The 111,062-nt window shown below is 64.4% G+C and carries 99 protein-coding genes and 2 tRNA genes (1 of these 101 running past the window's edge); 62 read left to right on the top strand and 39 right to left on the bottom strand.

Annotated features, from left to right (window positions below; genetic code table 11):
* Positions 1 to 79 precede the first annotated feature (79 nt).
* The 4 genes from CHB74_RS06065 to CHB74_RS06050 are packed head-to-tail and all read right to left on the bottom strand — an operon-like array spanning position 80 to position 2,311.
* Positions 80 to 412 (bottom strand): VOC family protein, encoded by a 333-nt coding sequence (locus CHB74_RS06065; protein ID WP_089218718.1) that lies wholly within the window; start codon positions 410 to 412, stop codon positions 80 to 82.
* 18 nt (positions 413 to 430) lie between these two features.
* The gene (locus CHB74_RS06060) at positions 431 to 676 is read right to left on the bottom strand and encodes a hypothetical protein (protein WP_245842662.1); all 246 of its coding nucleotides are present in this window, start codon (positions 674 to 676) and stop codon (positions 431 to 433) included.
* A 31-nt stretch (positions 677 to 707) separates the two neighbouring features.
* Positions 708 to 1,316, bottom strand: a complete 609-nt coding sequence (locus tag CHB74_RS06055; protein WP_089218717.1) for a M23 family metallopeptidase — start codon at positions 1,314 to 1,316, stop codon at positions 708 to 710.
* Complete coding sequence (locus tag CHB74_RS06050; protein WP_089218716.1) at positions 1,313 to 2,311, bottom strand: L,D-transpeptidase family protein; 999 nt, start codon at positions 2,309 to 2,311, stop codon at positions 1,313 to 1,315. Before CHB74_RS06050 ends, CHB74_RS06055 begins: the two co-directional genes overlap by 4 nt.
* 460 nt (positions 2,312 to 2,771) lie before the next feature.
* Here CHB74_RS06050 and CHB74_RS06040 point away from each other — a divergent pair, with 460 nt between their 5' ends.
* From CHB74_RS06040 to paoC, 4 genes are all read left to right on the top strand, one after another.
* Positions 2,772 to 4,913: a molybdopterin-containing oxidoreductase family protein gene (locus tag CHB74_RS06040; RefSeq protein ID WP_089218714.1), complete on the top strand. Its 2,142-nt coding sequence runs from the start codon at positions 2,772 to 2,774 to the stop codon at positions 4,911 to 4,913.
* A 149-nt stretch (positions 4,914 to 5,062) separates the two neighbouring features.
* Positions 5,063 to 5,704 carry an aldehyde dehydrogenase iron-sulfur subunit PaoA gene (gene paoA, locus CHB74_RS06035; RefSeq protein WP_089218713.1) on the top strand — a complete coding sequence of 214 codons (642 nt, stop codon included), beginning with the start codon at positions 5,063 to 5,065 and terminating at the stop codon, positions 5,702 to 5,704.
* Positions 5,701 to 6,654: an FAD binding domain-containing protein gene (locus CHB74_RS06030; protein ID WP_089218712.1), complete on the top strand. Its 954-nt coding sequence runs from the start codon at positions 5,701 to 5,703 to the stop codon at positions 6,652 to 6,654. Before paoA ends, CHB74_RS06030 begins: the two co-directional genes overlap by 4 nt.
* Positions 6,655 to 6,657: 3 nt before the next feature.
* Positions 6,658 to 8,859 carry an aldehyde oxidoreductase molybdenum-binding subunit PaoC gene (gene paoC / locus CHB74_RS06025; protein WP_089218711.1) on the top strand — a complete coding sequence of 734 codons (2,202 nt, stop codon included), beginning with the start codon at positions 6,658 to 6,660 and terminating at the stop codon, positions 8,857 to 8,859.
* 124 nt (positions 8,860 to 8,983) lie between these two features.
* On the opposite strand, the gene CHB74_RS06020 is transcribed toward paoC, so the two are convergent.
* Positions 8,984 to 11,959, bottom strand: coding sequence for a TonB-dependent receptor domain-containing protein (locus CHB74_RS06020; RefSeq protein ID WP_089218741.1), 2,976 nt, complete (start codon positions 11,957 to 11,959; stop codon positions 8,984 to 8,986).
* A gap of 180 nt (positions 11,960 to 12,139) precedes the next feature.
* On the opposite strand from CHB74_RS06020, the gene CHB74_RS06015 reads away from it, so the two are divergent.
* The 5 genes from CHB74_RS06015 to CHB74_RS05995 all read left to right on the top strand — a co-directional run bounded on the left by CHB74_RS06015 (position 12,140) and on the right by CHB74_RS05995 (position 17,914).
* On the top strand, positions 12,140 to 13,039 hold the full coding sequence (locus CHB74_RS06015; RefSeq protein WP_089218710.1) for a LysR family transcriptional regulator: 900 nt from the start codon (positions 12,140 to 12,142) through the stop codon (positions 13,037 to 13,039).
* A 208-nt stretch (positions 13,040 to 13,247) separates the two neighbouring features.
* Positions 13,248 to 14,582 carry a serine hydrolase domain-containing protein gene (locus CHB74_RS06010; protein WP_245842661.1) on the top strand — a complete coding sequence of 445 codons (1,335 nt, stop codon included), beginning with the start codon at positions 13,248 to 13,250 and terminating at the stop codon, positions 14,580 to 14,582.
* Positions 14,582 to 16,180 carry an N-acyl-D-amino-acid deacylase family protein gene (locus CHB74_RS06005; RefSeq protein WP_089218709.1) on the top strand — a complete coding sequence of 533 codons (1,599 nt, stop codon included), beginning with the start codon at positions 14,582 to 14,584 and terminating at the stop codon, positions 16,178 to 16,180. Before CHB74_RS06010 ends, CHB74_RS06005 begins: the two co-directional genes overlap by 1 nt.
* A gap of 74 nt (positions 16,181 to 16,254) precedes the next feature.
* On the top strand, positions 16,255 to 17,553 hold the full coding sequence (locus CHB74_RS06000) for an FAD-dependent oxidoreductase (protein ID WP_245842659.1): 1,299 nt from the start codon (positions 16,255 to 16,257) through the stop codon (positions 17,551 to 17,553).
* Between the two features lie 13 nt (positions 17,554 to 17,566).
* Positions 17,567 to 17,914 (top strand): RidA family protein, encoded by a 348-nt coding sequence (locus tag CHB74_RS05995; protein ID WP_089218708.1) that lies wholly within the window; start codon positions 17,567 to 17,569, stop codon positions 17,912 to 17,914.
* Between the two features lie 77 nt (positions 17,915 to 17,991).
* On the opposite strand, the gene CHB74_RS05990 is transcribed toward CHB74_RS05995, so the two are convergent.
* The gene (locus tag CHB74_RS05990) at positions 17,992 to 19,191 is read right to left on the bottom strand and encodes a dicarboxylate/amino acid:cation symporter (protein ID WP_342746574.1); all 1,200 of its coding nucleotides are present in this window, start codon (positions 19,189 to 19,191) and stop codon (positions 17,992 to 17,994) included.
* Positions 19,192 to 19,609: 418 nt separating this feature from the next.
* Between CHB74_RS05990 and CHB74_RS05985 the strand changes: the two genes are divergently transcribed.
* The 4 genes from CHB74_RS05985 to CHB74_RS05970 all read left to right on the top strand — a co-directional run bounded on the left by CHB74_RS05985 (position 19,610) and on the right by CHB74_RS05970 (position 23,359).
* Entirely contained in the window at positions 19,610 to 20,548 is a 939-nt protein-coding gene (locus CHB74_RS05985; protein WP_089218706.1) for a glycosyltransferase family 2 protein, read from the top strand.
* A gap of 72 nt (positions 20,549 to 20,620) precedes the next feature.
* Positions 20,621 to 21,295, top strand: a complete 675-nt coding sequence (locus CHB74_RS05980; RefSeq protein ID WP_089218705.1) for an ATP-dependent Clp protease proteolytic subunit — start codon at positions 20,621 to 20,623, stop codon at positions 21,293 to 21,295.
* Between the two features lie 109 nt (positions 21,296 to 21,404).
* Complete coding sequence (gene clpX / locus CHB74_RS05975; RefSeq protein ID WP_089218704.1) at positions 21,405 to 22,586, top strand: ATP-dependent Clp protease ATP-binding subunit ClpX; 1,182 nt, start codon at positions 21,405 to 21,407, stop codon at positions 22,584 to 22,586.
* A 209-nt stretch (positions 22,587 to 22,795) separates the two neighbouring features.
* On the top strand, positions 22,796 to 23,359 hold the full coding sequence (locus CHB74_RS05970; RefSeq protein WP_089218703.1) for a TIGR00645 family protein: 564 nt from the start codon (positions 22,796 to 22,798) through the stop codon (positions 23,357 to 23,359).
* Between the two features lie 54 nt (positions 23,360 to 23,413).
* Here CHB74_RS05970 and CHB74_RS05965 read toward each other — a convergent pair whose 3' ends face one another.
* Positions 23,414 to 25,027 carry a GMC family oxidoreductase gene (locus tag CHB74_RS05965; protein ID WP_179220736.1) on the bottom strand — a complete coding sequence of 538 codons (1,614 nt, stop codon included), beginning with the start codon at positions 25,025 to 25,027 and terminating at the stop codon, positions 23,414 to 23,416.
* A gap of 245 nt (positions 25,028 to 25,272) precedes the next feature.
* Here CHB74_RS05965 and lon point away from each other — a divergent pair, with 245 nt between their 5' ends.
* The 4 genes from lon to trxB all read left to right on the top strand — a co-directional run bounded on the left by lon (position 25,273) and on the right by trxB (position 29,656).
* The gene (gene lon / locus CHB74_RS05960; protein ID WP_089218702.1) at positions 25,273 to 27,678 is read left to right on the top strand and encodes an endopeptidase La; all 2,406 of its coding nucleotides are present in this window, start codon (positions 25,273 to 25,275) and stop codon (positions 27,676 to 27,678) included.
* Between the two features lie 274 nt (positions 27,679 to 27,952).
* Positions 27,953 to 28,225, top strand: coding sequence for an HU family DNA-binding protein (locus tag CHB74_RS05955; RefSeq protein WP_089218701.1), 273 nt, complete (start codon positions 27,953 to 27,955; stop codon positions 28,223 to 28,225).
* Between the two features lie 221 nt (positions 28,226 to 28,446).
* A tRNA-Val gene (locus tag CHB74_RS05950) sits at positions 28,447 to 28,521 on the top strand.
* A gap of 160 nt (positions 28,522 to 28,681) precedes the next feature.
* A complete protein-coding gene (gene trxB / locus CHB74_RS05945; RefSeq protein WP_089218700.1) occupies positions 28,682 to 29,656 on the top strand; it encodes a thioredoxin-disulfide reductase in 975 nt (324 codons plus the stop codon).
* Positions 29,657 to 29,704: 48 nt separating this feature from the next.
* On the opposite strand, the gene CHB74_RS05940 is transcribed toward trxB, so the two are convergent.
* Complete coding sequence (locus CHB74_RS05940) at positions 29,705 to 29,974, bottom strand: acyl carrier protein (protein WP_089218699.1); 270 nt, start codon at positions 29,972 to 29,974, stop codon at positions 29,705 to 29,707.
* Positions 29,975 to 30,116: 142 nt separating this feature from the next.
* Between CHB74_RS05940 and CHB74_RS05935 the strand changes: the two genes are divergently transcribed.
* Both CHB74_RS05935 and CHB74_RS05930 read left to right on the top strand, forming a co-directional pair.
* Complete coding sequence (locus CHB74_RS05935) at positions 30,117 to 31,643, top strand: acyl-CoA ligase (AMP-forming), exosortase A system-associated (protein ID WP_089218698.1); 1,527 nt, start codon at positions 30,117 to 30,119, stop codon at positions 31,641 to 31,643.
* The gene (locus tag CHB74_RS05930) at positions 31,640 to 32,866 is read left to right on the top strand and encodes a pyridoxal-dependent decarboxylase, exosortase A system-associated (protein WP_089218697.1); all 1,227 of its coding nucleotides are present in this window, start codon (positions 31,640 to 31,642) and stop codon (positions 32,864 to 32,866) included. The genes CHB74_RS05935 and CHB74_RS05930 overlap by 4 nt, the downstream gene beginning before the upstream one ends.
* 7 nt (positions 32,867 to 32,873) lie before the next feature.
* Here CHB74_RS05930 and CHB74_RS05925 read toward each other — a convergent pair whose 3' ends face one another.
* Entirely contained in the window at positions 32,874 to 33,596 is a 723-nt protein-coding gene (locus tag CHB74_RS05925) for a thioredoxin domain-containing protein (RefSeq protein WP_089218696.1), read from the bottom strand.
* Positions 33,596 to 34,159 (bottom strand): DUF721 domain-containing protein, encoded by a 564-nt coding sequence (locus CHB74_RS05920; protein ID WP_089218695.1) that lies wholly within the window; start codon positions 34,157 to 34,159, stop codon positions 33,596 to 33,598. The genes CHB74_RS05925 and CHB74_RS05920 overlap by 1 nt, the downstream gene beginning before the upstream one ends.
* A gap of 14 nt (positions 34,160 to 34,173) precedes the next feature.
* Here CHB74_RS05920 and CHB74_RS05915 point away from each other — a divergent pair, with 14 nt between their 5' ends.
* Both CHB74_RS05915 and nudC read left to right on the top strand, forming a co-directional pair.
* Positions 34,174 to 35,226, top strand: coding sequence for an A/G-specific adenine glycosylase (locus tag CHB74_RS05915; RefSeq protein WP_089218694.1), 1,053 nt, complete (start codon positions 34,174 to 34,176; stop codon positions 35,224 to 35,226).
* Positions 35,226 to 36,095, top strand: coding sequence for an NAD(+) diphosphatase (nudC, locus tag CHB74_RS05910; RefSeq protein WP_089218737.1), 870 nt, complete (start codon positions 35,226 to 35,228; stop codon positions 36,093 to 36,095). Before CHB74_RS05915 ends, nudC begins: the two co-directional genes overlap by 1 nt.
* A gap of 60 nt (positions 36,096 to 36,155) precedes the next feature.
* On the opposite strand, the gene CHB74_RS05905 is transcribed toward nudC, so the two are convergent.
* On the bottom strand, positions 36,156 to 37,049 hold the full coding sequence (locus CHB74_RS05905) for a prephenate dehydratase (protein WP_089218693.1): 894 nt from the start codon (positions 37,047 to 37,049) through the stop codon (positions 36,156 to 36,158).
* Positions 37,050 to 37,218: 169 nt separating this feature from the next.
* Here CHB74_RS05905 and CHB74_RS05900 point away from each other — a divergent pair, with 169 nt between their 5' ends.
* Positions 37,219 to 37,869 (top strand): c-type cytochrome, encoded by a 651-nt coding sequence (locus CHB74_RS05900; protein ID WP_089218692.1) that lies wholly within the window; start codon positions 37,219 to 37,221, stop codon positions 37,867 to 37,869.
* 141 nt (positions 37,870 to 38,010) lie between these two features.
* On the opposite strand, the gene CHB74_RS05895 is transcribed toward CHB74_RS05900, so the two are convergent.
* Entirely contained in the window at positions 38,011 to 38,823 is an 813-nt protein-coding gene (locus tag CHB74_RS05895; RefSeq protein WP_144033733.1) for an N-acyl amino acid synthase FeeM domain-containing protein, read from the bottom strand.
* 425 nt (positions 38,824 to 39,248) lie between these two features.
* On the opposite strand from CHB74_RS05895, the gene CHB74_RS05890 reads away from it, so the two are divergent.
* The 5 genes from CHB74_RS05890 (at position 39,249) to CHB74_RS05870 (ending at position 46,552) form a co-directional block, all read left to right on the top strand.
* Positions 39,249 to 39,803, top strand: coding sequence for an FxDxF family PEP-CTERM protein (locus CHB74_RS05890; RefSeq protein ID WP_089218690.1), 555 nt, complete (start codon positions 39,249 to 39,251; stop codon positions 39,801 to 39,803).
* A gap of 279 nt (positions 39,804 to 40,082) precedes the next feature.
* Positions 40,083 to 40,829, top strand: a complete 747-nt coding sequence (locus tag CHB74_RS05885) for a thioredoxin domain-containing protein (protein ID WP_089218689.1) — start codon at positions 40,083 to 40,085, stop codon at positions 40,827 to 40,829.
* 34 nt (positions 40,830 to 40,863) lie between these two features.
* The gene (locus tag CHB74_RS05880; protein ID WP_089218688.1) at positions 40,864 to 44,289 is read left to right on the top strand and encodes a chromosome segregation SMC family protein; all 3,426 of its coding nucleotides are present in this window, start codon (positions 40,864 to 40,866) and stop codon (positions 44,287 to 44,289) included.
* A gap of 129 nt (positions 44,290 to 44,418) precedes the next feature.
* Positions 44,419 to 44,781, top strand: a complete 363-nt coding sequence (gene secG / locus CHB74_RS05875; protein ID WP_089218687.1) for a preprotein translocase subunit SecG — start codon at positions 44,419 to 44,421, stop codon at positions 44,779 to 44,781.
* 136 nt (positions 44,782 to 44,917) lie between these two features.
* Positions 44,918 to 46,552: a CTP synthase gene (locus CHB74_RS05870; RefSeq protein ID WP_089218686.1), complete on the top strand. Its 1,635-nt coding sequence runs from the start codon at positions 44,918 to 44,920 to the stop codon at positions 46,550 to 46,552.
* Positions 46,553 to 46,574: 22 nt separating this feature from the next.
* Here CHB74_RS05870 and CHB74_RS05865 read toward each other — a convergent pair whose 3' ends face one another.
* Positions 46,575 to 47,375: a transporter gene (locus tag CHB74_RS05865; protein WP_089218685.1), complete on the bottom strand. Its 801-nt coding sequence runs from the start codon at positions 47,373 to 47,375 to the stop codon at positions 46,575 to 46,577.
* A 39-nt stretch (positions 47,376 to 47,414) separates the two neighbouring features.
* A complete protein-coding gene (locus CHB74_RS05860; protein ID WP_089218736.1) occupies positions 47,415 to 48,056 on the bottom strand; it encodes a DNA-3-methyladenine glycosylase family protein in 642 nt (213 codons plus the stop codon).
* A gap of 84 nt (positions 48,057 to 48,140) precedes the next feature.
* Between CHB74_RS05860 and CHB74_RS05855 the strand changes: the two genes are divergently transcribed.
* The 3 genes from CHB74_RS05855 to CHB74_RS05845 all read left to right on the top strand — a co-directional run bounded on the left by CHB74_RS05855 (position 48,141) and on the right by CHB74_RS05845 (position 49,389).
* Entirely contained in the window at positions 48,141 to 48,458 is a 318-nt protein-coding gene (locus tag CHB74_RS05855) for a 2Fe-2S iron-sulfur cluster-binding protein (protein WP_089218684.1), read from the top strand.
* Positions 48,459 to 48,463: 5 nt separating this feature from the next.
* Positions 48,464 to 48,745, top strand: a complete 282-nt coding sequence (locus CHB74_RS05850; RefSeq protein WP_089218683.1) for an ETC complex I subunit — start codon at positions 48,464 to 48,466, stop codon at positions 48,743 to 48,745.
* A gap of 95 nt (positions 48,746 to 48,840) precedes the next feature.
* Positions 48,841 to 49,389, top strand: coding sequence for a superoxide dismutase family protein (locus CHB74_RS05845; protein ID WP_089218682.1), 549 nt, complete (start codon positions 48,841 to 48,843; stop codon positions 49,387 to 49,389).
* 4 nt (positions 49,390 to 49,393) lie between these two features.
* Here the strand turns inward: CHB74_RS05845 and CHB74_RS05840 are convergent, their stop codons facing one another.
* Positions 49,394 to 51,013, bottom strand: coding sequence for an MFS transporter (locus CHB74_RS05840; protein ID WP_089218681.1), 1,620 nt, complete (start codon positions 51,011 to 51,013; stop codon positions 49,394 to 49,396).
* Between the two features lie 81 nt (positions 51,014 to 51,094).
* Here CHB74_RS05840 and CHB74_RS05835 point away from each other — a divergent pair, with 81 nt between their 5' ends.
* Positions 51,095 to 51,568, top strand: a complete 474-nt coding sequence (locus CHB74_RS05835; protein ID WP_425442243.1) for a low molecular weight protein-tyrosine-phosphatase — start codon at positions 51,095 to 51,097, stop codon at positions 51,566 to 51,568.
* A 111-nt stretch (positions 51,569 to 51,679) separates the two neighbouring features.
* Positions 51,680 to 52,090, top strand: a complete 411-nt coding sequence (locus tag CHB74_RS05830) for a hypothetical protein (RefSeq protein ID WP_089218680.1) — start codon at positions 51,680 to 51,682, stop codon at positions 52,088 to 52,090.
* A 125-nt stretch (positions 52,091 to 52,215) separates the two neighbouring features.
* Here the strand turns inward: CHB74_RS05830 and thpR are convergent, their stop codons facing one another.
* Positions 52,216 to 52,764: an RNA 2',3'-cyclic phosphodiesterase gene (gene thpR, locus CHB74_RS05825; protein WP_089218679.1), complete on the bottom strand. Its 549-nt coding sequence runs from the start codon at positions 52,762 to 52,764 to the stop codon at positions 52,216 to 52,218.
* A 114-nt stretch (positions 52,765 to 52,878) separates the two neighbouring features.
* Here thpR and CHB74_RS05820 point away from each other — a divergent pair, with 114 nt between their 5' ends.
* Positions 52,879 to 53,610, top strand: a complete 732-nt coding sequence (locus CHB74_RS05820; RefSeq protein ID WP_089218734.1) for a Bax inhibitor-1/YccA family protein — start codon at positions 52,879 to 52,881, stop codon at positions 53,608 to 53,610.
* Between the two features lie 102 nt (positions 53,611 to 53,712).
* Here the strand turns inward: CHB74_RS05820 and CHB74_RS05815 are convergent, their stop codons facing one another.
* The 3 genes from CHB74_RS05815 to CHB74_RS05805 form a co-directional block, all read right to left on the bottom strand.
* Positions 53,713 to 54,330, bottom strand: coding sequence for a glutathione S-transferase family protein (locus tag CHB74_RS05815; protein WP_089218678.1), 618 nt, complete (start codon positions 54,328 to 54,330; stop codon positions 53,713 to 53,715).
* Positions 54,331 to 54,360: 30 nt separating this feature from the next.
* Positions 54,361 to 55,242, bottom strand: a complete 882-nt coding sequence (locus CHB74_RS05810; protein ID WP_089218677.1) for a dienelactone hydrolase family protein — start codon at positions 55,240 to 55,242, stop codon at positions 54,361 to 54,363.
* A 68-nt stretch (positions 55,243 to 55,310) separates the two neighbouring features.
* A complete protein-coding gene (locus CHB74_RS05805; RefSeq protein ID WP_089218676.1) occupies positions 55,311 to 57,371 on the bottom strand; it encodes an alpha/beta hydrolase family protein in 2,061 nt (686 codons plus the stop codon).
* A 136-nt stretch (positions 57,372 to 57,507) separates the two neighbouring features.
* On the opposite strand from CHB74_RS05805, the gene CHB74_RS05800 reads away from it, so the two are divergent.
* The 4 genes from CHB74_RS05800 to CHB74_RS05785 all read left to right on the top strand — a co-directional run bounded on the left by CHB74_RS05800 (position 57,508) and on the right by CHB74_RS05785 (position 60,689).
* Positions 57,508 to 58,311: an FkbM family methyltransferase gene (locus tag CHB74_RS05800; RefSeq protein ID WP_089218675.1), complete on the top strand. Its 804-nt coding sequence runs from the start codon at positions 57,508 to 57,510 to the stop codon at positions 58,309 to 58,311.
* Positions 58,312 to 58,480: 169 nt separating this feature from the next.
* Entirely contained in the window at positions 58,481 to 59,134 is a 654-nt protein-coding gene (fsa, locus tag CHB74_RS05795) for a fructose-6-phosphate aldolase (RefSeq protein WP_089218674.1), read from the top strand.
* Between the two features lie 98 nt (positions 59,135 to 59,232).
* Positions 59,233 to 59,793, top strand: a complete 561-nt coding sequence (locus CHB74_RS05790) for a DUF484 family protein (RefSeq protein ID WP_089218673.1) — start codon at positions 59,233 to 59,235, stop codon at positions 59,791 to 59,793.
* Entirely contained in the window at positions 59,778 to 60,689 is a 912-nt protein-coding gene (locus CHB74_RS05785) for a tyrosine recombinase XerC (RefSeq protein ID WP_089218672.1), read from the top strand. Before CHB74_RS05790 ends, CHB74_RS05785 begins: the two co-directional genes overlap by 16 nt.
* Positions 60,690 to 60,694: 5 nt before the next feature.
* Here the strand turns inward: CHB74_RS05785 and CHB74_RS05780 are convergent, their stop codons facing one another.
* The 4 genes from CHB74_RS05780 to rsmI are packed head-to-tail and all read right to left on the bottom strand — an operon-like array spanning position 60,695 to position 63,489.
* Entirely contained in the window at positions 60,695 to 61,294 is a 600-nt protein-coding gene (locus tag CHB74_RS05780) for a DedA family protein (protein WP_089218671.1), read from the bottom strand.
* A complete protein-coding gene (gene gshB, locus CHB74_RS05775) occupies positions 61,287 to 62,240 on the bottom strand; it encodes a glutathione synthase (RefSeq protein ID WP_089218670.1) in 954 nt (317 codons plus the stop codon). Before gshB ends, CHB74_RS05780 begins: the two co-directional genes overlap by 8 nt.
* A gap of 50 nt (positions 62,241 to 62,290) precedes the next feature.
* On the bottom strand, positions 62,291 to 62,641 hold the full coding sequence (locus CHB74_RS05770) for a YraN family protein (RefSeq protein ID WP_089218669.1): 351 nt from the start codon (positions 62,639 to 62,641) through the stop codon (positions 62,291 to 62,293).
* On the bottom strand, positions 62,638 to 63,489 hold the full coding sequence (rsmI, locus tag CHB74_RS05765) for a 16S rRNA (cytidine(1402)-2'-O)-methyltransferase (protein WP_089218668.1): 852 nt from the start codon (positions 63,487 to 63,489) through the stop codon (positions 62,638 to 62,640). Before rsmI ends, CHB74_RS05770 begins: the two co-directional genes overlap by 4 nt.
* Before the next feature lie 11 nt (positions 63,490 to 63,500).
* Here rsmI and CHB74_RS05760 point away from each other — a divergent pair, with 11 nt between their 5' ends.
* A complete protein-coding gene (locus CHB74_RS05760; protein WP_089218667.1) occupies positions 63,501 to 64,688 on the top strand; it encodes a penicillin-binding protein activator in 1,188 nt (395 codons plus the stop codon).
* A gap of 27 nt (positions 64,689 to 64,715) precedes the next feature.
* Here CHB74_RS05760 and hemW read toward each other — a convergent pair whose 3' ends face one another.
* The 5 genes from hemW to dnaK all read right to left on the bottom strand — a co-directional run bounded on the left by hemW (position 64,716) and on the right by dnaK (position 70,374).
* Complete coding sequence (gene hemW / locus CHB74_RS05755; protein WP_089218666.1) at positions 64,716 to 65,864, bottom strand: radical SAM family heme chaperone HemW; 1,149 nt, start codon at positions 65,862 to 65,864, stop codon at positions 64,716 to 64,718.
* Positions 65,865 to 65,885: 21 nt separating this feature from the next.
* Positions 65,886 to 66,494: an RdgB/HAM1 family non-canonical purine NTP pyrophosphatase gene (gene rdgB / locus CHB74_RS05750; protein ID WP_089218665.1), complete on the bottom strand. Its 609-nt coding sequence runs from the start codon at positions 66,492 to 66,494 to the stop codon at positions 65,886 to 65,888.
* Positions 66,491 to 67,207: a ribonuclease PH gene (gene rph, locus CHB74_RS05745; protein WP_089218733.1), complete on the bottom strand. Its 717-nt coding sequence runs from the start codon at positions 67,205 to 67,207 to the stop codon at positions 66,491 to 66,493. Before rph ends, rdgB begins: the two co-directional genes overlap by 4 nt.
* Before the next feature lie 75 nt (positions 67,208 to 67,282).
* The gene (gene dnaJ, locus CHB74_RS05740) at positions 67,283 to 68,410 is read right to left on the bottom strand and encodes a molecular chaperone DnaJ (protein ID WP_425442242.1); all 1,128 of its coding nucleotides are present in this window, start codon (positions 68,408 to 68,410) and stop codon (positions 67,283 to 67,285) included.
* 59 nt (positions 68,411 to 68,469) lie between these two features.
* On the bottom strand, positions 68,470 to 70,374 hold the full coding sequence (gene dnaK, locus CHB74_RS05735) for a molecular chaperone DnaK (protein ID WP_089218663.1): 1,905 nt from the start codon (positions 70,372 to 70,374) through the stop codon (positions 68,470 to 68,472).
* Positions 70,375 to 70,560: 186 nt separating this feature from the next.
* Between dnaK and CHB74_RS05730 the strand changes: the two genes are divergently transcribed.
* The 5 genes from CHB74_RS05730 (at position 70,561) to CHB74_RS05710 (ending at position 73,910) form a co-directional block, all read left to right on the top strand.
* Entirely contained in the window at positions 70,561 to 71,073 is a 513-nt protein-coding gene (locus CHB74_RS05730; protein WP_089218732.1) for a copper chaperone PCu(A)C, read from the top strand.
* Positions 71,060 to 71,542: a vgr related protein gene (locus CHB74_RS05725; RefSeq protein WP_089218731.1), complete on the top strand. Its 483-nt coding sequence runs from the start codon at positions 71,060 to 71,062 to the stop codon at positions 71,540 to 71,542. Before CHB74_RS05730 ends, CHB74_RS05725 begins: the two co-directional genes overlap by 14 nt.
* A gap of 168 nt (positions 71,543 to 71,710) precedes the next feature.
* Positions 71,711 to 72,283: a PEPxxWA-CTERM sorting domain-containing protein gene (locus tag CHB74_RS05720; protein ID WP_089218662.1), complete on the top strand. Its 573-nt coding sequence runs from the start codon at positions 71,711 to 71,713 to the stop codon at positions 72,281 to 72,283.
* Positions 72,284 to 72,571: 288 nt separating this feature from the next.
* A complete protein-coding gene (locus CHB74_RS05715) occupies positions 72,572 to 73,732 on the top strand; it encodes a tyrosine-type recombinase/integrase (protein WP_245842658.1) in 1,161 nt (386 codons plus the stop codon).
* 93 nt (positions 73,733 to 73,825) lie between these two features.
* Positions 73,826 to 73,910: transfer RNA gene (locus CHB74_RS05710), tRNA-Leu, on the top strand.
* Between the two features lie 148 nt (positions 73,911 to 74,058).
* Here the strand turns inward: CHB74_RS05710 and CHB74_RS05705 are convergent.
* The 4 genes from CHB74_RS05705 to CHB74_RS21575 form a co-directional block, all read right to left on the bottom strand.
* A complete protein-coding gene (locus CHB74_RS05705; protein WP_089218660.1) occupies positions 74,059 to 74,430 on the bottom strand; it encodes a hypothetical protein in 372 nt (123 codons plus the stop codon).
* Between the two features lie 42 nt (positions 74,431 to 74,472).
* The gene (locus CHB74_RS05700; protein ID WP_089218659.1) at positions 74,473 to 74,847 is read right to left on the bottom strand and encodes a HepT-like ribonuclease domain-containing protein; all 375 of its coding nucleotides are present in this window, start codon (positions 74,845 to 74,847) and stop codon (positions 74,473 to 74,475) included.
* Positions 74,847 to 75,143, bottom strand: coding sequence for a nucleotidyltransferase family protein (locus CHB74_RS05695; protein ID WP_089218658.1), 297 nt, complete (start codon positions 75,141 to 75,143; stop codon positions 74,847 to 74,849). The genes CHB74_RS05700 and CHB74_RS05695 overlap by 1 nt, the downstream gene beginning before the upstream one ends.
* A gap of 125 nt (positions 75,144 to 75,268) precedes the next feature.
* Entirely contained in the window at positions 75,269 to 75,481 is a 213-nt protein-coding gene (locus CHB74_RS21575; protein ID WP_144033731.1) for a hypothetical protein, read from the bottom strand.
* Positions 75,482 to 75,769: 288 nt separating this feature from the next.
* Here CHB74_RS21575 and CHB74_RS21925 point away from each other — a divergent pair, with 288 nt between their 5' ends.
* The 10 genes from CHB74_RS21925 to CHB74_RS05645 all read left to right on the top strand — a co-directional run bounded on the left by CHB74_RS21925 (position 75,770) and on the right by CHB74_RS05645 (position 92,558).
* Complete coding sequence (locus tag CHB74_RS21925) at positions 75,770 to 76,510, top strand: hypothetical protein (RefSeq protein WP_179220735.1); 741 nt, start codon at positions 75,770 to 75,772, stop codon at positions 76,508 to 76,510.
* Positions 76,510 to 79,104: a type IV secretion system DNA-binding domain-containing protein gene (locus CHB74_RS05690; RefSeq protein ID WP_179220734.1), complete on the top strand. Its 2,595-nt coding sequence runs from the start codon at positions 76,510 to 76,512 to the stop codon at positions 79,102 to 79,104. Before CHB74_RS21925 ends, CHB74_RS05690 begins: the two co-directional genes overlap by 1 nt.
* Before the next feature lie 518 nt (positions 79,105 to 79,622).
* Positions 79,623 to 80,015 (top strand): plasmid mobilization protein, encoded by a 393-nt coding sequence (locus CHB74_RS22765; RefSeq protein ID WP_425442244.1) that lies wholly within the window; start codon positions 79,623 to 79,625, stop codon positions 80,013 to 80,015.
* Positions 79,981 to 81,438 (top strand): relaxase/mobilization nuclease domain-containing protein, encoded by a 1,458-nt coding sequence (locus CHB74_RS05680; protein ID WP_089218655.1) that lies wholly within the window; start codon positions 79,981 to 79,983, stop codon positions 81,436 to 81,438. The genes CHB74_RS22765 and CHB74_RS05680 overlap by 35 nt, the downstream gene beginning before the upstream one ends.
* 577 nt (positions 81,439 to 82,015) lie before the next feature.
* Positions 82,016 to 84,793: a class I SAM-dependent DNA methyltransferase gene (locus tag CHB74_RS05670; protein WP_089218653.1), complete on the top strand. Its 2,778-nt coding sequence runs from the start codon at positions 82,016 to 82,018 to the stop codon at positions 84,791 to 84,793.
* Positions 84,790 to 86,856: a DEAD/DEAH box helicase gene (locus CHB74_RS05665; RefSeq protein WP_089218652.1), complete on the top strand. Its 2,067-nt coding sequence runs from the start codon at positions 84,790 to 84,792 to the stop codon at positions 86,854 to 86,856. The genes CHB74_RS05670 and CHB74_RS05665 overlap by 4 nt, the downstream gene beginning before the upstream one ends.
* Positions 86,780 to 88,072 carry a GIY-YIG nuclease family protein gene (locus CHB74_RS05660; RefSeq protein WP_342746575.1) on the top strand — a complete coding sequence of 431 codons (1,293 nt, stop codon included), beginning with the start codon at positions 86,780 to 86,782 and terminating at the stop codon, positions 88,070 to 88,072. The genes CHB74_RS05665 and CHB74_RS05660 overlap by 77 nt, the downstream gene beginning before the upstream one ends.
* Positions 88,069 to 90,306: an ATP-binding protein gene (locus tag CHB74_RS05655; protein WP_089218650.1), complete on the top strand. Its 2,238-nt coding sequence runs from the start codon at positions 88,069 to 88,071 to the stop codon at positions 90,304 to 90,306. The genes CHB74_RS05660 and CHB74_RS05655 overlap by 4 nt, the downstream gene beginning before the upstream one ends.
* Before the next feature lie 263 nt (positions 90,307 to 90,569).
* Positions 90,570 to 90,824 (top strand): hypothetical protein, encoded by a 255-nt coding sequence (locus CHB74_RS05650; protein WP_179220725.1) that lies wholly within the window; start codon positions 90,570 to 90,572, stop codon positions 90,822 to 90,824.
* Positions 90,825 to 91,235: 411 nt separating this feature from the next.
* Positions 91,236 to 92,558, top strand: a complete 1,323-nt coding sequence (locus tag CHB74_RS05645) for a Fic family protein (RefSeq protein WP_245842655.1) — start codon at positions 91,236 to 91,238, stop codon at positions 92,556 to 92,558.
* A gap of 182 nt (positions 92,559 to 92,740) precedes the next feature.
* On the opposite strand, the gene CHB74_RS05640 is transcribed toward CHB74_RS05645, so the two are convergent.
* A complete protein-coding gene (locus CHB74_RS05640; protein WP_089218648.1) occupies positions 92,741 to 93,235 on the bottom strand; it encodes a hypothetical protein in 495 nt (164 codons plus the stop codon).
* Between the two features lie 436 nt (positions 93,236 to 93,671).
* Between CHB74_RS05640 and CHB74_RS05635 the strand changes: the two genes are divergently transcribed.
* On the top strand, positions 93,672 to 94,208 hold the full coding sequence (locus CHB74_RS05635) for an antirestriction protein ArdA (RefSeq protein WP_089218647.1): 537 nt from the start codon (positions 93,672 to 93,674) through the stop codon (positions 94,206 to 94,208).
* Positions 94,209 to 94,210: 2 nt separating this feature from the next.
* Positions 94,211 to 94,510, top strand: a complete 300-nt coding sequence (locus tag CHB74_RS05630) for a hypothetical protein (RefSeq protein ID WP_089218646.1) — start codon at positions 94,211 to 94,213, stop codon at positions 94,508 to 94,510.
* A gap of 467 nt (positions 94,511 to 94,977) precedes the next feature.
* Here the strand turns inward: CHB74_RS05630 and CHB74_RS05625 are convergent, their stop codons facing one another.
* From CHB74_RS05625 to CHB74_RS05615, 3 genes are all read right to left on the bottom strand, one after another.
* Complete coding sequence (locus tag CHB74_RS05625; RefSeq protein WP_089218730.1) at positions 94,978 to 96,351, bottom strand: class II 3-deoxy-7-phosphoheptulonate synthase; 1,374 nt, start codon at positions 96,349 to 96,351, stop codon at positions 94,978 to 94,980.
* 79 nt (positions 96,352 to 96,430) lie between these two features.
* Positions 96,431 to 97,567: a non-hydrolyzing UDP-N-acetylglucosamine 2-epimerase gene (gene wecB, locus CHB74_RS05620; RefSeq protein WP_089218645.1), complete on the bottom strand. Its 1,137-nt coding sequence runs from the start codon at positions 97,565 to 97,567 to the stop codon at positions 96,431 to 96,433.
* 14 nt (positions 97,568 to 97,581) lie between these two features.
* On the bottom strand, positions 97,582 to 98,580 hold the full coding sequence (locus tag CHB74_RS05615; protein ID WP_179220733.1) for a tetratricopeptide repeat protein: 999 nt from the start codon (positions 98,578 to 98,580) through the stop codon (positions 97,582 to 97,584).
* A gap of 259 nt (positions 98,581 to 98,839) precedes the next feature.
* Here CHB74_RS05615 and CHB74_RS05610 point away from each other — a divergent pair, with 259 nt between their 5' ends.
* The 7 genes from CHB74_RS05610 (at position 98,840) to CHB74_RS05580 (ending at position 108,168) form a co-directional block, all read left to right on the top strand.
* Entirely contained in the window at positions 98,840 to 99,694 is an 855-nt protein-coding gene (locus CHB74_RS05610) for a CPBP family intramembrane glutamic endopeptidase (RefSeq protein ID WP_245842653.1), read from the top strand.
* The gene (locus CHB74_RS05605; protein WP_089218644.1) at positions 99,691 to 100,899 is read left to right on the top strand and encodes a toll/interleukin-1 receptor domain-containing protein; all 1,209 of its coding nucleotides are present in this window, start codon (positions 99,691 to 99,693) and stop codon (positions 100,897 to 100,899) included. The genes CHB74_RS05610 and CHB74_RS05605 overlap by 4 nt, the downstream gene beginning before the upstream one ends.
* 153 nt (positions 100,900 to 101,052) lie before the next feature.
* Positions 101,053 to 101,694, top strand: coding sequence for an OmpA family protein (locus CHB74_RS05600; RefSeq protein ID WP_089218643.1), 642 nt, complete (start codon positions 101,053 to 101,055; stop codon positions 101,692 to 101,694).
* Positions 101,695 to 101,966: 272 nt separating this feature from the next.
* Positions 101,967 to 104,399, top strand: a complete 2,433-nt coding sequence (locus CHB74_RS05595; protein ID WP_089218642.1) for an NAD(P)-binding domain-containing protein — start codon at positions 101,967 to 101,969, stop codon at positions 104,397 to 104,399.
* Between the two features lies 1 nt (position 104,400).
* Positions 104,401 to 105,276 carry a hypothetical protein gene (locus CHB74_RS05590; RefSeq protein ID WP_089218641.1) on the top strand — a complete coding sequence of 292 codons (876 nt, stop codon included), beginning with the start codon at positions 104,401 to 104,403 and terminating at the stop codon, positions 105,274 to 105,276.
* A 10-nt stretch (positions 105,277 to 105,286) separates the two neighbouring features.
* Positions 105,287 to 107,125: a cytochrome c3 family protein gene (locus CHB74_RS05585; protein ID WP_089218640.1), complete on the top strand. Its 1,839-nt coding sequence runs from the start codon at positions 105,287 to 105,289 to the stop codon at positions 107,123 to 107,125.
* Positions 107,126 to 107,277: 152 nt separating this feature from the next.
* On the top strand, positions 107,278 to 108,168 hold the full coding sequence (locus CHB74_RS05580; protein WP_089218639.1) for a phosphodiesterase: 891 nt from the start codon (positions 107,278 to 107,280) through the stop codon (positions 108,166 to 108,168).
* 51 nt (positions 108,169 to 108,219) lie between these two features.
* Here the strand turns inward: CHB74_RS05580 and CHB74_RS05575 are convergent, their stop codons facing one another.
* The 3 genes from CHB74_RS05575 to katG all read right to left on the bottom strand — a co-directional run.
* Complete coding sequence (locus CHB74_RS05575) at positions 108,220 to 108,777, bottom strand: HdeD family acid-resistance protein (RefSeq protein ID WP_089218638.1); 558 nt, start codon at positions 108,775 to 108,777, stop codon at positions 108,220 to 108,222.
* Positions 108,778 to 109,080: 303 nt separating this feature from the next.
* Positions 109,081 to 110,676 (bottom strand): isocitrate lyase, encoded by a 1,596-nt coding sequence (locus CHB74_RS05570; RefSeq protein ID WP_089218727.1) that lies wholly within the window; start codon positions 110,674 to 110,676, stop codon positions 109,081 to 109,083.
* A 291-nt stretch (positions 110,677 to 110,967) separates the two neighbouring features.
* On the bottom strand, positions 110,968 to 111,062 hold the 3' portion of the coding sequence (katG, locus tag CHB74_RS05565; protein ID WP_089218637.1) for a catalase/peroxidase HPI. 2,149 nt of this gene lie beyond the right edge of the window; 95 of the gene's 2,244 nt are visible here — the last part of the coding sequence; its start codon lies beyond the right edge, outside the window; its stop codon occupies positions 110,968 to 110,970.

Raw genomic sequence — 111,062 nt, 5'->3', positions numbered from 1 at the left:
CCCCGCTCGCCAAGCCGGAGGGGTGAGTTCAACATGGGTCACTTCTCAGTGGAAATATCGGCCCTTCCCGGGTCAGCTCTCAGTGGAAATCAACACCATGTTCGGCACTGCCGCGCAGGCCGGGCTTTCCTTCATCCGAGCCGCCCAGTTCCATGGCCAGCGCATGGATATGATCGACGTCTTCGCGCGACTTCATCGCAAGGCTCAACATGGATCCGTTGCCGACCGTGGCCTTCTGGCCGTCAAAGGGGGCGACCACACCGAAAAAGGGCTGGCCGAGGCCGTTGCCATAGACGCGGCCGCCGCTTGAATGTTCGAACATGATCGGCATGCCGAACGCGCCCAGCAGCGCGTCATAGAAGGCTTTGGCGGCATCAAGGTCATTCGATCCGACCAGCGCATATCCGAACATTGCCGTCTTTCCTTTTCGCTATTCGGTGACGATCGGGTGCCGTTGCCGCAAGACATCGGCCACGCGCTCGACGCGCTCGATCTCGCCGGCGCTGCCCGATGGCGTCACCGCCCAATTGCAATGCGGGTGCGTGTCGATGCTGTAGAGCCGGACAGGGCCGACGGCGATCCGCCAGCGGCGATGGCCGCCACCTGCTTCGCGCGCCAATGTCGCAATGAATCGATCCTGAAGTTCGCCTGCCGTCATGCTCCGCGCGTAGCACATGGCGAAGACCTTGCTAACCGATGCTCGCTGATCAATCCGGGCGGCGGCGCCCGGCGTTGCCGGACAGCAGCGGGTAGGGGTTAACCCCTGTGCCTTGATACCATTTTTCGCCGGGCGCCATGCGCTTGATTTCGAAGTGGAGATGCGGGCCGGCGGGATCGGCGTTGCCGGTCGAGCCGACGGTGCCGAGCCGCTCGCCGCGATCGACGTGCCTCCCCTCGGCCAAGGCCGGCGCATAGGTGTCGAGATGGGCATAATAATGGACCCACGCGCCGCCATCGACGCGGACATAGACGGTGTGGCCGCCGGCCTTGCTTTCGAATATCTGCTCGATGACGCCGGGCGCTGCGGCGATGACGGGCGTTCCGCGCGGGGCCATGATATCGAGCGCGCCATGCCCACGCGTCCCTCCGCCGCGGGCGTCGTCGAACGTGTCGACGAGCTGGCCGTCGCGAACACCCTCTACCGGTATCACGAGGCCTTCCATCGCGTGCGCGGGCTCGCGCTTTTCCGCCATGGAATCGGGTGCCGGCGGCCTAGAAACGGCGGCCGGCGGCGCATCCACGAAGCGGACCCGGCTCGCCACCCCCGCGCCAGCGAGCGCCAACAGGCCGAGGATGACGCAGCCGGCCCGGTTCATTCCTGAAACCGGGCCGGGGTGCCCGGCTTGACCATCAAGGCCAGCCGGGCCGCATCCCAATTGGTGAGGCGGATGCAGCCATGGCTTTCGGTACGGCCGATCTGCTCGGGATTGGGGGTGCCGTGAATGCCATAATGGGGCTTGTTGATGTCGAGCCAGACAACGCCGACCGGGCCGTTGGGGCCGGGCGGCAGCTTCGCCTTTTCCTCCTTAGACGAAGCATCCCAGAACAGATCCGGGTTATAGTGAAAGGGCGGGTTGTACGCGGCGCCCTGGATCTTCCAGCTTCCGAGGGGAAGCGGATCATGCTCGCTCCCCATGGTCGCCGGGAACTGGGCGACCAGCCGATTCCTCGCGTCATAGGCGCGCAGCGCGGCATCCGACCTGTCGACGACGATCCGCGCGACATCTGGCTGGCGGGCATCGACATTGAGATCGGACAGAGTCTTGCGCCATGCCGCGGGAAGGTCAGCCGGATATGCGCGTGAGGAAGGAAGGGCGCCGGGCAGGCGGATGGTTTGCCCGGCCTTGAGGCGCGTACCCGGCGGGTTGAGCGCGGCGATCGTGTCCGGCGTCGTGTGGAACTTCTCCGCCAGGCGTTCCAGCAGATTGGCGTAGCCGAGCGCCGGATAATCCGACTGCTTCGCCATGTCGCGGGGCAGCCTGCCATAATAGGGGCCTGCGACGATGGCATCGGTGAGCTGCAGGCTGCGGGTCGGCCGGATCGCACGCCAGGCACTGAGCGCCTTCAGCGTGGATGGATCAAGCTCGCCCGTCGGCTTCAATCCATTCGCCGTCTGGAAGCCTTTGAGCGCGAGGCTCAGTGACTGGCCTTGCTTGCCGTCGATGACGCCCGGCGAAAAGCCAAGCCGGTCGAGGATGACCTGAGCGTGCATCACCGACAGATCGATGGATTGCGGGGCGGCGGCGAAGGATGAAGCGGGCAGGGCGAGTGTGGCGAATGTGGTGCCGATCAACGCAACCCGTAATTTCATCGTGCAATTTCCTCTCCTTGGAGAAGATGGGAACGCGGCGGGCGGGCAGAATATCCGTCGCGATCTCCGGCACGACGCCCTCGGCCACTGTTCGGCAATTCGGCAGGATCGGTCGGCTGAGGCGATTTCAGATGATCGATGCTGTCCGACGTGCGGCGCGAACGGCCCCGGATTGGCTTTATGGAGGGCATGACTTCATTTCCGGCTCTTTCCGTGAATTTGGCTTGAATGCTGCATCGCGATGACGAAGCCCGGGGCTATACTGCGAGGCAAGCAGGACATTGGGAGCGGAAGGATGACAGCGCGCTTCGCCAGCCGATCCATCCTTTGTCGCGACCGGAGCAAAGGGGCTGACATCGTGTCGACCCGCGTTGCGGACGCAAAGACCATCCCCAGCCACTGAAACTTGCTGAACGCCCGCCCATGACGTGACGAAGGCAGACCATCGGAGAATAGCCTCATGGCGACGCACGAGAAGCTTTCATTCTGCCGGATCTGCATGGGGACATGCGGAATGGTGGTCACGACGGATGACGCAGGGCGCATTTTGGATATCCGCGCGGACCGCGACGATCCGCAGACATGGGGCTTTGCCTGCCACAAAGGCCTCCGTGCGGCGGAGGCGCAGGCGAACCCCAATCGGTTCCTGCGTCCCATGAAACGGCTTGAAGACGGAACGCTGGTGCCGATCGCGCTTGAGACGGCGCTGGACGAAATCGCGGCGCGGCTGGATGGCATCAGGCAGGAAAGCGGGGCCGAGGCTATTGCCGGATATCGCGGCGGCGGCGGCTTTTTTACGTCGTCGGCGGTGTTGATGCTCACCGATCTGCTGAAGGCGCTTGGGTCGCCCAAGATGTTCAGTTCGGCGACGATCGATCAGTCGGCGAAATATGTCGCCCAGGGTCGGCTTGGGCTGTGGCCTCCCGGCAAAACACCGGTCAGCCGGTGCGATGTGATGCTGCTGGTCGGCACGAACCCGATGGTTTCCGTGAACCCGCCCTTCGACACGCGAAACCCCGTGAAGCGCATGAAGGAGGCGCGCGCACGGGGCATGAAGCTGATCGTGATCGATCCGAGGCGCAGTGAAACCGCAGCCTTTGCGGATGTTCACCTGCAACCCTTGCCTGGCGAGGATGTGACGGTGATCGCGGGCTTGCACCATATCATCCTGCGCGAGGGCTGGCATGATGAGGCGTTCTGCGCGCAGCATGTTGCCGATCTCGATGCATTGCGCGGCGCCGTCGCGAGGTTCACGCCGGATTATGTGGCGGTGCGCGCCGATGTCGCGCCGGAGTTGCTCCTCGAAGCCGCTCGGCTGTTCGCGCAGGAGGGGCGCAAGGGCTTTGCCGGAAGTTCCACAGGCCCCGATATGGGGCCGCACTCCAACCTTGCCGAACATCTGATCGAAGCGCTCAATATCATCTGCGGAAAGCTGGTGCGCGAAGGCGAGGAGGTCGGCAATTCCGGCGCGGTGCTGCCGCGGCTGCCGCGCAAGGCACAGGTGACGCCGCCGCCGCGGTGGTGGGAAGACGGACCGAAAAGCCGCATAGATGGCTCCGGCATGCTTGCGGACGAGATGATGACGGGCGTGCTGGCGGACGAGATTCTGGTGCCCGGCGACGGACAGGTTCGTGCGCTGATTGTCCATGGCGGCAACCCGGCCTCGGCCGTGCCCGATCAGCGCAAGGTCGTCCGCGCGCTGCGCTCGCTCGACTTGCTTGTGTGCATTGAGCCGACGGCAACCGTCACCACCGACCTCGCGGATTATATCCTGCCACCCTACACCCAATATGAGCGCCCTGATCTTCCGTTCTGGCTCTACGAGCAAATGATCTATCAGGACGTTGCCTATACGCGGTACACGCCGGCGGTTGCCTCGCCGCCCGCCGGAGCGGAGCTGGTGGACGACTGGTTCGTCTTCTGGTCGCTCGCCAAGCGGCTGGGTGTGCCGATCGACTATCTGGGCACGCCGCTCGACATGCAGACGCCGCCCACGACGGACGACCTGCTGGCGCGTGTCGCCGGTCATGCGCCCGTGTCGTTCGAGGAGATCCAGCGGCAGGAGAGAGGGCTCGTCGTCGATTCCCGGCCGCTGATTGCCGAACCTGCGGATCCCGACTGGGCAGGGCGGTTCAGCGTCATGGCGGACGACGTCAGGGGTGAAGTGGATGACGTGCTGGCCGAGCCGGTCGAGGACGAACAATTCCCGTTCCGCTTCGCCGTGCGGCGGCTTCGCGAGACGTTCAATTCGGTCGGACGGGATCTTCCCGCCACGCGCAAGCGTGTCCCCTACAACAAGGCCTTCATCAATCCCGAAGACCTCGCAACAATCGGTGCCGTGGCCGGCGATGAGGTGGAGATTGTTTCGAACACGGGAAGTATTGTCGCGGTGGCGGAACCCGATGCGACCCTGCGCCGCCGCGTCATTTCCGTTCCGCATGGTTTCGGTGGTTTGCCCGACGTCGAGAGCAATCGTGGATATTATGAAGACGGAATATCGACCAATCTGTTGTTGAACGACAAAGTTCGCGAAACCATCAATGCGATGCCCCGAATGACAGGGTTCAAGGTGGCCCTGCGCCGGATTGGTGGCAAAGGTTAGGATGCGCGCGAAGGCATCGGCTGTGCTCTCAGATCCGCCGGGCGCATATGCTTCAATTGTCGGCTGCCACCAATCCCGCTTATGGTGAGCGGCCGTATGGGAGCGCCACCGCAAGTTTGCGCGTTACGTCCATCTGAGGAGCAGCCCGGATGCGAGATCACCCCGATTATAGTCTGTCGAGGCGCGATATTCTGGTCAGCGGCGCAGCGGGCATCGCGGCAACCTCGATGACGGAAGGTGCCGCAGTCGCGGGCACCTCCCGGCCGCCGGACGCGCCTCCCGCAGCGGCTGTGGCGTTCAAGGTCAATGGCAAGGCGCGCAAGCTGAGCCTCGATACCCGCACCACCTTGCTGGATGCGCTCCGCGAGCATCTGAAGCTCACCGGCACGAAGAAGGGCTGCGATCATGGCCAGTGCGGCGCGTGCACCGTGATCGTCAACGGCCAGCGGATCAATTCATGCCTGAGCCTCGCGGTCCAGCACGAGGGCGACGCGATCGTGACGATCGAGGGGCTGGGCACGCCGGACAAGCTTCATCCGATGCAGGCGGCATTCATCCGGCATGACGGCTATCAGTGCGGCTATTGCACCCCGGGCCAGATATGTTCGGCCGTCGCGATGCTCGATGAGATTGCGCGCGGCGTGCCGAGCCACGCGCAGGTGGATATTACCGCCAATCCCGAAGCGACCAGCGGCGAGATTCGCGAGCGGATGAGCGGAAATCTCTGCCGCTGCGGCGCCTATTCGAACATCGCGGAGGCGGTGGCCGAAATCGCGGGGAGCCGGGCATGAGGGCCTTCACCTACGAACGGGCGAAGACGCCTGCCCAGGCCGCCGCTGCCGTCGCCGGCACACAGGGCGCCAAATTCCTGGCGGGCGGGACCAACCTGCTCGATCTGATGAAGCTTGAGATCGAGACACCCACGCATCTCGTCGACGTCCAGGATCTGGGCCTCGACAGGATCGAGCGCGGCACGGATGGCGGGTTGCGCATTGGTGCGCTGGTGACGAACAGCGCGCTGGCCACCGATGCGCGCGTCCGGCGAGATTATGGCGTGCTGGCCCGCGCGATCGTCGCCGGCGCGAGCGGGCAGCTCCGCAACAAGGCGACCACCGCCGGCAACCTGCTTCAGCGCACCCGTTGCCCTTATTTCTACGACACCAACCAGCCGTGCAACAAGCGCAGGGCCGGTTCGGGCTGCGCTGCCATCGGCGGATTTTCGCGCCAATTGGGGGTGATCGGTACATCGGACCAGTGCATCGCGACCTATCCCGGCGACATGGCCGTCGCGATGCGCGTTCTCGATGCGACGGTGGAGACGGTGAAGGCCGACGGAACGACCCGCACCATCCCGATCGCCGATTTCCACCGCTTGCCCGGCGACGATCCGCAGCGCGACACCAATATCGAGCGCGGTGAACTGATCACCGCCGTGACATTGCCTCCGCCACTGGAGGGCGTGCACGTCTATCGCAAGGTGCGCGACCGCGCTTCTTATGCGTTCGCGCTCGTCTCCGTCGCGGCCGTGATCCACAAGGACGGTGCGGGACGGGTCGCATTTGGCGGTGTCGCGCCCAAGCCCTGGCGGGTCGAGGCAGCGGAGCCGGCGCTGCGTGAAGGGGCCAAACCCGTAGCGGCGCAGATGTTCGCGGGCGCGACGCCGCGCCACGACAACAGGTTCAAGATCCTGCTTGCCGAGCGCGCGCTGGCGAGCGTGCTGGCCGAGATCAAAGAGGGCTGAGCGATGGAATTCAACGCACCCGCCGGCCCCAATCTGTTCGACAAGGCCCGGATCGTGGGCAAGCCGACGCCGCGCATCGAAGGGCCGCTCAAGACCACCGGCACGGCGCCTTATGCCTATGAACGGCACGATGTCGTTCCCGATCAGGCCTATGGCTATATCGTGGGCAGCGCGATCGCGAAGGGCCGGATCCTGTCGATGGACAGTGCACAGGCACAAGCGGCGCCGGGTGTGCTCGGCATCGTAACCGCGCTTGGAACGCCCCCGGTGGGCAAGCCCGCCACTAACAATGCGCCCTTATTCGGTGGGCCGGATGTGGCGCATTATCATCAGGCCATCGCCTGTGTCGTCGCGGAGACGTTCGAACAGGCCCGCGCTGCCGCAGGCCTGATCCGTACACGGTATGAGCGGGCGGGCGGGCGCCATGACCTTGAAGCGCTGGTGCCCGGTGCGCCGCTCGCCAAGGGGCGGGACGGGCGGCCGGACCAGCGGGCCATTGGCGATTTCGCTGCCGCCTTCGCCGCAGCGCCGGTGAAGCTCGACGCCACATACCATACGTCCGACGAAAGCCACGCCATGATGGAGCCGCACGCCACCATCGCGGCATGGCAGGGGGACAGGCTGACGCTCTGGACATCGAACCAGATGATCGCCTGGTCGAAGGCGGCGATGGCCGAGGTTTTGGCGATGGATCCCGCGAAGATTCGGCTCGATTCGCCTTATGTCGGCGGTGGTTTCGGGGGCAAGCTGTTCGTGCGCGCGGACGCGGTGCTTGCCGCGCTGGCCGCGAGAAAGGTTGGCCGACCTGTCAAGGTCGCGCTGCAGCGGCCGTTGATGCCGAACAATACAACGCACCGTCCCGCCACCATCCAGCGCATTCGCATCGGCGCGGAGAAGGATGGCAGGATCGTCGCGATCGCGCACGAAAACTGGTCGGGCAATATCGGGGGCGAGGATGGCGAAAATGGCAGCGCGCAGACTGCCCGCATGTATGCCGCACCCAACCGGCTGACGGCGAACTATACCGCGCAGATCGACCTGCCGGAGGGCAATGCGATGCGCGCGCCGGGCGAAGCGCCTGGCCATCTCGCGCTCGAAGTCGCGATCGACGAGCTTGCCGATCGGCTGGGCATAGATCCGATCGCGCTGCGCATTCTTAACGAACCGCAATCGCAGGTTCCCGGCATGCCGGAAAGGCGCTTTTCCGATCGCAATCTCGTCCGCTGCCTGCGCGAGGGCGCCGATCGCTTCGACTGGGCGCGACGCCAGGCGCGGCCCGGCCAGATGCGCGAGAGGCAGTGGTTGATCGGCATGGGCGTCGCTGCCGGCTATCGCGGCGGGCCGGCCACGCGGTCGGCTGCGCGGGTTCGGCTCGACGGCAAAGGCGGGCTGGTCGTCGAAACCGACATGACCGACATCGGCACGGGTTCCTACACGATCATCGCGCAGACGGCAGCCGAAACGATGGGGGTGCCGCTGGCTGCCGTGTCGGTGGTACTGGGCGATTCCGACCACCCGGTGTCTTCGGGATCGGGCGGGCAATGGGGCGCGGCGAGCGCGACCGCGGGCGTCTATGCTGCCTGCGTCAGCCTGCGCCGCAAGATTGGCGAGAGGCTCGGTTTTGACGGCGACGCGGCCACGTTCGCGGACGGACGGATCGCATTGGGCAAACGCACCCTGTCGCTCGGCGATGCGGGTATCCTCTCGGCGGAAGATTCGATCAGCTTCGGCCCGTTCAAGCGCGAATATGATGTCGGCACTTATGCCGGCCATTTCGCCGAGGTCGCCGTCCACGCCTACACTGGGGAGACGCGGATCCGCCGCATGCTCGCCGTTTGTGACGCCGGCCGAATCCTCAATCCGCTTTCGGCGCGCAGCCAGGTGATCGGCGCGATGGTGATGGCGGCTGGCGCGGCGCTGATGGAGGAACTGGCCGTCGACAAGCGCTTCGGCTTTTTCGTCAATCATGATCTGGCTGGCTATGAAGTGCCGGTCCACGCCGACATTCCGCATCAGGAATGCATATTCCTCGATACGCTTGATCCCGTGATCTCGCCGCTGAAGGCGAAAGGCGTCGGCGAACTCGGTATTTGCGGTCCCGGCGCGGCCATCGCGAACGCCGTCTATAATGCCACCGGCATCCGCGTGCGCGACTATCCGCTGACCCTGGATAAATATCTCGACCGGCTTCCTGCGGTCGGTTGAGCCATTCGGGCGGGCGGCGCTTCGTCCGCGCGGCAGGGGCTGGCGATAAGGATTGGCCCCGGCATTGCGGCCAGGGCCAATCCTTGCTGGTTGATCAGATCCTGCTGTTCGGGGGGAGGGCCGATCAGAAGCGCGTCTGGACCGACCAGTAGAAGAAGCGGCCTTCGGAGCTGTGGAGGCGCGCGTCATAGCCATAAGTGGCGTCGGCGAGCGGCGGATCGGTGTCGAGCAGGTTACGGACGCCGACGCGAACGCGCGTTCCTTCGATCGGGCCGTCCAGGAAGCTGTACTGGGCGTAGAGGTTCATCGTGAAGTTGTCCTTCACCTTCCAATATTCGCCCGTCTGATCCTGCACGATGCCCGTGTCATAATATTTGCCGACATAGCGGCCGAACAGGCCGGCGCCCCAGCCGCCGCTTTTCCAGGTGATCGTGCCCGATGCCTGCCACTTCGGCCGGCCATCGCGTTCGAGCAGGTCGCCGATCGCCTCCAGCGGCACCGCATCGCCGAGCGTGCTCTGGATCAGCTTCGCCTGATCCGACAGCCCTTGATAGGCCTTGTCGAGATAGGAGGCGTTCAGCTTGATGTTGAACTTGCCGATCGGGGTTTCGGGCGGCTGATAATAGAGGCCGAGGTCGACACCGGCGCTCGTCCGCGAGTCGAGATTGGTGAAGATGTCGTCGACCTGGATGATTTCGCCAAGCGGGGCGAGGCCGCTACCCTGATAGAACGCGATATCGTCGGCGGTGGGATCGGCGCGCAGGACGCCTGGAAGGCCCGTTCCACCCTGGCTGCGATAGACATAATCGAGCGCGGAGATATTCTCGGCGCCGAAGATGCCGACCAGGTTGCGCTGCTTGATATGCCAGTAGTCGACCGTGAACGTCAGATTTCGCGTCGGCGTGAACACTGCGCCGAAGGAATAGCTGATATCGGTTTCGGGCTTGAGATCGCGGTTGCCGAGCCGGCGTTCCTCGACGCGATCATTGCCGACGCAGGCGCCCAGGCCGGCAAGGTCACCCTTGTTGACGCTCGCCTGGCACCGGTAATAGTCGATCACCGTGCTCACGCGGGTCGTGACTGCGGTGTTGAGCTGCTCGAGATTGGGGGCCCGGAAGCCTTCGGCATAAGAACCACGGATCTGGAACTTGTCGACCGGATACCAGGACAAGGCGAATTTCGGGCGGAACACGCTGCCGACATCCGAATAATGTTCGAAACGGCCGGCAAGCTGGAGGTCTAGCTTGCGCACCAGCGGCACGCCCATGTCGCGGCTGACCAGCGGCACCGCCAGTTCGGAGAAAGCCGACCAGACGTTGCGCGAGCCGCGGGAATCGGCCGCGACGCTCGATCCCATGATGTCCGACGCGTTCACGAAGGCGCCGGTGACGGCGTCGGTGTAGTTGATAGTCCCGTCGAGGCGATCGTCATAATCCTCCATATAGCTCTGCCGCCGCCATTCGGCACCCAGGGCGATGCCGACGTCGCCGGCCGGGAGGGTGAACAGACCGCCATTGGAGACCTTGAAATCGGCCAACGCGAGCGTCGTCTTGCCGAAGCGGCCGACATCGACGAGGAAGCTGTCGATCGTCGACTGGGCGTTCGGCGTGCCGTCGCCCCAATTGGGGTTGGCGAGGTCGCCACCGTTGAACGGGTTATAGGCGCTGGTGTCGGTGCGGTTGAGGGCCTGACTGAACAGGCTGTTGCTCACCCGATCGAAGGTGACGTCCTTCGTGGTCGCTTCGGAATAAAGGCCGGCAGTGTCCCAGTCCCAATTGCCGAAATTGCCCTTGAACCCGCCGAGCAGGCGGAAGGATTCATTGTCGACCTGGATGTGGCGCAGGCCGGCGTCGACGACGCGATAATTGGTCAGCGTCAGATCGACACCTTCCGCAGGAATTGCGAAGCCGCCGACCCGGTTGGGGTTGCCAAGCGCGCCCAGTGGATTCCAGTAGGCGTCCTTCGAAATGTTGAACTGGGCGGAGCTGAGAATGGAGGATTCGCCGCGATATTCCTCCGTGCGTGCGCGATAATAGCCAAGTTCGCTGTAGAACTGCACGTTGCCGAAATCATGATTCAGGAACAGGAAGGAATTGCCGCGCTTCACGCTGGGCGACATCGTGCGGGAGCGGTTGATGTCGAAACGCAGGTCGCGATCGAGGCTGCCATCGTCGATGCAGATCCCGCCGGAAAGGGCGCCCCGGCACCCCGCAACATCGTTGGGCTGGATGTGGAACACGCCGCCCGAACTGGTCAATCCGGCAATCGGCGTTGCCGCCGTGAACTGCCCCCAGGGCGCGCTGCTCGACCGATTGTCAAAGGCGGTGTCGCCTTCGAAAGGCGTGCCTTCGACGAACGGACGGCGATCCGACGCGCCGGGGATTTCAAGCTCGTGCGCCCAGACCTTGGAGGACTGGTAATAGCTGAGCAGCAAGGAAACATGGGTGCGATCTTCGTTGAAGCTCCACCCGCCTTCGAAGTCACCGCTATATTTCATCTTGTCGGTGTTCTCGGCGAAGCCGATCTCGCCGGTAACGCGGACGCCTTCGAACTTGCCATCGAGCACCGTGTTGATCACGCCCGCGACGGCATCGGAACCATAGATGGCCGATGCGCCGTCATGCAGCACTTCCACGCGGTCGATGCCGTTGACCGGCAGGGCGTTCATGTTGACCGTGGATACCGGAACCGAATCCTCCGTCTGGTATCCCGGATGCTGCACGAGGCGACGGCCGTTTAGCAGGACCAGCGTGTTGCCGGAACCGATACTGCGAAGGTTCGCGGAGGCCACGTCACCGCGCGCGGCGTGGACGCCGTTGGAAACGGTGTCGGTGCCGTTGAAGTTGACCGTTCCGTTCGCGGGCAGCGCGGCGAGCAGATCGGCGCCGGACGTTGCCGCGATGGTGCTGATATCGTCGCTGGTGATCACCGATACCGGCAATTGCCCGGCGACAACGGAATTCTTGATCTGCGATCCGACGACCACGATTTCTTCAGCCGCAGGCGCGGCGTTTTCGGTCGAAGCCGTCTGGGCCTGGGCCAGCGGAACATATCCGAAGCAGGTGGAAATCAGCAAAGTCGCCTTCAAGCGGCGGGCCATTCGCTCGCGCAGATACATCGATATCCCCTTTGGCATTTGTGACGCCGGGCGCTCGGACGGGCCCGACACAAAAGTGCAATGCTGATCCGGGATTCGCCCCGGCCCGTCCAATTCCGGCTTTTCAGCGGTCCATAACCTTGGGCTATAGAGGTGGGAGTCGCCCATTCTGCGGGGAACCCCATGCGCCTGCGCCACATCGAGGTTTTTCATGCCGTGTATGAACATGGCTCGATCAGTGAAGCGGCGCGCGCCCTGAACGTGTCGCAGCCCTCGGTCAGCAAGGTTCTGCGTCATGCCGAGGATCAACTTGGCTACGAGCTGTTCCAGCGTGTGAAGGGCCGGCTCGTGGCGACACCGCCGGCCCACGAACTGTTTGGCGAAGTGTCGGAGGTTTACACCCAATTGGGCCGGCTGGCCCGCACGGCCAAGAATCTGGGTGCGCGAAAGGGCGGCCATCTGCGGGTGGCGGTGTTGCCGTCCATTGGTCTGGCGCTGGGCCCGCGCGCCATCGCCCGCTTCCGCCGGCAGCACCCGGACGTGACGTTCGAGATCACGACGCTGCACAGCCGCGAAGTCGAACGCAGCCTTTACGAACGCGAATGCGATGTCGCCATTGGTTACCGGATGCTTCGACACACCCATGTCACCCAGACCAGCCTGGGCAGCGCGGGCCTGCTGCTTGTCTCGCCCAAGGGCCGCTTTGGTCCGACTGATCGGCCCGTTCCAATCAATGTTCTGGACGATATGGACTTTATCGGCCTGCGTGACAGCGGTCCGCTGGCCGACGTTTTTGTCAACGAGCTGGCCCGGCTGGAGGTGGCGCCGCGCGAAATCGTAACGGCGCACACATATTATGCAGCGATTGCGTTGGTCAGGGAGGGGCTGGGCGTCACCGTCACCGATGAATTCACGGCGGCAGCGCTGTCGATCCACGATCTGTCCTGTTATCGGCTGGCCCCTGAAGTGCGATCACCGATCAGCGCGATCACGCTGGGCAATCCGCCATCGGCCGAACTCATCGCATTGTTCATCGACATCGTTCGCGAAGTGCTGGCCGGGCAGGCGCAGCCCTGCGGCTGATGTGGAATAAGGGCATAGCCGATGGTTATGCCGTGCCGAATAACCGGCATTTGCCTTGTCGGGCGGCCCGCAGCAAAGCACAGGCTCATGGCATGCGAGCCCGTGCGGGCGCGCGCCATCCCGCTTGTGAGGCATTGAACGGAAGACCGGCCCCTTGAACGCGCAGCCATATTCACGTTTTTCGGTCGTTCGTGTTTCGGGCCTGGCCATGATGTTGCCAACGCTGCTGTCAGCCGTGGCGGCCAGCGCGGCGCCGGCCAGCATGGCGGACATCCTTGCCGACCCCGCCCATGCGGCCGCGCCGGGCTGTGTCGCGGGCGCTTTCCGCGACGGGGCAATGGTGGCGCAGGCGGCCTCCGGCTATGCCGATCTCGCCGATCAGATCCCGCTGGATGGCGAAACGCTATTCTATGGCGCGTCGCTCTCGAAGCAATTCACCGCGCTGGCAGCCGCCACCCTGATTGCCGATGGCCGGCTGTCGCTGGACGATGACGTGCGCAAATATCTGCCCGAGCTGCCGGCCTATCGCGCGACGGTGACGGTCGGCATGTTGATGCATCACAGTGCCGGCATTCGGGATTCGCTAAGCCTGCTGCGCCTGGCCGGAATGGCGGATGTCGGGCGGGCTTCGAAGGATCAGGCCCTGCGCCTCCTGTTTCGCCAATCGGACACGGCCTTCGTTCCGGGCACTAGCTACAGCTATTCCAACGGTGGCTATCTCCTTCTCGCCGAAATCGTCGAGCGCGTTTCCGGGCGGCCATTCGCCGATTATGCGCGGCGCGCCATTTTCGCGCCGCTTGGCATGAAGCGCAGCTACTTTCTGGACGGGAAGGCCGGCGGTCCGCGCGCCGCCCATGGGTATGTGCCCGACGCGGGCAAGTTCGTCGTCCGCGACACGTTCCCGCGGTTCAGCGGGTCCGGCGGCCTGATGATCTCGCTGAACGATCTTGCCCGCTTCGAGCGGGATATCGAACGCGGCCATCGCGTGTGGACCCCTGCGGTGGCGAAGATCATGCTGGCGCCGGGGCGACTGGCGACCGGCGCGCGGATCGATGACGGCAAGGGCATGGGCTATGGCGGCGGGCTGCACATCGGGCGCCGCAGGGGGCAATGGTTTGTCCAGCACGGTGGCGCGGCCGAAGCGTTCAAGCATGTCTATGCCAGGCTACCGGAGCGGCATGAAGCCTATGTCCTGCTGTGCAATCGCGGCGACTGGAACGCGCAGGAAAAGATCGATCAGGTGATGATGGCGAGTGGCGTTCCACTCGCTACCGTCGCTCGCGCCGCTCCGAGTGGGCGCTTCCGCTCGCGCGAGCTCGATGCCGAATACAGCCTGGCGATGGACGGCACCCAATTGACGGTCACCATCTCCTCGCCGTTGCTCGCATCGCCCAGGGTGGAGAGGTTCACGCCCGCGGAGGATGGCAGCTATGTCGCCGGCCCGACGCGAATGACCTTTGGCGACGGTTCCGATCACATCGTCGTGGCCCGTGGCGGGTCCGGCGGCATCCGTTTCTCGCGTATCGAAGGAGGGCAGGATTGATGACGATCCGCAAGCACATGCTCGCCGGTGTCGCCCTGCTGATCGCCGTCGGAATGCCCGGTCGCGCGGTTGCCGACCAGGGCGGCGGCATCACCATCATCCGGGGCGGGGACATTTATGACGGCTCCTCCGCAGCGCCGATCAAGGGAGACGTGGTCATTCAGGGCGATCGCATCGTCCATGTCGGCCCGGGCGCGAGGACATTCGTCCACGCTGAAGTGATCGATGCCCGTGGAATGATCGTGGCGCCCGGCTTCATCGATCCGCATACCCATGCGCAGCGTTTTCTGGACAGCGAGGGCGGTGGAGGGCGGTTGAACCTGCCATGGCTCATGCAGGGCGTGACGACCATCTTCACCGGTGTCGATGGCGGCGGATCGCCCGATGTCCGGGCAACGCTCGATGACGTGGAGAAGCGGACCTTCGGCACCAATGTCGCGACCTATGTCGGTTTCGGGCCGGTGCGACGCGCCGTGATCGGCGACGATGCGCGCGCTCCGACCGCTGCAGAGCTCGAAAAGATGAAGGCTCTGGTTGCCACCGGCATGTGCGAAGGCGCGATAGGCCTGTCGACCGGACTGTTCTATGCGCCGCAGAGCTTCTCGAAAACGGAAGAGGTTCTCGCACTTGCCCGCGAAGCGGCGAAGCGCGGTGGCATCTATGACAGCCATCAGCGCGATGAATCATCCTATACGGTCGGGCTGGCGCGATCGGTGGAGGAGGCCATATCCATCGGCCGCGCGGCCGGGCTGCCTGTCCACATCGCGCATATCAAGGCCTTGGGCGTCGACGTTCACGGCAAGGCGCCGGACATCATTGCCATGATCGACAAGGCGCGCGGGCAGGGGCAGCGGATAACCGCCGACCAATATCCGTGGGATGCCTCCGGCACCAGCCTGCAGGCCGCATTGCTGCCCGGTTGGGCCGTCGATGGCGGGCGCGACGCGATGCTGCGCCGACTGGACGATGCGGCCGACAGGGCACGCATCGAACGCGCGATGGCGGAAAATATGCGCCGGCGTGGCGGCGCGCACTCATTGCTGCTGACAGTGCCGGAACGCGAATGGACGGGTCTCCGCCTCGATGAGATCGCTGCGCGATGGAGCGTGTCTCCGATCGCGGCCGCCATCCGGATCATCCGCCACGACGATCACAGTGGTAAGCTCGTCTCCTTCAACATGGCTGACAAGGATATTGCGGCTTTCATGCGCCAGCCCTGGGTCGTCACCGGGTCGGACGGATCGGAAGGCCATCCGCGCATGTATGCCACCTTCCCACGCAAGTTCGCCAAATATGTCCTGGAAGATCGGGTGATCGACACGGCCGGTTTCATCAACAGCAGCACGGGGCGGACCGCCGACATGTTCGGGCTGCGGGATCGCGGGCATTTGCGGGTGGGATACAAGGCCGATGTCGTGATCCTGGACCCGGCAAGCTATCGCCCAGTAGCGACCTATCTGGCACCGCGCGAACTGGCGACCGGCGTCCACGCCCTGTTCGTGAACGGCCGGCAAGCCATCGCCGCCGGCAAGCCCACCGGCATCGCTGCCGGCAAGGCCATTCGCCATGCGCCGCCGGCGGGAACCTGTCAGCGATGAAGGCCGCTGGCATCACCTGCCCGGCCTGATCGGCGGGCAGCGCTCGCTGCATTGCGCGGGCGGATATTGAACTGATGAGGATCGAGATGAAATATTCGCGCCCGGCGAAGGATGCCGGCTGCCCGCAAGACGGCGCACCTGGCCGCCCCGATGGCGACATATTGGTGCTTGGCGCTGGTGTCGTCGGCGTCGCGACGGCCTATGCGCTCGCCCGGCGCGGTTATTCGGTGATCCTTGTCGATCGCGAAGAGGGACCGGGGCGGGGAACGTCGTTCGCGAACGGGGCACAGCTGAGCTATGCCTATACCGACGCGCTGGCGCAGCCGGCCCTGCTCAGGAAGTTGCCAGCCATGGTGCTGGGGCTCGATCCCGCCTTTCGCTTCCGGATGGGCGTCGATCCGGGATTTCTGCGCTGGAGCCTCGCTTTTTTGAGGAACTGCACGGACGCGCGCTTCAGCGCCAACACGCTGGCCGCGCTCCGCATCGGCCTGGAGTCCCGGTTGGCCTTGCACGCGCTCCAGGAACGGCATTCGCTTGATTTCGGCCACGCAATGCCGGGCAAGATGCATCTGTATCGCGATCCGGCTGCTTTCGCGCGCGCGGCCGAGGTGGTGTCGCTGAAGGGGGATGCCGGGATCGAGCAACATCTGCTTTCGCCTGCTGAGGCCATGGGCATCGAGCCTGCTCTGGCCAACGCCGGTCCACTGGCAGGCGTGTTGTGGACTCCGGCTGATGAAGTGGGCGACCCGCATCTTTTCTGTCGCGCAATGCTGGAATTGCTGCGCGGCTCTTATGGCGTTCGTGCCGAATTCGGCTTCAGTGCCTCGCATCTGCGTGAGGACGGGGACGCGGTTCATGTGTCGGATCCGTCCGGGCAAGTGATTTCTGCGCGTGCGGCGGTCATCTGCCTTGGTGCCGGCGCGCCGCATTTCCTTGCACGGTTCGGCATCCGCGCGCCGGTGCGTCCGATGAAGGGCTACAGCTTCACCGCCCCGGTCGGCCCGCGCGCGCCATCGGTTAGCCTGACCGATGCATCGCGAAAGATCGTTTTCTGCCGCCTGGGGGATCAGATGCGCGTTGCCGGACTGGCCGAACTGGGCAACTGGTCCACCGGTGTCGATGCCAATCGCCTGAACGCACTGGTCGACAGCGCGCGCGCTGCGATGCCCGATGCGGCCGATTATGACGCGGCGGGCACGGGGTGGGCGGGCCTCCGTCCGATGACGCCGAATTCGCTACCGATCATCGCGCGTGCGCGCGCCAATCTCTACCTCAACATCGGCCACGGCATGCTGGGTTGGACCTTCGCCATGGGTTCAGCCGAACGCACGGCCGCGCTGATCGAAACCGGCCTTCGCCCCTCCTTGTCATGAAAGGTATTTCCAAATGACTGTCGCTTCACCGCCGCCGCTCAGCCGCTTTCGCCGCGCCGGCAACCTGATTTTCACGTCCGGCCAATTGCCGCGCGGGCGCGACGGCGCGATCGTGCCGGGTGATATCCGCGTCCAGGCCCGGCAGGCGATTGCCAATCTGCAGACTGTGCTTGGGGAGGCGGGGGCGCGTCTCGATCAGGTCGTGAAGGTTACCGCATGGCTGACCGATGCCAGCTACATGGCGGGTTTCAACGAGGTTTATCGCGAGGCGTTCGGAGGGGAGTTTCCGGCGCGATCGACGGTCATCTCCGGTCTTGTTGCCGGCGACGTCGAAATCGAGGCAGTTGCCTTTATCGACTGAACAAGCTGCCCAATGGGGCAAAATGAAGGGGGCGTCGGACATTCCGGCGCCCCTTCTTCATGCCCATTCCGGCATGTTCAGACGTCGTCGGCGGACCGATATTCGGCGACGTCGATCTCGCCGGCCATGCGCCCCACCGCCACCGCGACGGTGGCATCGCCGGTGACATTGGTCATCGTCCTCATCATGTCGAGCAAATGGTTGATGCCGGCGACGAACGCGATCGTTTCCAGCGGAACCCCGATGGAGGTGAGCACGAGGCTCATCATCACCAGGCCGGAGCCGGGCACGCCCGCAGCCCCGATGGCGCCAAGTGTCGCGGTCAGCGCGATCATCACATAGGACATCCAGGTCAGTTCGATGCCATAGGCCTGGGCCCCGAACAGTGCGATCACGCCGAGATACATCGCGGTGCCGTTCATATTGATCGTAGCGCCGAGCGCCACGGTGAAGCTGGCGATCGAATTGGACACGCCAAGGTTCCGCTCAACGCAGCGGAGGGTGACCGGCAAGGCGGCATTGGAGGATGCGGTCGAAAAGGCCACCGCCTGCGCATCGACGATGCCGCGATAGAAATCCCTGACGGGCAAGCGTGCAATGAACCGAAGGATAAGTGGGTAGACGACCAGCAGGATGAGGCCGCAGCCGACATAATTCAGGGCGACGAGCTTGCCGAGCGGGAGCAGCGCGTCGAAACCGAAGGTGCCCGCAACCCACGCGATCAGGGCGAACACGCCAAAGGGGGTGAGTTCCATGACGAAGATCGTCATATTCTGCATCACCACGGAGCCCGAGTTCATCGCCCTGGCAATCGGCGCTCCATCTTTTCCGGAAACCAATATGGCAACGCCGAACAGGACGGCGAAGACGATCACCGGCAGGATCGCGCCCTGCGCCATGGCCATGATCGGATTTTCGGGCACAAGGCTGATGATCATCGCGACCAGCGATTGATCCGGCGGGGGCGGCACGTCGGTGCCGGCCGGGAGCGCGATGGTCAGTCCGGTTCCCGGCTGGACCAGTGCGGACAGCCCCATGCCAAGCGACACCGCGACGATCGCGGTGGTCATGAACAGCAGCATGGCCTTGCCGCCGACCTTGCCGAGCCGGCCGACATCGCCGACCGCCGTGATCCCGGACACCAGCGAGAAGAAGATCAAGGGCACGACGAGCATCTTGATCGCGCGGATGAACAGGTCGCCGATCCATTTGATCGACTGGGCATCCTCGCCCAATGCGATGCCGGCCACGACACCGAGGGCCAGCGCGACCAGCACGCGTTTCCAAAGTGGGATCCTGAACCATGAACGGAACATCGGCGGCCTGTCTCCTAAGCGCAGTTTTGAGGCCTGATAGCAGCCGGATCGCGTGAGACGAGTGCGAAGCGTTTGCGCTTCCATAGCCTGAGGCTATCGACTGGAACTCAGTTGCTTCTGCCGCTGCCTCGCAACTGTGTGGATTCGCCAGCGGCTTGATGTCGGCTGGTGGGCCCAGCTTGCGGTTAAGTGCAGGCACATCATGCACTTCGATACCGCGCCGGAAAGCAGTCTTCGCTCCGATGGGCAAAATGGCCGCGGATCGGGCGCGCCGCAGTATCGCGCGGAAGGGGCCGGGGCGCTCGGCCAAGGCTATCTTCAGGCGATCGCGAGATCGCTCTAGAGACATGTTCATCTTTAGGCGTTAGAGCCGCGCGCCATGAATTCTGTCGTCCACACTCCCCGCGTCGCCGTGATCCTGCCTTGTTATAACGAGGCGGCGGCGATTGCCGGCACCGTTGCCGGGTTCCGCGCCGCGCTGCCGGAGGCGGCGATCTATGTCTATGACAATAACAGCAAGGACGGCACGGCCGAGATCGCGGCGGCGGCGGGCGCGATCGTGCGGACTGAGCGCATGCAGGGCAAGGGCCATGTCGTCCGCCGGATGTTCGCCGATGTGGAGGCCGACATCTATGTGATGGCGGACGGCGACGCGACCTATGATGCCGCTGCGGCGCCTGAAATGGTGCGGATGCTGGTCGACGAGAAGCTCGACATGGTGGTCGGCGCGCGCCAGTCGGAGGTGGAGGAAGCCTATCGGCGCGGGCACCGGCTGGGCAACCGGCTGTTCACCGGCATGCTGGCGCGCCTGTTCGGCCGCAGCTTCAGCGATATCTTTTCCGGCTATCGCGTGTTTTCGCGCCGTTTTGTCAAAAGTTTCCCCGTGCTTTCGGAAGGTTTCGAGATCGAGACCGAGATCAGCGTCCACGCGCTGGAACTGCGCATGCCGGTGGCCGAGCTGGTGACGGCTTATGGCGCGCGGCCGGAAGGATCGGTTTCGAAGCTGTCCACCTATCGCGATGGCTGGCGCATCCTGAAGACGATCGGCACGCTGTTCCGTATCGAGCGGCCGGTGCTGTTCTTCGGGGTGATCGGCGCGGCGCTGGCCGCGCTGGCGGTGATTCTCGCCGTGCCGCTGGCGATCACCTATGCCGAATCCGGCCTGGTGCCGCGCATGCCCACCGCGATCCTTTCGACCGGGCTGATGATCCTGGCGTTCATCAACGGCTTTTGCGGACTGATTCTGGACACGGTGGTGCGCGGCCGTCGCGAGATGCGGCGGCTGGCTTACCTGTCGCACCCCGCGCCGGGGGCGTAATCCCCTTGAACTCCGGCCCGCGAAGGCCGATGTTGCGCAGGCAACCAAGGCATAAGGACCTGGACTTTCCCCATGCATAATCCGTTCGAGACCGGCCAGTTCGCCCCCCCGGGGTTCCGCCACGATCCGATCACCGGCGCGCTCGTGCCGATCGTCATCGAGCAGTCGAACCGTGGCGAGCGGAGCTTCGACATCTATTCACGGTTGCTGCGTGAACGGATCATCTTCGTCACCGGCCCGATCGAGGACCATATGGCCTCGCTGATCACTGCCCAGCTTCTGTTTCTCGAAGCCGAGAATCCGAAGAAGGACATCTTCATGTACATCAACTCGCCGGGCGGCGTGGTGACGGCGGGTCTCGCGATCCACGATACCATGCAATATATCCGCCCGCGCGTGGGCACGCTGTGCGTGGGCCAGGCGGCGTCGATGGGCAGCTTCCTGCTCGCGGCCGGCGAACCGGGGATGCGCATCGCGCTCACCAATTCGCGGATCATGATCCACCAGCCTTCGGGCGGCGCGCAGGGCATGGCCAGCGATATCGAGATCCAGGCCAAGGAAATCCTGCGGATGCGCCAGCGCCTGAACTCGCTCTATGCGAAATATACGGGCAAGCCGATTGCCGAGATCGAGGCCGCGATGGACCGCGACAAGTTCCTCGAGGCCGATGAGGCGAAGGCGTTCGGCCTGATCGACGAGGTGTTCGACAAGCGGCCGGCCCCGGCCGAGGAGGCTGCGGCGGCTTAAACCCTTTCTACGGCGGGCCGTGGCAGATTCGCCATTGCCCGCCGGGAAAAACCGGGTCTAGGATGCCCCGAACGTAGCGGCCCGCGTTTTCGGGCCGAAGGGAAGAAGTATGACGAAGTTGAGCGGCGGCGATTCCAAGAGCACTCTCTACTGCTCGTTCTGCGGCAAGTCGCAGCACGAGGTACGCAAGCTCATCGCCGGCCCCACCGTGTTCATCTGCGACGAATGCGTGGAACTGTGCAACGACATCATCCGCGAGGAGACGAAGTCGGCACTGGTCGCCAAGAAGGATGGCGGCGTTCCGAGCCCGCAGGAAATCTGCAAGGTGCTGGACGATTATGTGATCGGCCAGAACCAGGCGAAGCGCGTGCTCTCGGTGGCCGTGCACAACCATTACAAGCGGCTCGCCCATGGCGCCAAGGGCGCCGATGTGGAACTGGCCAAATCGAACATCCTGCTGGTCGGCCCCACCGGCTGCGGCAAGACGCTGCTCGCCCAGACGCTGGCCAAGACGTTCGACCAGGCGTCCGACTATAATGTCGAACGCGCGCAGCGCGGCATCGTCTATATCGACGAGATCGACAAGATCAGCCGCAAGGCGGACAATCCTTCCATCACCCGCGATGTTTCGGGCGAAGGCGTGCAGCAGGCGCTGCTCAAGCTGATGGAGGGCACGACCGCGAGCGTGCCGCCGCAGGGCGGGCGCAAGCATCCGCAGCAGGAATTCCTGCAGGTGGACACGACCAACATCCTGTTCATCTGCGGCGGCGCCTTTGCCGGGCTCGAAAAGATCATCGGCGATCGCCTGCAGGGCAAGTCGATCGGCTTCGGCGCCTATGTGGCCGCGCCCGAGGAACGCCGTACCGGCGAAGTGCTGCGCCAGTGCGAGCCGGAAGATCTGCTGAAGTTCGGCCTGATCCCCGAATTCGTCGGCCGTCTGCCGGTGATCGCGACGCTCGAGGATCTCGACGAGCCGGCGCTGGTGAAGATCCTCGCCGAGCCGAAGAACGCGCTGGTGAAGCAGTATCAGAAGCTGTTCGAGATGGAGGACGTGAAGCTGAGCTTCACCGACGACGCGCTGTCGGCGATCGCGCGGCGCGCCATCGAACGCAAGACCGGCGCGCGCGGCCTGCGTTCGATCCTCGAAGGCATCCTGCTCGACACGATGTTCGATCTGCCGTCGATGGACGGGGTGGACGAGATCATGGTCGACAAGGACGTGGTGGAAGGCCGCAAGGAACCGATCCGCGTCTTCGCCAAGAAGGGCAAGGAAGCCAGCCCGGCCGCCTGATCCCGCTTGGATTGCGACGATCTGACATTCGCCCGTGATGGCGCCGTGCGGTTGCGCGGTGTCGTTGCGGGCGAAATGCTGTCCGCGATCGAGAATGCGACGAACCTCACCTTCGCCGGGGTGTGAGGCTGCAATTCTTTGACACAGAAGTTTGGCGGGGCGCGCCTTACATGGCGGGCACCCCCTTCTTAACCATGTGCAAAGGACCGATGGCCAGTCTCCCCGAAACGCCCTCCGCCCCGCCTTCATCCCCTGAACCGCTGCGGCCGTTGCCGCTGCTGATCTTTTCATCGCGCTGGTTGCAGTTGCCGCTTTATGTCGGCCTGATCGTTGCCCAGTGCGTTTACGTGTTCCTGTTCCTGAAGGAGCTCTGGCACCTTGTCGTCCACGCCGCCGATTTTGGCGAGCAGCAGATCATGCTGGTCGTGCTCGGCCTGATCGACGTGGTGATGATTTCCAACCTGCTGGTGATGGTGATCGTCGGCGGCTACGAAACCTTCGTGTCGCGGCTGCGGCTGGAACGCCACCCCGACAATCCCGAATGGCTGAGCCACGTCAATTCGGGCGTGCTGAAGGTGAAGCTGGCGATGGCGATCATCGGCATCTCGTCGATCCACCTGCTGCGCACCTTTATCGAGGCGGGCGCGATCGGCACGCCGGGCGCGCGCGTGACCGAAACGGGTGTCATGTGGCAGGCCATCATCCACATGGCCTTCATCCTTTCGGCCGTCGGCATCGCCTGGGTCGATCGGATGACGCAGACCAGGCACTGACCAGCCAGCCGGGTGCCGCCGTCCGAATTGCCGGGCGGCGGCGTGTGCTGTCGATCAGGCCGCCGCGCTGGCAGGGGCGTGGCCGCGAACCATGTCTGCGGCCTTTTCGGCGATCATCATCGTCGGCACGTTGGTATTGCCGCTGACGAGGCGGGGCATCACCGAGGCATCGACGACGCGCAGCCGTTCGATCCCGTGGACGCGCAATTGCGGATCGACCACGGCCATATTGTCATGCCCCATGCGGCAGGTGCCGACGGTGTGAATGTCGGCCGAGGCGGTGGCGCGGACATAGGCGTCGAGATCGGCATCGGAGATGGCATCGGCGCCCGGGTTCAGTTCCTCGCCCCGATAGGGATCGAGCGGGCTTTGCCGGAAGATTTCGCGTGCGCGGCGGATCGCTTCGCGGGCGAGCTGGCGATCGCGTTCGGTGGACAGGATGTTGGGATCGACCAGCGGCGCCGCCATCGGATCGGCCGAGCGCAGGCGCAGCGTTCCCGTGCTGTCCGGCTGCAGGATATCGATATGCGCGAAGAAGCCGTGGCGCTTGATGATTTCGCGCCCGAAATTTTCGTAGAGGGCCATCGCGAAGTGGATCTTGATATCCGAATCGGCGACGTCGGGAATGGCCTTGGCGAAGGTGATCGCTTCGATGCTCGATTGCGCGAGCGGGCCGCCGAGGCCGAGCGCATAGCGCGCCACCGCCATGCCGCCGGCGATGGGGTTGATGAAGTTGTAGAGCGACACGGGCACAGTGCAGGCGTGCTTCACCGAGACGGCGAGGTGATCGCGATAATTTTCGCCGACGCCGGGAAGATCCTCGACCACGGCGATGCCATGCCCGCGCAGATGTTCCGCCGGTCCGACGCCGGAGAGGAGGAGGAGCTGGGGCGAGACGATCGCGCCGGCCGACAGGATGACCTCGCTTCCCGCATAGGCGCGCAGCGTTTGCCCGCCGCGGATATATTCGACCCCGGTGGCGCGGTGGCCGGTGAACAGGATGCGGCTGGCGCGCGCATCGGTGACGACGGTGAGGTTGGGGCGATGGCGTGCGGGCTTCAGATAGCTCGCCGCGCTCGACGAACGCTTGCCCCGGCCGATGGTCACGTCGGCAGGGGCGACGCCCATGCGGGTGGCGCCGTTGCTGTCCTCGTTCCAGTCGTGCCCGGCGGCGAGCGCCGAATCGACGAACGCCCTGGACAATGGATGGTTGATGCCCGGCCGGCTGACGCGCACCGGCCCGTCGCCGCCATGCCAGGCGTCGGCACCGCGTTCATAGCTTTCGAGCTTGCGGAAATAGGGAAGCACATCGGCATAGGACCAGCCTTCGTTGCCGAGCTGGCGCCAGCGTTCATAATCGTCCGCCGCGCCGCGATCGTAGATCATGCCGTTGATCGAGGACGAGCCGCCCAGCACCTTGCCGCGCGGCGAAACCATGACGCGGCCGTCGCAATGGGCCTGCGGCACGGTTTCGTACATCCACGAGAACCAGCCGAGATGCAGGATCGGCAAAAGGCCGCCCGGCGCGCGGATGAACAGGCTGCGGTCGCGCCCGCCGGCTTCGAGCAGAAGCACCTTCGCCGCCGGATCTTCCGACAGCCGCGCCGCCATCACGCAGCCGGCCGAGCCGCCGCCGATGACGACAAAATCATAGCTGTCGATCTTCATTCATATCTCCGTCACGGCGACGTCATTATCGATATGGTTCGTAACACGGTGCGGAAGGAACGCAAATCGGCGTCCGACAGGCAATAATATGTCGCTTCGCGGAATTGCGGAGCGGCCGGATCAATCGATATGGCCAATCACTGTCGTCGTAAGAATTCGCTAACCGTTGATGCGACGTTAGGGCGCGCCCATATATATTGGGAATCGAAGCGGTGGTCCGTCCCGGCCATCGCACCGGAGTTTGCATGACCGAGACCCTTCCCGTCCTGCCGTTGCGCGACATCGTCGTGTTCCCGCAGATGATCGTTCCGCTGTTCGTCGGCCGCGACAAGTCGGTCGCGGCGCTGGAAAGCGCGATGGCGGCCGACAAGTCGATCTTCCTCGTCGCCCAGCTCGATCCGGCGGAGGACGATCCCGATCGCGACGCGCTTTACGATCTGGGCGTCGTGGCGACGGTGCTGCAATTGTTGAAGCTGCCCGACGGCACCGTGCGCGTGCTGGTGGAAGGGCGCCAGCGTGCGGCGCTAGCCGCGCTCGACAATGACGGCGATCACCTGACCGCGACCGTCGATCTGATCGACGACAGCGAGGCCGAGGGCGACGAGATCCAGGCGCTGATGCGTTCGGTGATCGAGCAGTTCGAGAATTATTCGAAGCTCAACAAGAAGATGCCGGCGGAAACCGCCGTCCAGCTGAGCCAGATCGACGATCCGTCGCGGCTGGCGGACGCGGTGTCGTCCAACATCAACATCAAGGTGGCCGACAAGCAGACGCTGCTGGTTGAGCTGGACCCCGCCAAGCGGCTGGAAATGGCCTTTGCCTTCATGGAAGGCGAACTGGGCGTGCTGCAGGTGGAGAAGAAGATCCGCAGCCGCGTGAAGCGGCAGATGGAGAAGACCCAGCGCGAATATTATCTGAACGAGCAGCTGAAGGCGATCCAGCGCGAACTGGGCAATGCCGAGGAAGGCGAGGGCGGCGACGAGCTGGCCGAGCTGGCGCAGAAGATCGCCAAGCTCAAGCTTTCCAAGGAAGCGCGCGCCAAGGCCAATGCCGAGCTGAAGAAGCTGCGCAACATGGCGCCGATGTCGGCCGAGGCCACCGTCGTCCGCAACTATCTGGACGTGCTGCTCGGCCTGCCATGGGGCAAGAAGAGCAAGCTCAAGAAGGACATCGCGGTCGCCCAGGCGGTGCTCGACGCCGACCATTATGGGCTTGAGAAGGTGAAGGAACGGATCGTTGAATATCTCGCGGTCCAGGCGCGCACCAACAAGCTGAAGGGGCCGATCCTGTGCCTCGTCGGCCCGCCGGGCGTCGGCAAGACCTCGCTCGGTCGCTCGATCGCGAAGGCGACGGGGCGCGAATTCGTCCGCCAGTCGCTGGGCGGCGTGCGTGACGAGGCCGAAATTCGCGGCCATCGCCGCACCTATATCGGATCGCTGCCGGGCAAGGTGGTGTCGAACCTCAAGAAGGCCGGCACGTCCAACCCGCTGTTCCTGCTCGACGAGATCGACAAGCTGGGCCAGGATTTCCGTGGAGATCCGGCATCCGCGCTGCTCGAGGTGCTCGACCCCGAACAGAATGCGAAGTTCCAGGATCATTATCTGGAGGTCGACGTCGATCTTTCCGACGTGATGTTCGTCACCACGGCGAACTCGCTCAACCTGCCGCAGCCGCTGCTCGACCGCATGGAGATCATCCGGCTCGAAGGCTATACCGAGGATGAGAAGGTCGAGATCGCCAAGGCGCACCTGATCGCCAAGCAGGTCGAGGCGCACGGGCTGAAGGACGGCGAATTCACGCTGACCGAAGCGGGCCTGCGCGATCTGATCCGTTATTATACCCGCGAGGCCGGCGTGCGTACGCTCGAACGCGAGGTGGCGAAGCTCGCCCGCAAGGCGTTGCGCCGCATCCTCGAAGGCAAGGCCGAGCGGATCGAGATCACGCCCGAGAACCTGTCCGACTTCGCCGGCGTGCGGAAATTCCGCTTCGGCGTCGGTGAGGAGGAGGATCAGATCGGCGCGGTGACCGGGCTCGCCTGGACCGAGGTGGGCGGCGAACTGCTGACCATCGAGGCCGTGACCATCCCGGGCAAGGGCGTGATCGGCACGACCGGCAAGCTCGGCGACGTGATGAAGGAATCGGTGCAGGCCGCCTTCACCTTCGTCAAGGCGCGCGCGCCGGCTTATGGCATCAAGCCCAGCCTGTTCGCCCGCAAGGATGTCCATATCCACCTGCCCGAAGGGGCGGTGCCCAAGGACGGGCCGTCGGCCGGCATCGGCATCGTCACCGCGATCGTCTCGACGCTGACGGGCATTCCCGTCCGCCGCGAGGTGGCGATGACGGGTGAAGTGACGCTGCGTGGTCGCGTTCTGCCGATTGGCGGACTGAAGGAAAAGCTGCTGGCGGCGCTGCGCGGCGGCATCACCCATGTCCTGATCCCGCAGGAAAACCAGAAGGATCTGGCGGAAATCCCGACCAACATCCTGGAAGGGCTGAAGATCACGCCGGTGAGCCATGTCGACGAGGTACTGGCGCTGGCGCTGACCCAGCCGGTGGCGCCGATCGACTGGACCGAGGCGGACGACCTTGCGGCGCCGCCTGCGGCCCATGTGGCTGGCGGAGAGTCGGGCGGGCCTGCCGTCCACCATTGATTCGGCCATTGCTTGGGCTTGCCGGAAAATGACCGGCCGGGGCGGTTCCGATCCAGATCGGGGCCGCCCTTTTTCGTTGCGGTGGCCGGATGAACGGAAGCGCCACAGGCGGATTGGGTGATCGATATAGGTCCGAAACGGGACGAATGCCCCGAAACCCGCGATTTAAGCCCACTTTTCCTTTTGACAGCCCCATGGCCGCTGTTCTTAGATGCGCGCCCGGCCTTGGCCGCGACTCAAGATAATCGCATCTTATCAAGGGGGTTCCGCAGGCATGAATAAGCAAGAACTGATCGCTTCGGTTGCTGAAGCGACGGGCCTAAGCAAGAATGACGCCGGTAAGGCCGTGGAAGGCGTTTTTGATACGATCGGTAACGCGCTGAAAAAGGGCGATGAAGTTCGTCTTGTCGGCTTCGGCACCTTTTCGGTTTCCAAGCGCAAGGCTTCGACCGGCCGCAACCCGCGTACGGGTGAGCCGATGAAGATCAAGGCGTCGAGCCAGCCCAAGTTCAAGGCGGGCAAGGGCCTGAAGGACGCCGTCAACTAAGCTATTCGCCGGCCGGGCCCGGGGGGCGGGCCTGGCCGGCGTTACCCGGTGGATCGGATTACCCCCAGGAAAACGAACGATCCGCCAAAACATCGTCGCTTCGGGCTGGACAAGTCTGCGGGCGTCGCTTAAGCGCCCCTCCACGAAGCCGATCGGCCGGTTCGCCGGCCCGGATTTCAGCTTCCCGCCGCCGGCCTCGGCAGCGGTTTCAAGCGAAGCGTGGGCGCGTAGCTCAGCGGTAGAGCACACCCTTCACACGGGTGGGGTCACAGGTTCAATCCCTGTCGCGCCCACCACGCTTCCTCCCTTTTCAGCACATGGCAAGCCGCGGTCCCCGATCGGGATGACGGGGTTGTGCATCCCAAGCTTTCCGCGCCAGCAGATTTCCCTTCCTTGCAGGGCAGGGGGGCGACGTCCTATCTCCCAGCCCAAGACATTTCACAGCAAAGGCCAGCCATGACCGCCACCCATTCGACCCGCATGCTCATCCTCGGCTCCGGCCCGGCGGGCCTGTCCGCCGCGATCTATGGCGCGCGGGCCGGCATGGCGCCGATCGTGGTGCAGGGGCTGCAGCCCGGCGGCCAGCTGACGATCACCACCGACGTGGAAAATTATCCCGGCTTCGCGGACGTCATTCAGGGCCCGTGGCTGATGGAGCAGATGACCAAGCAGGCCGAACATGTCGGCGCGCAGATGATGTGGGACACGATCGTCGAGGTCGATCTGACGCAGCGCCCCTTCCGCCTCGTCGGCGATGGCGGCACGGTTTATTATGGCGATGTGCTGGTGATCGCCACGGGTGCGCAGGCCAAGTGGCTGGGCGTGCCGGGCGAACAGGAACTGGGCGGCAAGGGTGTTTCGGCCTGCGCGACCTGCGATGGCTTCTTCTATCGCGGCAAGAAGGTGACGGTGATCGGCGGCGGCAATACCGCCGTTGAGGAGGCGCTGTACCTGACCAACCACAGCGATGACGTGACGCTGATCCATCGCCGCGATTCGCTGCGCGCGGAAAAGATCCTGCAGGAGCGGCTGTTCGCGCATCCGAACATCAAGGTCCTGTGGAACCAGAAGGTCGACAGCTTCGTCGATGGCGGCGGCACCGCTGGCCTGGTCGCAATCGACCTGATCGACACCGTAACGGGTGAAAAGAGCCGCCACGAGACCGAGGGCGGCTTCGTCGCGATCGGCCATGCCCCGGCGACAGCATTGTTCCAGGGGCATCTGAAGCTGGACGAGGACGGCTATATCGCGGTGGAAACCGGCAGCACCCGCACCAGCGTGCCGGGCGTGTTCGCCTGCGGCGACGTGATGGACAAGGTCTATCGCCAGGCCGTGACGGCGGCGGGCACGGGCTGCATGGCCGCGCTCGATGCCGAGCGTTTCCTGGCGGAAGCCGATTTCGAGAAGAAGCGCGAGACGGTGGCGGCCTAACCGTCACCCGTCATCCTGGCGCCAGCCGGGATGACGGCGCAGGGCGGCTTACCGCGCCAGCTTGGACCGGGCGAAGGCGACGAGGTTGCCGAAGCTTTCGAGCAGCTCGCCGTCCACCTCATCATCGTCGATGATGATGCCGAGACGGTCTTCGAGTTCGGTGAGCAAGCCGGCCACGGCCATCGAATCGAGTTCGGGCAGCGCGCCGAACAGGGGTGTCGATGTTTCGAGCGCGGCGGTGCGTTCCGCACCCAGCCCGAGCACATCGCCCAGCACCGCGCGGACGGCCGCCTCGACATCGGTGGTATCGCCAGCCATCTTCGTCCTCATTCTCCGGCAGACCCGAACGCGGCCCGCCTAGCCGCTTGCGGGGCTCGCGACAAGCCGGCCGGCTTCCCCCCGCGCCCGGCCCGCGCTATCGCCACCCGTCCAGACGAGGACAAGGGAAGCCGACAGGCCGATGACTGACCAAAGCGCCGCGCCCGATGCCACCCCGAGGCCGCTGGACCATCTGGCCGCCATGGGCGCCCCTGATGCGCTGGCGCTGGTCGACCGGGCAGGCGCACTGAGCTTTACCGGGCTCGACCGCGCGGTCGGCGCGCTCGCCCGCGCGCTGGATGGGCGGGGGCTGGCCAAGGGCGCCCGCGTCGCATCCTGGCTGGCCAAGACCCGGCTGGCGAGCCTGCTGCCGCTGGCCTGCGCGCGCGCCGAGCTGGTGCATGTGCCGATCAATCCGCTGCTGAAGCGCGGGCAGGTGGCCCATATCCTGCAGGATAGCGGCGCATCGCTGCTGATCGCGGGAGCAGGCCGTTCGGGCACGCTGGAGGCGGGCGATCGCCCGGCGGATTGCGCTCTGCTGATCGAGGACGAGGCCGGCGCGGCCAGCCTGGCGGCGCAGGACGGGCTGCCGGCTTCGGCCGCCGATCCCGATGCGCTGGCCGCGATCCTCTATACATCGGGTTCGACCGGGCGGCCCAAGGGCGTGATGCTGAGCCATGCGAACCTGTGGCTCGGCGCGGTCAGTGTCGCACATTATCTGCGTCTGACAGCGGATGACCGGACGCTCGCCGTGCTGCCGTTCAGCTTCGATTACGGGCAGAACCAGCTGCTTTCGAGCTGGGCGGCCGGGGCCTGTGTCTATCCGCTCGACTATCTGACCGCGCGCGACGTGATCCGCGCGGTCGACAAGCATGAGATCACCACGCTGGCCGGCGTGCCGCCCTTGTGGGTGCAATTGGCCGAGGCGGACTGGCCGGAGGCGACGGCGGGGCGCCTGCGCCGGATCACCAATTCGGGCGGGCGGCTGCCGGTGCCGCTGGTCCACCGCCTGCGCCAGCTGTTTCCGGCGGCCGACCTCTATTCGATGTACGGGCTGACCGAGGCCTTCCGTTCCACCTATCTCGATCCCGCATTGATCGACACCCACCCGGATTCGATCGGCGGTGCGATTCCCTTTGCCGAGGTGATGCTGGTGCGCCCCGACGGCGGCCTGGCGGCAACGGGTGAGCCGGGCGAGCTGGTCCACGCCGGGCCGCTTGTGGCGCAGGGCTATTGGCAGGATGCCGAGCGGACGGCGCTGCGCTTTCGCCCGGCACCGGTCTTTTCGAAATATGGCGGAATGGCCGTGTGGTCGGGCGATACCGCCGTGATGGACGCGGACGGGCTGCTGCGCTTCGTGGGGCGCGACGACGAGATGATCAAGACATCGGGCAATCGCGTTAGCCCGACCGAGGTGGAGGAAGCCGCTGTCGCCACCGGCGCCGCGGCCGAGGCGGTGGCGATCGGCGTGCCCGACGACCGGCTGGGCGAGGCGATCCTGCTGGTCGTGCGTGGCGATCCGGCCGGCGAGGGGGCCTTGCGCGACGGCCTGAAGCGCGATTTGCCGAATTTCATGCAACCGCGCGAGATACGCTGGCGGGCGGATCTGCCGCGCAACGCCAATGGCAAGGTCGACCGGGCGGGATTGAAGGCGGAGTTGACGTCATGAAGCCGATGGGGACGATTCCGGCCGATTATGTGGCGCGCGACGGCGAATTGCTGATCGGCGGGCGCACCGTTGACGATCTGATCGGTGAGGCGGGGGATACGCCTTTGTTCGTCTATGACCGGGCGATCATGGCGGCACGCGTGGCGCGGCTGCGCGCGGCGCTGCCGCCGGACGTGGCGATCCATTATGCCATGAAGGCCAACCCGCACCCCGGCGTCGTAGCCGCCTTTGCCGGAATGGTCGGCGGCATTGACGTGGCATCCGCAGGCGAGATGCGGGTCGCATTGGCGAGCGGCATGGCCGCCGACGACATTTCCTTCGCCGGGCCGGGCAAGCGCGACCGCGAGCTGGAGGCCGCGATCGCGGCGGGCGTGACGATCAATCTCGAATCGCTGGCGGAGGGCGTTCGCGCGCTCGGTATCGGGGCGCGGCTGGGCGTGCGACCACGGCTTGCCGTGCGGGTGAACCCGAATTTCGAAATCCGGGGATCGGGCATGCGGATGGGCGGCGGCGCCAAGCCCTTCGGCATCGATGAGGATCAGGTGGTGCCGCTATGTCGCGACATGATTGCCGCCGGGGCGGAGTGGCGGGGTTTCCACATCTTCGCCGGATCGCAGGCGCTGGATGCCGACGCGATCATCGAGGCGCAGGCGGCGACGGTGGCGCTGGCCGGGCGGCTGGCCGACGCGGTGGGGGCAACGCCGCCGCTCGTCAATCTCGGCGGGGGGCTGGGCATTCCCTATTTCCCCGGCGAACTGCCGCTCGACGTGGAACGCATCGGCGCGGCGCTGGCGGAGGCGATCGCGGCGCGCGCGCCTTCGATCGCCGGCAGCGGCTTCGCGGTCGAACTGGGGCGCTGGCTGGTGGGCGAGGCGGGGGTCTATCTGACGCGGATCGTCGACCGGAAGGAAAGCCATGGCGAGCTGTTTCTGGTGACGGACGGGGGGCTGCATCACCAACTGGCGGCATCGGGCAATTTCGGCACGGTGGTGCGGCGCAACTATCCGGTCGCGGTGGCCACGCGTTTCGGCCAGGCGGCGGACGAGACGGCGAGCGTGGTCGGCTGCCTGTGCACGCCGCTGGACCGGCTGGCGGACAAGGTGGCGCTGCCCCGCGCCGAGGTGGGGGACGTGATCGCCGTGTTCATGGCCGGAGCCTATGGGGCAAGCGCCAGCCCGCAAGCCTTTCTCGGCCACCCGCCCGCGCTGGAGATGATCGTCTGACGGGCCTTTATTTGCCCGCGACGGCGGCCTTGAGCTGGGGTTCCAGCGCCTGCCAGTCGAACGTACGGTCCAGCACCTTGCCGTTGATGACGAAGCTCGGCGTGCCCTGGATATTATAGGTTTCGACGGCCTTGCCCCGGATCGCGACGATCTGATCGCGGAGCTTGAGATTGGCGAGGCAGGCGTTGGCGCGTGCGGCCGGCAGGCCGTTGGCGATGGCCCAGTCATCGAGATGCATCATCTGCGCCAGCGCGACATGGATCTGCGCTTCGGGCGTGGCGTTCAGCTTGTCCGCCGCCGCACGATCCGGCGCATTGGCCATGATCTTCTGCTGATCGGCGAACAGTTTTTCGCCCATAGCGACCGCCGCACCGGGTGTGGCGGTGCACCGTACCAACATGCCTTCGGTCAGGTCGATCGGGTTGAGCGCGAACTGGCGGAATTCGAGGCTGACCTTGCCCGTCGCGATATAGTCGCGCCGCACGATCGGCAGCCCTTCGGCCGCGAAATGGGCGCAATGCGGGCAGGTGTAGGACGCATATTCGATCAGCTTCACCGGCGCCGCCGGATTGCCGATCAGCCAGCCGCCTTCGGCCGTGGCGACGACGCGGTTATTCCAGGCCGGCGCATTGGCCGCCTTCGGCGCGGCTTTCGGGGCCGGCTGCGCGGCGGGAAGCGCGGTTGCGGTAGCGACAGCCAGAACGGCGATTGCGGCAGAAATCATGCGCATCACTTGTTTCCATCGTCGAAAGTGGGCGGGCCCTTGGTAGCAACAAGCGCGCCGGCGAGCGATTCGAGCACGGCGCGCAATTCAGGATCGGCGATGGTGCGCAGGCTTTCGCCCAGATCAGCCGGCACGGGCTTGATCGAAGGCGGCGCGCGGCGCGCCACGGGTTTGGCCGCAACACCCTGGCGGATGGCGATGCGGGCGACGGCGGGATAGCCGAAGAAGCGGTTGACGCGTTCGACGATTTCCGGTGCGACATGCTGCATCATCGCGGCATGGGCGCCTTCGACGCTGAGCGTCAGCACGCCCTGCGCACGTTCACCCTTCGGAAAGCGGATCGATTCGGGCGCGGAGACGCCGGCATAACGCGGGCCGACGATTTCGGCCCAGCGGCTGACCACGGCCGATTGCACGAAGCCGAAGCGGCGAAACGAGGCGCGGCCGACATCGGGCACCATTTCGGCCACCGGCCGGGCGCGGTTCTGGCGTGGCGTTTCCGCCGTGGCCGCGCGGGGGCGGCGCGTGCTGGGGGCTCTGGTCTTGCGTTCCGTCATCGCGGTTCCCATGCCATAGCGGGGCCATGCCCGTCGACAGCGCCGTCGCGATTCCCGCGCTAATCCTTGAATGGTATGATCGTTCGGCCCGGCGCCTGCCGTGGCGCGCCATGCCGGGCGCGCCGCCGCCCGATCCCTATCGTGTCTGGCTTTCGGAAGTGATGCTGCAGCAGACGACGGTGGCGGCGGTGGGCCGTTACTTCGCGGACTTCACGACGCGCTGGCCCACCGTGGCCGATCTGGCTGCCGCCGACGATGCCGAGGTGATGGCTGCCTGGGCGGGGCTTGGCTATTATGCCCGTGCACGCAACCTGCTGGCCTGCGCCCGCGCGGTAACAGCGGCCGGAGGGCGCTTTCCCGACGACGAGGCCGGGTTGCGCGCCTTGCCCGGCATTGGCGACTATACGGCGGCGGCGGTGGCGGCGATCGCCTTCGGCCGGCGCGCGGTGGTGGTCGATGCCAATGTCGAACGGGTGGTGGCCCGGCTGTTCGCGATCGATGCGCCGCTGCCCGGATCGCGCCCGGCGATCCGCGCCGCCTGCGACACGATCACCCCCGACAACCGCGCCGGCGATTTCGCGCAGGCGATGATGGATATTGGCGCCACGATCTGCACGCCCCGGAAACCCGTTTGCGCGCTGTGCCCGGTCAACCGCCATTGCGCGGGGTTCCGCGCCGGCGATCCCGAACGATGGCCGGTCAAGGCGGCGAAGAAGGCTCGTCCGCTGCGCCGGGGCACGGCTTTTTGGGTGGAGGTGGATGGCCATGTTCTCCTCGTCCGCCGGCCGGACAAGGGCATGCTGGGCGGCATGCGGGCGTTGCCGAGCGGCCCGTGGAGCGAGGCCGATCCCGGCTTGGCGGATGCGCCGGTGGCGGGGAATTGGCAGCCGATCGGGCAGGTCGCCCATGTCTTTACCCATTTCGCGCTCGACCTTGCCGTCGTGATGGGAACAAGCGAGCGCGATGCCGCGGACGGCGAATGGTGGCCGGTCGAGCGGATCGGAGAAGCGGGATTGCCGACGCTGTTTGCAAAGGCCGCGGCGCTCGCCCAGAAAAGCCGCAAAGAGGAGAGGGAATGATGCCGACTGCGCCGGGTTTCACGGGATCGCCGATCGAGCGGATCGACAATGAGCGCGATCATCCCGGCATGTTGGAGGCGAGGCGGGCGGACCCGCGCGCTCTGTATCTCAAGATGGACGGGCTCGATCCGGTGGCGACGGCGGACGGCGCGCTCGATTGGGCGCCGATCGCCGAGGCGCCGGCGGGCGTGGACCTCGCGCTGCTTGGCCTGATCGACGATATTCCGCGCTTCGTGGCGCTCGAACGGCAGGCGGCAGGCAGCAACCACAATCTGATCTGGCGGCTGCTCGACGGGTTTCCGGCGGGGGAGGCGGGCACCTATGCGGCGGCGCGCAGCCTGATCGACTGGCATTCGCGCCATCGCTTCTGCGCCGCATGTGGCGCGGAAACGGCGGTGATGCGGGCCGGCTGGGCCCGGCGCTGCACGGCCTGCGCGACGGAGCATTTTCCACGGACCGATCCCGTCGTCATCATGCTGGCCGAATATCAGGGGCGGGTGCTGATCGGCCGGCAACCGCGCTTTCCCGCCGGGCGCTATTCGGCGCTGGCCGGGTTCATCGAGGTTGGCGAATCGATCGAGGAAGCGGTGGCGCGCGAACTGTTCGAGGAAGCGGGGGTGAGGGCCACCGGCGTCCGCTATGTCGCCAGCCAGCCCTGGCCCTTCCCGTCATCGCTGATGATGGCCTGCATCGCGACGGTGGAATCGGATGCCGTGACGCTCGACACCAACGAACTGGAACATGCGATGTGGGTCGATCGCGATCAGGTAGCCGCGTCGCTGGCCAATGACCCCGACGCACCGTTCATCGCGCCGCCGCCTTATGCAATCGCCCACACGCTGTTCGCGCGCTGGCTGGCGCGGGAATAAGCGGGTCTCAGAACAAGAACCGTCATCCCAGCCTTCGCCGGGATGACGGGCAGGCGCAGATCACACGCCGCGCGGGCGGGCCTGCGGATAGGTGCCGAGGATGCGGACCCATTTGGAATGGAAGGCCAGTTCCTCCAGTGCGCGCGCCACGGCGGGGTCTTCGGGATGGCCTTCGATGTCGGCGTAGAATTCGGTCGCCGCGAAGCTGCCGCCGCGCTGGTAGCTTTCCAGCTTGGTCATGTTGACGCCGTTGGTCGCGAAACCGCCCATCGCCTTGTAGAGCGCGGCCGGAATATTCTTCACCTCGAAGATGAAGGTGGTCATCACCTGGCCGGCGGGGCGTTCGTTCGATCCTTCGAGCGCCAGGATCACGAAGCGCGTCATATTATGCTCCGCATCCTCCAGCCCGTCGGCGAGGATGTCGAGGCCGTAGAGCTCGGCCGCGGCGGGGGGCGCGATCGCAGCGGTTTCGGGCTGGCCGAGTTCCGCCACCATCGCGGCGGCGCCGGCGGTGTCCGCATAAGTGACCGGGCGAAGGCCGCGTGCGCGCAGCCAGTTGCGGCACTGGCCCAGCGCCTGCGGGTGGCTCATCACCTCGGTGATCTTCGCCGCCGGATCGACGCCCATCAGCGCGTAGCGGATCGGCAGGAAATGCTCGCCGGTAATCACCAGCCCGGATTCGGGCAGCAGGAAGTGGATGTCCGCCACCCGGCCGTGCAGCGAATTTTCGATCGGAATCATCGCACGATCGGCGCGGCCTTCGCGGACCGCATCGATCGCGTCCTCGAAGCTGAAGCAGGGCAGCGGCAGCGCGTCGGCAAAAGCCTGATCCACCGCGATGTGCGAGTTCGCGCCAGGTGCGCCCTGGAAGGCGACGGCGCGGTTCGGCTCGGCCGCGGCGGCGGCCATCATCTGCGCGACCAGCGCGCGGGCGGGGGCGGGATAGCTTTCCATATGGGGCGCGCGCTTAGGCTGGATGGCCACGCGTCGCAAGTTGTAGCCTTGATAACGATTCGCAAACCTCAAGCTGCGCTTGCGGTGGAAGGCGCTCGAATCTAAAGGGAGCCCGCTTTTTCATCGCGCAAGGGGACTGCGCGATCCCCTGGGAGGATAAGAGAGAGGCATGGAAAACCGTTTCAACACCATCGCGGGCTGGGCACTGGCCGGCGGCATTGCGGCTCTGGGTCTCTCGATCGTGACGGGTGAGTATTTCAAAGGCCATCGCCCTGAAAAGATGGGCTATGTGGTCGAAGGCGTCGAAGAAGAGGGCGCGGCCGGCGGCGCCGAAGCGGAAAAGCCGATCGAATTCTACCTCGCGAGCGCCGATCCGGCGAAGGGCGCGGACGTGTTCAAGAAGTGCGCGGCCTGCCACAATGCCAACAAGGGCGGTGGCAACGGCCTCGGCCCGAATCTGTGGGGCGCGCTCGGCAAGCCGCACGGCCATGTTCCGGGCTTCGCTTACACCGACGCGCTCAAGGGCGTCCCGGGGACCTGGGACTGGAAGAGCATGAGCGACTGGCTGCACAATCCGAAGAAATATGCTCCGGGCACCAAGATGACCTTCGCCGGCCTTTCCAAGCCGGAAGATCGCGCGAACATCATCGCTTACCTCAACCAGCAGAGCGACAGCCCGCTGCCGCTGCCGGCGGCGCCGGCCGAAACCGCCGAGGCCCCGGCCGAAGGCGCGGCACCGGTGGACGGCAATGCGACTGCCGACGCTGCGGCGCCGGCTGCCGGTAACGAGGCTGCTCCGGCGGCGGCCCCGGCCCACTGAAAATAGGATGCGTTGCGGGGGAGCGTGGCTCCCCCGCGGCGATGCGCGCCGCGCAATGCCGGTGCCTTTATTTATGATTCCGCCGGCGGTGACGGATCAGCGGCTGCTCTGGGTGATTGCGGCCGAGTCGCTCGGCGTGTTCTAAACGATAGCCATATCGTTGGCCGGTGCGCGCAGCATGCGCGTGTAGATGTCGGCTTCTTCCGCAAGCGGGTAGAAATAGGGATAGAGCGACCGCTTCGACGTGCGCAGATTGTTCGTGTAAACGTCGATATATTCACGAATATCGGACGATCGGAGCCAGAGCAGCTGCGACGGCGCCTTGACCGAGTCGTTCATCTTCACGTCGCCGACGGGCTTGAAGTTCAGCATCACTTCGTAAAAGCGCGAATGGCGGGGGTTCACCTCGATGAACAGGTCGGTGCAGTCGTACCGATGCATGCCGTAAATGAAGATGATGTGGAACAGCGCGGCCAGCACCGGCTTGGACGGTGCATTGGTGTCGAGCGCGAACTTCGTCAACTCGCACAACCGGTTGCCGGGCATGCGGCGGAACCCGTCGATGTCGTCATGGAAGGTTTTCTCGATGGCGAGGCCGGCGCCGGAGTCCGCCGTCAATGTGAGCGTGCCGACCACCCGGTCGTCGCTCGTGATCGTGAAGGTGGTGGAATTTTCGCCCGACGGCAGCGCATCGCTGCGCCCATAGCCGCGCCAGGAATACATCCGGTTGATCAGATCGCTGGCGGAGTCTTTTTCGTACTTCGTGTTAGCGATATGAAATGTCAGATATTTTTGTTCCCCATCATGATCCGTATAGGGGAATTCGACGAAAAGTTCATCGTCGAGGGGGGCAGTGCTGATGCCGGCCTGATAGTGCTCGCTGAACTGATGATGCGTATCTACCTGCGACATATTTGCCCCCGGATGACTGCGACCTCGGAGATGCCTGCGCACGCATTTTTGCAGCCGTAAGCATCTGTGGTTAATGGGATTTTGTGATTTTGAACGCAAAGTACAAAGCGCGTCATTTACTTGGCGTAACGAGTCTCGTCGTTTCGTTTGTGTTATATTTGTCAGATGGATACTGATGTGATTCGATTTATTTTCGGTTGCCAGAGCTGAATTGGCGCTTCTAGCCTTTGGCGGTGGGCCGTGCATTCGTCGGGGCCGATCAGCGAAAACCGCTCGTCCGACCGGCCTAATTCCGTTGAAAATGGCGGATTGCGGCGCTTTTGGGTGCCTTCCAAGGCGTCTCATATAGGGAAAAGTGCCGGCCAAGTTGCGGCCTGCAATACTTGCAACGGCCTTAACTATATGTCAGCGTGAAATGGGTGGAGGGGCATGTAGCGCATGGCGCCGAAGCAGAAAGGGTACGGCTAATGAAGGGCATCCTTATGGCTGTCGTGGGTGTCGCCTCAGCGATCACCTTTAGCCCAGCGGCATTCGCCGAGGACTTCGTTCCGGGCGATCCCGAGTTTCAGGTTTTCGGAGACATCACCAACGGGCCAGTGTCGGCGACTATCGGTCGTAGCGGCATCCTGGAAGGCGACTTTACCGATTATTATCGCTTCACAATCGATCAGGATGGCACCGGCAGCGGTTCGCTCTCCACCAGCACTTCCGCGCTTTTGTCGGCAACCGATCTGGACATCATTTCGGTCATGGTGAACGGCTTGGCGGCGACCAAGACGCTTTCCGCTGACGGCAAGAGCGAGTTCTTCGACATCAGCAGCGTGCCGATCGCCTTCGGTGTGCTGAACACGATCGAGATCGTCGGTTTCTCGCGCGGCAACGGCTCCTATGGCGGCAACGCCACCTTCCTGCCGAATGCCATTCCCGAGCCGGCGACCTGGGCGATGATGATCACGGGCTTCGGCCTGGTGGGCTATGGTGCACGGCGCCAGCGCTGGACGTTGAAGGCTGCCAAAGCGTAGCTTTTCCGCGCCCTTCAATAGCAAGGGGGTCACCGCGCTCAGGCGCTGGTGACCTCTTTGTCTTCAGCTGGCCCATTCGGCGCATTCTGGTGAGACGCGCGGGATAAAAGGCTCGCGCGCCTCCTTTTGCTGTTCCTGGCTGGCCCGACGCCCTATGCGGGTGCCGGCTGTAGCGATAAGCCGTTGAAGCGGACGCCTCGCCGCGCCATGATTGCGCGCGCAGGGCATATCGCCTCAACAGGGCATAACGCCAAAGGGCATTCCAGGAGCATTTCACCCATGAAGACCGAATTCCGCTGGGGCGTCGTTGCGCTCGCGCTCGCCGTGGCAGCTTGCGGCAAGCAGGAAGCCACCGACACCACGGCCGCCGGCAATGCCGCTGCACCGGCCGCGAGCGCGCCCGCAGGCAAGGACTGGAGCGAGGTCGTTTCGGTTACGCCGGAAGGCGGCTTTCGCATGGGCAATCCCGATGCGCCGGTGAAGCTGGTTGAATATGCGTCGCTCACCTGCCCGCATTGCGCCGATTTTTCGATCAACGGCGCGCCCAAGTTGAAGGACGAGTTCGTCCGCACCGGCAAGGTGAGCTGGGAATTCCGCACCTTCGTGCTCAACCCCGTCGACATGGCGGTATCGCTGCTGGCGCGCTGCCAGGGTGAGGGGCCGTTCTTCAAGCTGGTCGAACAGACCTATGCTGAACAGAAGACTTGGCTCCCCAATATCTCCAAGATCACCAATGACGAGATCACCCGCATCCAGGGGCTGCCCGAGAACCAGCAATTCGGTGCGCTGGCCACGTCGGCGGGCATGGACCAGTTCTATCGCGCCCGTGGCCTAGCCAAGGACAAGGCCGATCAGTGCCTGGCCGACAAGGCCGGCATCGACAAGCTGCTCGCCATTCGCGAGCATGGCACCAAAATCGACAATATCACCGGCACGCCGGCCTTCATGATCAACGGCAAGCTGGCCGACGGTGTCTATGACATCAACACGCTGTCGGCCGCGCTGAACGAAGCGCTGGGCGGCTGATCGGGCCGGCGGCTCCGGGGGGACGCACACCGCCATGCGGATCAGGAGGCTCAAGCTTTCGGGCTTCAAGAGCTTCGTCGAACCATCGGAGCTGCGGATCGAGCCGGGGCTGACGGGTATCGTCGGCCCCAATGGCTGCGGCAAGTCCAACCTGCTGGAAGCGATCCGCTGGGCGATGGGCGAAAGCTCCGCCAAGTCGATGCGCGGCGGCGGGATGGAGGATGTGATCTTCGCCGGCACGACGAGCCGGCCCGCGCGCGATTTCGCCGAGGTAGCGATCCTTGTCGATCGCGCGCCCACCGGCGACGGGCAGGACGGCGAGATCGAGATCGTGCGCCGGATCGAGCGGGGCGCGGGGTCTGCTTATCGGCTGAACGGCCGCGACGTGCGCGCCAAGGACGTGGCGTTGCTGTTCGCCGACGCGGCGACCGGCGCGCATTCCCCGGCGCTGGTGAGCCAGGGGCGGATCGCGGCGGTGATCGCGGCCAAGCCCACCGAACGGCGGCAGATGCTGGAAGAGGCGGCGGGCATTGCGGGCCTGCACGTCCGCCGCAAGGATGCCGAACAGAAGCTGCGTGCCACCGAAACCAACCTTAATCGGCTGGACGAACTGCTGGCCGATATGGAGGTGCGCGGCAATGCGCTGAAGCGGCAGGCGCGGGCCGCCGAGCGCTATCGCCAGCTTTCCGAACAGATCAGGCTGGCTGAGGCGAAACTGATCTATGCGCGCTGGCGTGAAGCCGCCGCCGCAGCCGATGCCGCCAAGCGCGAGGCGGATCAGGCCGACTCTGCGGTGAATGCCGCTGCCGAGGCGCAGCGCGCCGCCGCCGCCCACCAATCGCAAGCGGTGCGGATCGTCGGCGATGCGCGGGCCGAGGCCCAGAAGACGCGCGAGGCGGCGGCGGAGGCCGGGCATCAGCTTGCGGCCTTGCGATCGGAACGCAGCGCGCTGGAACGGCGGATCGCGGAACTGGCGGCGCAGGGGGACACGCTGGCGCGTGACCGTGCGCGCGAGGATACGTTGGCGGTGGACGCATCGGCGGCGCTGGCGGGGCTCGCAGAAGAGGATAAGGCGCTCACCGCTGCGCGGGCCGGTGCCGATGGGGAACAGACCGCCTTTGCCGTGCGGGTGGGCGAGGCGGAGACGGCGAGCCGCGATGCCGAGATCGCGCTCGCCCATGCGGTTGCCGAGCAGGCTGCCGAACAGGCCGAGGTGCGCGTGGCGCAAGCGGCATTGGCTGCGGCGCGCCAGCGGTTGCAGCGCGCGGAGGCGGATCATGGCCGGGCGGCTGCCGAAGTTCGGGCGCTGCCGGATGCCGAACCATTGCTCGACAAGCAACGCGCTGCGACGTCGGCGCGCGATGCGGCGCAGGCGGCAGCGGCGGAGGCGGCGGCCGCGATCGCCGTGGCCGAGGGCGAGCGCGATGCGGCGGCGGCGCGGCGCGAGACAGCGGAGGCGGCCAGCGCATCAGCCCGGGCGGCGTTGGCGGCTCTCGAAAGCGAAGTGGCGGCGCTGACCCGTGCGACGGCGGGTGATGCGGGCGCCCATCAGGCGCTGCATCAGGTGCGGGCGCAGCCCGGCTATGAACGCGCGCTGGCGGCCGCGCTGGGCGATGATCTTACCGCGGCGATCGGTGCCGAGGGCAAGCGGCGCTGGGCGGGGGCCGAACCGCAGCCGGAGGATCCGCGCCTGCCCGAAGGTGCGGAACCGCTGGCGCCGGCGGTGACCGCGCCGCCGGAAATCGCGCGACGGCTGGCACAGGTGGCGGTGGCTGACCGGGATGATGGCAGCCTGGCGCTGGCGACCGGCCAATGCCTTGTCACCCGCGATGGACGGCTGCGCCGCTGGGACGGCTTCGTTGCGGAGGAAGTGGGGGCCGCGGCGGCCGAGCGGCTCATCCGTATCAACCGGCTTACCGCGCTTGAGGAACAATTGCCCGGCGCCCGGGACAATGTGGAAACGGCGACGGCGGCCATGGCGGAGGCGCAGGCCGGACTGGCAGCGGCCAAGGCCGCGATCGACGCCGGCCGGCGGAGCCTGGCGGATGCCGAGGCGCAGGCGCGCAACGCCATGCGCGAGGCGGATGCGGCGGCGACCGCGATCGAGCGGCTTGCGGGCCAGCGCGCGACGCTGGAGCAGCGGGCCGATAGGGCGGCGACCGAACGCGACGAGGCGGCCAATGCGCATGGCGACGCCGAAGCTGCCGTGACGGCGCTGCCGGACGGGCAGGCAACGGCGGTGAAGGTCGATCAACTGCGGCGGGCCAGCGATATGGCCCGCGCGACGCTGGCGGACGTGCGCGCGGCGCTGGCGGCTCTGCGCCAGCGGATCGAGGCGGACGCGCGCCGGCTGGAGGCGGTGCGCAGCGAATCGAAGGGGTGGCGGTCCCGCGCGGGCGATGCGGCACGGCGCATCGACGAGATGGCGAAGCGCGCCGATGCGGTGGCGAAGGAGGCCGCGACGCTTGCCGACGCGCCGGCGAAGCTGGACGGTCGGATCGCGACGCTGGAAGCCAGGGTTGCGCAGGTCGAAGCTGATGCCGCGAACGCGCGCGATGCCGAACGTGCTGCCGAGGAGCAGTTGCGACTGGCCGAAAAAACGGCGGCCGATACTGGCGAGGCGCTGGCCGCCGCGCGCGAGGCGCGGGCAGGGGCCGCTGCGCGTCACGAAAATCAGGAGCTCCGACGGATCGAAATGGGCCGGGTTTCCGGCGAGCGATTCGGCTGCCCCGCGCCGGTGCTGCCGGAGAAACTGGGCTTCGCGAGCGCCGAGGTGGGCGACGCGGCCAGCCAGTCGGCGGCGCTGGACCGGCTGACCGCCGATCGCGAGCGGATCGGCCCGGTGAACCTTGTCGCCGAAACCGAACTGGCCGAGCTGGAGGAGGCGCGCACCAAGGGGCAGGCCGAACGCGACGAGCTGGGCGAGGCGATCAACCGTCTGCGCGGATCGATCGGCAGCCTGAATCGCGAGGGGCGGACCCGTCTGCTCGCCGCGTTCGAGGCGGTCGACCAGCATTTCCGTCGTCTCTTCACCACCCTGTTCGCCGGCGGCGAGGCGCATCTGGCGCTCACCGAATCGGATGATCCGCTGGAGGCGGGGCTGGAGATCATGGCGCAGCCGCCGGGGAAGAAACTGGCCGCGCTCACGCTCCTTTCCGGTGGCGAACAGGCGCTGACGGCGGTGGCGCTGATCTTCGCCCTGTTCCTGACCAATCCGGCGCCGATCTGCGTGCTGGACGAGGTGGATGCGCCGCTGGATGACGCGAATATCGAACGATTCTGCGACCTTCTGGATCGCATGACGCGCGAGACCGACACCCGATACCTGATCGTCACCCACAATGCCGTCACCATGGCGCGGATGCACCGGCTGTTCGGCGTGACGATGGTGGAACGCGGCGTCAGCCGGCTGGTATCGGTGGATCTGGGCGGAGCGGAGCGGCTGCTGGCGGCGGAATAGCCGTGCCCGTCATGGCCTAAGGCGGGTTTCGCCATGCGCCCCGGTTGAACCCCGCGACTTGATTCTATACAGGCCGCGTCCATATCCGGCCGCGACGCCGTTCCGTTTTTGCCGAAAGATCGACCGCCGATGTTCACTTTCCTTCTCGTCGTCCACGCGATCATCGCCGCGGCGCTCGTCACGGTGATCCTGATGCAGCGTTCGGAAGGCGGCGGCCTGGGCATGGGCGGCAGCCCGACCGGCCTGATGAGCGCACGTGGCGCGGCGGATTTCCTCACGCGCGCGACGACGATCCTGGCGACCCTGTTCGTCCTGATGTCGATCGGCCTTGCCGCGCTCGCCACCATGCAGCGTGGTCCGCGCGAAATCGATCAGTCGCTTGCCCGCCCGCCGGCGGCGCAGCAGCAGGCGCCGGCAGCGGCGCCCACCGTGCCGGAGGCCGACAATGCGGCCGCGCCGGCAACCAACAGCGCGGTTCCGCTGGCCCAGTAAGCTTCGCGCCCGGCGACGGGCGTTCTCGTTCACCATCATTTCCTGTGCGTCGACGGCATCGTCGGCGCACTCGATCGCTTTTTTCGGAGTCGTTCCCTTGCTCCCAACCTCAACTCGCGGCTAAGCCATTTCTCCCATGGCGCGGTACATCTTCATCACCGGCGGCGTGGTCTCCTCGCTTGGCAAGGGTCTTATGGCGGCAAGTCTTGCTGCCCTCCTCCAGGCGCGTGGCTATCGGGTCCGCATTCGCAAGTTCGATCCCTATCTCAACGTCGATCCGGGCACGATGAGCCCGTATCAGCACGGTGAGGTCTATGTGACCGACGACGGCGCCGAGACCGATCTGGATCTCGGCCATTATGAACGCTTTACGGGCGTTCCTTCGCGTCAGTCGGACAACATCACGACGGGACGGATCTACCAGAACATCATCGCCAAGGAGCGGCGCGGCGATTATCTCGGCGCGACGGTGCAGGTGATTCCGCACGTCACCGACGCGATCAAGGAGTTCGCGCGCGGCGAGACCGACGACGTGGATTTCGTGCTGTGCGAGATCGGCGGCACGGTGGGCGACATCGAATCGCTGCCTTTCATGGAAGCGATCCGCCAGCTGCGGAACGATCTGGGCCGTGGCAATTCCGTTTTCGTCCACCTGACGCTGGTGCCGTATATCGCGGCGGCGGGTGAACTGAAGACCAAGCCGACGCAGCATTCGGTGCGCGAGCTGACTTCGCTGGGCATCCAGCCCGACGTGCTGGTCTGCCGTTCGGAACATCCGCTGCCGGCGAGCGAGCGGGCGAAGATCGCGCTGTTCTGCAATGTGCCGCCCGATGCGGTGATCCCGGCGCTGGACGCCAGCACCATCTATGGCGTGCCGCTGCAATATCATGCCGAAGGGCTCGACCGCGCGGTGCTCGCCGCGTTCGGGATCGAGGCTGGCGGATCGCCGGACCTGACCCGCTGGGACGATATCGTCGATCGCATCCAGAACCCGGAAGGCGAAGTGACGATCGGCGTCGTCGGCAAATATACCGGCCTGCTCGACGCCTATAAGTCGCTGCACGAGGCGCTGGTCCATGGCGGTATCGCCAACCGGGTGAAGGTGAACATCCGCTGGATCGACGCGGAGCTGTTCGAAGGCCCCGAATCGGATATCGCGGCCAGCCTTGAGCCGTGCAACGCGATTCTGGTGCCCGGCGGCTTCGGCGAACGCGGATCGGAAGGCAAGATTTCGGCCGTGCGCTTCGCCCGCGAACGCAATGTGCCCTTCTTCGGCATCTGCCTTGGCATGCAGATGGCCTGCATCGAAGGCGCGCGGAACCTGGTCGGCCTGGCCGATGCATCGACCACGGAATTCGGCCCGACCGAAAACCCGGTCGTCGGCCTGATCACCGAATGGGAATCGACGCGCGGCAAGCAGGTGCGTTCGGCCGATGGCGATCTGGGCGGCACGATGCGGCTCGGCGCCTTCCCGGCCAAGCTGGCAGGCAACAGCCGCGTCGCTTCGGTCTATGGCGAAACCGATATTTCGGAGCGGCATCGCCACCGCTACGAAGTGAACATCAACTATCGCGAGCCGCTGGAGGCCAAGGGCCTGATCTTTTCGGGCATGTCGCCTGATGGCGCGCTGCCGGAGATCGTCGAGCGGCCGGACCATCCGTGGTTCATCGGCGTGCAGTTCCACCCGGAACTGAAGTCCAAGCCGTTCGATCCGCATCCGCTGTTCGCCAGCTTCGTGGCGGCGGCGCTGGCACAGAGCCGGCTGGTCTGAGGGCCGGCTGGTCTGAGCGACCCTAGAAGCGCTTGGTGATGCCGAGATAAAGCTCGGCATCGGCCGTCGTGTGGTTCAGCCCGAAATTGCCGCCGGCATCCAGCTGGATGTCGGCGGTGGGCTGCCAGCCGAAGGACAAGGCGGCCAGCGCTTCCGTAACATGATCGGCGGGATCGCGATCGCGATAGGCGGCGATTTCGACCGTGCCGCTGATGGCGTCACTGACCGCGAAACCCAGCCCGAAAGCACTGCCATAGCGCAGATGGCGGCCATGCCGGTCGGCATCGGTGGCGGCATCCACCTCCGGCGTCAGCGCCAGTTGCAGATCGCCCGGCAGATCATAGCTGATCGGCAGCAGCAGGCCTGCGCCCCAATCCCCCGCGCCGATGGCCTGACCACCCACGGGAAGCGTGGCGAAGGGCTGCGCGGCGATCGAGAAGCCGGAGCCGTCGGGCTGGGCCAGGTTGCGGCGCAACGCCAGCACCACATCGCCGGTGCCGTCGTCACGATCCACCGCACCGCTCGCCCGGTCGCGCGCGTGGACATGGCCATAGGCCGTCCAGCCCAGCTGCATTTCGGCGCTTTCGGCGATGCCGAAGCGAACCAGCACCTCGCTGGCGGTGATCGTGTCGGTCCGGCTGTCCGCGTTCCGATCGACCGCCCAGTCGGCAAGGCCGAGTTCGACCTGTATCCGGCCGGCGTCGAGCGTGCAGGCGGGCGTGCCAAGGCCGGGCCGATCCGGGCAGAGATCGCGTTCGGCCTGTGCGGGCGCGCTGATCAGGAGAGCAGCGGCAAGGCTGAGGGCGGACAGCGAACGACGCATGGCAGGGCACCCTGATGAGGCGGGACGGTTACCCCCACATCATAGCGGAACTTTGCTTGTCTTGGCTTTCGCGGCTTCGCCATAGCTGTGCCAGGTGAAGATTGCGGCCGCCCCCCGGTGGGGCCGCCAGGCTTCGGCGACCTCGCGGGTGCGCTTTTCGGACGGGCGATCCGCCATGCCCAACATCCGCCCGACCTCGATCTGGACGGCGAGATCGCCGGCGGGCCAGATATCGCCGCGCCCTTCGGCAAAGAGCAGGTAGATTTCCGCCGACCAGCGGCCGATGCCCTTGATGTCGATCAACTGGGCGATCGCGGCCTCATCGTCGGCGGGCAGGGCATCGAGATCGAGCTTTCCCGACACGACATGATTGGCCAGGCTGCGCGCATAACCGCTTTTCTGGCGCGAGAGGCCGGCGGCGCGCAGCACCTCGTCCGAAGCGGCCGCGAGCGCCGCAGGATTCGCGGCGGAGCCGAGCGCGGCATCCAGCCGGCCCCATACCGCATTGGCCGCGTGGACGCTGACCTGCTGGCCGACGATGGTGCGCAACAGCGTTTCATAGCCGCGCGCGCGGATGCGAGGTTCGGGATAGCCGATCGATTTCAGCCGCTCGGCGAAGGCTGGCTCGTTCGCGGCGAGGGCGTCCAGCCCCATTTTAAGCTGCTCCGCCGTCAATCCCATATTGCGTCCGCCCTTGATTTCGCTGGCCCGGACGGACATAGCCGCCCGGAAACTGGCTCGCGGGAAGCGAGGGGAGAAGCCATAATGCCGAAGCTGTTCGTCGTCACGCGCGAAGGGGAAGAGAAGGTCGTCGAGGGCCAGGTGGGCCTGTCGGTGATGGAAAATATCCGGGACAACGGATTTGACGAGCTGCTGGCGCTCTGCGGCGGCTGCTGCTCCTGCGCCACCTGCCACGTCCAGATCGACCCCAAGGATTTCGACAAGCTCGGCGCCTTGAGCGACGATGAGAACGATCTGCTCGACAGTTCGGACCATCGCACCGCCACGTCGCGCCTGTCGTGCCAGATCCCGTTCACTGAAGAGCTGGACGGCCTGCGCGTCGTCATCGCCCCGGAGGATTGATCCCCATGTCTGCCGCCCGCATCTACCAGCGGACCAAGAATGCCATGCAGTCCGGCCGCGCGCGCGCCGGGCAATGGGTGCTCGAATATGAGCCCGCCGAAGCCAAGCGTCCCGATCCGCTGACCGGCTGGGCCGGATCGGGCGATACGCGCGGGCAGGTGAGCCTGGTGTTCCCGTCGCTGGACGCGGCCCGGGCCTATGCCGACACGCAGGGGCTGAAGACCACGGTGGTGCCGGCGGCGGCCAAGCAGCTGCGCATCCGCACCTATGCGGAGAACTTCCGCTAAGGCTTTTCGGCGCAAGCACATTTCCCGTGCGGGAAACCGGCGTTATGCTTCAAGCGTTACGTTTCCGGTTCGATAGCATGCAAGGGAGATATGCGATGCGCCACCTGATGATCGCGCCGCTGGCGGCGGCCGGCCTGCTGGCCGCCTGCGCCAGCAGCGGTTCCGCCGATACGGCACCCGAGGTGCCGGCGACGACCAGCGCCACCGCGAATCTGGTGGGGCCGGATGGCACGGCGATGGGCATCGCGACGCTGACCCAGATGTCGGACGGCATCCGCCTTGTCGTCGATGGCCGGGGCCTGCCGGCGGGCCCGCACGGCTTGCATGTCCACCAGACCGGCAAGTGCGAGGCGCCGGGCTTCACCACGGCCGGCGGGCACTGGAACCCGACCAACATGGTGCATGGCAAGGATGCCGCTGGCGGGCCGCATTGGGGCGATCTGCCCAACCTTATCGCCGGAACCGACGGCGCGGGCCGCCTGGAAGTGACCCTGCCGGGCACGCGGCTGGCGGGCGGCGATCATCCGCTGTTCGACGCCGATGGCGCGGCGGTGGTGATCCATGCCGGCCCGGACGATTACAAGACCGATCCCAGCGGCAATAGCGGCGGCCGCATCGCCTGCGGCGTGGTGATGCCCAACTGATCGATCAGATCGCTTCCCCCGCCGCCCGCGCCCGCTCGATCAGCGTGGCTTCGGCGGCGGGCAGGTGGCGCGCGCCGACAAGAAACAGCAGGACGGCAATCGGCGCGGGCGCGAGCGCGCACAGCATGGCGAGGCGCAGATCGCCCGTCGCATCGCTGATCAACCCGGTGATGTAGGGTCCGAGGCCAAGGCCGATCAGGTTGGCGCCGAGAAACTGCACCGCCATCGCCAGCCCGCGCATGCGCGGCAACACCTGATCCTGCAATGTCGCCGCGACCGGGCCGAGCCACAGGGTAAGGAACAGCAAAGCGAAGAAGTTGGTCACGTAGAACAGCGTGATGCTGCCCACGCTATATTGGGCGACGCTGAAACCGGCCGAGATCGCGGCAGCCGCGATCGCGACGAACAGCCGGCCCGATGGATGGCGCTGGCGCGCCCAATCGCCGATCACCCCGCCCAGGCCGGTGCCGATGCCGCCCGCCGCAGCCGCGATCGCGCCGAGATACCAGCCATCTTCCGGGCGCAGGCCGAGATGTTCCTTGCCATAGACGAAGATGAAGGTGCTGAGCCCGTAGCTGCCATAGCTGACGAGGCCGCCAGCGATGACCGGGCAATAGAAGCTGGGCGTGCCGAGCAGCAGCCGCGCCGCGACAGGATCGCGCAGGCGGACGGACTGGATCCAGCTCCATGTCGCGTAAACGCCGATCGCGATGGCGACCCACTGGACGAGATTGGTGGTGATGGCGAGGCCGCCGACATCGGCGATCAGCGCGCGTTTCGCGGGCGCGAGCAACTGGTTGGTGGATGCGATCACGAGCGCGGCGGCGGCGGCGCAGGCGGCGAGGGTGACGAGGTTGGTGACGATCTGGGTGGTGCCGCCACCATTGCGCCTCAGACTGAACAGGCTGAACGGCGGAAACATTGTCGCCATTTCGGCGAAGGTGGCGCGGAAGGGGTGGGGATCGCCCGGATGGGGATGTCCGTCGATTGCGCCGCGCACCGGCTCGCGCACGGTCGTCACCACCAGCAGCGCCAGGATCAGGCCGGGAATGCCGACCGCGAAATAGGCAGCCTGCCAGCCCGCCAGTCCGAAGGGCGGATTGACCGGGTAGGCGGCTTCCCACCAACCGACGATATGCCCGCCGATCATCAGCGAGGCGCCCGCGCCGATGTAGATCCCGCTCATATAGATGGCGAGCGCGGTGGCGCGTTTCGCCTTGGGGAAGAAATCGAGCAGCACCGATGCCGCCGCCGGCGAGGCACTGGCTTCGCCGACGCCGACGCCGACCCGTGCCAGCGCCAATTGGGTGAAATTGACGGCGGTACCCGAAATCGCCGTCATCGCCGACCAGAAACCGAGCCCGATCGCCAGCGTCCGCACGCGGTGCCAGCCATCGGCGAGCTTGGCGAGCGGGATGCCGAACAGCGCGTAGAACAGGGCGAAGGCGGTCCCGAACAGCAGGCCGACCTGCGCATCGGTAATTCCCATATCCGCCTTCAGATAGGGCGCCAGGATGGTGATGATCTGGCGATCGATGAAGTTGAAGGCATAGACGACGGTGAACAGGCCGAGCACGTACCAGCGATACATGCCCCCGCCGGCGGGTTTGTCCGTCTGCGCCATGCCGTGCCGCATCCCCCTGTCGCGCGGCTTCTATTGGCCGCCGCTTTGTCCTAAGTGCTGGTTCTTATCCGGGAGATCAAAGTGTCCGTAAAGTCCAAGCCTGCCGTGCTGTTTGTCTGTCTGGGCAATATCTGCCGTTCGCCGCTGGCTGAGGCGGCGTTCCGCGAGGAAGCGGAGCGCGCCGGACTGGACGTGACGATAGATTCCGCCGGCACCGGCGATTGGCATCTGGGCCATGCGCCCGACAAGCGCGCGCAGGCGGTGGCGAAGCGCCACGGCGTGGACATTTCGGGCTATCGCGCGCGGCAGGTGACGCCGGACGACTTCCGCGATTTCACCCATATCGTGGCGCTGGATGCCAATAATTTCGCCGATCTCCGCGCGCTGGCGCCGGCGGATGCGAGCGCGGAACTGTCGCTGCTGCTCGATCATGTCGCCGGCCGCGAAGGCGAGGCGGTGGCCGATCCCTATTATGGTGACGATGCCGGCTTCGACGTGACCTGGGCCGACGTGACCGCCGGCGCGCGCGGCTTGCTGGATCGGCTGAAGGGCTAGGCGGCGTGGACAGGCCCGTATCTCGGCCGCTGTCGTTGGTTTCCGCCTGAAGCCTGCCTGTCAGGACGCGCCGACATTGCGGACATTGGCCCACCGCGGCAATATACGGGAATGAGGAAAGCTTCAGTTTGGCAGATGTCTTGGGTGCCCAAGTTCTGGGGCGTTCTGGGCTTGATATTTTTGCTGATAGCTCTCGCTGACATGATCATCGGCGGACCGTCTTACTGGACGGTTCTGGCCGTACTCCCGCTCATATTTGCCTGGTTGGTGGCAACCATCATAGCAGGCACTCGGTCAATATTTTTGCTTTTGGCCGCGTTAATGCTTTGCGGGTTAGCACCCTTGAGCTTTTGGTACGTGCTTCGCTGGCTTCGTTCTGTTTTGCTCGATCTGAACTTCAAGGACGAGGCTGTTATAGCAAGCGTTACCGGTTCGCTTATGAAGTGGGAATCTGTGTTGGCAATCGGGGCAATCGTGATCGCGAAGGTGCTCAGCTCTCGAACTCGCAGCCCGCAAGCCTAATGTCCGCTCCCCCCGACAACGCGATCATCTGAGCGTCCTGTCTGCCTCCCCCAAACCCGACGGTCGTTCTTCATTGGGGTCTATCCACGCCACCTATGGCCCGCTTCGCCGGCCGGCCTGCGCGATCAGGCGGTTGGCGGTTCAGCCAGCGGGTAGCGATTGACGATCTCGTAAAGCGCGCCTTCGCTGCTGAGATGGCTTTCGTAGAGGCAGAAATCCGTCATTTCCATCGGCTCGCTGGCAAGGCCGGCGGCTTGGGCCAGCATCGCGTCCGCCGGGCCGGACTTGCGGCCGAAGCGGGCGATGGTGATGTGCGGCAGGAAGGCGCGCGTATCCGGCGCCACGCCGACGCGGGCGAGCGCCTGATCGACCTTGTTGTGGAGCGCCGTCACCGCGTCATGCGGGGTGACGCCGGCCCAGAGTGTATCGATGCGGCCGCCACGGCCGAACTGGCCGAGCCCGTCGAGCGTGAGCGCGAAGCGGGGATGGTGGACCGTGCCGAGTGCGGCCGCGACGTCTTCGGCCATGTGGCGATCGACTTCGCCGATAAAGCGCAGGGTGAGGTGCAACTGGCTGTCATCCTGCCAGCGCGCGCCGGCGATGCCGCCCATCAGGCCGAGCAGGCGTTCCCGCATGGCGCGGGGCGGGCGGAGGGCAACGAACAGGCGGTGCATGGGCGAAACCGTAATATCATGTTACAAGGCCGCCACGTTGAAAACCATCGGCAATCCGCCGATATTGGTGGGGAGCGGTGCGACCTTCGCCCGCAAATACGGAGTTTGATGACGATGGCAAACTGGTCCGATCCCCGGACGACCGCCGCGGCGAGGCCGACCGCGGCCGGCACGCGCGACGCCGCGATCGACGCGGGGCTGCGCTCGTACATGCTTTCGGTCTACAACTACATGGCTTCGGGCGTCCTGCTGACGGGCATCGTCGCCTATCTGTTCGCGCGCTCGGGCGCGGCGGAAGTGGTGTTTTCGGGCGGCGCGCTGCGCTGGCTGATCATCCTCGCCCCGCTCGCCTTCGTGATGGTGCTCAGCTTCGGCATCAACCGGCTGTCGACCTTCGCGGCGCAGGCGCTGTTCTGGGCCTTCGCGACGGTGATGGGCCTTTCGATGTCGACGATCTTCCTGATCTATGGCGGCGTCGATATCGCCCAGGCCTTCTTCGCCACGGCGGCGGCCTTCGCGGGCCTCAGCCTCTATGGCTACACCACGAAGCGTGACCTGTCGGCGTTCGGCACGTTCCTGATCATGGGCGTCGTCGGCCTGCTGGTGGCGAGCGTGATCAACATCTTCCTGCAGTCCAGCGGCCTGGCGCTGGTGGTCAGCTTCCTCGGCGTGCTGATCTTCGCCGGCCTGACCGCTTATGACACGCAGAAGATCAAGAGCATGTATTTCTACGTCGCCGGCACGGAAATGGTCGGCAAGTCGGTGATCATGGGCGCCCTGTCGCTCTACCTCGACTTCGTGAACATGTTCACCTTCCTGCTGCAGTTGATGGGCAACCGCGACTGACCCAACTGCCGGAAGGCACAAGAAAAGGCCCGGTGGAGCGATCCGCCGGGCCTTTTCCGTTTCGGGGTAGCGAGAAGGCTGGCGATGGGCCGCCCGCCTGGATCAGGCAGCGGGCGTGGCGGCCGCGTCGTCGAGTTCGGTGGCGCGGCGATAGGCCGGGCGGCCGTGGATGCGCGCGACATAATCCTTGAACACGGGCCGTTCGTCGATCGTCTTGAACATCATGCCCCAGGCGATCTGCGAGCCGGTGTAGATGTCGGCGGCGGTGAAGGCATCGCCACAGAAATAGGCATGATCGGCGAGGTGACGTTCGAGATTGGCGATCGTCTCCTCGAAACAGCCATAGCCGACGAAGCCGCGCTGTTCGGCGGTCGGCACCGCGTTGAGCGCCTTGTCTGTCACGGCGGCTTCCACCGGGCCGGCGCCGAAGAACAGCCAGCGATAATAGTCTCCGCGCTCGGCAGGCGGCGGCGCAAGGCTGGCGGCGGGGAAGCTATCGGCAAGATAGGCGCAGATCGCGGCGCATTCGGTGACGATCGTTTCGCCGTGGCGGATCGCCGGCACCTTGCCCATCGGGTTGATCGCCAGATAGCCCGGCCCCTTCATCTCCGCGCCATAGGAGACGATGTGGGTTTCGTAGGGCGCGCCGACCTCTTCGAGCATCCAGCGCACGATCCGGCCGCGCGACTGGGGGTTGGTGTAGAAGACAAGCCCGTTCATGTCGGATTCTCCTTCAGGCGAGATTCTTCTTCAGGCCAGATTTTTCTTCAGGAACGCGATCGTGCGGCCCCAGGCCAGATCGGCCGCCGCCTTGTTATAGCGTTCGGCCGAGGTGTCGTTGTTGAAGGCATGGTGGGTGCCTTCGTAGAAATAGGCCTGCACCGGCACCTTCGCGGCCTTGAGCGCGGCGATCCACGGCTCGGCGGTCTTGTTGACGCGATCATCGGTGGCCGCGAACTGGAGGAGCATGGGCGCCTTCACCTTCGCGGCTTCGGCGGGATCGGGGCAGGGGCCGTAATAGGGCACCGCAGCGCCCAGCGCGGATCCGGCGGCGACGGCGATCCGGTTGGTCATCGCGCCGCCCCAGCAGAAGCCGATGACGCCGGCCTTGCCGTTGCTCTTCTTGTCGGCCTTGATCATGCGCACCGTGGCCGCGCCATCCTGCACGGCGGCCGCGAGATCGAGCGTGCCGATCATTTCGCGCGCCTGCGCCTCGTCAGCCGGCGTGCCGCCTGCCGGGGACAGGAAATCGGGCGCGATGGCGTGGAAACCTTCCAGCGCCACCCGCCGGGCGACATCGCGAATATGATCGTTGAGGCCGCGATTTTCGTGGATCACGATCACCGCTGGCAGCGGCCCGGCCGGCTTGGCGGGGCTGGCCCAATATCCGGCCATCTTGCGGGTGTTGGCCGTGTTCCAGCTTGTCGTGCCGGTCTTGAGGCGCGTGTCGTCGGCCGGGATGATGGCGGCGGCCGCCGGATTGGCGGCGATCGCGGCGGCCAGTGCGTTGGCGGCGGCGGCGCTGCCGGCGAGCCTGGTGAGATCGGCCAGAAAGGCCCGCCGGTCATGATGGTCGTGGGTGAAGCTGTCGTGCAGCGCGATCGCGCGGGCATGGAGATCCTTGTCGGTCATCTCACTCTCCCTCCGGGGCGGGACGGTCTAACCCGCCCCGGAAGGGGATGCCAGTTACTTCGCGCCGATCATTTGGCCGCGTTCCGATACTTGTCGAACCAGGCGATGATCGCTGACGCCTTGGCCGCCGATTGCGACGGGCGGGCGGCAATGCCGCCGTGCGACGCTTCCGGCACCTTCACCAGCGCCGTCGGCACGCCGCGCAACTGGAGCGCCGAATAATATTGCTCGGACTCGCTGACCGGGGTGCGATAATCCTCGCTGCCGACGACGACGAGGGTGGGCGTCTTGACGTTGCCGACCAGCGACAAAGGCGATCGCGCCCAATAGCCCTGCGGGTCTTCCCACGGCATCTTGCCGAACCAATATTTGGCGAAGAACGGCGTGTTGTCGGCGGTCAGCACGAAGCTGGTCCAGTCGATCACCGGTTTCTGCGTGGCGGCGGCCTTGAAACGATCGGTCTTGCCGACGATCCAGGCGGTGAGCACGCCGCCGCCCGATCCGCCGGTGACGAACAGATTGTCCGGGTCGATCGATCCGGTGCCGATCGCGGTATCGACCGCTGCCATCAGATCCCCATAATCGTCGCCCGGATAAGCGTGGTGGATCAGGTTGGCGAATTCCGCGCCGTAAGACGTGCTGCCGCGCGGATTGACGTAGAGCACGGCATAGCCGGCCGCCGCATAAAGCTGGTTGTCGGTGGCGAAGGCGGGGCCATAAGCGGCGAAGGGGCCGCCGTGGATTTCGAGGATCAGCGGATATTTCTTCGCCGGATTGGCATTGGGCGGCAGGACGAGCCAGGCATCGACCGCGCGGCCGTCGGCGGCCTTGACCGGCAGATGGCGGACCGCGCCCAGCGTCTTGCCGCCGAGCAGCACGTCGTTGAGCCGCGTCAACTGCCGCGCCTTGCTGCCCTGCGCGATCGAAATATCGGCGGGACGCTGCGGATCGCCGCTGGTGAAGGCGACCGCGCCATTCTTGGCGACGCTGAATGCACCGCCCGAATAAGGCCTGTCGAGCTGGGTGCCGGCGAGGCCGGTGGCGACGCTGGAAAGCTTGCCGTCGAGCCCAATGCGGGCGACGCGCGACGCGCCATGATCGTCATACTGGATGTAGAGCGAACGGCCGTCGGCGGCCCATCGCACATCATCCACGCTGCGATCGAGCGAGGCGGAGATGGCGCGGGCGTTGCCGCCGTCGCGATCCATCACATAGACCATCGCATTTTCGTAGCCGCGATATTTGTCGTCGAAGCCGAGATAGGCGATCCGCTTGCCATCGGGCGATACGGCGGGGGCGGCGTCGGGGCCCAGCCGGCTGGTCAGTGCGGTCAGCGCGCCGGTGGCGACATCGACGGCGTGGATTTCCGAATTATTGGGTTCGCGTTCCCAATTCTCGCTGCGATCGGCGCTGAACAGGATCGTCCCGCCATCGGGCGTCCACGACAGGGGACCATTATCGTTGAACCGCCCGAAGGTGAGCTGGTGCGGCGCGCCGCCATCCGCCGCGACGACGAACAGATGATCGTGGCCGGGCTTCAGATAGCCGGCGCCATCGGCGCGATAGACGATCGACGAAATGATCTCGAGCGGCGGCGCCCATTTCGCGCCTTCGGGCTTGGCCGGCGCGGTGCCGAGCTTCATGCCTTCATCCGGCACCGTCATCACATAAGCGATCTGGCGGCCATCGGGCGACCAGGCGATCGAACTGGGGCTGTCCGGCAGACCGGTGACACGGGCGGTGGCGCCATTGTCCATCCAGCGCACGTAAAGCTGCGCACCGCCGCCATCGGCGGTCGATACATAAGCGAGCTTCTTGCCATCGGCCGACCAGCGCGGCTGGCTGTGCGATCCGGGGCCGGCGACGAGTGGCGTCTGCACGCCGGTGCGCGTGTCGATCAGCCAGATCGTCGCGCGGGCCTTGTCGGTCATCACGTCGTTCGAGCGGCGGACATAGGCGATCATCGCGCCATCGGGGCGGATCTGCGGATCGGCCGCGACTTCGAGCGAAAAGAGATCGGCGCCCTGCAAAACCCGCGACGGGCCTTCGGCCGGGGCGGCCGGCAGGGAACCCGGTGCGGCGATGGCCGTTGCAGCAGCGAAAAGAAGGGCAATGGTGCGATGCGACATGGAGCGTGTTTTCCCGCTTTCTAAAAAGGGATGCGCTCTGCCTCGCTTCTTTTTCGCTTCGCCGCAAGCGGTTGTGATCCTAGTCTCGATCATGTGATTCCCAGTCATTCGGGCAAAGCAGGGCAGTGGAGCTGGCATGAAAAAGACGGTGTTGAAGCTGTTTGCCGAGGCGGTCGTCGAACGGCCCGAATCCGCCATGCGCAGCCGTGTATTGGGTGCTGCGTTGCGGCGGATCGACGGTGTGCCGGTGCGATCGCGCTACGGTGTGGTCATGCGCACCCGCAGCCACGATCTGACCAATTATTACTGCATCTCCGGCGAGAACCATGTCGATTATGACGACGTGTTCTCGGTGGTCAGCACGATTCGGCCGGGGATGGCGTTCTTCGATATCGGCGCCAATGCGGGGCTGTTTTCCATGGTCGCGGGCAAGCGGCTGGGGCCTGATGGCGTGATCGTGGCGTTTGAACCGTCGCCGCGCACCTTCCACGATCTCGTGGCGAACGCGGTCGCCAACGGGCTGGCTAATTTCCACCCCTTCTGCGCTGCACTGGGGCTGGAAAATGGCGTCGCGCGGTTCGATTCCGGCAATGAGGGGCATTCTGGCGCCGCCCATTTCGACGGGCAGGGCAAGATGTTCGTCACCCAGATGCGCTTTGCCGACATGTGGCCGAGCCTGCGTGAGCTGATCGGCGACCGGAAGATCATGGTGAAGATCGACGTCGAGGGCGCGGAGGATATCGTGCTGACCTCGATCGCCGACCTGCTGGCATCGGGCCAGATCGAAACCTGCATCGTCGAGGTGGATCAGGGTTATCTGGAACGGTTTGGCAGCTCGGCCGCAGCACTCTATGCCAAGCTGGAGGCCGTCGGCCTGAAGCCGCGGCTGGGGCTGGGCACGCGGCCGCATTATAACGAGGTGTTCGAGCGGCAGGGCTAGCGGGTCAAGCCGTCGTCGACGGTGTGATCACGGCATTTGCGATCGGCCGGCCTTCGGTTTGACCTCGCAACCGCGCGGGATTGCTGCCGATTCGTCTGCGCGGGGGTTACGCGCTATAGGCCGCGCCAGAATCACCCCATTTCCTCATCCGCTTTCGGGAATCCGCTCCATGAAGTTCTTCGTCGATACCGCCGATACCAAGGAAATCGCCGAGCTGGCCGCCACCGGTCTGCTGGACGGCGTGACCACCAACCCCTCGCTGATCGCCAAGTCGGGCCGCAAGTTCCTTGAGGTTGTCGAGGAAATCTGCGGCATCGTGCAGGGCCCGGTTTCGGCCGAGGTCGTCGCGCTCGACCATGACACGATGATGCAGGAAGCCGCGATCCTGCGGAAGATCGCGCCGAACGTCTGCATCAAGGTGCCGCTGACGATCGACGGCCTGAAGACCTGCAAGAAGCTGTCGGACGATGGCTGCATGGTCAACGTCACGCTCTGCTTCTCGGCCAATCAGGCGCTGCTGGCCGCCAAGGCGGGCGCGACCTTCATTTCGCCCTTCGTCGGCCGCCACGACGATGTCGGTTTCGATGGGATGCAGCTCATCTCCGATATCCGCATCATCTACGACAACTATGATTTCGATACCGAAATCCTGGTCGCCAGTGTTCGCCACCCGGTGCATGTGCTGGAATCCGCCAAGATCGGCGCGGACGTGATGACGGCGCCGCCGGCGGTGATCCGCGCGCTGTTCAATCACCCGCTGACCGAAAAGGGCATCCAGGGCTTCCTGGCCGACTGGGCCAAGACCGGCCAGACGATCGGTTGATCGCAGAACGGGCCATCCCGGCGTCGCCGGGGTGGCCCCGCCGGCCATAGGCTTTTGCCTCCAGTAGCTTTTTAACCATCTGCCTGTAAGCTTGCCGGATGGGCACGCTTGTCGATTTCGAAGGCCATGCCATGGCGTCGCTGCGCCGGCGGGTGGCAGAGGTGGAGGAGGCCAATCAGGATCTGATTGCCTTCGCGCGCGGCCATTCGGGCGCTGTCGCCGCCATTCATCAGGCCGTCCTCGCCGCGCTCGACGCCGAGGGGCTCGACCATCTGATCCACATCATCACCCAGACCTGGCCGCACATGCTGGGGCTTGATGCGATTTCGCTTGCCCTGTTCGTCGAGGATCGGGCGATGCGCGCCGACGCCAGCGGCATGCAGTTCGTCGAACGGCGCATGATCGAACGCTCGATCGCGGACATTGACGGCGTGATGCTGCGCGGGGTGGAGCGCGGCCATCCACTGTTCGGCCCGGCGTCGGACCTGATCCGCGCCGAAGCCTTGATCCGCCTGAATGGCGCGCCGCCACTGCCGTCCGGCCTGCTCGCACTGGGGCAGCGCCAGCCGCAGGGCTTCGACACGCGGCACGGATCGGAACTGCTGCTCTTCCTCGGCGCCGTCGTTTCGCGCATGATCGGGCGGTGGCTGTTACCCTAGACCTTCAGGATCACCCCGCCCGGTGGATCGCCGCCGAATGGGGGCGTCATCTCGCCCAGGATCGCCGGCGATCCGCGCATACGGTGCGGGCTTATGTGGCGACCGCGCATCGCCTTGTCGCTTTCCTTGGCCAGTATCACGGGAAGGCGGTGGATGCCGTGCTGCTTGCCGAAGTGGGGCCAGCCGATCTGCGTGCCTATCTGGCCGCGCGACGGGCCGAAGGGCTGGCCAATGCATCGGCCGCGCGCGAATTATCGGCGGTGCGCGGTTTTCTGAAGCATGTCGCGGGCGAGGCGCCCAGAATGAAGGGGCCGCGCGTCAAGCGCAGCGTGCCGCGCCCGGTTTCCCCGGACGATGCGGTGGCGCTGGCAGAGGACGTCGCCGACGCGGCGAGCCAGCCGTGGATCGCCGCGCGCGACCTTGCCGTGCTGCTGCTGCTTTACGGCTCGGGCCTGCGCGTGGGCGAGGCGATGGCGCTGACCGGCGCGGTGCTGCCGCTGGGTGAAACGATCCGCGTGACCGGCAAGCGCGCCAAGACGCGGATCGTGCCGTTGCTGCCGCCGGTGCGCGCGGCGATCGAGGATTATCTGGCGAAGTCACCCTGGCCGGTGGAGCGTGATGGCGCGCTGTTTCGCGGGGCACGCGGCGGGCCGCTTTCGGCCGATATCGTCCGGCGGGCGGTGCGCATCGCGCGGGCGGGGCTGGGGCTGGGGGATCGCACCACGCCCCATGCGTTGCGCCACAGCTTTGCCACGCATCTGCTGGGGCGGGGCGCCGATCTGCGCGCGCTGCAGGAACTGCTGGGCCATGCCAGCCTGTCATCGACGCAGATCTATACCTCGGTCGACGCCGCGCACCTGATGGACGTCTATCGCAACGCCCATCCGCGCGCCTGAGGTTTTCAGCGCGACGGCCGCCAGGTCAGCACGCGCCAGAAATACCAGAGCACCAGCAGGATGATGATCGCGGTGGAGGCCGGCCCGATATATTCGTCGACCATCGTGTAGCGCTGGCCGAGCACATAGCCGGCGGTGGCGAGCAGCGTCGTCCAGCCGAGCGTGCCCAGCGTCGACCAGAACAGGAAGCGGCTGAGGCTCATGCGCAGAAGCCCCGCCGGGATCGAGACGAGCGAGCGGATCGTCGGCATCAGCCGGCCGAAGAACACGAAGGCGGCACCATGGGTGCGGAACCATTTTTCGCCGCGCTCGACCTCTGCCCAGTCCATCGTCAACCAGCGGCCGAAACGATCGATCAGCGGCTTGAAGCGCTGCAGGCCGAGCGCGCGGGCCAGCAGATACCAGAAGACATTGCCCAGCATCGCGCCGGCGGTGCCGCACAGAATAACGCCGACGAGTGACAGGGAGCCCTTGGCTGCCTGCAGCCCCGCCAGCGACATGATCACTTCGGACGGGATCGGCGGAAACACGGTTTCCGCCAGCATCAGGAAGGCGACGCCCAGATACCCCGATTGTTCGATCAGTTCACGAACCCACTCACCCACGTGCCTTCACCTTCGCTTCGATCGAATCCCAGATGATCGCCGGCGTATCGGTGCCGTTGAAACGGTCGATCGCGACGATGCCGGTGGGGGAGGTGACGTTGATTTCGGTGAGATGGCCGGCGATCACGTCGATCCCGACGAACAACAGCCCGCGCTTGGCCAGTTCCGGCCCGATGGCGGCACAGATTTCCTGTTCGCGCGGGGTAAGGTCGGTCGGGTCGGCCCGGCCGCCGGCGGCGAGGTTCGATCGGATTTCGCCATCCTTGGGCAGGCGGTTGATCGCGCCGGTGGGCTTGCCGTCGACCAGCACGATGCGCTTGTCGCCCTTCGACACGTCGGGAAGGAAGGCCTGCACCATGAACGGTTCGCGCCAGACCTGGCCGAACAATTCGGTGAGCGCGGCCAGGTTCGCATCCTTGCGGCCGACATGGAAGACGGCCGATCCGGCATTGCCGTAGAGCGGCTTCACCACCACTTCGCCATGTTCGGCGTGGAAGGCGCGCGCATCTTCCAGCCGGCGCGTGATCAGCGTCGGCGGCATGAATTCCGCATAATCGAGCACGAACAGCTTTTCGGGCGCATTGCGCACCGATTCCGGGTCGTTCACCACCAGCGTGCGGTGGCGGATGCGTTCCAGCAGGTGCGTCGCGGTGATGTAGGCGAGGTCGAAGGGTGGATCCTGCCGCATCAGCACGACATCGACATCATCGGCGAGGTCCAGCGTCACCGGATCGCCAGCGGTGAAATGATCGCCCGCGACGCGCTGCACCGTCACCGGCCGCGCCGGCGCGGTGACGCGGCCATCGCGATAGCTGAGGTCGCCCGCCTGATAATGGAACAGCTTATGCCCGCGCGCCTGCGCCGACAGCATGATCGCGAAGGTCGAATCGCCGGCGATGTTGATGGTTTCGAGCGGATCCATCTGGACCGCGACTGTGAGCGACATGGCTTCCTCGCGCTGGTTCGCCGGTGAAGTAGGGGACGCGGGCGCGATTGTCACCCGTGCCAGGCATTTGCGATGTGCTGCGGCCATGCGCGCGGGCGTACGAGGATGACGTCGATACGGATGGCATCGCCCGGCCGGGCGAAGCGGGGGACCAGGATTTCGGCGGCCTGGGCGACACGGACGAGCCGGTGCCGATCGATCGCCAGCGCCAGTTCCGCCTCGCTGGCGCGGGCCTTGACCTCGACGAAGGCGAGCGTCGCGCCGCGCCGGGCGACGAGGTCGACCTCGCCCCGGGGCGTGCGCACGCGCGTCGCCACGATCCGCCAGCCGTGGAGGCGCAGCCACCAGGCGGCGATGGCTTCGCCGCGCCGGCCACGCCGTTCGGCCGCCTGCCGGTTCAATCCGTGCCCTTGAGCGCCATGGCGCGGGCATAGAGATCGCGCCGGGGCAGGCCGGTTGCCTTGGCCACTTCGCCGGCGGCCTTGGCCACTGGCAGCCGCGTCATCGCTTCGGCCAGGGCGGCGTCGATATCCGCGTCGTCCGGCGCGGCGGCTTCGCCCGGCGGCCCGACGATGACGACGATTTCGCCCTTGGGCGGCGCATCGGCGTAACGGGCGGCCAGGGTGGAAAGCGTGCCGGTCACGCATTCCTCGAACGTCTTGCTGATTTCGCGCGCGACTGCGGCCTCGCGATCGCCAAGGCCGGCGGCCAGTGCGGAAAGCGCGGTGGCGAGGCGCGGGCCCGATTCGTAGAGGATCAGCGTCGCGCGGATGGCGGCGACTTCGGCAATCGCATCGGCGCGTGCCTTTTCCTTGGGCGGCAGGAAGCCGAGAAAGAAGAAACGATCGGTGGGCAGGCCCGCCAGCGTGAGCGCCGCGATCGCCGCGCACGGGCCGGGAATGGTCGTCACCATATGGCCGGCGGCGCGCGCGTCGCGGACGAGCTTGAAGCCGGGATCGGAAATCAGCGGCGTGCCGGCGTCCGAAACCAGCGCGATGGCCTGCGTCCCCATGCGTTCAACCAAACCGGGGCGAACCTGATCGGCATTATGATCGTGATAGGGCATCATCGGCCTTTTGGTGCCGATCCGCTGGAGTAGCTTGGCCGTGACCCGGCTGTCCTCCACCGCGATCAGATCGGCCTGTGCGAGAATGGACGCTGCGCGCGGAGAAAGATCGGACAAGTTGCCGATCGGTGTCGCAACAATGTAGAGGCCGGGTGTCAGGGCCTCGTCAGGGGGCTGTTTCATGGGATGATGTCATGGCAGAGGCTTGGGCCGGGTCGCAACCGCGCCGCACGTTTCTTCGTTTCGCTGGTGTTGGGCTTGCGGTTGTTCTGGCGGGTTGTCAGGGGATGGTGCCCAAGACCACGCCCCCCGCGAAGCCCGCGCCGCCGCCCACGGTGGAACGCCCCGTGGGGCCGGGCCTGCCGACCGATCAGGAACGCCACCGCGTCGCGCTGCTCGTCCCGATGACGGGCACGAATGCCGCAGTGGGGCAGTCCATCGCCAATGCCGCGAATCTCGCCCTGCTCGATACCGGCGGGGCGAAGGTGCGGATCACCACCTATGATACCGCGCCCGGCGCGGCTGCCGCCGCCCAGCGCGCGCTGGCCGATGGCAATCGCCTGTTCCTCGGCCCGTTGCTGGCGGATGACGTCCGCGCGATCGCGGCGCCCGCGCGCGGTGCCGGCGTGCCGGTGATCAGCTTTTCCAACGATGCGTCGGTGGCCGGCAACGGCGTCTATCTGCTCGGCTTTTCGCCCGCGCAGTCGATCGATCGGGTGGTGCGTTATGCCCGTTCGCAGGGTTCGACCAAGTTCGCCGGGCTGATGCCGACCGGGCTTTATGGCCGCAACGCATCCAACGCGTTGATCCATTCGGCCGAAGCATCTGGCGGCAGCGTGGTTTCGCTCCAGACCTTCGATCGCAGCCCGAAATCGCTGACGACGGCGATCGGCAAGCTGAACCAGTCCGGCGACTATGATGCCGTGCTGATCGCCGATGGCGGGCGCATCGCGGTGCAGGCCGCGCCGCAGATCCGCAAGGCGGGCGGCGCCAATGCCAAGATCCTCGGCACCGAATTGTGGGCGACGGAAAGCACGCTTGCCGCGAACCCTGCGATGAACGGCGCGTGGTTCGCCAGCGTGCAGGAGAATATGTACCGCCAGCTGGCGACCAAATATCGTGCCCGTTTCGGCAAGCCGCCCTATCGGCTGGCCAGCCTGGGCTATGATGCGGTGCTGCTGACGGTGCGAATCGCCGGCCAGTGGAAGGTGGGCGATCGCTTCCCGGTGAAGGCGCTGACCGACAGCGACGGCTTCGCCGGCGTCGACGGTGCCTTCCGCTTCGGCACCGACGGCGTGGCCGAACGTGCGCTCGCCGTCCACCAGATCGGCACGGGCGGTATCTCCACCGTGGCGCCGGCGCCACGCGGTTTCGGCAAGTAAGGGGCGGAAACTAAAGGGGGGTGGCTGTCAGTTGACGGCCACCACTTCGCCCAGGATCGCGTCGAGCAGCGGCATCCCCTGCGGCGTAACTGCCAGGCGGGCACCATTGCGGGCAACGAAGCCCAGCCGCTCGAGATTGATGACGGCGCGATCGTTGACCAGCGCATCGGCGGCAATGCCGCTGCGGCGTGCGATGCGATCGAGATCCACGCCCTCGTTCAGCCGCAGGCCCATCAGCAGCGCTTCCGTGGCACGCGCGGTCGGGGACAGGGCTTCTTCGCTTTCGGTGCCATGGCCGTTGCGGGCGACGGCGCTCAGCCAGTTTTCGGGCTTCTTGCGGCGGAAGGTGGCGTGGCCGTCGCGCCGGCCGTGCGCGCCCGGGCCGACGCCCAGATAATCGCCATAACGCCAGTAAGTCAGGTTGTGGCGGCTTTCCTGGCCGGGCCGCGCATGGTTGGAAATCTCATAGGCCGGAATGCCCGCCGCCGCCGTCTGATCGCGTGTCATTTCGAACAGGGCGGCGCCCTCGTCGGGATCGAGCGGCGAAAGCTCGCCCTTGTCGACCAGCGTGGCGAAGCGCGTGCCGGGTTCGATGGTGAGCTGATAGAGCGACAGGTGGCCGGTGCCGAAGCCGATGGCGCGCGCGAGTTCGGCCTGCCAGGCCGCTTCGCTTTGGCCGGGTAGTGCATAGATCAGATCGAAGCTGACCCGCGCGAAATGGCGTTGCGCGGTATCGAGCGCGGCGAGCCCTTCGGCCACGTCATGCGCCCGGCCGAGCAGATGGAGCGCGCGATCGTCGAGCGATTGCAGGCCGAGCGACACGCGGTTGACGCCGGCGGCGGCCAGGCCGGCAAAGCGGGCGGCTTCGACCGAGGAGGGGTTGGCCTCCAGCGTGATTTCCACATCGTCGGCAAAGCCCCAATGGCGTTCGGCGGCGCCGATCACCGCCGCCACCGTTTCGGGCTGCATCAGCGAAGGCGTGCCCCCGCCGAAGAAGATCGAGGTCAGCTTGCGGCCGCCGGTGAGCGCGGCTTCATGCGCGAGATCGGCGAGCAGGGCGTCGCGCCACGCCGCTTCGTCAATTTCGGCGCGGACGTGGCTGTTGAAATCGCAATATGGGCATTTGGAGACGCAGAACGGCCAGTGGACGTAGAGCGCGAGAGGCTCCTGGGTCACGATCCGGCCGTTCCCGTCATCTTACAGTACCGCCGCAACCAGCTTGCGGAAGGCATCCGCCCGGTGGCTCATCGCATGCTTGGCGGCCGGCTCCATCTCGCCGAAGGTGACGTCATGGTGCCAGGGCTGGAACATGGCGTCATAGCCGAAGCCGTTCTCACCGCGCGGCGGCCAGACCAGCTGGCCATCCACACGGCCTTCGAAATTTTCGACATGGCCGTCGGGCCAGCACACCGACAGGGCGCACACGAAATGCGCGTCGCGGCCGGCATCGGGCACGCGGGAAAGATTGTCCTCCACCAATTGCATGGCGAGGCCGAAATCCTTGGACGGGCCGGCCCAGCGGGCGGAGAAGATGCCGGGTTCGCCGCCGAGCGCCTCGACGCAGAGGCCCGAATCGTCGGCAAGCGCGGGCAGGCCGGAAAGATCGGCCGCCGCGCGCGCCTTCAGCTCGGCATTGGCGACGAAGGTGGTGCCCGTCTCGTCGGGTTCGGGCAGGCCGAGCGAGCCGGCCGACACCGGTTCGATGCCGAACGGTGCCAGCAGCTCGCGGATCTCGCGCACCTTGCCCTCATTGTGGCTGGCGATGACCAGCTTGCCGGGCGTCAGCTTGCGATGGTGCGCGGTCACCGGCCGACGGCCTTGCGCTGCGCGACGAAGATGTCGCTGCAACCGATGCGGGCGAGGCGAAGCAGGCGGAGCAGCGCTTCCTCGTCATAGGTCGCGCCTTCGGCCGTCGCCTGCGCCTCGGCAATGTTGCCATTGTCGAGCAGCACGAAATTGGCGTCGGCATGGGCGTTCGAATCCTCGTCATAATCGAGGTCGAGCACCGGCGTGCCTTCATAGATGCCGCAGGAAACCGCCGCGACCTGCGCGGTGATCGGATCCTCGGTCAGCAGGCCCTGCTTGATCAGGCCATCGACGGCGAGGCGCAGCGCCACCCAGGCGCCCGAGATCGATGCGGTGCGCGTGCCGCCATCGGCCTGCAGTACATCGCAATCGATGCTGATCTGGCGTTCGCCGAGCTTGGCGAGATCGACCACGGCGCGCAAGGAACGGCCGATAAGGCGCTGTATTTCCTGGGTGCGGCCCGATTGCTTGCCCTTCGCGGCTTCGCGGCTGCCACGGGTGTGGGTGGCGCGGGGAAGCATGCCATATTCGGCCGTCACCCAACCCTGGCCCTTGCCGCGCAGGAAGGGAGGCACGCGTTCCTCGATCGAGGCGGTGACGAGAACCTTGGTGTCGCCGAAGCCGATCAGGCAGGAGCCTTCGGCATGACGGGTATAACCTGTCTCGATCGTGATCGTACGCATCTGATCGGGCGCGCGGCCGGAGGGGCGCATGGACATTCCTTCGCTGGTGAACTCAGGCCAGCGGCTCTAGCCCCCCGGGCGCCGGGAGGCCAGAGAAAGCGTGTATCAATCGCCGAACATGCCCTTCAGCTTGGCGAAGAAGCCGCTCGCTTCCGGGCTTTCCTCGCCGGTTTCGAGCGTGCGGAACTCCTCCAGCAGCTCGCGCTGGCGGGCGGTGAGCTTGGTCGGGGTTTCGACGTCGATCTGGATCACCATGTCGCCATGGCCCCGGCCGTTCAGCACCGGCATGCCGGCGCCGCGCTGGCGAATCTGCTTGCCCGACTGGATGCCGGCCGGAATCCGCAATTCGTGCCGTTCGCCGTCCAGCCCCGGCACCTCGATCGTGCCGCCCAGCGCCGCCGTGGTGATCGACACCGGGCAGCGCGCAAACAGCGTCGTGCCTTCGCGCTCGAACAGCTTGTGGCGGCTGACGTGGATGAAGATGTAGAGATCGCCCGGAGGGGCGCCGCGCGCGCCGGCCTCGCCTTCGCCAGACAGGCGGATGCGCGTGCCTTCGTCGACGCCGGCGGGGATGTTGACCTCCAGCGTCTTGGTGCGATCGACCCGGCCTTCGCCCCGGCATTCGGTGCAGGGTTCGGAAATCACCTGGCCGGCGCCATGGCAGGACGGGCAGGTGCGTTCGACGACGAAGAAGCCCTGCTGCGCGCGCACCTTGCCGTGGCCGCCGCAGGTGGGGCAGCCCTTGGCCTCGGTGCCGGGCTTCGCGCCCGAACCGCCGCAAGGTTCGCAATTGGCCGCCACGTCGATGCGGATTTCCGCGCTCTTGCCGTGGAACGCTTCCTCGAGCGTGATTTCCATGTCGTAGCGCAGGTCCGCGCCGCGACGGACATTCTGGCGGCCGCCACGGCCACCGCCCATGAATTCGCCGAAGATATTTTCGAAGATGTCGGAAAAGCCGCCGAAATCCTGTCCGGCAAAGCCGCCGCCGGGGCCGCCCGGTCCGCCATTCTGGAAGGCGGCATGGCCGAACCGATCATAAGCCGCGCGCTTCTGCGGATCCTTCAGGCAGTCATAGGCGGCGTTGATCGCCTTGAACTTGGCTTCGGAATCCTTGCAGCCCGGATTGCGATCCGGGTGGCATTGCATCGCCAGCTTGCGATAGGCGGACTTGATCGTCTTGTCGTCCGCGCTCCGTTCGACTTCGAGCAGTTCGTAAAAATCAACTTCGGCCATCAGGCCCCCCGGAAATCAGGTCCCTCTCCCCCGGGGTGCGGGGGAGAGGGGTTGGAGGCTTACGCCTTGTTGTTGTCGTCCACTTCCGAGAACTCGGCGTCGACCACATCGTCGGCCTTCGCCTCGCCCGCGTCGGCGGCCGGGGAAGCAGCAGTTTGCTGCTCCTTCTCGTAGATCGCCTGGCCGAGCTTCATGGCAACCTGCGCGAGCGCCTGACCCTTTTCGGTCATCGTTGCCGGATCGCCGCCCTCGACCGCCGTCTTGGCGGCAGCGATGGCGTCCTGAATCTCGGACTTCAGCGCCGCGTCGACCTTGTCGCCATGCTCTTCAAGCTGGCGCTCGGTCGTGTGGATCAGGCTTTCGGCGTTGTTCTTCGCCTCGGCCGCCTCGCGACGCTTCTTGTCGTCTTCCGCGAACTTTTCGGCATCCTTGACCATCTGGTCGATGTCGCCGTCCGAAAGACCACCCGAAGCCTGGATGCGGATCTGCTGTTCCTTGCCGGTGCCCTTGTCCTTCGCCGTGACGTGGACGATGCCGTTCGCGTCGATGTCGAAGGTGACTTCGATCTGCGGCACGCCGCGCGGGGCCGGCGGGATGCCGACGAGATCGAACTGGCCAAGCAGCTTGTTGTCCGCCGCCATTTCGCGTTCGCCCTGGAACACGCGGATGGTCACGGCCTGCTGATTGTCATCGGCGGTCGAATAGACCTGGCTCTTCTTCGCCGGGATCGTCGTGTTGCGATCGATCATGCGGGTGAAGACGCCGCCCAGCGTTTCGATGCCGAGCGACAGCGGGGTCACGTCGAGCAGCAGCACGTCCTTGACGTCGCCCTGAAGCACGCCGGCCTGGATGGCGGCGCCCATGGCCACCACTTCATCCGGGTTCACGCCGGTGTGCGGTTCCTTGCCGAAGAAGCCCTTCACGACTTCGCGGACCTTGGGCATGCGCGTCATGCCGCCGACGAGGACGACTTCGTCGATCTGGTCGGCCTTCACGCCGGCATCGGCGAGCGCCCTCTTCATCGGCTCGATCGTGCGCTGGATCAGCGCGTCGACGAGACGCTCCAGCTCGGCGCGGGTGATCGACTTGACGAGGTGCTTCGGACCCGTGGCGTCGGCGGTGATGAAGGGCAGGTTGACCTCGGTCGTCTGCGCCGACGACAGCTCGATCTTCGCCTTTTCGGCCGCTTCCTTCAGGCGCTGCAGCGCAAGGCGATCCTTGGTGAGATCGATGCCCTCGGCCTTCTTGAACTCGTCCGCCAGATATTCGACGATCCGGGCGTCGAAATCCTCGCCGCCGAGGAAGGTGTCGCCGTTGGTCGACTTCACTTCGAACACGCCGTCGCCGATCTCGAGGATCGAGACGTCGAACGTGCCGCCGCCAAGATCATAGACGGCGATCGTCTTGCCGTCATTCTTGTCGAGGCCGTAAGCGAGCGCGGCCGCGGTCGGCTCGTTGATGATGCGCAGCACTTCAAGACCCGCGATCTGGCCGGCGTCCTTGGTCGCCTGGCGCTGCGCGTCGTTGAAATAGGCCGGCACGGTGATCACGGCCTGCGTCACCGTTTCGCCCAGATAGGCTTCGGCGGTTTCCTTCATCTTCTGCAGCGTGAAGGCGGAGATCTGCGAGGGCGAGTAATCATTGCCGCCAGCCTGCACCCATGCGTCGCCATTGGGGCCGCGCACGATGTGATAGGGCACCAGTTCGGTGTCCTTCTTGGTGACGGGATCGTCGAAGCGGCGGCCGATGAGGCGCTTCACCGCGAAGATCGTGTTGTCCGGATTGGTCACCGCCTGGCGCTTGGCCGGCTGGCCGATCAGGCGTTCGCCATCCTTGGCGAAGGCGACGATCGACGGCGTGGTGCGCGCACCTTCCGCATTTTCGATCACCTTGGGCTTGCCGCCGTCCATCACGGCGACGCAGCTGTTGGTCGTACCAAGGTCGATACCGATTACTTTACCCATATAAATACCCTTCGTCCCCCGAAGATTGAGGCGTATCCGTCGGTTCCCCTTGCGAGTGAAGCGAAAACCGCGCGGTTGTTGCTGTTCGGGGGTCGATATAGGCGGGCTTTCGGTTGCCGCAAGACGTCCCCATGCCTAATGGATGCGCCACGGCCCGCCTGATCGCGATTGATGGAGTTTTCGCTTATGCCCCGCCGCTTCCGACTGGCATTTTCCGCGACCGCCCTCGCTCTGGCGGCCTGCCAGCCCGCTGCGCCCGGCGATACGCCGGAAAATCGGGCGCAGGCGCCTGCGGCCGGGGCTGCTGTCGCCCCCGTGATCGCGGATGCGTGGGTGCGGCTGTCGCCTGTCGCCGGGCGGCCGGCGGCGGCCTATTTCACCGTCCGTGGCGGCGACGCGGCTGATCGCCTGATCGGCGTCGAAAGCGCGAAGGTCGGCCGGATCGAGCTGCACGAAGGCGGCATGAAGGACGGCATGATGACGATGCGCGCGATCGACGGCGTGGATGTGCCGGCGGATGGCGAGGCCAGTTTCGCGCCGGGCGGCAACCATGCCATGCTGTTCGACGTCGCCGCCGATGTCGGGCCCGGCGGCGAACTGCCGCTGACCTTCCGCTTCGCAAGCGGCAAGAGCGTCGAGGCGATGGCCCGCACGCAGGCCGCCGGCGATGCCGCGCCCGGCGGGCATGACGGCCACTGAGATTTCGGGCGCGCGGCCGCTGACCGCTGGCGAGCGCGCTTTATCCGCCAGCATGTTCGGCGACGCGATCGATTATGATCGCGTCCGCCTGCACCGGCGCAAATGGTGGCCCTTTCAGCCTCGGCTGGTGCTGATGGCGCCCGATGGCGACATCTGGTTCCATCCCGATGGCCCGCACTGGCGCGAGGATTTCGCCAATGCGCCGCTGGCCGCGCAGGGGCATTTCATCCACGAGATGACGCATGTCTGGCAGGCGCAGCGCGGCGGCCGCTGGTGGCTGCCGCTGATGCGCCATCCCTTCTGCCGCTATGGCTATCGCTTCGTCGTGGACCGGCCGTTCACGGCTTATGGCATCGAACAGCAGGCCGAAATCGTGCGCCATGCCTTCCTCCAGCGCTGCGGCTGCAGGGTCGAAGGTGCGGCGACACTGGCGCAGTGCGAAGCGGTGCTGCCCTTCCGCTCGGTGTGACGAGTCGGCGGTTTTTACAATCGAGCAATGATGCGGCGGGCGTCGAAGGCGGAAATTCAGCCCAAGAGGCCGGATTTTACAGTTTGGCATCTCTTTTGCTTATCAATGGGAATGGTGCCGGACGCGTGAACATGTCTGCCGGCGAGGTTGATAGAGTTGGGGGATCAGATGCGTACATTCTTTACTGGTCTGTTGGGCGCGATGGCCGTGGCGACGGTAGCGGCGCCGGCTTCGGCTGCGGTGACGATCGTCAACGACAAGTGCGTGTCGGTCAGCGACTCCGCCGGCTGCCTGTTCAACGGGAACATTGCCGCGCAGTTCACCGCCGAAACCCAAAGCGTTTACAACGCGGCGCGCGACCCGGACATTTCGCTGACCCATCTGTTCAAGTCCGACGATGGTCAGGGCTTCCTCGGCACGATCACGTTCGACGATGCCAGCGAGACCAGCGGCACATGGTCGACCAACGGTTTCCTTGTCGACTATCTGGCCGTGAAGGCAGGCAGCCAGTTCGTGCTTTATTCGATCGCTCCGGCGTCGAGCGGCACCTGGTCGACCGCCGGTCTGGTCAACGGCCGGGGTATCAAGCGCGAATTGTCGCACCTGTCCTTCTTCGGCAGTGCGGTGCAGGCGGCAGTGCCTGAGCCCACCAGCTGGGCGATGATGATCGCGGGCTTCGGGCTGATCGGCGCGGGCATGCGTTCGCGTCGCAAGGACGGCGCGGCTCTCTGCCAGGCCTGATCCGCTTTTCAGCGCATTGTGATGGGCCGCTGCCTTGCCGGGTGGCGGCCCATTTTCGTCGGTTGGATTTTTGAACCGAAGCTATGGACCGGCTGACGGCTTCGTGGCATGGGCCCGGTTCCAACGCCGTGCGGGCGTGGTGAAATTGGTAGACGCGCCGGACTCAAAAGCGTATTTATATCAGCTACTTATACAAAAAACGTAGCAAAAACAGTCTGTTAATGGCAAAATAAAAAGATGGACGCCTAGCGCACATCTAGCACAAAAAACGCTACCAAAGGTGCAGCCATGACAGACATGACCACAACCGCCCGCCACAAGTTTCTAGATGGCAAAGTCCAACTCTACATGCGGGCCAAGAGTCCGCACTGGCAATGCTCCTGCTCCATCGCAGGAAAGCAGATGCGAACCAGCACCAAGGAGGAGAGCCTAGCCCGCGCCAAAGACGTTGCGCGCGACTGGTATCTTGGCCTCATGGGCAAATACCGCGCCGGAGAGATCAAGGAAGGCACGCCCTTCAAGAAGGCCGCGCAGCATTTCCTTTCGGAATACACCATCATCACCGAGGGGGAACGCAACGCCAAATACGTTGAAGGCCACGGCATCCGGCTTCGCGTCCATCTGCTGCCGTTCTTTGGCGACAAGATGGTCGAGGAAATCACCCCCGGACTTGTGCAGGAATACCGCGTCCACCGCATGACCTCTCGCAAGGACAAGGAGGGCAACCCAATGCGCCCTTCGCGGTCAACGCTTCACTCCGAAATCATCACCCTGCGCCACGTCCTGAAAACGGCGCAGCGCCACGGCTGGCTTCCGTATCTGCCGGACATTTCCGCGCCCTATAAGGCTTCGGGCAAGATCGCGCACCGCGCTTGGTTTTCGCCGGAGGAATACAAGCAGCTTTACAAGGCCACGGGCGAGCGGGCGAAGAACCCCAAGAAAGAGCGGTGGCGGTCAGCTTGCGAGGATTTGCACGATTATGTGCTGTTCATGGTGAATAGCGGCCTTCGCCCCGACGAAGCCAAGCGCATCGAGGTGCGCGACGTGGAGATTGTCACCGAGAACAAGCAGCGCATCTTGCTTATCACGGTGCGCGGCAAGCGGGGCGTCGGCTACTGCAAAACGATGCCCGGTGCCGTGATGCCGTTCCAGCGGATGCAGAAGCGTCACAGCCTTGGAACCAAAGACCTCATTTTCCCGAAAATCCAACGTGAACTGTTCAACACGATTCTGGACGAATTGGGGATGAAGCAGGACAGGGAAGGGAACCCGCGCACGGCCTATAGCCTGCGCCATACCTATATCAGCTTCCGGCTCATGGAAGGAGCCGACATTTATCAGGTAGCTAAAAACTGCCGCACCAGCGTTGAAATGATCGAGAAATTCTATGCTTCTCATATCAAAGACATGATCGACGCGGCGGCGATCAATACAAGGAAGAAGCGCTAAGTAGGTTATTGACGAATATTCTATTTTTTTGTCAAATGGGGATCACCTTCGGTTGACGCGGCGAGCCTTTCGCCGCATATGCCCGAACCCCTAGCCGGTGTGGTGAAATTGGTAGACGCGCTGGATTCAAAATCCAGTTCCGCAAGGAGTGTCGGTTCGAGTCCGACCACCGGCACCATCTTCCTTGTTCCTTGCAATGAGCGCCGAACGGCGCTTGCCCCTTGGCCCGAAGCCGGAACCACGGCGACGGCCTTTTTGCGAAGGTCCGCCCGAACGGGCGGGCCGTTGGGCATCAGGCTCCCGAACGGGAGCCGCCCATCGCACTCTTATTCCTCTGTCGGCAAATCTGCGAAGCGCGACTTGGCGGGCTTGCTCGCCAGCACCGCCGCCCGCGCGGTTTCATCGCCCCATAGCAATCGCTCGACCTTGCCCCGCAAGAGGGTCTTGGCGGCACGCCGTATCTGTTCGCCAGCCTTGAGCGCCTGAACCGACTTTCCGGCAGCTTCATCTTTCGTGATCGTGCAGCCCCGCACGAGCAGTTTCACCCAACCGTCCTCGCCACGTTGCAGCACTTCGGCGGCAACCTGGCGCTCGCCTATGCGGAGCGCCTTGCCTTTGCGGCGGTTGTGAAAGACGCCTTCCTTCCAGCGGATAACGTCAGCCGCGATAAAGTCCTGTGCCTCTATCCATTGCTCCATGCTGTCCTGTTCCGCGCCCGCGCCGGACGCACCGGAAAACCGTCAGCGCCTACGGCCGCCGTCGCGGTCGCGCTGTTCCGCTTCGAGGCGCGCCAGTTCCTCGCGGATCATTTCCTTGATAGGTTCGAGCGACCGCGTTCCTTCCCAAACCATGTCAGGCACGATGCTGAAATAGTCGTGGCTCGCCACGTTCCTGAAAGCGCGTATCTTGTTCCACGGTATGTCGGGGTGCCGCTCTTTAAGGTCATCCGGCAGCTTGGTCGTCACTTCGCCAAGCATCGACAGGCGATATGTGGTCGCGTCTTGAAGGTCTGTATCATTCAGATAGTCGTCGTAAGATCGACCCTTCAAGCTGTCGTCAATGCGGTCAATCAGCATTTGGAGATTGTCGAGATTGTCGCTCAGGCTCCGGCTCATTAGAACACCCGAACCAAGTCAGCTTCTACCCGCTGCCTCATTCTGTCGTTAAGCCCTTTGCGGGGAATGAAATCGACCTTGGTATTCATGTATTCAGACAGTTCCTCTTGAAGCCCCGCCTGATCGAAAATGCTGAACCCACGATCAGGGATATATTCAAAAAGAAGGTCGAGGTCGGACGCTTCATCGGCCTCGCCGCGCGCGGTGGAACCAAAGAGATACAAGGCCGAAACGCCTTGTTGGCGCAGCCTTTGTTCCAACGGCTTCAATCGAGCCAATGCTATCTCTCGTTTCATACTTCAATTCTTGCACAGAGCCGCGCGGGAGGCAAGGCGCTTCAATGGACGATGGCCGATAAGGCATTGATAATAAGCATATTATTGTATGCACTGGCGCGGCCAGCGGGGGGCAGGCAAAGCCCTTAGAACCCCGGCGGCTTCGGCCCGCGCGGCTTGGGCTGCTGTTGCAGGCGCACGATTGCATCCTCGATGTTACGCAGCGAGGCGTAGATATGCGGGTTGAGAAAGACCGACTGCCCCATGCGGCGCAGATCGGCCATGATGCGACCATGCAGGGCGCGCAGTTCCTGTTCGGTCATTCCGTGCAGCTCGTTGGGGGCGATAAATTGCGACATGATGTTTTCTCCCTGTCTGAACCGCGACCATCGCGGCCTTCATAAGCAGACAGAGGCAGGGCGTTCGCCTTGGCCGCACTCGGCGGAACGTAGTGGAGAAGCCGCGCTTGCGCGGCTTGCGGACGTAAAGGCGAATCCCCTGCAAGGATGCAAATGAAGAAGGCCGTGAGGTGGCGGGCTGACAGGGAAGGCAGACGCACAATTCCCAACCGTCATAGTGCTGCAAAGAAAGAACAACACCAATGCGCGCGCCTGCGCGCTCATAACTGTAAGCGATAAGCAGGATGCTTGATCGCATCGACTTCCCGCTTAATATGCCCTCTTGAATCATTGGCTTGTCGTCTCAATCGTTGCGATGCTGGCAAGCTGGGGAGCTTGGCTGTGGGGCAATGGGAACAGCTTGTAACGCAAGGCCATGTGCGAGCGGCGCGCTGGCGCAACGCCGCGCCATTCCTGTTTTGGGGCGCGGTCGCCGCGATCATCCTTGGCTTCATTCTGGCGCTGTCACTACCGGATTCCCCGCCGTCAACGCGCGTGGCCGAGGCCAAGAGCGCCTATGCAGACGCGCATCGGCGCGCTGTCAGCCGGTATATGCAGGGTGCAGGGCAGAGACTCGGCCAGCCGCCGCAGCGCGTCATTCAGGCGCAGACGCCGGACGCAGCCCAAGTCGCAGTGACCGCCGCGCTTGACGCGCTAGGCCGGACGGGTCGCTTGCCCGACACCGTGACGCGCCAGCCCCCCGATGCGTTCTGGCGCGGCGACTGGCAGGCCGAGGGCGTTCAGGCCGTCGAGGACGGGCGCACTATCCTGATCGGCTATTATGCGGACTTCGCCAACCCCAGCTATCGGGAGCCGCCGCAGGTGCGGCGCATCTTCGGCCTGTTGCGGCGCGACGACGCCGGCGCATGGCGGCACTATTGCCTTGCCGTGCAGGGGATGCCGCCGTGCGGTTCGTCCGCCATCGACCCGGCCAGCATCCCCGCGACCATGCGCGGCCTGTTGCCCGCCGCCGCGTTCGAGGCGCAATAATGACAGGCTGGCTTATCCCTGTTGTCATCGTCGCCCTTGTCGCGCTGGCCTTGCTGTTTGCGCCCACCCGCCGAATCTTGCGGAAGGCGCTCAATCTCATTCCGGCGCTCGCGCTGTTTGTCATCGGCCTTGCCGCCTATGTGCTGTGGAAGCCCGTCAACTGGCTGATCGCGCGCGTGGCGTTCCTCGCCAGTGCGGGCGACCGCTTCGCGGCAGGCGTGGAGCGCATCGGCGCGCGCAAAACCGGATTGCCCGCTGGCGACCGCGAAGCCGTCGCGCGCGAGCTTTGGCCGGAAGATCGCTACCCGTTCCTCTATAGCCAAGTGCCGGAGGATATTCGCCGCCCGCTATGGGAGGACGGCAAGCTGGTCGGCGGGCAGGATATTCCGTGGATGGCCGACCGTCATTTCAGCACGGGGCTGACCAAGGCCGCAGGACAATGCGGCCTTGCGGCGGCGCTCATTGCCCTTGTCGCGCAACCGCTGCTGCTGCTGGCGTGGAAGGGCGTCGCGTCGCAGGACGCGACTGCCGCGCCCGTCTTGCTCGAACAATTCCCCAATGAAGCGCCCGCCTATGTTTCGGGCTGGCAGGTGTGGCAGGCCGTTGCGGCGGACTTCGCCGCAAGCCTGCTTGGCGGTGCCATGACCATGCTTGGCCTATTGGCCGCATGGCTGTTGATCGCCGTGGGCGTCGGCATCCTTGTCGCCGTCGCCGCCATCGAGCATTGGCGGCGCGAAGCGTCCGCCCCCTATGAGGTTATATCCAAGGACGCGCATGTGCGCTGGCCGTATCGCGCCGAAGCGCGGGAGATCGCCCGCACAGGCTATGCGCGACAGGTCGCCCATGCCACGGGCTATCTGGCAGACTCGCCGTTGTTTCAGGTCGGCAGCGGCACAGGCACCTTCCGCGTGCGCGGCGACCTTGCCGCGCCGAGCAAGGGGCAAGCCCTCGCTCTCGATGGGGAATCCCTGTTCCAGCATATGCTCGTTTTCGGCGGCACAGGCGACGGCAAGACCACCGCCGTCCTGAAACCGCTGTTGCGTCAGGTATTCGCGCAGCCGGATTTCGGCGCATATATCACCGATGCCAAGGGCGTGCTGTGGCATGACGCCGAGAAGATCGCCGCCGCCGCAGGGCGGTCGGGCGACGTGCTGCGTATCGGCACCGGCACCGGCGAACTCGGCGTGAACATCACCGCCAGCCTCGCGCCCAACCATATTGCCGCCGTCCTGCGCTCGGTGCTTACGCAGGTCGGCGGGGCGCAGGGCGATAGCTTTTGGCCGGACATGGCCGCCAATGTCATGCGCCACGCGCTGACCGTTGGCCGCGCCTATGCCGCAACGCCGGAGGGCGAAGCCGAAGCCAAGCGTCCGCACCCGTCCAGCCTGTGGTGGGCGTATCAGGCCGTGCTGGACGAGAAGAAACTGCAAGCCGCCTGCGATGCGATCAGCCGTGCGAACATAGCCTGCCTTGAGGGCATGAAGGAGGCCAGCGCGGCGGGCGATCAGGACGCCTATATGCGCCATGTTGATCGCATCCGCGTGCTGGCGGCGTCCGATGTCGCCGCCAGCCTGTCCTATGTGACGGCCACATGGAAGGATATGGCGAAGGACACCAAGACGGGCATCACCGCCAATATATCGCAGCTTATGGACGGCTTTGCGGGCGCGCGAGAATTGCGCGAGCGTTTCCTGTGCGGGCTGGACGAGGACACCGCCAACCTGGACGCGCCGCTTAATGGCAAGATCGCGCTTGTGACCCTGAATACGATGGAGGACGGCTTGCCCGCGCGCCTTGTCGCCATCCTGCTAAAGACGGTGCTGTATCGGGAAGCGCGGAGGCGCGAGGCCGCGCTGAAAAAGCAGGGCGGCAACCCGCAAGCCAAGCCCTGCCTTGTGATGATGGACGAGGTGCAGGAACTGGCGACCGTTGACCCCGCATCCGGCCTAAGCGACGCGACGTTTTGGAACGTCGCGCGCTCCACCGGAATTGCGGGCGTATTCGCCACGCAGACCGTGGCGGCGCTCACGCAGGCGATGGGCAAGGACGCCGCCGACAACTTCATGCAGCAAGCCCGCAGCAAGATATTTCTACGCAGCGAAGATCAGGCCACCGTGTCCTATGCCTGTTGGCTGGCGGGCGAGTTCGAGCGCAACCGCGTATTCGGCGACGGCCAGTGGGAGAGTCTTGACCAGCGGGAATTGATAAGCGGCTGGTCGCCCTTCGCGCCGCTGGACGATGACGCACCGCCACCGGACGCGGACGGGGCGGGGTTTTACTTCGCCGCAGCGCGGGGCTTCCTGAACAGCGCCGCCATAGGGGCGGCGACCGCCAAGCCGACCTATGCGCCCGATATGCGCTTCGTGCCGGACGCCACCGATCAGGCCACCCAGCTTGCGGCCTTGAGCGCCCAGCAGCAGGCGGCATGGCGGCAGGAAGATCGCGACCGCCAATATCGCGCCGAGGGGAACGCCATGACCCCCGCCATGACTCCGGCGGACTTCATCGCAATGGGGCGCTGGCACGCCTACGCCCATATCCAGCGAGCGGGGATTGCGCGGCAGGACGTGGTGGCGCTGACACATGAGTTCTGACGCCGCGCCCGATACGCACGGCAACATCGTCGCGCAGAATCGCAACCTGTGATATAATGTCACATCGCAAACCGACCGCCCCGATCTATGCGGAGGCGCGGGCGTCGTATTCGACACCCCACCGATTCTATGTTATGCTAATAACTGGAGGTGCAAGCCATGCGCGGTAATACCGCGCGCTTGGCAAGGGGCGCTTCGCCCCCGTTGCATCCCCAGACCAAGGGAGGGCTTTCATGCCCCCCGTTGGAACCCCCAGAGCAGGAGCCTTCCCGCCCCTGCACCCTGGACGGAGCCGCCGCCATCCCCGCAATAACGGGTGTGTCCGCGTCTCCGCCAAAGGAGCCTTCGCGCTCCCTTGAAACCCATCGACCGCTGTTTCGGCAGCGGCTTCGACCAAAGGGCTTTCATGCCCTTTGGAAACCAGATCAGGGCGTAGCGACCCCTGAACCCCCGGCAGGCATTTCGGGCCTGCTACCGACCAAGGCGGTGCCTTGGAACCCTTCATTACAGGAGGGCGGGTGGCGAGAGGAAGTGACAAGCGGCAGCGGACGCGCATCATTACGTTCCGTGTGTCTGACGACGAATACGCGCGATATGAAGAACGGGCTTCGCGCGCTGGCCTTGCTGTTGGCGCATTTGCCCGTGCTGCCGGACTTGACGAAGCTGGCCCCCGCGCGCGCCGCCGCCGCCCCGTAGAGCATCGCGCCCTTGTTCAACTCATGGCTTCGCTGAACCGCGTCGGCAACAACCTGAACCAGCTTGCCCGCAACACCAATCGCGGCCTTGATATTGACGTGCCGCAACTGCGTGACGCGCTGCACCAATATCATGCAGTGATCGCCGCCATATACGAAGCCCTCGGCATGGAGTCCGCCCGTGATAATCAAGGGCAAGAGTCGGGCAGGCCCTAGCCAGCTTGCCCACCACCTTGGCCGCGCTGACACCAACGAGCGCGTCGAAATCCTGCAACTGGATTCCGCAGGCACCACCGCCGAAGCCTTCCGCGACTGGCAGACCTACACCCTCGCCACCAAGGGCAAGCTGGGGCTTTATCACGCCAATATCGACCCCGACACCAAATACGAAATGACCCCGCAGCAATGGGCGCGGGCGGTCGAGATATTGGAGGAGGAGCTTGGCTTGCAAGGCCAGCCCCGCGCCGTAGTCATGCACGAGAAAAACGGGCGCGAGCATATCCATGTCGTGTGGGCGCGCGCCGACATGGACACCATGACCCTACGCAGCGACAGCCAGAATTATCAGGCCCATGAGCGCGCCAGCCTGCGTATGGAGCAGGAGTTCGGTCACGAGCATGTCCCCGGCAAACACGCCAAGCGCGACCGTGACGTGCAGCCGGAGTTTCCATCCGCCGACGCCCGCCACGACGAATGGCAGCAGGCCGAGCGGGGCGGTATCGATCACCGTGAGCGTAAAGCACAGGTGACGACGCTGTATGAGGCCAGCGACACCGGCCCCGCCTTCAAGGCCGCGCTTGAGGACGCGGGTTATGTGCTGGCGCGCGGTGATCGCCGCGATTTCGTCATCCTTGATACCGACGCCAAGGCGCATAGCCTTGGCCGCCAGCTTCCCGGCGTGAAAGCCGCCGAGCTTCGCGCCTTCATGGTGGACATAGATTCCGAGAGCCTGCCGAGCGTGAAGGAAGCCCGCGCCGCTATCCGCGAGGCCACCCGTGCGGAGCCGACGCCCGAACAGCCCCGCCTGCCGGAACACGTCGCGCCTCAGCAGGAACCGCCAGCCTCCGACCGCGATCCCGCGCCGACATGGGAGGACGCGCATATAGAGTCGCTGCGCCGCGCGATCATGGAACAGCATAGCGTGGAATTGAAGGAGCAGGAGCTGCGCCATGCCCGCGAGGTCGAAACCTTGCAGCAGGAGCAGGAGGCGAAGGCGACCAAGGCCATTGAGGACTTCGCCAAGGAGCAGGCGCAGCGCGCGGTCGCGGAGCGCCCGCAGGAGCCGGGGGGCTTTGAGCGTATGTGGCGCAATATCCGCGAGGCCGTGGACGAGGAAGCCCGCCGCCAGCGCCTTGCCGACGAGGCACGGCGCGCCGCCGACCTTGAGGATCGCCGCAATGATGAAATCCGCATCATGGTGTCCGGCCTCAATGCCGCCCAGCGGCAGGAGATCGACACCCTTGTTGACCGCCAAGGCAAGGAAAGGGCTGACCTGTTGCGCGAACAGGCCAGCGACCTGAAACGCCGCATCGAGGACGACGAGCGCGCGCGCCAGCTTGCGCGCGAGTATGAGAAACGGCAGCAGGAGGCCTTGGCGCGCGAGCGGGAAGGGCCGGAGCGAGATCCCCGCGCACGCTGACAGGCTCGCGTTTCCTGCAATCGCAACCGGGCCTGCTGCTGGGACAGATTGCCAGCCTTGTGCCTAAAGCCGCGAAATCGGTATCGCGTTTCGTGCGCGACGCCGCGCTTGCGCTGTTGCCGCGCCTTGTGTCGCGCTTCATGGCGGTCGCCCGACGCACCAAGAAGGGCAAGGGCGGGGCGGGCAGTGCCAGCCATAGCGAAATCACGTCCAGCTTCTTTTCGACTTCCGGCAGCACGTCCGAAGGCGCAGTTGACGGTGCAGATTTCGGGTCCATGTTCCTAGCGCCGCCGCTGGCGCCGCGACCGAAGCCGCCGCGCATGTCGCGCCGCCGCCTACGTTCGAGATTCCGCGCACGGCAATTCCTGAAACCCCCGTGGATGCGATAGTCGATATATGCCAAGCATCTGTGCCGACAACGAAATAAAATTACCCACGCGCTGTGGCAAGATAGCAACCCTGCCGCGATTCAGCTATGGCCTTGCCATGCCTGCGCGGGAGGGGGATTCGACCGACAGGCTTTTCTGAGGGGTGGCAAACCTCAATTTGCACAGTAGAGATTTGGAAACGCGGAATAATGAACGCCGTCGAAATTGAAGAAGCCGTTTCGGCACTGGCAGAAAGCCCCTTTGATCCCGCAGAATTTCCGTTCCAGTTCCTCGAAGCATTCGGTAACAAGCCCGCGACTATTAAGCGTTTGCGCGATGGCCACTCAAACAGCTCCGATGTTGGCGGCGTATTGCAGCGTAACAATATCCACCTTGCCGCCGCCGCCGAAGGTGATGTTGCCGCGACCTTGGCGCGTCTCAAATCCAGCCCCGCGACGACGAAGGCGAAAGCGCAATTCATCCTCGCCACGGACGGCGACATGTTCGAGGCCGAGGACATCGAGTCCGGCGAAACGGTGGCTTGCACCTTCGCCGAGTTCCCCGAACATTTCGGTTTCTTCCTGCCCTTGGCGGGGATCAGCACCGTCAAACAGGTGCGCGATAGTGCCTTCGACATTCGCGCGACGAGCCGTCTCAATCGGCTCTATGTCGAGTTGTTGAAAGACAATCCCGAGTGGAGCAAGGCCGACCGCCGCCCCGACATGAATCACTTCATGGCGCGGCTGATCTTCTGCTTTTTCGCGGAGGACACCGACATCTTCAACGGCACCGGCCTGTTTACGGCCACCGTTGACCAGATGAGCGAGAAGGATGCGTCGAACACCCATGAGGTGATCGCCGAGATATTCCGCGCCATGAACACGCCGATCAACGATCGGCAGACAGCGGGCATCCGTTCATGGGCGAACGTGTTCCCTTATGTGAACGGCGGCCTGTTTTCGGGGAGCCTTGAGGTTCCGCGTTTCAGCCGGATCGCCCGATCCTATCTGCTGCACATCGGCAGCCTGAAATGGACGCAGATCAATCCCGACATTTTCGGGTCGATGATTCAGGCCGTTGCCGATGATGAGGAGCGCGGCGCGCTGGGTATGCACTACACCAGCCGCCCCAACATTCTGAAAATTCTCGACCCGCTATTTCTCGACAGCCTGCGCGAGCAGCTTGAGGAGGCAGGCGACAGTGGGCGCAAGCTGCTCAATCTCCGTAATCGCATGGCGCGCATTCGCGTTTTCGATCCTGCCTGCGGGAGTGGAAATTTCCTTGTCATCGCCTACAAGGAAATGCGCGAGATCGAAGCCGAGATAAATCGACGGCGCGGCGAGGAAGGCCGTGCGTCCGATATTCCCCTCACGAATTTTCGCGGGATCGAACTGCGCGATTTTCCGGCGGAAGTGGCGCGGCTCGCGCTCATCATTGCCGAGTTCCAGTGCGATACGCTCTATCGCGGGCAGAAACTAGCGCTTGCCGAGTTTCTGCCGCTGAACGCGCAGAACTGGATCACTTGCGGCAACGCCCTACGCATTGACTGGCTCTCTATCTGCCCGCCGACTGGCACAAGCGTAAAATTAGTGGGTGATGATCTGTTTCACACGCCACTTGATCAGGCCCAGATCGACTTCGAGAATGAGGGTGGGGAAACCTATATCTGCGGGAATCCGCCATATCTCGGTTCGACGTGGCAGAATAAGGAGCAGAAATCTGACCTAGAACAAATTTTCGGCCATCGCACTTCGGGCTGGAAGTCTCTCGATTACGTCGCTGGCTGGTTCATGAAAGCAGCAGACTATGGTTTGCACACACCAGCGGTTGCTGCTTTCGTTTCTACTAATTCGATCTGCCAAGGCCAACAAGTGCCTGTGCTTTGGCCTTTAATCTTCGATACAGGCCATGAAATCGCGTTTGCCCACACCTCGTTCAAATGGGCTAATCTGGCGAGCCACAACGCAGGCGTCATTGTCGTTGTCGTTGCTATCGCCAGAAATGTCGCGAAGGAGCGACCATTATTTGGCTTTGATGATGTCGGACAGTCTGTTGTTCAGTCAACAAAGAATATTAATGCTTACCTTATACCGGGAAACAACGTAATAGTCACAAAATCACCCAAGCCCATAACCCAAGTTTCAGAGATGGAATTTGGGAATAAGGCATCTGATGGGGGTAACTTGCTCCTAGATAGTGACGAGCTATCCAGATTAGAATTATCGGATGAACAGAAAGAAAAATTTATTTGTCGCATTTTTGGAGCTGCTGAATTCATCCAAGGAAAATCCGAATATTGTATCTGGATTAACGAAGGAAATGCTGAAGAAGCTCTTGCTATTGAGCCCATAGCGAAGCGGGTAGAGGGCGTTCGCAGAATGCGATTGGAAAGTAGCAAGGATGCGACAAGAGCAAAGGCTGCGAAACCCTATCTCTTCGACGAGGTAAAACAGACAGGGGATGAAGATTCGATATTCATTCCAAGCGTCAGTTCCGAAAACCGTCCATACCTTCCTGTTGGCATTCTTGGCAAGCGAACCATAGCTAAAGCTCCAAACTTTGCCCTCTATCGCGCCGATCTGTGGAATATGGCGATTATCGCCTCACGCATCCACCTTGTCTGGGTCGCAGCGGTCTGCGGCAAACTGAAAACCGATTTCCGCTATTCCAATACGCTTGGCTGGAATACCTTTCCGGTTCCGACGCTAACCGAGAAGAACAAGGACGATCTGACTCGATGCGCTGAAGACATCCTACTGGCGCGTGAAGCGCATTTCCCGGCGACAATCGCCGATCTTTACGATCCTGAAAATATGCCCGCCAATTTGCGCGAGGCGCACGAGCGCAACGACGAAGTGCTGGAACGCATCTATATCGGGCGGAGATTCAAGAACGATACCGAGCGGCTCGAAAAGCTGTTCGAACTTTACACCAAGATGACCGCAGGATCAGGCGCGGCCAAGAAGAAGGCGGGGGCACGCGCATGACCATCGACAAAAAGAATGTTCCATCCGTTTCCGTGACCTACGCCCGCAACGGCGGCTCTACGAAATCCAATGCGCTCGGGATGCGCGCGATGCAGGAGCGCGCGTTCGAAAAGCGCGGAGAGCCTTACCTTCTCATCAAGTCGCCGCCCGCATCGGGCAAGAGCCGTGCGCTCATGTTTATCGCGCTCGACAAGCTCGCCAATCAGGGATTGAAACAGGCGATCATCGTCGTGCCGGAAAAATCCATCGGCTCCAGCTTCGCCGACGAGCCGCTGACCAAGTTTGGATTCTGGGCTGACTGGACGGTCGCGCCGAAGTGGAATCTCTGCAACGCACCCGGCGAGGACGGCGGCAAGGTCAACACTGTCGCCAGTTTCCTCGCCAGCGACGACAAAGTGCTGGTCTGCACCCACGCAACCTTCCGGTTTGCAGTGGACCGTTTCGGCGTCGAGGCGTTCGATGGCCGCTTGATCGCGGTGGACGAGTTCCACCACGTTTCCGCCAACCCTGATAATGTGCTGGGCAAGCACCTTGGCGAGTTCATCGCGCGCGACAAGGTGCATATCGTCGCCATGACGGGCAGCTATTTTCGGGGCGATGCCGAGGCCGTGCTCGCGCCGACCGACGAGGCGAAATTCGATACCGTCACCTACACCTATTACGAGCAGCTCAACGGCTACGAATATCTCAAGCAGCTCGACATCGGCTATTTCTTCTATTCCGGCTCCTACACCGATGACATTCTCGAAGTCCTGAATCCTGCCGAGAAAACCATCATCCACATCCCCAACGTCAATTCGCGCGAAAGCACGAAGGACAAGATCAAGGAGGTGGAGCACATCATCACCGAGCTTGGCGAGTGGGAAGGTGCCGATCCCGTCACGGGCTTCCAGATCGTCACGACACCCGATGGGAAAAAACTGCGCATCGCCGATCTTGTCGATGATGACCCGTCGAAGCGCGACCGCGTTTCCGCCGCGCTGAAAGACCCCGCGCAAAAGAACAACCGCGATCATGTGGACATCATCATCGCGCTCGGCATGGCGAAAGAGGGCTTCGACTGGATTTGGTGCGAACACGCACTCACGGTCGGCTATCGCGCCAGCCTGACAGAGATTGTGCAGATCATTGGCCGCGCAACCCGCGATGCACCCGGCAAAACTCGCGCACGGTTCACGAATCTGATCGCCGAACCCGATGCAGCGGAATCGCTTGTCACCGAGGCGATCAACGATACGCTCAAAGCCATTGCTGCCAGCTTGCTCATGGAGCAGGTGCTCGCACCGCGTTTCAACTTCACGCCGAAGAACCCGCAGAGCGGCAAGCAGGATGGCTTCGATTACGGCGGCGCTGGCTATCAGCCCGACAAGTGCAATGTCGGCTTCAATGAGCAGACCGGCCAATTCCATATCGAGATCAAAGGGCTTACCGAACCCAAAAGTGAGCAGGCCGCGCGCATCTGCAAAGAGGATTTGAACGAGGTCATCGCGAGCTTCGTGCAGGATAAGCCCAGCATCGAGCGCGGCCTGTTTGACGAGGAGATGGTTCCCGAAGAGCTGACCCAGCTTCGCCTTGGCAAGATCATAAAGGACAAATATCCCGAGTTGGACGAAGAGGATCAGGAGGCCGTGCGCCAGCACGCCATTGCCGCCCTCAATCTCACCCAGCAGGCCGCGCGCATTGCGCTTGGCGACGATAAAAAGGACGACGCGGAGCCGAGCTTGAACACCGCGCTGATCGACGGTGTGCGCAAATTCGCGATGGACGTGCGCGAACTCGACATCGACCTGATCGACCGGATCAATCCGTTTCAGGAAGCCTATGCCATTCTCGCCAAGACCATGAGCGAGGAAAGTCTGAAACAGGTCGCCGCCGCCATCGCCAGCAAGCGCACCAGCCTGTCGCCCGACGAGGCGAAAGAGCTTGCCGTGCGGGCCGCGCGCTTCATCAAGGAGCGCGAGCGTCCGCCATCGATCACAGCATCGGATGCGTGGGAACGGCGATTGGCCGAAGGCGCAGCCGCATTCATGCGCTTCAAGAAAGAGGGCCGCTATGACGGATGACCTCGACCTTGATGCACTGGCAGACGTGCTTTCCGACTTCGCTGCGCCCGAGAAAAAGGTCGGGCGTGGACCACGCGAGGAACGCATCATCGCTGGATTTGAGGAGATCCAGCGATTTGTCGAGAAGCACGGACACGCACCGCGCCACGGCGAGAGCCGAGACATATTCGAGCGCCTCTATGCCACGCGCCTTGATCGCCTGCGCGCACAGGAAGATTGCCGGACATTGCTTGAATCCTTGGATCATCAGGGATTGCTCGCGGGTGGAGAAACGCCCGTCCCCATATCCGATGACGATATGGACACGGACGCGCTTCTTGCCGAGCTTGAGGGCGCGATAGGCTCGTCGGATATTGCCGAACTTCGCCACGTCCGCACGGCAGAGGAAAAGCGCGCCGCCGAGGAAATCGCCAACCGCGAAAAATGCGAGGATTTCGAGACGTTCAAGCCTCTGTTCGAGCAGGTGCAGCGCGATCTTGAAAGCGGGATCAGGAAATCGCGCGAGTTCGAACTGAAAGCCGAAATCCGCCCCGGCGCATGGTTCATTGTCGGCGGTCAGAAAGCCTATGTCGCCGACATGGACGAGATTTTCGTCAACGCGCAGGGACGAACCGATGCCCGCTTGCGCGTGGTGTTCGACAACGGCACCGAGAGCAATATGCTCATGCGTTCGCTACAGCGGGCATTGCATAAGGACGAGGCGGGCCGTCGCATCTCCGATCCCGAGGCAGGGCCGTTGTTTGTGCGCGAGGAGGCTTCGCCGTTCACGGGGCAGCTTGATGACGATGACTCCGCCAGCGGCACGATCTACGTGCTGCGCAGTAAGTCCGATCATCCTGTAGTCGCGGCAAATCGCGACGTGCTGCACAAGATCGGCGTGACGGGCGGTGACGTGCAACGCCGCATCGCGAACGCCAAACTCGATCCGACCTTTTTGATGGCCGAGGCTGAAATCGTCGCGACCTACACGCTCTACAACATCAACCGCACCAAGCTCGAAAATCTGATCCACCGCATATTCGACCCCGCGCGGCTCGACATCGAAATCAAGGATCGCTTCGGCAATCCCGTGATCCCGCGCGAATGGTTCCTCGTGCCGCGCTTCGTCGTCGATGACGCCGTGGAGCGGATCAAGGACGGCACGATCACGCATTATATATATGACCCGAAAGCCGCGCGGCTCGTGCGGAGCGACGGGGAGGGCCGACCGGGGTGACATCAGATGCAAGAATCCGTGCCGTTCTTCTGGTCATCTATCTGGCGATACTTGTTGCCGTCCAAGCCCAGTTTATCAGCACCGGCCTTGCTCTCGACAACAAGGCTATGTGGCTGGTCAGCGGTGTCATAAGCCTGCTTTTCGGCAGCAGGCTTATCAACCCACACTTCACGCCACCTGCCGATTCACTGACCAACGCCGTCGCTGCACTGTTAGCAATTCTTCCCGCTGTGCCCGTGATTCCGAGCGGGACACCCGATGCTTGGGTGCTGGCCTTCGCTGTCGGACTTTTCGCGCTTGTGTCCGGCGTATCACTGTTAGTCCTGATTTTCCGGCCTGCGCCGGGCATCGAGCCGGGAGTTTTCTGGCGTCTCTGCGAGCGAGCCGTAAAGGGGCTGGGTAGCCCCAACATCATATTTACCGCGCTTATCATCGTTGCGGTCTGGTTATTCCATCGCGAACAGCCTGCGGAGGTTTTCGCAATCCTGACGACACTCGCCGTCATAGTGATAATCCGACCGCTGGAATCGCTCGTTGATTACATTGCAGCGTTCTTGAATAGCAAGCCGCCCCTGCGCCGAGAGGACATTGTGGGAACGGTCGCAGCGCACCAATCCCCCGGCATTGTCCTTGTCCGACAGGTCGAACCCAAAACGATCAGCCGTGGCACACCGATGGTTGTCGCCGACCACCATGGGCCGGAGCAGCTTGGCGTTGCCCTCAATTATGTCGGACGCGACGAAGGCAATCTGTTGCGTGTCTTGACCGCGCCGCTTCCGCAATCTCTCGCATCTTACGCAAGTCAGCTTCCTGCGAAATCGCAGGACGCAATAGCGGTTTCGATCACGGTGCCACCCGATGAAGCGGAGCAGATTCAGGCGCTCCAATGGATAGGCCGCCTGTGCGGCATCGTGGATAGCGACACCAGCACCGAATATCTCCAATTTGAGGTTATCAACGATTCCGGTCTTGCAGAAGGTAGCCTGATCGAAGCCCGTATCGGCGATGAACGACGCGTAATCTACCAAGTCGTTGACGGCATTACCCGCGAGGAAGTTGTCCAGCAGAAAAACAAATACGGTTACGCTCGCGCCAAGGCGCGCAAGATTGGCACATGGGATGCCAACGCACAGAAGTTTAACCCCGTTCCGTGGTTACCACGCATCAACGCTCCGGTGTTCATGCTTGAAAACGAGGACACCGCACCGGAAGGCGACTGCATCGGTTACTTCCCGTCCACGCCCTACGGCGTCCGGCTCGACCCGTCAGAGTGCGTAACCCATAACACCGCCATTCTCGGCATTCTCGGCGTGGGCAAAAGCTATCTGTCCATAGAACTTGTCGAACGCATGATCGCACAAGGCATCAAAGTCCTCTGCCTCGACCTGACCAACCAATATCAGCAGCTTCTGGCCGACTTTATTGAGCCGATCCATGAGCAAGCCAAGCGTGATGAGCTTGTTGCCGCCGGACAAGGTGGCGTGGCTCATCAAAATCGAGAGCTTGGAGGCTCCCGACGCGCCTTCAAGCTGGCCGTGGTCAAGCAAATGCGTGAGTTCTTGGCTGACGATGACGACCATTATTTGCGGGTATTCAACCCTGCGCAGTTCCGTGTCACCAAGCAAGTGTCCGGTATGTTTCAGGGCAATGCCGAGTTATCGCATCTGACAGCCTCGGAAATTACCGCGATTTTCTCCGACGCGGCGCTGTTCGTCTGTCAGGAGAAAGGCATGACGGACACAGCACGCCTTTGCCTTGTCTATGAGGAAGCCCACTCGCTTGTCCCCGAATGGAACTCCGTCGCGGCAGATGGTGACAAGCAAGCCACAGCGACCAGTGCGAGAGCCATCTTGCAAGGTCGAAAATATGGCCTTGGTTGCCTGCTTATCACGCAGCGCACCGCGAACGTCACCAAGACGATCTTGAACCAGTGCAACACGATATTCGCTATGCGGACTTTCGATGATACCGGCAAAGATTTTCTCGGAAACTACATCGGCTCTGACTACGCCAATGTCCTTCCTTCGCTGCAAGCCCGCCATGCTGTTGTCTTTGGCAAGGCGTCGTCCTGCGAAAACCCGGTCCTTATTCGCCTGAATGACCAAGATGCCTTTAGGCAGCGTTTCAGGCCAGCAAATCCGCCCCGCCAACCACAACCCGCACCGGCAGAGGACGTGGCTGCTCCCGATGCCGCCGATGCAGCAGCCGAGGATGGAGCCGCGCCCGAAGCCTGATTATCGTGCGGACAAGGGAGCGGGACTGTAGCCGCTTTCGGCGGGCGGTTCCCCGGTTGGCAGCCGCGAACGTCACTGGCCTCATGCGTGGATTCACTGGCTTGGCCAGATCGGGCGTCAATCGCGGGCGCTTCCGCATTGCATTTGTGCAGCTTCCCCTGTCGGGTTCCCTACGGTCAGCATGACCCCGCGACCTCTTGGCCGCGCCTTGTTCTCCACATCTGCCGCAACGGTTGCGGCTCAGAGCCACAAGGAGAACCGACATGACCACCGAAACCACCAACAGCCCCGCTTTCATCCTCTATCGCGTCGATGGCAACGGGCAGGCCGCAAGCTGGACCAAGATCGGCGCGGCATGGCCGAACCGCGACGGCAAGGGCTTCAATATCCGCTGCGAAGCCGTGCCGCTGCAAGGCCGCATCGTCATGCGGGCTTACAGCCCCAAGCCCAAGGCCGACACTGTCGCCCCAGCCCCTAAGGCTGCGGCGACCGCCAGAAGGAAAGCCGGTGGGCGCTAAGCGCCCCCGGCCATCCGGCCTTTGCCGTCCGCTGCGGTGAATAACCGCCATATTCACCGCATATCGTGCGGCGAATATGCTTAAGTCTGATATTTTCGGAATATCCGGTCTTTATCACAGGAAAATTCGGCGTCACCGCGCCGGAGGTGCGTCTTAAGCCGGAATTTTCCTCTCTTGTGCTCTTAAGTTGTATTTTTTCGTGATTTTTCTTCCTTAAGTAAGGAAAATTCGGTAAACTGGCGTGGAAAGGCGCGCTTAATGTCCGAATTTTCCGCTGGCACCTATCCCGAAGTATTCGTCTCGCATACGGCCATATCCAAGGCCGTTTATGATGCCGTCGCCCGTGGCGAGCTACGCCGCATCGGCTCGCGCCTCTATACCCGCAATCTCACCGAAAATCCCGAACGGCTGGTGCGCCGCAACTGGTATCACCTGATTACCAGCTACTATCCCGATGCGCTCATTACCGACCGCACCGCGCTTGAGAACAAGCCCGCCGAGGATGGTTCCGTTTTTCTCATATCCGAAAAGGGTTCCGAAACGCAGCTTCCCGGCCTGACCCTTCGCCCGCGTCAGGGAGCGGGAGCCATCGACAACGACAAGCCCTTTATCGGCGGCGCGCGGCTGGCCTCGACGCCGCGCGCCTATCTTGAAAATATGCGCGCATCGCGCGCGCGCGGCGGACGTGTCACGCGCACATTGACCCGCGAGGAACTGGAGCAGCGCCTTGATGCGCTGTTGCGCACACAGGGAGAGGGCGCGCTCAACAAGCTGCGCGATGACGCGCGCGCCATCGCGCCCGAACTTGGCCTTGAGGCCGAATACGATGCTCTGAACGACCTGATCGGCGCGTTCCTTGGCACCCGCGAGGCCAGGGCCGAAAGCGACGTGGGCAAAGCCCGCGCCGCCGGTCAGCCATTTGACCCCGACCGCATCGTGCTGTTCGAGGCATTGTTTGGCGCGCTGCGCGACGCCATTCCCGCGCCGCGTCCTGCGTCCGCGCAGGGTGACGAGGCGACTGCCAATCTCGCTTTCTTTGAAGCCTATTTCTCAAACTTCATCGAAGGCACCGAGTTCAGCGTCAGCGAAGCCCGCGAGATCGTCTTTGAAGGCGCGATCCCCTCCGAACGTCCCGAAGATGCCCATGACGTGCTTGGCACGTTCCGCATCGTGTCCGATGCGCAGGACATGAGCATCCTTCCCGCCAGTGCCGATGAACTGGATGCACTCCTGCGCCGCCGTCATGCAACCTTGATGCAGGCGCGACCCGACAAGCATCCCGGTATCTTCAAAACGAAAACCAATCAGGCGGGCAGCACGGTCTTTGTTGCGCCCGAACTGGTCAATGGCACCCTTGAGCGCGGTTTCGCGTTTTACCGGGCGCTGGAAGAACCCTTCCAGCGAGCCGTGTTTATGATGATGCTGGTCAGCGAGGTGCATCCCTTTGCCGATGGTAACGGGCGCACCGCCCGCATCATGATGAACGCCGAACTGGTCGCGGCGGGGCAGGAGCGCATCATCATCCCCACGGCCTATCGCACCGATTATCTTGGGGCACTCAAGGCTTTTTCCAAGAACGGCCAAGCCGCACCGCTCATTCGTATGCTGGACGTGGCGCAAAGCTATACCGGCATGATCGACTGGCGCACATTCGAGAGCGCCCGCGCCATGCTTGAGGACACCAATGCCTTTGCCGAAGGCGCTGACGCCAAGCTGCGCATCCCGAAAGCATGAATAGCCGCGCCAACGAACATGGGGTGAGGAAGCAATCGCCCCGCTGCCGTTGGAACAGCGGGGCGACCGATCAGCCGGACAACACCATCAAGTCCGGCCAGTTTGTCAAAGAGCGCGCAACTCTTTGTATAATTCCACACCCCGCATGGGGAATTGCGCGGCGTCCTGAGTCGTAGGCGGGCTTATCTTCCGGGAGCCGAAGCCTTCATATTGGTCGAGGCACCGCTGGTGCAGCGTTCAAATTCTTGCCGTGACTGGACCTGCGCTTCAACCTGTCTGCCCAGCCGGTTTACATCCTCATGGCGCACAGCGTTGACAATATCGTGGGCCGGAACGCTCACGACGCCATCGCGCCCGAATTTCTCGATCCTGTCATTGATGAGGGTGGTCAGCTCGCTCGCTAACGGGGACGCCCCATAAACCGCCAGCAATTTCCCTTTCTCGTCGATAATCGCTGGTCCATGACCCACTACATAGATGTCGGAGGGGATAACGCGCTCCATCCTCGGGTCAGTCGAGTTCATGATTTTGACAATCTCGATATTCATGTCATGGGCATTGTTGCGTAAATTATCAAAATCACCGCCGAAGGTAATGTTCTTATAATCCCCTTTGACCGGATCATATGCAATCATGTTTCCCATGATTTTCTCGTTCTCATTGTAAAACTTAGACATTAATACCCTCTAAACCGACAGATTTTGTATATTATTGTTGTTAGCTTACTTGAATAATACATAAATACTATTAATTATTTATTTACAGCGGCAGTATACGTGATTTCGCTCGGCGCTCACTTCGTGCAGGTTTTATCGCTGTGCGACGAAACCCCCTTGCATGGCTTCCGTCCATGCAGGTGACAATCCCGGACGCGGGATAGGGGCGGCTTGCCGCCCCATTGACGAGCGCCGCCAGCGGCGCGGTTCTCCCTGTTTTCGAGGAAGAAAGAGGCTCTGCCTCTCTCTCCCTGCAAGGTGCCGCTTTGGGGCCGAGGCTCACTTCGTTGCGCCCGCACCACCCCCGGCACCGGACCTTGCTCCCTCACTCTCCGCTGTTCGCCACGAGGCAGGGTTTCAGAACGCGACCTGAAACCCAAACCCAAGGAGAATAGAAATGGGAGCAACCATCACCACCGGCACCGAACAACCCCGCATATATGTGGCCTGTCTTGCGGCCTATAATAACGGCTATCTGCATGGCGCATGGATTGACGCCGCGCAGGAGCCTTGGGCGATCTATGACGCCGTGCGCGATATGCTGGCGGCTTCACCCGTCGAGGGCGCGGAAGAATGGGCAATCCACGATTACGAGGGATTCGGCGGCGTCCGCATCGAGGAACACACCGGCTTTGAGCGCGTCAGCGATCTTGCCAGCTTTCTTGCCGATCATGGCGAAATCGGTGCGGCGGTGCTGGACTATTATAGCGGCGACTTGGCCGAGGCGCGGGAGGCGTTGGAAGATCGTCACCTTGGCGCATATGCCAGCCTTGCCGACTATATGCAGGAGGTGACGGAGGACACGACCGAGATTCCCCAATCGCTTCGCTACTATGTCGATTATCAGGCGATGGCGCGGGATGCCGAATTGAACGGCGACCTTTTCACCGTCAGCACCGCATGGGACGTGGTGCATATCTTCGCGGGGTGCTGACAATGGAGCAGCAACCCCAAATCCACCGCTTCACATGGCAGGGCATCGAGATCGAGGCGATTTATTGCCCCCGTCAATTTGGCGGCGTTATCGCTCATCTTGAAATTACCAGCATCCAGCCGCCCCGCGCACCGCTACCGATCACGGAAACGGGCTACCGCTCCCATTTCCACCCTTGCGGCACTGTCGAAGCCAACGGCGGCGACGTGGTGGCGCAGGTTATCGCATGGCTGGACGAGGAGGCGGCGAGGCCGGATTGGCGGCGCTATGTCGAAAACAGCCGCCAAGGCGTGCTGTTTTAGGCGGGAAAGGGAAGGCCGCGCGCGTCGCCGCGCGGCCTTCCATACGCCCCTAGCCCCGTAACCCCGCCCTGCGCGGCTGCGCCGCGCTCATTCGGGCGCTGGACAAGCCAGCGCCACGGGTCTAACCCCTGAAAAAGCTACTGTGCTTGAAGTGTCCGTTTAGCACAAAGATTAGCACACCGGCACAATTTCTCTTGAAAACCGCTTAAAATTCAGTAAGATGGCCTAGCCATTATCGGACTCAAAATCCGGTTCCGCAAGGAGTGTCGGTTCGAGCCCGACCGCCCGCACCACTTTTTAGCGTGGCTCAGCTTCCGCTGCTGACATCGACCGCGCTGGCTTTCCCCTGACGAGAGATTTGGCCGTTCGGCCTTGCGAGCCCCTGTCGGGTTCGATCCGCCCCATCCAAAAGAAAAGGCGCGGAGACTTTCGCCCCCGCGCCTGATGTTTCCGACGATTGCCTGCGTTCAGGCGGCGGCCTTCTCGCGCTCGCGCATTTCCTGATTGAGCATTTCGGCCAGCAGGAAGGCGAGTTCGATCGACTGGCCCGCATTGAGACGGGGATCGCAATGCGTGTGATAACGATCGGCCAAGCTCTGTTCGGTGATGTCGATCGCGCCGCCGGTGCATTCGGTGACGTTCTGGCCGGTCATTTCGGCGTGGATGCCGCCGCCATGCGTGCCTTCCGCGCGGTGCACGGCGAAGAAGCCGCGTACTTCGGCGAGGATGCGTTCGAACGGCCGCGTCTTGTAGCCGTTATTGGCCTTCACGACATTGCCGTGCATCGGATCGCACGACCAGACGACCGGGCGCCCTTCGCGCTTCACCGCGCGGACGAGCGCGGGCAGGTGCTTTTCGATCTTGTCGTGGCCGTAGCGCGTGATCAGCGTGATGCGGCCCGGCGTGCGCGCCGGATCGAGCGTATCGAGCAGGCGGAGCAGCGCGTCCGGCTCAAGGCTCGGGCCGCACTTCAGGCCGATCGGGTTGCCGATGCCGCGCAGATATTCCACATGCGCGGACCCTTCGAAGCGGGTGCGATCGCCGATCCACAGCATGTGGGCCGACGTGTCGTACCAGTCGCCGGTCAGCGAATCCCGCCGGGTCAGCGCCTGTTCGTAGCGGAGCAGCAGCGCTTCGTGGCTGGTGTAGAAATTGGTGCCGTTGAGCTGCGGCACCGTCTGCGGATTGATCCCGCAGGCGGCCATGAAGTCCAGCGCGTCGCCGATCCGGTCGGCCACGTTCTGATATTGCGCGGCCCAGGGGCTGCGGCCCATGAAATCGAGCGTCCAGGCGTGGACCTGGTGGAGATTGGCATAGCCGCCCTGCGCGAAGGCGCGCAGCAGGTTCAGCGTCGCCGCCGCCTGATTATAGGCGCGGACCATGCGTTCGGGATCGGGCTCCCGCGCGGCCGCCTCGAACGCGATGTCGTTGACGATGTCGCCGCGATAGCTCGGCAGCGAAACGCCATCCACTTCCTCGGTATTGGCCGAACGCGGCTTGGCGAACTGGCCGGCCATGCGGCCCACCTTCACCACCGGCAGCTTCGACGCATAAGTGAGGACAACCGCCATCTGCAGGATGACGCGGAACGTGTCGCGAATGTTGTTCGGATGGAATTCGGCAAAGCTTTCGGCGCAATCGCCGCCCTGGAGCAGAAATGCCTTGCCGGCCGCCACCTGTGCCAGATCCGCGGTGAGCGCGCGCGCCTCGCCGGCAAAGACCAGCGGCGGATATTGCGCGAGTTCGCCCGTCACGCGGTCAAGCGCCGCCGTGTCGGTATATTCGGGCATCTGCCGTGCTTCGTGGCTGGTCCAGCTTTCGGGCGTCCAGTTCGTCGCCATGTTCATCATCCTTTCGTCCGATCCCCTTGGGGGAGGGGAGGGCGGAAGGCAAGCGCCGAGGCACTTGGGGGCAATGAAGCTAGGCTTGGATGGGGGGCAACCGATAGGAAATTGCGCGTTCGGCCACGCTTCCGGGCCATTGTGTTGCGTGCCAGTCCTCGATCGCGTCGAGGATGCGTTCGGATGCATCGCCCCGGCCATAAGGAAAAGCGGGCTGCGACATGGCGGCATGCGCCGCCGGATCGTCGAGCAGTTCGAACGTCGCGGCGACGATGCGATCGGCATCGGTGCCGACCAGCCGGGCGTTGCCGCTCGCAAATACCTCCGGCCGCTCGCTATTGTCGCGCAGCACGAGCAGCGGCACGCCGAGCGCCGGCGCTTCCTCCTGCAATCCGCCCGAATCGCTGAGGATCAGGTGGGCGCCGTCCATCATCTGCACCATCGTCGGATAATCGAAGGGCGGGTGCAGCTCGATCCGTGGCGTCGAACCGAGCGCCTGCGCGATGGCGCCGTGCACGGCGGGGTTGGGGTGCATCGGCAATATGATCCGCACGTCGGGGCGCCGGGCGATGCGTTGCAGCGCCGCGCAGATGGCGGCGATGCCCGCGCCGATATTCTCGCGCCGATGGCAGGTGACGAGGATCGTGCGCACCGCGTTGTCGTGGAGCGTCCAGCCATTGATCATGCGCCGGATGGTCAGCAGCGCATCGATCCCGGTATTGCCGGTCACGACCACGCGGCCGCGAATGGCGGGTTCGGCCGCGAGATTGGCGGCGGACTCGGCGGTGGGGGCAAATAAAAGGGCGGAGATCGCGTCGATCTCCACCCTGTTGCGTTCTTCGGGAAAGGGCCGGGTCAGGTCGTGGCTTCGTAACCCTGCCTCGACATGGCCGACCGCCAGGCCGATCCGTGAGGCTGAAAGGGCTGCGGCCCACGCGCTTGTCGTGTCGCCTTGGACAAGAAGCATGTCGGGGCGAAGCCGGGCGGCGAGGCTGGGGAGATCGGCTGCGATCAGATCGGCCAGCTGCTCGATCGTCTGCCCCGGTTCCATCAGCGCGAGATTGCCGTCCACCCGCTCGCCAAAGGCGGCCATCACATCGTCGAACGGCTTGCCATGCTGGCCGGTGGCGACCAGCCGGAGATCAATTTCCGGCCGCAGCCGCGCCGCCCGGCAGAGCGGCGCGAGCTTGATCGCCTCCGGCCGGGTGCCGGCGATGGCGAGGATACGGATCAGGCGCCGGGGATTCCGAGCTGCCGGGCACCATCGCCGATCCGGGTGAGCGTATCGGCATCACCGGCAAAGGCGGCGCGCGCGTCGACCAGCGCCTGCGCGGCGGCCTTCTTGTCGTCCAGCACCATGTAACTGCGCATCAGGCGCAGCCAGCCATCGGCATTCTTCGGATCGGCCTTGAGCTTGGCGGCAAGGCCGTCGACCATGCCGCGCACCATCGCGTCCTGCTGGCCGGGCGGCAATGACGCGGCGGCCGCCATGTCCTCACGCGTCGGGCCGGGGATGCCGTCGGTCGCGGTGGATGGCGCGGGCGCGGCTGGCTCGGGCAGGCGTCCGGCAATGTCGATCTTGTTCTGGGCGGCCGATTGCATGATCGTCTGGCGAACATTGGCTTCCCAGGGCGCGCCGGCCGGCGTGTCCTTCAGAAGTGCGATCCAGTCGTCGATCGCGCCCTTGTGATCGCCGGCCATATCCTTCTTCACGGCCAGGAAATAGCGCGCGCGCGGATTGGCGGGCTCGATCGCCAGCGCCTTGCGGAAGGCGCTCTCCGCCTCGACCGGCACGGCGGCGGGCACGTTGGGCGGCATGGCGAGGATCATCGCTTCGCCGAGCGCCGACCAGCCTTCGGCATTCTTCGGATCGGCTTCGGTCGCCTTGCGATAAGCGGTGACGGCATCGGCAAATCGTTCGGTGCGATAATAGGACCAGCCGAGCATTCGCCATCCTTCGGCGTCGGCGGGATTTTCTTCGAGCTTCTTTTCAAGCTGCGCGATCATCGACGACACATCGGCCTGGGGGGGCATGTCGGGAACCGATGACGCCGGCGCGGTTTCGCCGTCGGCGCGGCTTTTCCACACCTGAAACCCGATCGCGACGAGGGCGATGACGGCCGCCGCGATCAGCGCGATGCGTCCGAAGCGCAGGCCATTATCATGCCGATCGACCGTGACGACCGTCTTCGCGTCGTCCGGCGCCGCCGGCTTAGCCTCGTCAACCATATTGATGATATTCCCCGTTTACCGACACTTGATCTTTTGCAGTCTAGCGCAAGTCGGCTGGAATGATAGAGTGGCCGGTGCATGGAAAGGGCAAATAACCGTTTCATGCGGCCCCGATGCCGGCGACTGGATCGGCAGATGGGGACGGCCGATGGGGGGTGAAATTGGCTGAACATTCATCGCGTCACGCGATCGCGCCTGGAAACGGCTACTGTCCTTCTGCCCGCGCGGCATGTCTCGCATGAACGCGTCCCGGCCCATGGCGCATTGGTGGGGCGATAGCGCGAAGGCGGTGGCGGCCATCATCTGGGTGCTGGCGGGGTGCATCGCGATATTGATGGGGCTGGCCCAGCCAATTGCGGAAAACGTGGGTGCCGCGCTGGCCGGTGTGCATGGGGCGCTGGGCGGGCGCCTTGGCATTCCGGCGGCGGTGCTCGCGCTGGCGTTGATCGGCCTGATCGTCTTCCGTCGCCCGTTCCGGCTTGGCCGTCGTCGTCCGGCGCTGGTGCTGATCGCGCTGCCGAGCGGGGTCGTCGCCGTGCTGGCCGCGCTGGCGGTGGCCGCGATGGCCGGTGCGGTGGTGCCGGGGGCGGCCGAGGTGGCGGCGCCGGCGCTGGCGATCGGCCTGATCGTCGTCGCGATACAGGTGCTGGGTGAAGAGGTGCTGCTACGCGGCCTGCTCCAGCCGCTGCTGACCCGCGCATGGGGTGCTTGGCTGGGTGTGCTGCTCACCGCGCTCACCTTTACCTTGATTCACGTCCTTGGCGGGTGGCGCGATCCGGTATCGCTCTTGAACATCACGCTTGCGGGCATATGGTTCGGCCTGCTGGCGCTCCGCACGAGCGGCCTGCTCGCGCCGACCTTGGCGCATTTTGGCTATAATTGGGGGGAGGAGATGCTGGTCGGCATATCTCCAAACCCGGGGCTGGGCGATTTCGGGGCGATTTTCGACTTCGATCTGGTTGGCCCCGCGATCTTGGGGGGATCGGTGGACGGTTTCAATGCAAGTCTGGTGCTGAGTGTCGTGCTCATCCTGCTCATCCTGCCGCTGGCGCTGATGCGCGGGCGGCCTGATGGGGCGCATGCCGGGCAACAGGCGGAGGCACGCGCATGAGTGATATTTTCCTTTCCTATGCGGTGGCCGACGGCGATCGTGCCGAGGCGATCGTGCAGGGGCTGCGGGCCGCCGGCTACAGCGTCTGGTGGGATCGCGACATTCAGCCGGGGCAGGAACGCAAGGCCGCGATCGCCGAGGCGATGGAAGCGGCCAAGCTGTGCCTGGCCGGCTGGTCGCGCACGTCGGTCGACCACAGCACCGGCCAGGACGTGATCGACGAGGCCGAGGCCGCGAAGGGGCGGGGCGCCTATCTGGGCGTGTTGCTGGATAAGGTGGAACTGCCCTTCGGCTTTGGCGGCTATGATCCCATCGATGTCGCGCCGTTCAACGGATCGGCCGGCGGTGTCGCCGCGATCGTGCAGGGCGTGCGGGACTTCATGGAAAAGGGGCAGGCCGCGCCGGCCGCGTTGCCGCCGCCGCCGCCGCCGCCCAAGGCGCCGGTCAACAAGGGGCTGATCGTCGGCATCGCCGTCGCCGTCGCGATGATCGGCGCGATCGCCTTCTTCCTGTTCCGCAGCGCCGCGCCCACGCTGGCCGACAAGGTGGAACCGAAGCTTGCCGAGATTTCCTGCGCGTGGCTGCATGTCGATCCCGTGCGGACGGGAGAGGATGGCCGGATTGGGCTGATCGGCGTGGCCGGCGATCCCGCCGCCGCGCAGGCGACCGTCATCCAGCTCGCCCAGGCCGAGGGCCTGGCCGTGCAGGAGGTTGTCATCGACAAGGTGGCGCAGATCGATCCGCGCGAATGCCCGGCGATCGACGAGCCGCGCCGCCTGCGCAAATCGCCCGGTGGCCGTCTGCGCGTGACGGGCGAACCCTTCTTCCTCGATCCTGCGACCAAGCAGTCGCTGGCGCGCGTGGAAATCACGCTCGACGCCAAGGACAAGTCGATCGCGCTGTTTGGCGTCGAGCCTTCGGGCGTCGTCACCTGGGCGTTGCCGGATGCCACATCGATCGATGCGCTGAAGGATGCCGATGTCGGCCTGGTCAAGCAGGCGGACGGCAAGTGGGAATTCAACATCTATCCCGATCATCTGGGCTGGACCGGCCTGTTTGTGGTCGTTGGTGATCGCCCGCTGGCCAAGGCCATGCCGCAGGGCACCGTTCAGGGTTCGGCCGAATTCGCCAGCACGCTGCGCGAGGCGACGGCCGGCGGCGAATGGGATGCGGACATGGTGTGGTTCCGCATCGACCCGAAATAGCGCGTTCGCAATTTGTTGATCCCGGTGATGCAAATCACTGATCGAATCACCGGGACGGTCCATTACGCTCATCAGGACGGGTTGATCGTTGTGGCGATCCCGGCCGGACGATATGATCGCGGGGCCATCCCGCACGCTGAAAGGATTGTTGCAATGAAGCTGGTCGTCAGCTTGGGGGTTATCGGTTTCGTGCTTGCGGCAACCACGCCGGCCATGGCGCAATCGGACCCGGAATCGGCGCAGATCCTCTGCGATCTGACGGGGGATTGCGCGCAGGAAATCGCCGATCCCAACGCGGCTCAGGCCGATCCCGCCACGGCCACCGGCACGCCCCGTGGCGGCAAGACCCGTGGCTTCACCTTCCAGCGGGCGGGCACCACCGCCAGCGCCCCGCAGCCGACCCGCGTGGCGAGCGCGCCGCAGCCGGCGCCGACCCAGCGGGTCGCGCGTCCGACGCAGGTCGGCTCGTCCGATCTTGGCCTTACCTTCATGCCCAATTCGGCGGTGTTGACCGATCCGGCCAAGGCGCGCCTTGCCAAATATGCCCAGGTTCTGGGCGGTCCGAAGCTCAACGGTCGTCGCTTGCGCATCGAAGGGCATACCGACGCCTCGGGCTCTGCCGCGGTGAACCAGGATCTTTCGCGCCGCCGCGCGCAGGCCGTTGCCGATTATCTTTCGGCTTCGGGTGTGGCGCGCAACCGGCTCGACGTGGTGGGCTATGGATCGTCCAGGCCGCTGGCCGGCAAGCCGGCGACGGCGCCTGAAAACCGCCGCGTGATGGCGGTGCTGCTCTAGGCGATGGCCACCGTCACGCCGTCGCGGCGGACGATATTTCCGAACCCGGCCGGCCATGGTGCGGCCGGGTTCGTTTTTTTGCGAGTGGCGGACCGCAAGCAACGGATTTCATTTCGATGAAACGATTTTTCTGCCATGGTGCGATCTGGCGGTTGCCGCTCAAGATGATAAAGTGAAACAGGGTTCGCACCAATAATCAAAGGTCCACAACGATGGACCATGCGCGCGTCGGGCCCAACAAGGGCCAGCTTGTTGGGTGAACAGGGGGACCAGTGGCAGAGGCCTATCGCATCGCCATCGTCGGCTCGGGGCCGGCTGGGCTGAGCGCCGCCGCGCGTGCGGCGCAGCTGGGCATTGCCCATGTCCTGCTCGAAAAGACCGATCACCTTTCGGATACGATCTTCAAATATCAGAAGGGCAAGCACGTCATGGCGACGCCGAGCCAGCTTGTGCTGCGCTCGGACCTCGATTTCGACGCCGGCAAGCGCGAGGCGATTCTGGAAATCTGGGATCGGCAGGCGGCCGAAACCAAGATCAACGTCCGCATGCATGCCGAGGTGAAGGCGATTGCCGGCGCCAAGGGCGATTTCACGCTGACCTTGACCGATGGCAGCGTGATCAAGGCTGAAGCCGTGATCATGGCGATCGGCACGCAGGGCAACCCCAATTTGCTGCGGATTCCGGGCGGCGATCTACCGCACGTCCAGTATCAGCTCGATGATCCCGGCGAATATGTCGACGAACATATCACGATCATCGGTTCGGGCGACGCAGGCATCGAGAATGCCGTCGGGCTGGCGCAGGATCCGGCGCAGCGCAACATCGTCACCATCCTCAACCGGTCCGCCGATTTCAGCCGCGCCAAGGATGCCAACGTCAAGGGCCTGTTCGGCATGCGCGATGCCGGCCGCCTTTCGGTGTTGACCGACACGACGCCGCAGAAGGTGGAACCGGGCTACCTGACGCTCGACACGCGCGACGGCGAAACCCGCATCCGTTGCGATCGGATCATCGCCCGCATGGGGTCGGCCGCGCCGCGCAAGTTCATCGAAAGCTGCGGCATCGAATTCACCAGCGAGGATCGCGAGGCGTTTCCCAAGCTGAGCGCGACGTTCGAAAGCACGACGGCGCCGGGCATCTACATCATCGGCGCGCTGGCGGGCTATCCGCTGATCAAGCACTGCATGAACCAGGGCTATGACGTCGTTGAGATCATCAACGGCAACACGACGCTGAAGCCCGCCGACGAGCCCATTCTCGAAGCCAAGTTCAAGGGCCTGCCGCGTCAGCGCACCGTTGACGAGTGGCTGGAATTCCTGCGCACCAATGTGGAAATCCTGAACGATCTTTCGCCGCTGCAGATGCGCGAGTTCATGCTCGATTCCGACGTGCGCGCCTATCGCATCGGCGAAACCGTGTTCGAGAAGGACGATCCCGGATCGTCGCTTTTCGGCATCGCATCCGGCTCGGTCGACGTGGCGGGCCGCGTGAAGATCGGTCGCGGTTCGATCTTCGGTGAGGTCGGCCTGATCTCCGGCCGCCGCCGGGGGGCCACGATCCGTGCCGCCGAGGATTCGATCCTGGTCGAAGTGTCGCGCACCGCCGCGCTCAAGCTGATGGCGTCGAACCCGGGCGCCAAGCGCGTGGTGACGCGCATCTCGACCGAGCGGCAGCTGCTCCAGATGTTCGGATCGGGCCTGACGCCCGACGATCTGACCGAAGTGACGAGCACCGCGAAGGTGGAATCGGTGAGCGCCGGCAAGGCGATCATCAACGAAGGCGATGATGGCTGCGACATCTTCGTCATCCGTGTCGGATCGATGGTGGTGGAAAAGAATATCGGCGGCAAGCCGGTGTTCCTCTCTTATCTGCCGGCCGGTTCCTATGTCGGCGAAATGGCGGTGATCGACGGCGGCAAGCGCACCGCCACGGTGCGCGCGGCGATCAAGTCCGAAGTGATCCGGCTGGACGGCGAGGCGTTCAAGCGGCTGCTGGCGCGCAAGCCCGATCTGCTGGACAAAGCCCGGAAGGACATGGCTCAGCGGCAGGACCTCAACGCCTTCGTCGAAGCCAAGAAAGACAGCTTCTCCTCGGTCGTCGACATGTATTCGTCGGTCGCCAACTTCCTGGTCGAACAGGGCGTGGGCGAAGCGACCGACGTGCTGTTGATTGACGAAAATCTCTGCGTCGGCTGCGACAATTGCGAAAAGGCGTGCGCCGACAGCCACGAAGGGCTGTCGCGGCTCGATCGCGAAGCGGGGCGGACCTACGCGCACCTGCATGTACCGACATCGTGCCGGCATTGCGAACATCCGCATTGCATGGCCGATTGCCCGCCCAACGCGATCCATCGCGGGCCCGATGGCGAAGTGTTCATCGACGATACCTGCATCGGCTGCGGCAATTGCCAGCGCAACTGCCCCTATGGCGTGATCCGCATGGACAAGGTGCCGCCGAAGAAGCCGGGTCTGTTGAGCTGGTTCCTGTTCGGCAAGGGGCCGGGGCCGGGCGAACCAAGCCATGAATGGGCTTATGCCAATGCCGAGCCGGGCGTGGAAAAGCCGAAAAAGGCCATCAAGTGCGACATGTGTTCGGGGATCGAGGGCGGCCCCGCCTGCGTGCGCGCATGCCCCACGGGCGCCGCGATCCGCGTCGCGCCGGAGGCGTTCCTGACGGTGGCCAAACTGGATCGGGGGGAAGGCTAGGGTGGCGACACGGGGGGTAAGGCAACTCGCCGTCGAGGGCGGTTCCAAGCATGAGGGGTTCTTGCGCTATGCCGGCTATCGCTGGCTGAAGATCGCGCTGCTCCTCTCGTTCACGGCCATCCTGATCTACGCATTCCATGACGCCAGGCCACGGCCCAATGGCGGCAGCTGGTATGGCTATCTGCTGGGCACCATCGGCGCAGGCCTGATCCTGTGGCTGACGATGCTGGGCGTGCGCAAAAGGACGATGACGCCGGGGCGCTGGTCGCTCAAGGCGTGGACGTCCGCCCACGTCTATCTCGGCCTTTCGCTGATCATCGTGGCGACGCTGCACACCGGCTTCCAGTTCGGCTGGAACGTTCACACGCTGGCTTATGTGCTGATGATGCTGGTCATCCTGTCCGGTATCTATGGCATTGGCGTCTATTCGGCATTGCCCCGCGTGCTCAGCAACAATCGCGGCGAAACCACGCAGATGCAGATGCTCGACAATCTGCGCCAGCTTGATCGTCAGCTGCACGAGGCCGCGCAGCCGCTCGACCAGCGGCATGCCGAAATCGTGCGCATGTCGCTGGATGACGATCCGTTTGGTGGTGGCCTGATCGCGCGGCTGACCGGGCGTTATCCGAAATGCGGCACCCGCGCCGCGCAGGCGGCGATCCGCGCCGAAACCGGCGATCGTCCGGCGATCGGCCAGGACGCGCTGGAACGGATCGACGTGCTGCTGGAACGCAAGGAGGCGGCACTGGCCCGCGTGCGCCAGCATCTGCGCCTGAAGGCGTTGCTGGAAATCTGGCTCTACGTCCATGTGCCGTTGACCTTCGCGCTGATCGCGGCGCTGTTCGCGCACATCTTCTCCGTTTTCTTCTACTGGTAAGGGCGCGCGCATGAGCTTCATCGTCCGCCAGATCTCGCGAACCGCCGATGGGCGGGAGATCATTCGGCCGCGCACCTTCACGCAGAAGGAAATCGTGATCGGGCGCGAAGCCGATTGCGATATTCACCTGCCCGATCTGGCCGTCGATCTGCGCCATGGTGCGATCCGCGAAGTCGCTCCCGGCCGGATCGAGGTGGCCGCGATCTCGGGCCTGCCGATCGACATCAATGGCCGGTCGACGCCGGGCGAGACGATCGACGTTACCCGTGGCGCCAATATCCGCATCGGCAGCCACCTGCTGACCGTTTCGGCGGGCGAGGGCGAGGATCAGGGCAACACCGTCATTTCGGTGGAGCGGGTCGGCGCGCTTTCCGAAGCGTCCGAAATCCGTGACGAGCAACGCGCCTTCTCGCTGGCCGGGGTTGCCCCGGGCCGCCGCCGCATGGCGTGGATCCTCGGGCTTCTGGTCCTGGCCCTTTTTCTGGCCTGGCCGATCTGGTCGTTCGCGACCAACCAATATGCCGAAGCCGGCGAACGCCGCCCGGTGGCCTTCCACGCCGATGAGATGTGGTCGTCGGGCAAGCTCAGCCTCGCCCACGCCAATCTCGAAAACAATTGCCAGGCCTGCCACGTCAAGCCGGGAGAGGCGGTGCGCGACGAAAGCTGCGCAGCCTGCCATTCGACGCTGCACGACCATGCCGATCCGCAGCGGCTGGCCGCCGCGATGCCGGCCAAGGGCGCGGGCGCCAAGTTCCAGCTCGCCACCGCCGGCATGTTCGGTATCCCCGAAGGCCGCTGCGTCGACTGCCATACCGAGCATGAAGGCGCCAAGGCGATGCCGGTGACCGAGCAGCGCTTCTGCAGCGACTGCCATAACGGCATGGACAAGCGGCTGACCGATACGGCGGTGCTGAACGCATCCGATTTCGAAAAGGATCACCCGCAATTCCGGCCGGCGGTGATGACGAGCGCGGGCAGCCGCCCGATCGTCCAGCGCCTTTCGCTCGATGCCCGGCCGCTGGAAGATCATGGGCTGAAATTCCCGCACGACATGCATCTTTCCACCACCAACGGCGTGGCCCGCATGGCCCAGACGATGAAGGTGGAATATGGCTTTGGCGACAGCCTGGTCTGCGCCGATTGCCACGTTCCCGATGCGTCCGGCGCGCGCTTTGCCAAGGTGACGATGGAGCAGAATTGCCAGATGTGTCACAGTCTGGCGTTCGATCGGGTGGGCGATACCGTCCGCACGCTGCGCCATGGCGATCCCAAGCAGGTGGTGGCCGATCTGCGCGCCTTCTATCGATCGACGGGGCCGGTGCAGCCGATCAATCTTGGCGGTCAGGCCCGTCGTCGGCCGGGCGATGCCATGCTGGTGCGGACCAGCGCGGCCTTCAACATCGCCGCCGCCAACCGGCCGGGACGCGCCGATCAGGCGATCCGCGCGGTCTTCTCGCAAGGCGGGGCCTGTTTCGATTGCCACACGGTGACGCAGCCCAGCGCGCCCGGCGCGGTCGATTGGGGTGTCGTGCCGGTGCGTCTGCCCGAACGCTACATGCAGAAGGGCTGGTTCGATCATAAGAGCCACGAGACCGAGGCGTGCGAAAGCTGCCACGTCGCCAAGTCCTCGGGAACGTCGGCGGATGTGCTGCTGCCCAAGATCGAAAGCTGCCGCACCTGCCATGGTGGTGAGCGGACGGCGAAATCGGTGCCGTCGTCCTGCGCGATGTGCCACGATTACCACATGGACGGGCTGGCCCCATTGATGGTGCGCAACATGCGCGACAAGGGTCAGCGCGCCAGCCGCTATGGCGCGCAAACCGAAAGCCGGGTGACAGGACGAAATTAACCGCGTTGTGATAACCGTGACAGTCTGTGTCGCGGATCACAGCGCCGTTGCGGTGATTCCCGCCATATCAAACCCGCCCGATATCGGCATCGTGGGGCAACCGGTGCCGATCGTCGTCGGGTAGAAAACAGGGAAGAGGGTCGCCGCGGCCTATGTTGATCGCCCAGATTACCGATATCCATCTCGGCTTCGATCCGGACAATCCGGCCGAATTCAATCGCAAGCGGCTGGACAAGGTGTTGCACCTGCTGTCCGATCTCGATCGGCGGCCCGATATGCTTTTCGCCACCGGCGATCTGGTCGACCGGGGGGATGCCGAATCCTACCGCCGGCTGCGCAACGCGCTCGCTGCCTGCCCCTTCCCGGTGTGGATGTGCGTGGGCAACCATGACGTGCGCGACAATTTCGCCGAAGCTTTCCCCAAGGTGCCGATGGCGGACGGCTTCGTCCAATATGTGGTCGAAACCGGGCCGCTGCGTTTCTTGGTGCTCGATACGCTGGAAGAAGGCCGCCACGGTGGCGGCTTCTGCGAACGGCGGGCGGCATGGCTTGCCGATCGCGTGGCCGAGGCGCCCGACCGGCCGACCGTGATCGTGCTGCACCATCCGCCGATCGACACCGGTATCGACTGGATGACGGCGGGTGCGGATGAGCCCTGGGTGATCCGGCTCGATCAGGCGCTGTCCGGCCATCGCAACATCATCGGTATGATCTGCGGCCATATCCATCGCCCGATCGTGACGGGATGGCGGGGGCGGCCGCTGGCCGTTTGCCCGTCCACCGCGCCGCAGGTGGCGTTGACCCTGGCGCCGATGGATCCGGCCAAGCCCGACGGGCGCCCGATGATCGTCGCCGACCCGCCGGCATTCGCGCTGCATTACTGGAATGGCGATGGGCTGGTGACCCATTTCGACAATGCTGACGAGCATGTCGCGCTGGCCCGCTATGACGCTTCGATGCAGCCGCTGGTGGCGGCGTTGATCGACGAACGCCCGGGAGCGGCGATGGCCGGCAAGCCGCGCGTCCGTCTCGTTTCCAAATAGGGGCTTCTTGCCCTTAGGGGGGGGCGTCTCCCCCCCCCCTGGTGCGCCGGATCAGCCTAGTTCGCGCGCGACGTTCCGCCAGGTGAGCGCGATGATGATCGCGGAAATGCCACCGAACAGGAAACTCGCGCCCAGGATGAATCCGGGCAACGTCATCGCTGTCATCGGCAGCGTCGCGAGCAGGAAGATATCGAGCAGGATGTTGAACACGCCCATGGCGATCAGCAGCCAGCGATGCCGGCGGATCTTGATGCCCCAATAAATCTCGAACGCGCCGCGCAGGCCCAGCCAGATCGCGACCATCAGGGTCAGCGATATGGCGCCGATCATCGGCCGAAAGACGAGCAGCGCGCCCACCAGCGCCGACATCAGGCCGAATATGACCTCATACCAGCGCGTCTCATGATGGCCGCTCAGCCCGGAGGCGATCGAAACCAACCCGGACGCCAGAAAGAAGGCGCCGATCACCAATGTCGCCGCGATGGTGGCGGGAAACGGCCAGATGAAGGCGCAGATGGCGATTATGATCGAAACGATGCCGTAAGCGAGCACCCAACCCCAACCCCGGCCACGCGCGCGGGTGACCTGTCCGACAACGGTCTCGTTCATCGCGATTGCCTCCCTTGGTCCCTGGCCGATCAACGTATCGCTGCCGATACGGTTCCGGGGGGAGGCGAGCCGTCGTCCGACCCGCATTCCGCGCCTTCCGATGGGACTGTCAGCTTCTGGCAGCCGTCCCTCGCCACCCAGCGCACGAACCGGTTATCTCCGTAGCGGACTGGCGACATCCTGTCCGCCATGGTGCGGCAGCACGGCTATGCCGTGCCGTCCATGGCGGTATGGATCGCCCCGGAGTTTCCGGCATCTCCGGGGCGGTTGATACGCGGCATTCCATCAAGTCGGTCGCTTCGTTCAGGCGGCGAACTGGCTCATGGTGTTGTGGACGCCGCCGGCCTTGAGCGCGGCTTCACCAGCGAAATATTCCTTATGGTCGTCGCCAATGTCGGAGCCGGACATGTTCTGGTGCTTCACGCAGGCGATGCCTTGACGGATTTCCTGCCGCTGGACGTTGAGGACATAGCCCAGCATGCCCGCCTCGCCGAAATATTCGCGGGCAAGATTGTCGGTGCTCAATGCCGCCGTGTGATAGGTCGGCAGCGTGATCAGGTGGTGGAAGATGCCGGCGCGCGCGGCCGCATCCTTCTGGAAGGTGCGGATCTTCTCGTCGGCCTCGGCCGCCAGTTCGGTGCCGTCATAATCAACGCTCATCAGGCGGGCGCGATCATAAGCCGAGACGTCCTGGCCCGCCTCGGCCCAGCGATCATAGGCCTGCTGACGGAAGTTGAGCGTCCAGTTGAAGCTCGGCGAGTTGTTGTAGACAAGCTTCGCGTTCGGAGCGACCTCGCGGATGCGATCGACCATGCCGGCGATCTGTTCGATATGCGGCTTCTCGGTCTCGATCCACAGCAGATCGGCACCGTTCTGGAGCGAGGTGATGCAATCGAGCACGCAGCGATCGGCGCCGGTGCCTTCGCGGAACTGGAACAGGTTGGATGGCAGCCGCTTGGGGCGCATCAGCTTGCCGTTGCGGTTGATGATGACATCGCCGTTCGCGGTTGAAAGGTCCGCGATCTCCTCGCAATCGAGGAAGGCATTATACTGGTCGCCAAGGTCGCCGGCCTCGCGGCTATAGGCGATCTGCTTGGTCAGGCCCGCGCCCAGCGAATCCGTGCGCGCGACGATGATGCCATCATCGACGCCGAGTTCGAGGAAGGCGTAACGGACAGCGCGGATTTTCGCGAGGAAGTCCTCATGCGGCACCGTGACCTTGCCGTCCTGGTGCCCGCATTGCTTTTCGTCGGAAACCTGGTTCTCGATCTGGATCGCGCAGGCGCCGGCTTCGATCATCTTCTTGGCGAGCAGATAGGTTGCCTCGGCATTGCCGAAACCGGCGTCGATATCGGCGATGATCGGCACGACATGCGTCTGGTAATTGTCGATCGCCTGAGTGAGGCGCTGTTCCTCGACCTGATTGCCGGCTTCGCGCGCCTTGTCGAGATCGCGGAACAGCATGCCGAGTTCGCGGGCGTCGGCCTGTTTCAGGAATGTGTAGAGTTCCGCGATCAGCGCGGGCACGCTGGTCTTTTCGTGCATCGACTGATCGGCCAGCGGTCCGAATTCGGAACGCAAGGCGGCGATCATCCAGCCGGAAAGATAGAGGTAGCGGCGCTCAGTGGTGCCGAAATGCTTCTTGATGGCGATCAGCTTCTGCTGGCCGATGAAGCCGTGCCAACAGCCCAGCGACTGGGTGTAGGCGGCCGGATCGGCATCATAGGCCGCCATGTCGCGGCGCATGATCGCGGCGGTGTAGCGGGCGATGTCGAGCCCCGTATGGAAGCGGTTCTGAAGGCGCATGCGCGCAACCGCCTCCGCGCCAATGCCCTGCCATGCGCCATTATGCCCGCCGATCAGCTGGCCCGCCTGATCAATCTGCTGCTGGTACGTCAATTTCATCTCCTGCGCCGAAAGCGCGAGAAGATTTGTATTAAAGATTACCGGCGATCATCGAAATTTGATGGTTTTCGACGTGGTGCCGTTGATGGATCACGGCAGTCCGGTGTGCTGCAGTAAATATTTTACACGCCTTGTCCCGCTCGCCTTTGTCGCATGCTCAGCGGCGGGAAGGGTGGCACATCCCGTCCCCATCGGTCGGCAATCGCGGGATCATCGACATGGTTCTCCGCGCCCGGCGTGGCGCGCGCGTCGTGAGGCCCAGCCTTTCGGCTGGGCCTCGTGCCGTCACGCCTGCAGGTCGAACCGGTCGGCGTTCATCACCTTGGTCCAGGCGGCCACGAAGTCGCGCACGAACTTCTCGCCCGCGTCGGCGCCCGCAT

It is taken from the genome of Edaphosphingomonas laterariae, assembly GCF_900188165.1.
GTDB classification, from domain to species: domain Bacteria; phylum Pseudomonadota; class Alphaproteobacteria; order Sphingomonadales; family Sphingomonadaceae; genus Sphingomonas_E; species Sphingomonas_E laterariae.
This window is presented reverse-complemented; position numbering and strand designations above follow the sequence as displayed.

Coding starts and splice junctions, on each gene's coding strand:
- CHB74_RS05900 (WP_089218692.1), top strand. CDS start 37,219: ATGGAAAACCGTTTCAACACCATCGCGGGCTGGGCACTGGCCGGCGGC.
- CHB74_RS05955 (WP_089218701.1), top strand. CDS start 27,953: ATGAATAAGCAAGAACTGATCGCTTCGGTTGCTGAAGCGACGGGCCTA.
- CHB74_RS06005 (WP_089218709.1), top strand. CDS start 14,582: ATGACGATCCGCAAGCACATGCTCGCCGGTGTCGCCCTGCTGATCGCC.
- CHB74_RS05905 (WP_089218693.1), bottom strand. CDS start 37,049: ATGGAAAGCTATCCCGCCCCCGCCCGCGCGCTGGTCGCGCAGATGATG.
- CHB74_RS05845 (WP_089218682.1), top strand. CDS start 48,841: ATGCGCCACCTGATGATCGCGCCGCTGGCGGCGGCCGGCCTGCTGGCC.
- CHB74_RS05640 (WP_089218648.1), bottom strand. CDS start 93,235: ATGTCTAAGTTTTACAATGAGAACGAGAAAATCATGGGAAACATGATT.
- CHB74_RS05965 (WP_179220736.1), bottom strand. CDS start 25,027: ATGAAGATCGACAGCTATGATTTTGTCGTCATCGGCGGCGGCTCGGCC.
- CHB74_RS05690 (WP_179220734.1), top strand. CDS start 76,510: ATGACAGGCTGGCTTATCCCTGTTGTCATCGTCGCCCTTGTCGCGCTG.
- CHB74_RS05625 (WP_089218730.1), bottom strand. CDS start 96,351: ATGGCGACGAACTGGACGCCCGAAAGCTGGACCAGCCACGAAGCACGG.
- CHB74_RS05705 (WP_089218660.1), bottom strand. CDS start 74,430: ATGGAGCAATGGATAGAGGCACAGGACTTTATCGCGGCTGACGTTATC.
- CHB74_RS05830 (WP_089218680.1), top strand. CDS start 51,680: ATGAGGAAAGCTTCAGTTTGGCAGATGTCTTGGGTGCCCAAGTTCTGG.
- CHB74_RS06065 (WP_089218718.1), bottom strand. CDS start 412: ATGTTCGGATATGCGCTGGTCGGATCGAATGACCTTGATGCCGCCAAA.
- CHB74_RS21575 (WP_144033731.1), bottom strand. CDS start 75,481: ATGTCGCAATTTATCGCCCCCAACGAGCTGCACGGAATGACCGAACAG.
- rph (WP_089218733.1), bottom strand. CDS start 67,207: ATGCGCCCCTCCGGCCGCGCGCCCGATCAGATGCGTACGATCACGATC.
- paoA (WP_089218713.1), top strand. CDS start 5,063: ATGCGAGATCACCCCGATTATAGTCTGTCGAGGCGCGATATTCTGGTC.
- CHB74_RS06055 (WP_089218717.1), bottom strand. CDS start 1,316: ATGAACCGGGCCGGCTGCGTCATCCTCGGCCTGTTGGCGCTCGCTGGC.
- CHB74_RS05575 (WP_089218638.1), bottom strand. CDS start 108,777: ATGAACGAGACCGTTGTCGGACAGGTCACCCGCGCGCGTGGCCGGGGT.
- CHB74_RS05855 (WP_089218684.1), top strand. CDS start 48,141: ATGCCGAAGCTGTTCGTCGTCACGCGCGAAGGGGAAGAGAAGGTCGTC.
- CHB74_RS05940 (WP_089218699.1), bottom strand. CDS start 29,974: ATGGCTGGCGATACCACCGATGTCGAGGCGGCCGTCCGCGCGGTGCTG.
- CHB74_RS05660 (WP_342746575.1), top strand. CDS start 86,780: ATGCGTGGGAACGGCGATTGGCCGAAGGCGCAGCCGCATTCATGCGCT.
- CHB74_RS05580 (WP_089218639.1), top strand. CDS start 107,278: ATGTTGATCGCCCAGATTACCGATATCCATCTCGGCTTCGATCCGGAC.
- CHB74_RS05695 (WP_089218658.1), bottom strand. CDS start 75,143: ATGAAACGAGAGATAGCATTGGCTCGATTGAAGCCGTTGGAACAAAGG.
- CHB74_RS05980 (WP_089218705.1), top strand. CDS start 20,621: ATGCATAATCCGTTCGAGACCGGCCAGTTCGCCCCCCCGGGGTTCCGC.
- gshB (WP_089218670.1), bottom strand. CDS start 62,240: ATGTCGCTCACAGTCGCGGTCCAGATGGATCCGCTCGAAACCATCAAC.
- rsmI (WP_089218668.1), bottom strand. CDS start 63,489: ATGAAACAGCCCCCTGACGAGGCCCTGACACCCGGCCTCTACATTGTT.
- CHB74_RS05920 (WP_089218695.1), bottom strand. CDS start 34,159: ATGGGAACCGCGATGACGGAACGCAAGACCAGAGCCCCCAGCACGCGC.
- CHB74_RS06010 (WP_245842661.1), top strand. CDS start 13,248: ATGATGTTGCCAACGCTGCTGTCAGCCGTGGCGGCCAGCGCGGCGCCG.
- CHB74_RS05915 (WP_089218694.1), top strand. CDS start 34,174: ATGCCCGTCGACAGCGCCGTCGCGATTCCCGCGCTAATCCTTGAATGG.
- CHB74_RS05600 (WP_089218643.1), top strand. CDS start 101,053: ATGAAGCTGGTCGTCAGCTTGGGGGTTATCGGTTTCGTGCTTGCGGCA.
- CHB74_RS05670 (WP_089218653.1), top strand. CDS start 82,016: ATGAACGCCGTCGAAATTGAAGAAGCCGTTTCGGCACTGGCAGAAAGC.
- CHB74_RS05885 (WP_089218689.1), top strand. CDS start 40,083: ATGAAGACCGAATTCCGCTGGGGCGTCGTTGCGCTCGCGCTCGCCGTG.
- CHB74_RS05615 (WP_179220733.1), bottom strand. CDS start 98,580: ATGGTTGACGAGGCTAAGCCGGCGGCGCCGGACGACGCGAAGACGGTC.
- CHB74_RS05970 (WP_089218703.1), top strand. CDS start 22,796: ATGGCCAGTCTCCCCGAAACGCCCTCCGCCCCGCCTTCATCCCCTGAA.
- CHB74_RS05635 (WP_089218647.1), top strand. CDS start 93,672: ATGGGAGCAACCATCACCACCGGCACCGAACAACCCCGCATATATGTG.
- CHB74_RS05800 (WP_089218675.1), top strand. CDS start 57,508: ATGAAAAAGACGGTGTTGAAGCTGTTTGCCGAGGCGGTCGTCGAACGG.
- thpR (WP_089218679.1), bottom strand. CDS start 52,764: ATGCACCGCCTGTTCGTTGCCCTCCGCCCGCCCCGCGCCATGCGGGAA.
- CHB74_RS05730 (WP_089218732.1), top strand. CDS start 70,561: ATGCCCCGCCGCTTCCGACTGGCATTTTCCGCGACCGCCCTCGCTCTG.
- CHB74_RS05820 (WP_089218734.1), top strand. CDS start 52,879: ATGGCAAACTGGTCCGATCCCCGGACGACCGCCGCGGCGAGGCCGACC.
- CHB74_RS05700 (WP_089218659.1), bottom strand. CDS start 74,847: ATGAGCCGGAGCCTGAGCGACAATCTCGACAATCTCCAAATGCTGATT.
- CHB74_RS05890 (WP_089218690.1), top strand. CDS start 39,249: ATGAAGGGCATCCTTATGGCTGTCGTGGGTGTCGCCTCAGCGATCACC.
- CHB74_RS05840 (WP_089218681.1), bottom strand. CDS start 51,013: ATGGCGCAGACGGACAAACCCGCCGGCGGGGGCATGTATCGCTGGTAC.
- CHB74_RS05610 (WP_245842653.1), top strand. CDS start 98,840: ATGGCGCATTGGTGGGGCGATAGCGCGAAGGCGGTGGCGGCCATCATC.
- dnaJ (WP_425442242.1), bottom strand. CDS start 68,410: ATGGCCGAAGTTGATTTTTACGAACTGCTCGAAGTCGAACGGAGCGCG.
- CHB74_RS05725 (WP_089218731.1), top strand. CDS start 71,060: ATGACGGCCACTGAGATTTCGGGCGCGCGGCCGCTGACCGCTGGCGAG.
- secG (WP_089218687.1), top strand. CDS start 44,419: ATGTTCACTTTCCTTCTCGTCGTCCACGCGATCATCGCCGCGGCGCTC.
- CHB74_RS05760 (WP_089218667.1), top strand. CDS start 63,501: ATGGCAGAGGCTTGGGCCGGGTCGCAACCGCGCCGCACGTTTCTTCGT.
- CHB74_RS05790 (WP_089218673.1), top strand. CDS start 59,233: ATGGGCACGCTTGTCGATTTCGAAGGCCATGCCATGGCGTCGCTGCGC.
- CHB74_RS05850 (WP_089218683.1), top strand. CDS start 48,464: ATGTCTGCCGCCCGCATCTACCAGCGGACCAAGAATGCCATGCAGTCC.
- CHB74_RS05810 (WP_089218677.1), bottom strand. CDS start 55,242: ATGACCGACAAGGATCTCCATGCCCGCGCGATCGCGCTGCACGACAGC.
- CHB74_RS06030 (WP_089218712.1), top strand. CDS start 5,701: ATGAGGGCCTTCACCTACGAACGGGCGAAGACGCCTGCCCAGGCCGCC.
- CHB74_RS05935 (WP_089218698.1), top strand. CDS start 30,117: ATGACTGACCAAAGCGCCGCGCCCGATGCCACCCCGAGGCCGCTGGAC.
- CHB74_RS06015 (WP_089218710.1), top strand. CDS start 12,140: ATGCGCCTGCGCCACATCGAGGTTTTTCATGCCGTGTATGAACATGGC.
- CHB74_RS05870 (WP_089218686.1), top strand. CDS start 44,918: ATGGCGCGGTACATCTTCATCACCGGCGGCGTGGTCTCCTCGCTTGGC.
- CHB74_RS05860 (WP_089218736.1), bottom strand. CDS start 48,056: ATGGGATTGACGGCGGAGCAGCTTAAAATGGGGCTGGACGCCCTCGCC.
- CHB74_RS05720 (WP_089218662.1), top strand. CDS start 71,711: ATGCGTACATTCTTTACTGGTCTGTTGGGCGCGATGGCCGTGGCGACG.
- lon (WP_089218702.1), top strand. CDS start 25,273: ATGACCGAGACCCTTCCCGTCCTGCCGTTGCGCGACATCGTCGTGTTC.
- CHB74_RS05880 (WP_089218688.1), top strand. CDS start 40,864: ATGCGGATCAGGAGGCTCAAGCTTTCGGGCTTCAAGAGCTTCGTCGAA.
- CHB74_RS06040 (WP_089218714.1), top strand. CDS start 2,772: ATGGCGACGCACGAGAAGCTTTCATTCTGCCGGATCTGCATGGGGACA.
- CHB74_RS06000 (WP_245842659.1), top strand. CDS start 16,255: ATGAGGATCGAGATGAAATATTCGCGCCCGGCGAAGGATGCCGGCTGC.
- CHB74_RS05815 (WP_089218678.1), bottom strand. CDS start 54,330: ATGAACGGGCTTGTCTTCTACACCAACCCCCAGTCGCGCGGCCGGATC.
- CHB74_RS05630 (WP_089218646.1), top strand. CDS start 94,211: ATGGAGCAGCAACCCCAAATCCACCGCTTCACATGGCAGGGCATCGAG.
- CHB74_RS05995 (WP_089218708.1), top strand. CDS start 17,567: ATGACTGTCGCTTCACCGCCGCCGCTCAGCCGCTTTCGCCGCGCCGGC.
- CHB74_RS05650 (WP_179220725.1), top strand. CDS start 90,570: ATGACCACCGAAACCACCAACAGCCCCGCTTTCATCCTCTATCGCGTC.
- CHB74_RS06050 (WP_089218716.1), bottom strand. CDS start 2,311: ATGAAATTACGGGTTGCGTTGATCGGCACCACATTCGCCACACTCGCC.
- CHB74_RS05985 (WP_089218706.1), top strand. CDS start 19,610: ATGAATTCTGTCGTCCACACTCCCCGCGTCGCCGTGATCCTGCCTTGT.
- nudC (WP_089218737.1), top strand. CDS start 35,226: ATGCCGACTGCGCCGGGTTTCACGGGATCGCCGATCGAGCGGATCGAC.
- clpX (WP_089218704.1), top strand. CDS start 21,405: ATGACGAAGTTGAGCGGCGGCGATTCCAAGAGCACTCTCTACTGCTCG.
- trxB (WP_089218700.1), top strand. CDS start 28,682: ATGACCGCCACCCATTCGACCCGCATGCTCATCCTCGGCTCCGGCCCG.
- CHB74_RS05930 (WP_089218697.1), top strand. CDS start 31,640: ATGAAGCCGATGGGGACGATTCCGGCCGATTATGTGGCGCGCGACGGC.
- fsa (WP_089218674.1), top strand. CDS start 58,481: ATGAAGTTCTTCGTCGATACCGCCGATACCAAGGAAATCGCCGAGCTG.
- CHB74_RS05665 (WP_089218652.1), top strand. CDS start 84,790: ATGACCATCGACAAAAAGAATGTTCCATCCGTTTCCGTGACCTACGCC.
- CHB74_RS05805 (WP_089218676.1), bottom strand. CDS start 57,371: ATGTCGCATCGCACCATTGCCCTTCTTTTCGCTGCTGCAACGGCCATC.
- CHB74_RS06060 (WP_245842662.1), bottom strand. CDS start 676: ATGTGCTACGCGCGGAGCATGACGGCAGGCGAACTTCAGGATCGATTC.
- dnaK (WP_089218663.1), bottom strand. CDS start 70,374: ATGGGTAAAGTAATCGGTATCGACCTTGGTACGACCAACAGCTGCGTC.
- CHB74_RS05715 (WP_245842658.1), top strand. CDS start 72,572: ATGACAGACATGACCACAACCGCCCGCCACAAGTTTCTAGATGGCAAA.
- CHB74_RS05585 (WP_089218640.1), top strand. CDS start 105,287: ATGAGCTTCATCGTCCGCCAGATCTCGCGAACCGCCGATGGGCGGGAG.
- CHB74_RS05865 (WP_089218685.1), bottom strand. CDS start 47,375: ATGCGTCGTTCGCTGTCCGCCCTCAGCCTTGCCGCTGCTCTCCTGATC.
- CHB74_RS05605 (WP_089218644.1), top strand. CDS start 99,691: ATGAGTGATATTTTCCTTTCCTATGCGGTGGCCGACGGCGATCGTGCC.
- CHB74_RS06020 (WP_089218741.1), bottom strand. CDS start 11,959: ATGGCCCGCCGCTTGAAGGCGACTTTGCTGATTTCCACCTGCTTCGGA.
- CHB74_RS05925 (WP_089218696.1), bottom strand. CDS start 33,596: ATGCGCATGATTTCTGCCGCAATCGCCGTTCTGGCTGTCGCTACCGCA.
- paoC (WP_089218711.1), top strand. CDS start 6,658: ATGGAATTCAACGCACCCGCCGGCCCCAATCTGTTCGACAAGGCCCGG.